The 115,343-nt window shown below is 66.0% G+C and carries 96 protein-coding genes, 4 tRNA genes and 1 riboswitch (2 of these 101 cut by a window edge); of the genes, 57 read left to right on the forward strand and 43 right to left on the reverse strand.

Translation table 11 applies throughout. The features are described 5' to 3' along the window. From L1787_RS06810 to L1787_RS06830, 5 genes are all read right to left on the reverse strand, one after another. Positions 1 to 234: the start of a 2-keto-4-pentenoate hydratase gene (locus L1787_RS06810; protein WP_235707936.1), read on the reverse strand. It extends 525 nt beyond the left edge of the window; the window shows 234 of its 759 coding nt (coding positions 1-234); it begins with the start codon at positions 232 to 234; its stop codon lies beyond the left edge, outside the window. Positions 235 to 356: 122 nt separating this feature from the next. After that, on the reverse strand, positions 357 to 974 hold the full coding sequence (locus L1787_RS06815; protein WP_235707937.1) for a TPM domain-containing protein: 618 nt from the start codon (positions 972 to 974) through the stop codon (positions 357 to 359). Beyond that, positions 968 to 1,711, reverse strand: a complete 744-nt coding sequence (locus tag L1787_RS06820; protein ID WP_235707938.1) for a TPM domain-containing protein — start codon at positions 1,709 to 1,711, stop codon at positions 968 to 970. The genes L1787_RS06815 and L1787_RS06820 overlap by 7 nt, the downstream gene beginning before the upstream one ends. 7 nt (positions 1,712 to 1,718) lie before the next feature. Next, positions 1,719 to 2,342 (reverse strand): LemA family protein, encoded by a 624-nt coding sequence (locus L1787_RS06825; RefSeq protein WP_235707939.1) that lies wholly within the window; start codon positions 2,340 to 2,342, stop codon positions 1,719 to 1,721. A 124-nt stretch (positions 2,343 to 2,466) separates the two neighbouring features. Next, entirely contained in the window at positions 2,467 to 3,801 is a 1,335-nt protein-coding gene (locus tag L1787_RS06830) for an FAD-binding oxidoreductase (RefSeq protein WP_235707940.1), read from the reverse strand. Between the two features lie 364 nt (positions 3,802 to 4,165). On the opposite strand from L1787_RS06830, the gene L1787_RS06835 reads away from it, so the two are divergent. Beyond that, complete coding sequence (locus tag L1787_RS06835) at positions 4,166 to 4,579, forward strand: DUF3830 family protein (protein WP_235707941.1); 414 nt, start codon at positions 4,166 to 4,168, stop codon at positions 4,577 to 4,579. 45 nt (positions 4,580 to 4,624) lie between these two features. After that, positions 4,625 to 4,701, forward strand: a tRNA-Pro gene (locus L1787_RS06840). Between the two features lie 407 nt (positions 4,702 to 5,108). Here L1787_RS06840 and L1787_RS06845 read toward each other — a convergent pair. Continuing rightward, complete coding sequence (locus L1787_RS06845) at positions 5,109 to 6,227, reverse strand: sulfotransferase family protein (RefSeq protein WP_235707942.1); 1,119 nt, start codon at positions 6,225 to 6,227, stop codon at positions 5,109 to 5,111. A 266-nt stretch (positions 6,228 to 6,493) separates the two neighbouring features. After that, complete coding sequence (locus L1787_RS06850) at positions 6,494 to 6,961, reverse strand: hypothetical protein (RefSeq protein ID WP_235707943.1); 468 nt, start codon at positions 6,959 to 6,961, stop codon at positions 6,494 to 6,496. 595 nt (positions 6,962 to 7,556) lie between these two features. On the opposite strand from L1787_RS06850, the gene L1787_RS06855 reads away from it, so the two are divergent. From L1787_RS06855 to L1787_RS06865, 3 genes are all read left to right on the forward strand, one after another. Beyond that, a complete protein-coding gene (locus L1787_RS06855; protein ID WP_235707944.1) occupies positions 7,557 to 8,669 on the forward strand; it encodes an NAD(P)/FAD-dependent oxidoreductase in 1,113 nt (370 codons plus the stop codon). 288 nt (positions 8,670 to 8,957) lie between these two features. Continuing rightward, the gene (locus tag L1787_RS06860) at positions 8,958 to 10,523 is read left to right on the forward strand and encodes an amidase (protein WP_235707945.1); all 1,566 of its coding nucleotides are present in this window, start codon (positions 8,958 to 8,960) and stop codon (positions 10,521 to 10,523) included. Positions 10,524 to 10,573: 50 nt separating this feature from the next. Then, complete coding sequence (locus L1787_RS06865; protein ID WP_235707946.1) at positions 10,574 to 11,812, forward strand: metal-dependent hydrolase family protein; 1,239 nt, start codon at positions 10,574 to 10,576, stop codon at positions 11,810 to 11,812. 15 nt (positions 11,813 to 11,827) lie between these two features. Here L1787_RS06865 and L1787_RS06870 read toward each other — a convergent pair whose 3' ends face one another. Next, positions 11,828 to 12,532 carry a TetR/AcrR family transcriptional regulator gene (locus L1787_RS06870; RefSeq protein ID WP_235707947.1) on the reverse strand — a complete coding sequence of 235 codons (705 nt, stop codon included), beginning with the start codon at positions 12,530 to 12,532 and terminating at the stop codon, positions 11,828 to 11,830. Positions 12,533 to 12,801: 269 nt separating this feature from the next. Between L1787_RS06870 and L1787_RS06875 the strand changes: the two genes are divergently transcribed. The 10 genes from L1787_RS06875 to L1787_RS06920 all read left to right on the forward strand — a co-directional run bounded on the left by L1787_RS06875 (position 12,802) and on the right by L1787_RS06920 (position 21,684). Beyond that, positions 12,802 to 13,566, forward strand: coding sequence for an ABC transporter ATP-binding protein (locus L1787_RS06875; protein WP_235707948.1), 765 nt, complete (start codon positions 12,802 to 12,804; stop codon positions 13,564 to 13,566). Further along, on the forward strand, positions 13,563 to 14,270 hold the full coding sequence (locus tag L1787_RS06880; protein WP_235707949.1) for an ABC transporter ATP-binding protein: 708 nt from the start codon (positions 13,563 to 13,565) through the stop codon (positions 14,268 to 14,270). Before L1787_RS06875 ends, L1787_RS06880 begins: the two co-directional genes overlap by 4 nt. Before the next feature lie 65 nt (positions 14,271 to 14,335). Then, positions 14,336 to 15,550 carry an ABC transporter substrate-binding protein gene (locus L1787_RS06885; RefSeq protein ID WP_235707950.1) on the forward strand — a complete coding sequence of 405 codons (1,215 nt, stop codon included), beginning with the start codon at positions 14,336 to 14,338 and terminating at the stop codon, positions 15,548 to 15,550. Between the two features lie 2 nt (positions 15,551 to 15,552). After that, a complete protein-coding gene (locus tag L1787_RS06890; protein WP_235707951.1) occupies positions 15,553 to 16,419 on the forward strand; it encodes a branched-chain amino acid ABC transporter permease in 867 nt (288 codons plus the stop codon). Next, positions 16,419 to 17,318 carry a branched-chain amino acid ABC transporter permease gene (locus L1787_RS06895; RefSeq protein ID WP_235707952.1) on the forward strand — a complete coding sequence of 300 codons (900 nt, stop codon included), beginning with the start codon at positions 16,419 to 16,421 and terminating at the stop codon, positions 17,316 to 17,318. The genes L1787_RS06890 and L1787_RS06895 overlap by 1 nt, the downstream gene beginning before the upstream one ends. Further along, positions 17,315 to 17,797 (forward strand): GAF domain-containing protein, encoded by a 483-nt coding sequence (locus L1787_RS06900; RefSeq protein WP_235707953.1) that lies wholly within the window; start codon positions 17,315 to 17,317, stop codon positions 17,795 to 17,797. The genes L1787_RS06895 and L1787_RS06900 overlap by 4 nt, the downstream gene beginning before the upstream one ends. A 196-nt stretch (positions 17,798 to 17,993) precedes the next feature. Then, positions 17,994 to 18,680, forward strand: a complete 687-nt coding sequence (locus tag L1787_RS06905; RefSeq protein WP_235707954.1) for a formyltransferase family protein — start codon at positions 17,994 to 17,996, stop codon at positions 18,678 to 18,680. 290 nt (positions 18,681 to 18,970) lie between these two features. After that, positions 18,971 to 20,383, forward strand: a complete 1,413-nt coding sequence (locus L1787_RS06910; RefSeq protein ID WP_235707955.1) for a uracil-xanthine permease family protein — start codon at positions 18,971 to 18,973, stop codon at positions 20,381 to 20,383. Between the two features lie 267 nt (positions 20,384 to 20,650). Then, a complete protein-coding gene (ndk, locus tag L1787_RS06915) occupies positions 20,651 to 21,073 on the forward strand; it encodes a nucleoside-diphosphate kinase (protein ID WP_235707956.1) in 423 nt (140 codons plus the stop codon). Beyond that, positions 21,073 to 21,684, forward strand: coding sequence for a glutathione S-transferase family protein (locus L1787_RS06920; protein WP_235707957.1), 612 nt, complete (start codon positions 21,073 to 21,075; stop codon positions 21,682 to 21,684). The genes ndk and L1787_RS06920 overlap by 1 nt, the downstream gene beginning before the upstream one ends. A 40-nt stretch (positions 21,685 to 21,724) precedes the next feature. Here L1787_RS06920 and L1787_RS06925 read toward each other — a convergent pair whose 3' ends face one another. Beyond that, complete coding sequence (locus L1787_RS06925; RefSeq protein WP_235707958.1) at positions 21,725 to 22,597, reverse strand: HpcH/HpaI aldolase/citrate lyase family protein; 873 nt, start codon at positions 22,595 to 22,597, stop codon at positions 21,725 to 21,727. Beyond that, positions 22,597 to 23,064, reverse strand: coding sequence for a MaoC family dehydratase (locus tag L1787_RS06930; protein ID WP_235707959.1), 468 nt, complete (start codon positions 23,062 to 23,064; stop codon positions 22,597 to 22,599). Before L1787_RS06930 ends, L1787_RS06925 begins: the two co-directional genes overlap by 1 nt. 212 nt (positions 23,065 to 23,276) lie before the next feature. Between L1787_RS06930 and L1787_RS06935 the strand changes: the two genes are divergently transcribed. Beyond that, positions 23,277 to 24,008: a class I SAM-dependent methyltransferase gene (locus L1787_RS06935; protein WP_235707960.1), complete on the forward strand. Its 732-nt coding sequence runs from the start codon at positions 23,277 to 23,279 to the stop codon at positions 24,006 to 24,008. Here L1787_RS06935 and L1787_RS06940 read toward each other — a convergent pair. Then, entirely contained in the window at positions 23,998 to 24,771 is a 774-nt protein-coding gene (locus L1787_RS06940) for an NAD kinase (RefSeq protein ID WP_235707961.1), read from the reverse strand. The two genes, L1787_RS06935 and L1787_RS06940, sit on opposite strands and share 11 nt — an antisense overlap. A gap of 78 nt (positions 24,772 to 24,849) precedes the next feature. Continuing rightward, entirely contained in the window at positions 24,850 to 25,497 is a 648-nt protein-coding gene (gene mobA, locus L1787_RS06945) for a molybdenum cofactor guanylyltransferase (protein ID WP_255720307.1), read from the reverse strand. 82 nt (positions 25,498 to 25,579) lie between these two features. On the opposite strand from mobA, the gene L1787_RS06950 reads away from it, so the two are divergent. Beyond that, the gene (locus L1787_RS06950) at positions 25,580 to 26,797 is read left to right on the forward strand and encodes an Mrp/NBP35 family ATP-binding protein (RefSeq protein ID WP_235707963.1); all 1,218 of its coding nucleotides are present in this window, start codon (positions 25,580 to 25,582) and stop codon (positions 26,795 to 26,797) included. Positions 26,798 to 26,809: 12 nt separating this feature from the next. Here L1787_RS06950 and L1787_RS06955 read toward each other — a convergent pair whose 3' ends face one another. Both L1787_RS06955 and moaA read right to left on the reverse strand, forming a co-directional pair. Continuing rightward, entirely contained in the window at positions 26,810 to 28,051 is a 1,242-nt protein-coding gene (locus L1787_RS06955; protein WP_235707964.1) for a multidrug effflux MFS transporter, read from the reverse strand. 374 nt (positions 28,052 to 28,425) lie between these two features. After that, complete coding sequence (moaA, locus tag L1787_RS06960; RefSeq protein WP_235707965.1) at positions 28,426 to 29,427, reverse strand: GTP 3',8-cyclase MoaA; 1,002 nt, start codon at positions 29,425 to 29,427, stop codon at positions 28,426 to 28,428. Between the two features lie 85 nt (positions 29,428 to 29,512). Between moaA and L1787_RS06965 the strand changes: the two genes are divergently transcribed. Beyond that, on the forward strand, positions 29,513 to 29,902 hold the full coding sequence (locus tag L1787_RS06965; protein ID WP_235707966.1) for a gamma-butyrobetaine hydroxylase family protein: 390 nt from the start codon (positions 29,513 to 29,515) through the stop codon (positions 29,900 to 29,902). Between the two features lie 46 nt (positions 29,903 to 29,948). Here L1787_RS06965 and L1787_RS06970 read toward each other — a convergent pair whose 3' ends face one another. Next, positions 29,949 to 31,502, reverse strand: coding sequence for a calcium-binding protein (locus L1787_RS06970; protein ID WP_235707967.1), 1,554 nt, complete (start codon positions 31,500 to 31,502; stop codon positions 29,949 to 29,951). Positions 31,503 to 31,994: 492 nt separating this feature from the next. On the opposite strand from L1787_RS06970, the gene L1787_RS06975 reads away from it, so the two are divergent. Continuing rightward, positions 31,995 to 32,068 (forward strand) — tRNA-Gln (locus L1787_RS06975). 79 nt (positions 32,069 to 32,147) lie between these two features. Here L1787_RS06975 and L1787_RS06980 read toward each other — a convergent pair. Then, entirely contained in the window at positions 32,148 to 33,257 is a 1,110-nt protein-coding gene (locus L1787_RS06980; protein ID WP_235707968.1) for a helix-turn-helix transcriptional regulator, read from the reverse strand. A gap of 314 nt (positions 33,258 to 33,571) precedes the next feature. On the opposite strand from L1787_RS06980, the gene L1787_RS06985 reads away from it, so the two are divergent. From L1787_RS06985 to L1787_RS07000, 4 genes are all read left to right on the forward strand, one after another. Beyond that, the gene (locus L1787_RS06985) at positions 33,572 to 34,513 is read left to right on the forward strand and encodes a TRAP transporter substrate-binding protein (RefSeq protein ID WP_235707969.1); all 942 of its coding nucleotides are present in this window, start codon (positions 33,572 to 33,574) and stop codon (positions 34,511 to 34,513) included. 75 nt (positions 34,514 to 34,588) lie between these two features. Next, positions 34,589 to 35,083: a TRAP transporter small permease gene (locus tag L1787_RS06990; RefSeq protein ID WP_235707970.1), complete on the forward strand. Its 495-nt coding sequence runs from the start codon at positions 34,589 to 34,591 to the stop codon at positions 35,081 to 35,083. Continuing rightward, the gene (locus L1787_RS06995; protein ID WP_235707971.1) at positions 35,080 to 36,357 is read left to right on the forward strand and encodes a TRAP transporter large permease; all 1,278 of its coding nucleotides are present in this window, start codon (positions 35,080 to 35,082) and stop codon (positions 36,355 to 36,357) included. The genes L1787_RS06990 and L1787_RS06995 overlap by 4 nt, the downstream gene beginning before the upstream one ends. A gap of 10 nt (positions 36,358 to 36,367) precedes the next feature. Further along, positions 36,368 to 37,729, forward strand: coding sequence for an amidohydrolase family protein (locus L1787_RS07000; RefSeq protein ID WP_235707972.1), 1,362 nt, complete (start codon positions 36,368 to 36,370; stop codon positions 37,727 to 37,729). A 164-nt stretch (positions 37,730 to 37,893) separates the two neighbouring features. Here the strand turns inward: L1787_RS07000 and L1787_RS07005 are convergent, their stop codons facing one another. From L1787_RS07005 to L1787_RS07015, 3 genes are all read right to left on the reverse strand, one after another. Beyond that, positions 37,894 to 39,267, reverse strand: coding sequence for an arylsulfotransferase family protein (locus L1787_RS07005; RefSeq protein WP_235707973.1), 1,374 nt, complete (start codon positions 39,265 to 39,267; stop codon positions 37,894 to 37,896). Between the two features lie 72 nt (positions 39,268 to 39,339). Next, complete coding sequence (locus L1787_RS07010) at positions 39,340 to 40,806, reverse strand: sulfotransferase (protein ID WP_235707974.1); 1,467 nt, start codon at positions 40,804 to 40,806, stop codon at positions 39,340 to 39,342. A gap of 3 nt (positions 40,807 to 40,809) precedes the next feature. After that, complete coding sequence (locus L1787_RS07015; protein WP_235707975.1) at positions 40,810 to 41,079, reverse strand: hypothetical protein; 270 nt, start codon at positions 41,077 to 41,079, stop codon at positions 40,810 to 40,812. Positions 41,080 to 42,261: 1,182 nt separating this feature from the next. Between L1787_RS07015 and L1787_RS07020 the strand changes: the two genes are divergently transcribed. Further along, the gene (locus tag L1787_RS07020; protein ID WP_235707976.1) at positions 42,262 to 48,369 is read left to right on the forward strand and encodes an FG-GAP-like repeat-containing protein; all 6,108 of its coding nucleotides are present in this window, start codon (positions 42,262 to 42,264) and stop codon (positions 48,367 to 48,369) included. 121 nt (positions 48,370 to 48,490) lie between these two features. Next, a complete protein-coding gene (locus L1787_RS25650; RefSeq protein ID WP_304523956.1) occupies positions 48,491 to 52,279 on the forward strand; it encodes a cadherin domain-containing protein in 3,789 nt (1,262 codons plus the stop codon). A 300-nt stretch (positions 52,280 to 52,579) separates the two neighbouring features. On the opposite strand, the gene L1787_RS07040 is transcribed toward L1787_RS25650, so the two are convergent. From L1787_RS07040 to L1787_RS07050, 3 genes are all read right to left on the reverse strand, one after another. Continuing rightward, on the reverse strand, positions 52,580 to 54,862 hold the full coding sequence (locus L1787_RS07040) for a cadherin domain-containing protein (protein WP_235707977.1): 2,283 nt from the start codon (positions 54,860 to 54,862) through the stop codon (positions 52,580 to 52,582). Further along, positions 54,849 to 55,235 (reverse strand): hypothetical protein, encoded by a 387-nt coding sequence (locus tag L1787_RS07045; protein ID WP_235707978.1) that lies wholly within the window; start codon positions 55,233 to 55,235, stop codon positions 54,849 to 54,851. The genes L1787_RS07040 and L1787_RS07045 overlap by 14 nt, the downstream gene beginning before the upstream one ends. Before the next feature lie 140 nt (positions 55,236 to 55,375). Next, positions 55,376 to 56,311 carry a LysR family transcriptional regulator gene (locus tag L1787_RS07050; protein ID WP_235707979.1) on the reverse strand — a complete coding sequence of 312 codons (936 nt, stop codon included), beginning with the start codon at positions 56,309 to 56,311 and terminating at the stop codon, positions 55,376 to 55,378. Between the two features lie 216 nt (positions 56,312 to 56,527). On the opposite strand from L1787_RS07050, the gene L1787_RS07055 reads away from it, so the two are divergent. The 6 genes from L1787_RS07055 to L1787_RS07080 all read left to right on the forward strand — a co-directional run bounded on the left by L1787_RS07055 (position 56,528) and on the right by L1787_RS07080 (position 61,619). Then, a complete protein-coding gene (locus L1787_RS07055) occupies positions 56,528 to 57,502 on the forward strand; it encodes an ABC transporter substrate-binding protein (protein WP_235707980.1) in 975 nt (324 codons plus the stop codon). Between the two features lie 8 nt (positions 57,503 to 57,510). Beyond that, on the forward strand, positions 57,511 to 58,266 hold the full coding sequence (locus L1787_RS07060) for an ABC transporter permease (RefSeq protein WP_235707981.1): 756 nt from the start codon (positions 57,511 to 57,513) through the stop codon (positions 58,264 to 58,266). Positions 58,267 to 58,268: 2 nt separating this feature from the next. Continuing rightward, positions 58,269 to 59,042 (forward strand): ABC transporter ATP-binding protein, encoded by a 774-nt coding sequence (locus tag L1787_RS07065; RefSeq protein WP_235707982.1) that lies wholly within the window; start codon positions 58,269 to 58,271, stop codon positions 59,040 to 59,042. A gap of 7 nt (positions 59,043 to 59,049) precedes the next feature. Further along, the gene (locus tag L1787_RS07070; RefSeq protein WP_235707983.1) at positions 59,050 to 59,823 is read left to right on the forward strand and encodes an ABC transporter permease; all 774 of its coding nucleotides are present in this window, start codon (positions 59,050 to 59,052) and stop codon (positions 59,821 to 59,823) included. 23 nt (positions 59,824 to 59,846) lie between these two features. Then, entirely contained in the window at positions 59,847 to 60,494 is a 648-nt protein-coding gene (locus L1787_RS07075; RefSeq protein WP_235707984.1) for a polysaccharide deacetylase family protein, read from the forward strand. Positions 60,495 to 60,590: 96 nt separating this feature from the next. Further along, positions 60,591 to 61,619 (forward strand): 5-methyltetrahydropteroyltriglutamate--homocysteine methyltransferase, encoded by a 1,029-nt coding sequence (locus tag L1787_RS07080; protein ID WP_235707985.1) that lies wholly within the window; start codon positions 60,591 to 60,593, stop codon positions 61,617 to 61,619. An 18-nt stretch (positions 61,620 to 61,637) separates the two neighbouring features. On the opposite strand, the gene L1787_RS07085 is transcribed toward L1787_RS07080, so the two are convergent. The 3 genes from L1787_RS07085 to L1787_RS07095 all read right to left on the reverse strand — a co-directional run bounded on the left by L1787_RS07085 (position 61,638) and on the right by L1787_RS07095 (position 64,806). Further along, the gene (locus L1787_RS07085) at positions 61,638 to 62,966 is read right to left on the reverse strand and encodes an NAD(P)/FAD-dependent oxidoreductase (RefSeq protein ID WP_235707986.1); all 1,329 of its coding nucleotides are present in this window, start codon (positions 62,964 to 62,966) and stop codon (positions 61,638 to 61,640) included. 90 nt (positions 62,967 to 63,056) lie between these two features. Further along, positions 63,057 to 63,539 carry an ion channel gene (locus L1787_RS07090; protein WP_235707987.1) on the reverse strand — a complete coding sequence of 161 codons (483 nt, stop codon included), beginning with the start codon at positions 63,537 to 63,539 and terminating at the stop codon, positions 63,057 to 63,059. Between the two features lie 64 nt (positions 63,540 to 63,603). After that, on the reverse strand, positions 63,604 to 64,806 hold the full coding sequence (locus L1787_RS07095; protein WP_235707988.1) for a cation:proton antiporter: 1,203 nt from the start codon (positions 64,804 to 64,806) through the stop codon (positions 63,604 to 63,606). 326 nt (positions 64,807 to 65,132) lie between these two features. Between L1787_RS07095 and L1787_RS07100 the strand changes: the two genes are divergently transcribed. From L1787_RS07100 to thiE, 3 genes are all read left to right on the forward strand, one after another. Next, positions 65,133 to 65,450, forward strand: coding sequence for an SH3 domain-containing protein (locus L1787_RS07100; protein ID WP_235707989.1), 318 nt, complete (start codon positions 65,133 to 65,135; stop codon positions 65,448 to 65,450). 309 nt (positions 65,451 to 65,759) lie between these two features. Beyond that, positions 65,760 to 65,855: riboswitch (TPP riboswitch) on the forward strand. A 39-nt stretch (positions 65,856 to 65,894) separates the two neighbouring features. Continuing rightward, positions 65,895 to 66,668 (forward strand): hydroxyethylthiazole kinase, encoded by a 774-nt coding sequence (gene thiM / locus L1787_RS07105; RefSeq protein WP_235707990.1) that lies wholly within the window; start codon positions 65,895 to 65,897, stop codon positions 66,666 to 66,668. Further along, positions 66,665 to 67,294, forward strand: coding sequence for a thiamine phosphate synthase (thiE, locus tag L1787_RS07110; RefSeq protein WP_235707991.1), 630 nt, complete (start codon positions 66,665 to 66,667; stop codon positions 67,292 to 67,294). Before thiM ends, thiE begins: the two co-directional genes overlap by 4 nt. Before the next feature lie 226 nt (positions 67,295 to 67,520). On the opposite strand, the gene L1787_RS07115 is transcribed toward thiE, so the two are convergent. Then, a tRNA-Asn gene (locus L1787_RS07115) sits at positions 67,521 to 67,595 on the reverse strand. Between the two features lie 64 nt (positions 67,596 to 67,659). On the opposite strand from L1787_RS07115, the gene cobU reads away from it, so the two are divergent. From cobU to cobO, 4 genes are read left to right on the forward strand one after another with little or no spacing between them, the layout of a single operon-like run. After that, a complete protein-coding gene (gene cobU / locus L1787_RS07120; protein ID WP_235707992.1) occupies positions 67,660 to 68,196 on the forward strand; it encodes a bifunctional adenosylcobinamide kinase/adenosylcobinamide-phosphate guanylyltransferase in 537 nt (178 codons plus the stop codon). After that, complete coding sequence (gene cobW / locus L1787_RS07125; protein ID WP_235707993.1) at positions 68,193 to 69,197, forward strand: cobalamin biosynthesis protein CobW; 1,005 nt, start codon at positions 68,193 to 68,195, stop codon at positions 69,195 to 69,197. Before cobU ends, cobW begins: the two co-directional genes overlap by 4 nt. Beyond that, on the forward strand, positions 69,197 to 72,817 hold the full coding sequence (gene cobN, locus L1787_RS07130) for a cobaltochelatase subunit CobN (RefSeq protein WP_235707994.1): 3,621 nt from the start codon (positions 69,197 to 69,199) through the stop codon (positions 72,815 to 72,817). Before cobW ends, cobN begins: the two co-directional genes overlap by 1 nt. Next, the gene (gene cobO / locus L1787_RS07135; protein WP_235707995.1) at positions 72,814 to 73,425 is read left to right on the forward strand and encodes a cob(I)yrinic acid a,c-diamide adenosyltransferase; all 612 of its coding nucleotides are present in this window, start codon (positions 72,814 to 72,816) and stop codon (positions 73,423 to 73,425) included. The genes cobN and cobO overlap by 4 nt, the downstream gene beginning before the upstream one ends. 109 nt (positions 73,426 to 73,534) lie before the next feature. Here the strand turns inward: cobO and L1787_RS07140 are convergent, their stop codons facing one another. Then, on the reverse strand, positions 73,535 to 73,792 hold the full coding sequence (locus L1787_RS07140) for a YMGG-like glycine zipper-containing protein (RefSeq protein ID WP_235707996.1): 258 nt from the start codon (positions 73,790 to 73,792) through the stop codon (positions 73,535 to 73,537). A 132-nt stretch (positions 73,793 to 73,924) separates the two neighbouring features. Between L1787_RS07140 and L1787_RS07145 the strand changes: the two genes are divergently transcribed. Further along, positions 73,925 to 75,388: a cobyric acid synthase gene (locus L1787_RS07145; protein WP_235708038.1), complete on the forward strand. Its 1,464-nt coding sequence runs from the start codon at positions 73,925 to 73,927 to the stop codon at positions 75,386 to 75,388. Here the strand turns inward: L1787_RS07145 and cbiB are convergent. From cbiB to L1787_RS07165, 4 genes are all read right to left on the reverse strand, one after another. After that, a complete protein-coding gene (gene cbiB, locus L1787_RS07150; RefSeq protein ID WP_235707997.1) occupies positions 75,361 to 76,278 on the reverse strand; it encodes an adenosylcobinamide-phosphate synthase CbiB in 918 nt (305 codons plus the stop codon). The genes L1787_RS07145 and cbiB overlap by 28 nt on opposite strands. Continuing rightward, complete coding sequence (gene cobD, locus L1787_RS07155; RefSeq protein ID WP_255720311.1) at positions 76,275 to 77,252, reverse strand: threonine-phosphate decarboxylase CobD; 978 nt, start codon at positions 77,250 to 77,252, stop codon at positions 76,275 to 76,277. The genes cbiB and cobD overlap by 4 nt, the downstream gene beginning before the upstream one ends. Positions 77,253 to 77,471: 219 nt before the next feature. Then, positions 77,472 to 78,881 carry a type I glutamate--ammonia ligase gene (glnA, locus tag L1787_RS07160; RefSeq protein WP_235707998.1) on the reverse strand — a complete coding sequence of 470 codons (1,410 nt, stop codon included), beginning with the start codon at positions 78,879 to 78,881 and terminating at the stop codon, positions 77,472 to 77,474. 44 nt (positions 78,882 to 78,925) lie between these two features. Further along, positions 78,926 to 79,264, reverse strand: a complete 339-nt coding sequence (locus L1787_RS07165; RefSeq protein WP_235707999.1) for a P-II family nitrogen regulator — start codon at positions 79,262 to 79,264, stop codon at positions 78,926 to 78,928. A 195-nt stretch (positions 79,265 to 79,459) separates the two neighbouring features. Between L1787_RS07165 and L1787_RS07170 the strand changes: the two genes are divergently transcribed. From L1787_RS07170 to L1787_RS07200, 7 genes are all read left to right on the forward strand, one after another. Continuing rightward, positions 79,460 to 80,920 (forward strand): NAD(P)H-hydrate dehydratase, encoded by a 1,461-nt coding sequence (locus tag L1787_RS07170; RefSeq protein WP_235708000.1) that lies wholly within the window; start codon positions 79,460 to 79,462, stop codon positions 80,918 to 80,920. Positions 80,921 to 80,964: 44 nt separating this feature from the next. Next, positions 80,965 to 81,049: transfer RNA gene (locus L1787_RS07175), tRNA-Leu, on the forward strand. A gap of 542 nt (positions 81,050 to 81,591) precedes the next feature. After that, complete coding sequence (tig, locus tag L1787_RS07180) at positions 81,592 to 83,034, forward strand: trigger factor (protein WP_235708001.1); 1,443 nt, start codon at positions 81,592 to 81,594, stop codon at positions 83,032 to 83,034. 11 nt (positions 83,035 to 83,045) lie between these two features. After that, positions 83,046 to 83,669, forward strand: coding sequence for an ATP-dependent Clp protease proteolytic subunit (locus L1787_RS07185; protein ID WP_235708002.1), 624 nt, complete (start codon positions 83,046 to 83,048; stop codon positions 83,667 to 83,669). 286 nt (positions 83,670 to 83,955) lie between these two features. After that, positions 83,956 to 85,224: an ATP-dependent Clp protease ATP-binding subunit ClpX gene (gene clpX / locus L1787_RS07190; protein ID WP_235708003.1), complete on the forward strand. Its 1,269-nt coding sequence runs from the start codon at positions 83,956 to 83,958 to the stop codon at positions 85,222 to 85,224. Positions 85,225 to 85,825: 601 nt separating this feature from the next. Further along, on the forward strand, positions 85,826 to 88,267 hold the full coding sequence (lon, locus tag L1787_RS07195; protein WP_235708004.1) for an endopeptidase La: 2,442 nt from the start codon (positions 85,826 to 85,828) through the stop codon (positions 88,265 to 88,267). Between the two features lie 255 nt (positions 88,268 to 88,522). Further along, positions 88,523 to 88,813 carry an HU family DNA-binding protein gene (locus tag L1787_RS07200; protein ID WP_369415065.1) on the forward strand — a complete coding sequence of 97 codons (291 nt, stop codon included), beginning with the start codon at positions 88,523 to 88,525 and terminating at the stop codon, positions 88,811 to 88,813. A gap of 212 nt (positions 88,814 to 89,025) precedes the next feature. On the opposite strand, the gene L1787_RS07205 is transcribed toward L1787_RS07200, so the two are convergent. Further along, positions 89,026 to 90,165: an AI-2E family transporter gene (locus L1787_RS07205; RefSeq protein WP_235708006.1), complete on the reverse strand. Its 1,140-nt coding sequence runs from the start codon at positions 90,163 to 90,165 to the stop codon at positions 89,026 to 89,028. A gap of 225 nt (positions 90,166 to 90,390) precedes the next feature. On the opposite strand from L1787_RS07205, the gene L1787_RS07210 reads away from it, so the two are divergent. The 4 genes from L1787_RS07210 to L1787_RS07225 all read left to right on the forward strand — a co-directional run bounded on the left by L1787_RS07210 (position 90,391) and on the right by L1787_RS07225 (position 94,207). Beyond that, positions 90,391 to 91,305, forward strand: a complete 915-nt coding sequence (locus L1787_RS07210) for a YihY/virulence factor BrkB family protein (RefSeq protein WP_235708007.1) — start codon at positions 90,391 to 90,393, stop codon at positions 91,303 to 91,305. A gap of 133 nt (positions 91,306 to 91,438) precedes the next feature. Next, complete coding sequence (locus tag L1787_RS07215; protein ID WP_235708008.1) at positions 91,439 to 91,636, forward strand: CsbD family protein; 198 nt, start codon at positions 91,439 to 91,441, stop codon at positions 91,634 to 91,636. A 124-nt stretch (positions 91,637 to 91,760) separates the two neighbouring features. After that, entirely contained in the window at positions 91,761 to 93,548 is a 1,788-nt protein-coding gene (locus L1787_RS07220; protein WP_235708009.1) for a sensor histidine kinase, read from the forward strand. A gap of 176 nt (positions 93,549 to 93,724) precedes the next feature. Further along, entirely contained in the window at positions 93,725 to 94,207 is a 483-nt protein-coding gene (locus L1787_RS07225; protein WP_235708010.1) for a pyridoxamine 5'-phosphate oxidase family protein, read from the forward strand. Positions 94,208 to 94,325: 118 nt separating this feature from the next. Here the strand turns inward: L1787_RS07225 and L1787_RS07230 are convergent, their stop codons facing one another. Both L1787_RS07230 and L1787_RS07235 read right to left on the reverse strand, forming a co-directional pair. Further along, the gene (locus tag L1787_RS07230; RefSeq protein WP_235708011.1) at positions 94,326 to 94,862 is read right to left on the reverse strand and encodes a sigma-70 family RNA polymerase sigma factor; all 537 of its coding nucleotides are present in this window, start codon (positions 94,860 to 94,862) and stop codon (positions 94,326 to 94,328) included. Continuing rightward, positions 94,859 to 95,080: a NepR family anti-sigma factor gene (locus L1787_RS07235; RefSeq protein ID WP_235708012.1), complete on the reverse strand. Its 222-nt coding sequence runs from the start codon at positions 95,078 to 95,080 to the stop codon at positions 94,859 to 94,861. The genes L1787_RS07230 and L1787_RS07235 overlap by 4 nt, the downstream gene beginning before the upstream one ends. A 251-nt stretch (positions 95,081 to 95,331) precedes the next feature. Here L1787_RS07235 and L1787_RS07240 point away from each other — a divergent pair, with 251 nt between their 5' ends. Continuing rightward, positions 95,332 to 96,147: a response regulator gene (locus L1787_RS07240; RefSeq protein ID WP_235708013.1), complete on the forward strand. Its 816-nt coding sequence runs from the start codon at positions 95,332 to 95,334 to the stop codon at positions 96,145 to 96,147. 102 nt (positions 96,148 to 96,249) lie between these two features. On the opposite strand, the gene L1787_RS07245 is transcribed toward L1787_RS07240, so the two are convergent. Then, on the reverse strand, positions 96,250 to 97,605 hold the full coding sequence (locus L1787_RS07245; protein ID WP_235708014.1) for a deoxyribodipyrimidine photo-lyase: 1,356 nt from the start codon (positions 97,603 to 97,605) through the stop codon (positions 96,250 to 96,252). Positions 97,606 to 97,873: 268 nt separating this feature from the next. On the opposite strand from L1787_RS07245, the gene L1787_RS07250 reads away from it, so the two are divergent. Continuing rightward, on the forward strand, positions 97,874 to 98,392 hold the full coding sequence (locus L1787_RS07250; RefSeq protein ID WP_235708015.1) for a hypothetical protein: 519 nt from the start codon (positions 97,874 to 97,876) through the stop codon (positions 98,390 to 98,392). 171 nt (positions 98,393 to 98,563) lie between these two features. Beyond that, on the forward strand, positions 98,564 to 99,760 hold the full coding sequence (locus L1787_RS07255; protein ID WP_235708016.1) for an MFS transporter: 1,197 nt from the start codon (positions 98,564 to 98,566) through the stop codon (positions 99,758 to 99,760). Here L1787_RS07255 and L1787_RS07260 read toward each other — a convergent pair. Beyond that, positions 99,757 to 100,185, reverse strand: a complete 429-nt coding sequence (locus L1787_RS07260) for a hypothetical protein (RefSeq protein ID WP_235708017.1) — start codon at positions 100,183 to 100,185, stop codon at positions 99,757 to 99,759. The two genes, L1787_RS07255 and L1787_RS07260, sit on opposite strands and share 4 nt — an antisense overlap. Here L1787_RS07260 and L1787_RS07265 point away from each other — a divergent pair. Both L1787_RS07265 and L1787_RS07270 read left to right on the forward strand, forming a co-directional pair. Continuing rightward, positions 100,154 to 104,479: a CheR family methyltransferase gene (locus L1787_RS07265; RefSeq protein ID WP_235708018.1), complete on the forward strand. Its 4,326-nt coding sequence runs from the start codon at positions 100,154 to 100,156 to the stop codon at positions 104,477 to 104,479. The two genes, L1787_RS07260 and L1787_RS07265, sit on opposite strands and share 32 nt — an antisense overlap. Before the next feature lie 48 nt (positions 104,480 to 104,527). Continuing rightward, positions 104,528 to 105,337 (forward strand): 2-keto-4-pentenoate hydratase, encoded by an 810-nt coding sequence (locus tag L1787_RS07270; protein WP_235708019.1) that lies wholly within the window; start codon positions 104,528 to 104,530, stop codon positions 105,335 to 105,337. Between the two features lie 4 nt (positions 105,338 to 105,341). On the opposite strand, the gene L1787_RS07275 is transcribed toward L1787_RS07270, so the two are convergent. The 4 genes from L1787_RS07275 to L1787_RS07290 form a co-directional block, all read right to left on the reverse strand. After that, positions 105,342 to 107,066, reverse strand: a complete 1,725-nt coding sequence (locus L1787_RS07275; protein ID WP_235708020.1) for an ABC transporter ATP-binding protein — start codon at positions 107,064 to 107,066, stop codon at positions 105,342 to 105,344. Positions 107,067 to 107,224: 158 nt separating this feature from the next. Then, a complete protein-coding gene (locus tag L1787_RS07280; RefSeq protein WP_235708021.1) occupies positions 107,225 to 108,100 on the reverse strand; it encodes an MBL fold metallo-hydrolase in 876 nt (291 codons plus the stop codon). Positions 108,101 to 108,238: 138 nt separating this feature from the next. Continuing rightward, complete coding sequence (locus tag L1787_RS07285) at positions 108,239 to 109,225, reverse strand: YeiH family protein (protein WP_235708022.1); 987 nt, start codon at positions 109,223 to 109,225, stop codon at positions 108,239 to 108,241. A gap of 46 nt (positions 109,226 to 109,271) precedes the next feature. Continuing rightward, positions 109,272 to 110,033 carry an SDR family NAD(P)-dependent oxidoreductase gene (locus L1787_RS07290; protein ID WP_235708023.1) on the reverse strand — a complete coding sequence of 254 codons (762 nt, stop codon included), beginning with the start codon at positions 110,031 to 110,033 and terminating at the stop codon, positions 109,272 to 109,274. 462 nt (positions 110,034 to 110,495) lie between these two features. Here L1787_RS07290 and L1787_RS07295 point away from each other — a divergent pair, with 462 nt between their 5' ends. Further along, positions 110,496 to 111,284 (forward strand): IclR family transcriptional regulator domain-containing protein, encoded by a 789-nt coding sequence (locus tag L1787_RS07295; protein WP_235708024.1) that lies wholly within the window; start codon positions 110,496 to 110,498, stop codon positions 111,282 to 111,284. 37 nt (positions 111,285 to 111,321) lie between these two features. Here the strand turns inward: L1787_RS07295 and L1787_RS07300 are convergent, their stop codons facing one another. Further along, positions 111,322 to 113,049: an FAD-dependent oxidoreductase gene (locus L1787_RS07300; protein WP_235708025.1), complete on the reverse strand. Its 1,728-nt coding sequence runs from the start codon at positions 113,047 to 113,049 to the stop codon at positions 111,322 to 111,324. Positions 113,050 to 113,189: 140 nt separating this feature from the next. Between L1787_RS07300 and L1787_RS07305 the strand changes: the two genes are divergently transcribed. Then, a complete protein-coding gene (locus tag L1787_RS07305) occupies positions 113,190 to 113,948 on the forward strand; it encodes an SDR family NAD(P)-dependent oxidoreductase (RefSeq protein WP_235708026.1) in 759 nt (252 codons plus the stop codon). A 27-nt stretch (positions 113,949 to 113,975) separates the two neighbouring features. Here the strand turns inward: L1787_RS07305 and L1787_RS07310 are convergent, their stop codons facing one another. Then, positions 113,976 to 115,097 carry an NADH:flavin oxidoreductase/NADH oxidase gene (locus L1787_RS07310; protein ID WP_235708027.1) on the reverse strand — a complete coding sequence of 374 codons (1,122 nt, stop codon included), beginning with the start codon at positions 115,095 to 115,097 and terminating at the stop codon, positions 113,976 to 113,978. 14 nt (positions 115,098 to 115,111) lie between these two features. Beyond that, positions 115,112 to 115,343, reverse strand: partial view of a dihydrodipicolinate synthase family protein gene (locus L1787_RS07315; protein WP_235708028.1) — the 3' portion only. It continues 716 nt past the right edge of the window; only the last 232 of its 948 coding nucleotides appear in the window; the start codon falls outside the window, past its right edge; the stop codon is at positions 115,112 to 115,114.

The following is a 115,343-nucleotide window of genomic DNA, read 5'->3' on the forward strand; positions in this document are numbered from 1 at the left end:
ACGCACGACATCGTCGAAGATCGGGGCGGCGAGGGGCGGGGTGTCCCCGCTCTTGGGGCCGGCCTTCCACGCTCCGGCCGGTCCGCACGCGTCGCAGACGAGCTGCTGCACCGCGTTGATGGTGTCGCGGTCCATGTCGGCGAAGGGCGAGGCGGACTGAAACGGCGCGGGCAATCCGGTTTCGCGCGCCGTGATCAGGATATCGGCGAGGTTTCGTGCGGTGTCATTCTGCATGCGTCTCTCCCAGCGCCGGCGCTCCGGCGTCACCTTCGGTCCGCGTGTTCGCCGGGACCGGCTTATTCCGTGTTCTAGCGATATCGCGGCCGCAAGTCGCCGCGGATCGCCGTCTCTCCCCGTCAGATGACGACGAGCGTGTTCGGCAGATGATCCGCCACCCCGCCCGGATCGGGCGGCACGTGTTCGGCGAGGATCGTCCCCGCTTCGCCGATCGCCTCCACCAGTCCCTCTGTCAACGCGCCCGCCTTCAGTTGCAGGATGAGGCGTTCGATGAGCGCCTCCCACGTCTCTTCCGAGACCGCCTCGTAGATCGCCCGGTCGGCGACGATCTCGGCATGATGCTCGAAGAGGGAGACGAAGATCAGAACTCCCGTCCGGTTCGGCGTCGCGTGGATGTTGTGGGCGAGGAAGAGGTCGACCGCCTTGAGATGGGCCCGTGCCCGCCTCACCGCGCGCGGCACGAGGTGGATCCGCAAGGACGAGAATTGCGAGAGCGGCAACAGCACGAGCGCGGTGAGGAGCTGGGTGAGGACAAGCGTCGGCGCGCTCGTCTCGCCGAGCACCAGGAGGACGGTCGGCACGGTCAACGCGGCGAGAAGCGCCCAGATCGCTGGATAGAGCCGATAATCGTCGCTCTGCCCTGCGACGACGCAGAAGATTTCGCCCGCGGTCGTCGCCTCCGCCGCCCGGATCGCATCCGCGACCGCGGCGTGGTCGGCTGCGTTGGCGCTCACCATGAGCCGGACGCGCCTCCGCCGCCGAACGAGCCGCCGCCACCGCGAAAACCGCCGCCGCCGCGGAAGCCGCCGGAGCGTCGGCCGCCGATCGGATAATGGACGATGCCGCCGCGCCGTCCACCACGCGTGAGGCCGCCGCCGGGACCGCTATTGGAACGGATGATCAAGTACATGATGAAGCCGAACACCAGAATGTTGATGGCGATGACGATGAGACCCTCGACGCTCTCGGTCTCGTCCGCCGGTTTCGGCAGGTCGATCGGATCGCCGTCGAGGACTGTCAGGATCGCCGAGGTGCCGGCCTCCACGCCCCGCGGGAGGTCGTTGTCGCGAAAGGCGGGCAGGATCGCCGAATCGATGATCGCTCGCGACTGCGCGTCGGTGAGGGTGCCTTCGAGCCCGTAACCGACCTCGATGCGCACCTTCCGATCGTTGGGGGCGACGATGAGGAGGACGCCGTTATCCTCCTCCGTGCCGATCTTCCAGGCCCGGCCGAGGCGGTAGCCATAATCGGCGATATCGTAGCCTTCGAGATCGGGGATGGTCGCGACGACGACCTGGTTGCTCGTCGCCGTCTCGTGCGCCTCGAGGCGGGCGGTGAGGGCGGCTCTGACGTCGGGGGGAAGGATGTTCGCCGCGTCGACGACACGGCCCGAAAGAGGCGGAAAGGTCTGCGCGAACGCCGCCGCCGCGAGGACCAGGAGAAGAAGAAGCGCGGGGACGAGGACCCGCGCCAACGCCGATTTAATTCGCATTTTGCGGCTGTGCGGGCGCGTTCGGCGTTCGGCCGAAATCGACCTGGGGCGGGGAGAAGTTTTCCTGCGGGATCTCGAATGTCGCCATCGGCTCGTTGCCGGAATAGAGCGTTGCGGCCCACAGGCGTCCGGGGAAGGTCTTCAGCTCGGTGTTATAGCGCCGAACGGCGTCGATATAGTCCCGCCGGGCGACAGCGATCCGGTTCTCGGTGCCTTCGAGTTGGGACTGGAGCTGGAGAAAATTCTGGTTCGACTTGAGGTCGGGATACCGCTCGACGGTGACGAGGAGGCGCCCGAGCGCGCCGGTCAGCTTGTCCTGCGCGGCATTGAATTGCTGGACGAGGGCGGGGTTGGTCAGATCGTCGGTGTTGATCTGGATTTGCGAGGCGCTCGCGCGCGCTTCGACGACCTCCCGCAGAACCTCACGCTCCTGGTCGGCATAGCCGCGGACGGTTTCGACGAGGTTGGGGATGAGGTCGGCGCGGCGCTGATATTGGTTCTGGACCTGGCTCCAGTCCGCTTTGGCCTGCTCTTCGAGCGTCGGGATCTGATTGACCCCGCATGCCGATAGCGCGAGCGGGAGGAGGAGGACGAGGGCGATGCGGGCCAGCACGGAAGCTCCTTGACGCTGTTTCGTCGCCCGGATTCGGGCGTGCCGTGTGGATGATGTAATGCGCAGAGCCGCCCCCGTCACGGGCTGGTGTGGACGGGATGCGCGATTGGCCGCAAGCGTGCCGTCAGGCGGCGCGGTTGATGGCGGCGGGACCGCCCCGTCCATATGCGTTGCGCCGCCAGAAGTCGGACATGATCAGCGGGTCGCGCAGCGCTTCGACATGCCGCCAGTTGGGCATCGACCGATCGAAGGCCTCCGGCCCCATCTGCCGCGTCTTATAGGGATTGACGGCGCCGCCGGCCGACAGCGCGATCGCGTCGAGCTCCTTGAGGAGTTCGAGCGTCGAGCGGCCGCGATCGGGAAAGTCGAGGAGGAGGCTGAGGCCGGGCCGGCTGAAGCCGATGAGACCGGGTGAGCGGCTGAGGCCGAAAATGCCGAGCGCGGCGAAGGAGGAATATTCCCGCCGTCGGTGGGTGGCCTTCAGCATCTGCGTCATCGCGTCGAGGGCGTTGGCGGCCGGGATCACCGACTGATGCTGATGAAGCCCGCGCGGGCCGTAAAGACGGTTCCAGTCGCCCACTTTGTCGAGGGCGAAGAAGAAGTTCTCATAATCGAGGACTTCCGTGGTTCCGCCGGGCGGCAGGCCTCGTTGCTGGAAGACGTTGAACGCGCGCAAAGCGAGGGGGCCGACGACGCTGAAGGGCGGCGTGAAGCGCACCCTGAAGGGGCGGCGCCGGCGGTGCGGGGGCGGCGCCCGGCCGACCGCATGGTCGCCGACGACGAGTTTGCCCCGACCGAGGAGCGCCCCGGTGGCGAGCCCATCGACCCAGGCGGACACGTATTCGTGTGCGCCCGCACCCTCCTCGACGAGGGCGAGCCCCTCGGCGAGGGAGGTGAAGGGGATCGTCGATCGGGTGATCATGTTGGACGGAACGCGCTGGCACTTGATCGTGACGCGCTCGATCAGCCCCGTCATGCCCATGCCGCCGAGCGTCGCGTCGAAGAGCGGATCGCCGGGGCGCAGATTGAGACGGCCCGGCTGGTCGGACCGGCGCAGCGTGATCGCCTCGACGCCGGATCCGAACGAGCCGCGCCGATGATGGTTGCGGCCGTAAATGTCGTTCGCGATCGCCCCGCCGAGGGTGACGTGGCGTGTTCCGGGAATGGTGCTTAACGTATAGCGCGGGCCGATGAGGCGCAGGATCGTCCCGATGCTGACGCCCGCATCGGCGACGAGGCGGCCGAGATGGGGGTCGAACTGGCGGATGAGGGCGCGCTCCCGGCTGTCGATCAGATGGCCGCCGGTGAGGGTGCAGGAGTCGCCATAGGAGCGGCCCGCGCCGAAGGGAAGGACGGGGCCGCGGACGTTGGGAAAGATCGCGGCGGGGATCGCCTTCGAGGGGTCGCCGCGACCGGGCCGGCCCCATGACATGAAGCGAGGCTTGAATTGGTCGTCCATCATCCACCTCCCCATGGGCCGGTGAGGAATGATCTGTGGCGCGCCTCGGCGTCGCCGAGGGGGCTGATGTCGTCGCCGCGGGGGCTGATGTCAGAGTAGAGAATGAAATTGTTTGCCATTGGAAAAAAGTTGGTCACGCCGAGGGTCATCGTTCGCCGCCCCCCGTGAAAAGTGGGCGCCGTTTGCGCAGACGGGGCGTGAACCGGGCGGAAATACCCCAATCCAACACCGCTATGACACAATTGCGCCACATTTTATATCGACTTGCCTCCGATCAAACATTCGGAAACGGTTTCGGCCGAATGGATGATCAACTGCATCCCGCGGCTGGTCAATATCGTTACGCAATGAGGACGAGTGAGCTATGATCAAAGTCCGAGTCATCGCCGGGCCGTACACCTTCGGCGCCGTGCTCGAGGACGAGAAGGCGCCGAAGACGTGCGAGGCGATCTTGAAGGCGATGCCGTTCGAGAGCCAGGTGGTGCACGTGCGCTGGTCGGGCGAAGGGGTGTGGGTTCCGCTCGGCGACCGCGATTTCGGCGTCGGCTATGAGAACCACACGAGTTATCCCGCGCCTGGGCAGATGATTCTTTATCCCGGCGGCATTTCGGAGACCGAGATCCTCCTCGCCTATGGCGGCGTCCATTTCGCCAGCAAAATGGGCCAGCTCGCGGGCAATCACTTCCTCACGCTGACCGACGGCCTGGAGAATTTGCACGATTTGGGTGTGAAAACCCTGTGGCAAGGTGCACAACCGCTTCGAATCGAGCGCGTTTAGGGTTGAGGTCGCCTCCGTCTTTGGCTATGTGGCGGGGGCGGTCGGCGGAGTGTAGCGCAGTCTGGTAGCGCACCTCGTTCGGGACGAGGGGGTCGCAGGTTCGAATCCTGCCACTCCGACCACACTTTCCCTTGATTTTTCGATATCGCGAATTCTCGGGGGCCCGCTTCGGGCCTCGGTTCACCGCGACCGTTTTCGCCCGATTGTTCGGTGGAGCGAGGCCTGCCGTCGAGGCGGCGTCAGGGCCTCGCAGTTGAAATCGACGTGGGGGATACCCCGGAGGACGGCGCTGTCGTCGTCCGCAAGGTGACGTGCTTCGACAGCATCACGGTGGCGGCGCGCCGATCGCCCAAAACCTCGACGCGGGGCGCCTGACGCGACCGTCCCGGAGCGCATCGGCGACGACGCCGGGCCGATCGAGGCGAACCATACCGCCGACCTCGTCGCCCCGATGATCATCAGAGAGACAGCCTGCCCGGAAATTCGGCCACCGCTGGCGGCCGCTTCGGCGCAGGCTGAGATTCGCCGGCTAAGCGCGCCACCAATCTTCGTTCGTCTCATAACCGATCTTCATCAGCGTCTCGGTCATTCCGATCGAATGAAGCAGGGACTTGTCCTCGGCGGACAAAACGGCCCGCCAACGGCTGCCGCTGCCGATCTTGAGCCAGCGATCCATCATCGATCCCTCGGGATAGATCGGAGCCTTGCCCCATTGAACATTCTGCGACCGAAGCCGGGTCGCGTTCTTCTGTGATCGCTCGGAGGCGGCGGCGTAGGCCTTTTCGGTGAGTTCGATGTTGATCGCCGCGAGCGTATCACGAAGGGACGCGAACGCGTTCGGTCCGGTCAGGTCGTCATAGCGGGAGATGACGACGTTTCCGTACTTGTCGTGATGCGCCAGAGCCGCATCGACGTTCTCGTTCCACGTCCCATAGTTCGTTTTCTTGAGGCGCTCGATCACCGGCCCGAGACTGTCGGAAAGGGCGGGGATGTCTTCCGGGCGCGAACGGTTCGTGCCTTGCGCTGTGAAATCATTGAAGGACAGCAAGGAATCGCGGCCATCGCGGTGTTGATAGATCACCGGATTGTGGCGGTAGGCGTCGCGGATACCGTGGTCTTTCACGAACACGGGCGAGCGATAGCCGATCGTGCGGACTTTCCGGGAGAAGTGAGCCCGGTTCCCGAAATGCGCCGTGGCGATGCCCGCACGCAGCGAATGGGTCAGAAGCTGAATGAGGTGCGTGTTGCCGGACCGCGGGAACGAAACGACGAACGTGACCGGGTTCCCGTCGAGGTCCACATAAGGCTGATCGAAGTCTGGCTCCGGCAATTGCGCGTTCAGGGCTTTGATGAAGTTGCGAACCGGTTCCTTTCCGGTCAGTGAGCCCACCCGGACCATATAACTGAGGGCCGCTTCATAACGCTCTTGATCGGCCTGACCGATGACAAATGCCAGTGCGGCGGCGCGTTGATCGACCGACGGAAAGGCCTGCTTCAGGCTGTCGACGTCATCGTGCTCTTTCCCCGCCGAAATCAAAGCGTCGGAAGATGGCGCATCTTCGTTGTCTTCGATGGTGTCGGTCAGGAGTCCGAGAAGCTCTGAATGGAGCTGGTCGTCCAATATTTTATTACCTCGATTGGCCGTCATATATACTCTTTTTGGGATAGGGGATCGTCGAGGGCGGGCAATCTGACGGCGATCCGTTGGCGCGCGCAGAGCCTAGTGGCTGCGCCATCATTAGCAAGTATCGCAGCAGGCTCAAGGTGATGTGACCCCCCTTCGGCCCACTCGCCAGTTTCCGGGTGAGGTGCGTCCGAATGGGCGCACTTCGGTCGGTTCACGATCGTTGCCGCCGCGGCTTACGGCCCGCGCGACAGCCGCCTCGGAGGCCGATCCATCGGGCAGGGGATTGCCTAATTGCGGACGAGGACGAAGCGGGTTCCGTCGTCGGCGAGACCCTGGATGCGATTGCGACCGGAATCGCGTGGGAGCTCCATCGTCGCGATATTCGGGGTCGCGATGCCGGACAGGATGATCGTCCGTCCCTTGCGCTCCCACTTGGTGACGCGGTTGATGCCGTTGATGCCGCCGAGCCCGTCGACGAGGTTGCAGGCGACGGTCCACACCCGTCCTTCGTCGGTCTTGAACGCCGCCGTCGAGAAATCCATCGAGCAGCTTCGGTCACTCGTGCCGACCGCGGGGTAGACGGCCCATTTGCCGATAACGGGTTCGGGTTGTTCGGCCTCCGCTTCGCTCGCCACCGCTCGCGGTTTCGGCGTGCTGGGCGGGGTCGACGTGGTGCAGGCGGCGACCATGCCCGCAGCCGCGAAGGACAGCGCGATCGAGGCGATCGCTTTCGGCGGCCGAACAGAAATATTCATAAAAACTCGCATCCTTCAGCGGAAGCGCTCCACTGATCGACTTTAACGGCCGGGCGCGGCGGTCAATGCTTCTGCGTTGGAGGTCTGACATCGCGCCCCGTGGGCGGGAGTTACACCATGTCTCTCTCGGTCAGGCAAATCAAACGGACTTCTTCGCCCGCGTTGCGGGAGACGACCGGCACGATCCTGGTAAGGTTGTCAATAAATCGGATGGGTTATGCTGATATGGCCACATCCGCCGCATGAACTGATCCAGGCGCGACTGAACGATTGCCCCTGATTGAGGCGCGTTACGATATGCCGTGCGGTTTGAACTTTCGACGAAATGGTCTTTGCATCGAGTTGCTGAAGGCTTCGCTCGGGGGCGCCGCTCTGGAGCGCAAGATCTTACGCCACCGAGATGGGGTTCGGAGGGGCGAGATCGCCGGCGGCCGGAAAACCCCTCGTGCTTGGCAAGACGAGCGGCCTCGTGCTCAACTGAGTGCGCTGGGCTGGTGATGTCCGTCGTCGGTCCTCGCGGGCGGCTGGTCCGCGAAATGGGCCGGTCGGCGGCGACACGCGCGCTCCGACGATCGGTCAGGCGGAGGTGATAGCGATGAAAGTGGTCGTCTGCGGCGCCGGAGCGATCGGCGCGGCGAGCGCCTTCTACCTGACGCGCGCCGGGGTCGAGGTCGTGCTCGTCGAGCGGACGGGGGTTGCGTGTGCGGCGTCCGGCAAGGCTGGCGGCTTCCTTGCCCGCGACTGGTGCGATGGCGGTCCGCTCCAATCCCTCGCCCGCCGAAGTTTCGATCTTCACGCCACCCTCGCCAAGGACTTCGCCAATCCCTGGGGCTATCGCCGGATGACGACGTTCGGCGGCGCGCGGACGCGCGGCCCGACATCGAGCCTCGTCGACTGGGTCGGGCCGACGATCGGCATCGCCCAGCGCCTCGGCGATGTCGAGACGACGGCGCAGGTGCATCCGGCGCTGTTCACGCGGGGCCTCGCCTCGATCGCGGTCAACGAGGGCGCCTCCCTCGTCAATGGCGAAGTGACGGGTTTCCTGCGCGAGGCCGACGGCCGCGTGCGGGGCGTTGTGATGGAAGAGGAGCACATCGACGCCGACGCGGTGCTCGTCGCGATGGGGCCGTGGTCGATCCTCGCGGCCCAATGGATCGACCTGCCGGCGGTCTACGGCCTCAAGGGCCACAGCCTCGTCTTCAACACGCACGACGAGATCCCGCCCGAGGCGCTGTTCCTCGAATATCGCACGGTCGATGGGGCCACCGTGACGCCCGAGGTGTTTCCGCGCCCCGACGGGACGACCTATATTTGCGGCCTCTCGGGGGACGGGCCGCTCCCGGTCGACCCCGCCGATGTCCGCGCCGACGAGGATGCGTTCGCGCGCCTTCTCGCGGTGTGCTCCGATATTTCCCCGGCCTTCGGTGAAAGCCGCGTCATTGCACGGCAGACCTGTTTCCGGCCGGTGACGCGGGACGGGCTTCCGCTGATGGGGGCCGTTCCGAGCGCGCCCGGCGCCTTCGTCGCGACGGGGCACAGCGTGTGGGGCATCCTCAACGCACCGGCCTCGGGCGAGGCGATGGCGGCGTTGATCACCGGCGCGGAGCCCGCCGTCGATCTCGCCCCGTTCGATCCGGCCCGGCTGCCCCCGATCCGCATCGACGCGGACAATTTCAAGCCGACTTACGCGCGCGGCCCGTCCCGATAGGCCGATGCATGGGTGTTTCAGGAACAAGGGGATAGAGCCCGAGGGGCGGGCGCGCCGCCCGACGAGCCGGCTGCCCGTCGCGGGGAGTGTTCACGGGGCGTTGCGGCGCGGTCCTGCGCCTTGCGGCCCGCGCGGCGATGAACGGTGCGCAGCGGATGCGCCGCGGCGCGTTCCGTTTGGGGCGCGCGCTCCGTGGACGGAGGCGCAAGGCGGTGGCGGACACCGCGCGCGCCGATAAGGATCGAGACAAGAACCCCGCAATGACGGGCATGGGAGGAGAGAGCGACGATGACCGAACCCGCCGATCTGAGCGCCACCGAGGCGCGGCGTCTCATTGGAGAGAAACGCCTGTCGCCGGTCGAGCTGGTGGAGAGCGCGATCGCGCGGATCGAGACCCTCGATGGCGCGATCAACGCGATCCCGGAGCGCGATTTCGACCGCGCGCGGGACGGCGCCAAGGCGAGCGAGCGGGCGGTGATGGCGGGCGAGCCGCTCGGCCCGCTCCACGGTCTCACCCTCGGCGTCAAGGATATGACGAACGTCGCGGGCCTCAAGACCACCTTCGGAAGCCCCGCTTTCCGCGACAATGTCGCCCCGGCGGACGACGGCATCATTTCCGCCTTGAAGGACGCGGGGGCAATCGTCCTCGGCAAGACCAATGTTCCGGAATGGAGTGCCGGCGCGAACTCCCGCAATCCCGTCTACGGGACGACGGGAAATCCCTTCGATCCGACGAAATCGGCGGCCGGCTCGTCCGGCGGTTCGGCGGCGGCGCTCGCGACCGGGATGGTGGCGATCGCGACCGGAACCGACACCGGCGGATCGCTCCGCAATCCCGCCGCCTTTTGCGGTGTGGTGGGCTTCCGGCCGACGCCCGGTCTCGTCCCCTCGGAGAATGCCGGGATGGGGTGGCTGCCGCTCGGAACCGGCGGACCGATGGGCCGCACCGTGGCCGATACGGCGCTGATGCTGTCGACGATCATCGCGCCCGACAAGCGTGATCCTTTGTCGATGTCGGAGCGGGTCTCACCGGATGCGCTGCGCCGTCTGCCGGAGGTCGATCTGTCGGCGCTTTCCGTCGCGATGACGCCCGATTTCGGCTTCGCGCCGGTGGAGCGGCTGATCGCCGACACGTTCGCCGACAAGGTCGGCCGTTTCCGCGCCGTCTTCCGCCGCGCCGACGACGCCCATCCCGACTGTACGGACGCCGACGAGATGTTCGAGGTGTTGCGCGCGCTCGCTTTTCTCGGGCCGCACAAGCGTCTTTTGGAGGCCTCGCCCGAACTCGTCGGGCCGAACGTTGCGGCGAACGTGCGCGAAGGGCTCGGCTACAGTGCCGCTCAAGTCGCGCGGGGCCTTGAGCAACAGACGGCGCTCTATCGGCGCTGGCAGACCTTTTTCGCCGAAACCGACTTCGTCCTGTCTCCGACCGTCGCGATCACCCCGCGCGATTGGCGAGAGCTCTATCCGAGCGAGATCGACGGCAAGCCGACGCGCACCTATTTCCATTGGCTCGCGCTCGCTTATGCGCCGACGCTGGCCGGTCATCCGGCCGTCTCCCTCCCGGTCGGCCTCGACCATGCGGGAATGCCGTTCGGGCTCCAGATCGTCGGGCCGCGCGGGGCCGATCTCGAAACCCTCGCGATGGCGGCGGCGCTCGAGCGCCTTCTCGCCGACGATCCGCAGACCGCGCGGCCCGTGCCGGACCTATCGGCTCTCGCCGCCGCGCCGATGATCGCGGACATGGCCGATGATCGCGGACATGGAGGACTTCTTCCCGTGATCGGACGGCGAGGCGCGCAACTTCCGAACACTGTCGTTTGTTTCTTGCGCAGATCGTCGGCCGCTCGCTAGGCTGACGGGAGCGGCAAGCCCGCATCGTCTCACAGCCCCTGGAAATCCGAATGTCCATGCTCACGATCAAGAATGCCCGCATCGTCGACGGTAGCGCCGACGCGCCGACCGATCCCGTCGACATCGTCATCGAGGGGGATCGCTTCGTCGCGGTCGGGAAGGGCGAGGCCGCAAAGAGCGGCGCGGGCGACACCCTCGACGCGTCGGGCAGGATCGTGATGCCCGGCCTCATCGATTGCCACGTCCACGTCATCGCGACGACGGCCAATCTCGGCCTCAACGCGGAGCTGCCGAACTCATGGGTGGCGCTGAAGTCGGCCGAGCTGATGAAGGCGATGCTGATGCGCGGCTTCACCACCGTGCGCGATCTCGGCGGCGCCGACATCGGCCTGAAGCGGGCCGTCGACGACGGGCTCATCGATGCACCGCGCCTCATCATCTGCGGCAAGGCGCTGTCCCAGACCGGCGGGCACACCGACTATCGCGGCGCGCACAGCAACCGCGACGTCTCCTGGTATGGCGACAAGCTCGGCACGCTCGGCCGCGTGTGCGACGGGGTCGACGCCGTGCGCCGCGTCGCGCGTGAGGAGCTCAAAAACGGGGCGGATTATGTGAAGGTGATGGCCGATGGCGGCGTCTCCTCGCCGTCCGACCCAATCGGCTATCTCGTCTTCTCGGTCGACGAACTGAAGGCGATCGTCGAGGTCGCGAAGGGCTTCGGCACCTACGTTTCAGGCCACCTTTACGATGATGCGGCGATCAACCGGGCGCTCGATTGCGGCTTCGAGTGCATCGAGCACGGCAACAATATGAGCGAGCGCACTGTCCGCCGCGTCGCGGAGGAGGAGGCGTTCGTCGTTCCGACGAACATCACTTACGACATCCTCGCCAAGGAAGGCGCGGCGTTCGGTCTGCCGCCGGAATCGGTCGCCAAGATCGAGGACGTGCGGACGGCGGGGCTCGAGTGCCTTACGATGCTGCACCGCGAGGGCGTCGTCATGGGGTATGGGTCCGACCTTCTCGGCGGGATGCAGCCGCATCAGTCGGGCGAGTTCACGCTGCGCGGTCAGTTCCTTCCGGCGATGGACGTCATCCGTTCGGCGACGCTCGATGCGGCGCGGGTGGTCCGGCGCAGCGATATCGGTGCGATCGCGCCCGGCTGTTACGCCGATCTCCTCTTCGTCGACGGCAACCCGCTCGACGATCTCGCGCTCCTCACCGAGCAGGGCGCACACATGCCGCTCATCATGAAGGGCGGCGCGGCGGTGAAGAAGGCTGCGTCGGTCTGAGGCGAGGGCGCGCGGTCAGCCGCCCGCGCCCGTCGTCCGGGTCGGCTCGACGGTGGCGAGAATGCGCTTCCATTCGGCAATGAGGCGCTCGGCGCTGTCGGGCTCGGTCTCGAAGCTCTTGTGAACGGCGATACCGCGCAGAACGCACAGATTGAGCTGCACGAAGGTGGCGCTCGTCGGATCGTCGGGCGACAGGCCGAGGAGTTCGGCCGTCAGCCGGTCGCGCAGGCGCGTCCACCGCACCATGATCTGGCGGATCCCGGTGCCGATCGCCTCGTCCTTGCGCGCCGCCAGCATCAGCTCGAGGGTGGCGATATAGCGTTCGGTGCGGAAAATCTTCACCCACAGAAGGTCCGCGAGCTCGGTGAAATCGAGCCGGCGATCGCTTCCACCCGTCACCCAGGTGAACGGCTCGTTCGCCTCCCATGAGCGGACCAGCCAGTCATAGGCGGCGATGATGAGGCTGTTGCGGGTCGGAAACTGGTGGGTGAGGGCGCCGCGCGAAAGGCCGGCGCGGCGCGCGATCTCCTGTGTCGAGATGCGCTCATAACCGAGATCGACGAGGGCATCGAGCGTTGCCTGACAGGCGCGCTCGCGGGTGTCGGCGGAGCGTTCGGCCTGCGTTCGGCGGACGCGTCGCGGTGCTCGTTTTGGCGACGCCTCGCCCATCGCTGAGGCATCGTCGTGTTCGGCGAGCAGCGCCGCGCTCGTTCGCGTCATGGAGGCATTCCCGTTCATGATGAGAATTTATGCGTTGGAGAGGCTTGCTCGTCGACCGTTCTTTGCTGCTACATTCAGACCCGTCGGTTTGTTTGTGTGTGTCGCCCAACGCGACGATCCACGAGCGGCCGGCTTCGGGAGAGAAAGGGCGCCACCAAGATGACCCTCGCCAACTCGGGCACCAATGCGGGCCCGGTGAACGGCTCCGTCGATGCGACAATCGGTTTGGGGACGGCCGCACGGGCTGCCGCGATCGGGTGCCGAAAGCGGTGAGTGCGTTGCTGGGCGTTCGCGGGATCACCCGCTCCTTTTATGGCGTCTCCGCGCTGTCGGGCGTCGACTTCGAGATCGAAGAGGGCACGTTGACGGGCCTCATCGGCCCCAATGGCGCCGGTAAGTCGACGCTCTTCAACATCGTCTCCGGCGCCTTCGCGCCCGATCGGGGAAACATCTCGTTCGCCGGCGAGGACATCACCGGCCGCGCCCCGCGCCGGATCGTCGAGCGGGGGCTCGTGCGCACCTTTCAGCTCGCCCGCGGCTTTCCGAAACTCTCGGTCTTCCAGCATCTGATGCTCTACGGGCCGCACCAGCCGGGAGAGCATCTGTGGAGCGCGTTGTCGCGCGGCGCGGCGGGGCGCAAACGTGAAGCCGAATTGGCCGAGCGGGCCTTCTCGATCGCCAAGCGCCTTCGGCTCGACCATGTGATCGACAATCGCGTCACCCATCTTTCGGGCGGGCAGAAGAAGCTCCTCGAGATCGGCCGGGCGCTGATGGCGGAGCCGCGCATGATCCTCCTCGACGAGCCGATGGCGGGGGTGAACCCGACGCTGACCGGCGAGATCGCGGCGCACCTGTCCGAGCTTCACCGTTCGGGGATCACGATCTGTCTCATCGAGCACGATATGGCGCTGATCCGCGAGCTGTGTGATCCGGTGATCGTGATGGCGGAGGGCAAGACCCTCACCGAAGGATCCTTCGCGGCCGTCGCCGCCGATCCGCGTGTTCAGGAAGCCTATCTCGGGAGGCGGCATTGAGCCTTCTGACCGTCGAGGGGGCCGTCGCGGGTTACGGTGCGGCGGAGGAAATCCTCAAGGGAACGGCGATCCGTGTCGAGGCGGGGGAAATCGTCACCGTCATCGGACCCAACGGGGCGGGCAAATCGACCCTTTTGAAGGCCGTTGCCGGTCTCCTACCGCTGAAAGCGGGCCGCATCGTCTTCGAAGGGGAGGACGTGACGCGCGGCGACGCGCTCGCCCGGGCGCGCAACGGGCTCGCCTTCGTGCCCCAGGAGCGCAACGTCTTCGGCACGCTCTCGGTCGACGAGAACCTCGTGACGAGCGCCTTCCTGTGGCCCGCCGACGCGCGCAAGCGGGCCGACGCGCTCTATGACAAATATCCGATGCTCGCCGAAAAGCGCCGCCAGCTCGCGCGTACCCTTTCGGGCGGTCAGCGCCAGATCCTCGCGATGGCGATGGGCCTCATGACCTCGCCGCGCATCATGCTTCTCGACGAGCCGACGGCCGGCCTCTCGCCGAGCGCCGCCGACGCGCTCTTCGACGCGATCGTGACCCTCAACCGGGAAGGGATGCCGATCCTGATGGTCGAGCAACATGCCGTTGAGGCGCTCGAAGTGTCCCATCGGGGTTACGTCGTCGTCTCGGGCCGGACCGAGGCGGAGGGGGAGGGACGCGGCCTCGCGGCCGATCCCGAGATCCGCCGTCTCTTCCTCGGGGGCTAGAAGAACCGCACCGGCGGCCCAAACAAGACGCCGGGAGGAGCGCCCGGCATGGAGAAAGGAACGTCATGACAATCAAGAACACGTCCATCTCTCGCCGCGGCGTCGCCAAAGGCGCGGCGGTCTTAGCCGTCGCAACGGCGCTCGGCGGCGGTGTCGCCTTCGCGCAGGATGGCCCCATCAAGCTCGGCGCCCTCGTGCCACTGACCGGCGCGGGCGGTCCCTATGGGCCGATCATGGCGAAGACCATGCAGGCCGTCGTCGACGAGGTGAACGAGGCGGGCGGCGTCAAAGGCCGCAAGCTGGAGCTCATCGTCGAGGACACGCAGACGAACCCCGAAGCCGCGGTGCGCGCGGCGCGCAAGCTGATCGAGGTCGACGGGGTGATCTCAATCTCCGGCACGTGGGCGTCTTCGGTGACGACCGCGGTCGCGCCGCTCGCCTGGCAGTCGGGCACGTTCCTGACCACCACCTCGGGGGCGGATTCGATCACGCAACTGCCGCACGAGGGCTACCTCATCCGCACCCAGCCGAACACGACCCTTCAGGGCCGCAAATTCGGCGAGTTCGCGATCGAGGAGGGGGCGAAATCGGTCTACATGGTCTCCCCGCAGACCCCGTTCGTCGACAGCCAGTTCGAGAACATCACCAAGGCGGTGGAAGCGGCCGGCGGCACGACGGAACTTCTCGTCTATGACGACAAGAAGCCCTCTTATCGCTCCGAGGTCGACACGGTGATGCGCGCCGACCCGGACGCGATCATTCTCGGCGGCTATACGCCCGACACGACGGTGATGCTGAAGGATCTTTACCGAGCCGGCTATGACGGGCTCAAAATCGGCTTCGGCTACTCCGTCAACGAAAAGCTCCTCGAAAGCGTGCCGGCGGATGTCGTCGAGGGGGCGATGACGATTTCGCCCTCGCCGAACGCCGATTCGAAGGCCTATGCCCGCGTCGGCGAACTCTCCGGCATGGCGAACCCCGATCCCTATACGGCCCAGGTCTACGACCAGATCAACCTCATCATCCTCTCCCTCGCCGCGAGCGACGCGGAGCCCTCCGGCACCATGCTGAAGGACACCGTGCGCACCGTGAGCCAGGGCGACGGCGAGACGGTCGACAATGCGATCGACGGGATCAAGCTCCTGTCGGAGGGGCAGGCGGTCAACTATGACGGGGCGAGCGGCCCGGTCGACTTCGACGAGAAGGGCGACATCACCGATTCGCGCTTCCGCTACGACCAGGTCCAGGACGGCAAGATCGTCCTCTTGAAGATCTTCTGACGGTGCTGTCGGCGATCCTTCAGGCGCTCCTCAACGGGTTGATGACGGGGGCGCTCATCGCGATCCCCGCCATCGGGTTCTCCGCGATCTTCGCGGTGCTGCGCTACCCGAGCTTTGCGATCGCCGGTTACATCACCATCGGCGCCTTCGCGGGCTGGACGCTCAACGTCTCGTTCGGCCTGTCGATGGAGGTGGCGCTCGTCGGCGCCGCCTTGGTCGCGGCCCTCGCCGCCGTCGCGACGGAGCAGACGATCATATCGCGTCTGCGCCCGTCCGGGGCGCTGACGGCCGCGATCGGCTCGATCGCGATGAACCTCGTGCTCGAGAATATCGTGCGCTTCTTCTACGGCAACGATCTGCGCGGCTATGACGTGCCGCTGGTTCCCGACGTCCGGTTCTGGGGGCTTCGCGTCGGCATGCAGCAGATCGAGACGCTGATCATCTCGATCATCGTCATGGCCGGCGTCTTCCTGTTTCTGACCCGCACCCGCTTCGGCCGCGCGATGCGCGCCGTCGCCGACAATGCCGACCTTGCCCGCCTCAAGGGCATCGATCCGCGTAAGGTCTCCTTCGTGGCGGTGGCGCTCGGCGGGGCCCTCGCCGGGCTCGGCGGCGTTCTCCTCGGCGCCGACACGTCGATCGATCCGCTGACGGGCTTTCGCATCCTCCTCACGGTGTTCGCCGCCGCCGTCCTCGGCGGGCTCGGCTCGATCCCCGGCGCGGTCGTCGGCGCGCTCTCGATCGGCATCGCCGAGGAATTGTCGCTCCTCGTATTGCCGGCGACCTATCGCGGGGCCGTCGGTTTCGTCGCGATCCTCGTCATCCTCACCTTCCGCCCGCGCGGGCTTCTCGGCGAGAGGGCGCTCTGATGGCCAATTATCTGACCTTCATCGCCACGATCGGCGGTATCTACGCGCTCCTCGCCCTCAGCCTCAATCTCGCCTGGGGAACGGTGGGTCTCGTCAATCTCGGTCTCGTCGGCTTCTTCGCCGTCGGCGCCTATGCGTCGGCGATCGTCACCGCGATCGGCGTTCCGGTCGTCGGCGGTATCGTCGTTGCGATGTTGGCGGGCGTCGTCGCCGGCGTCATCGTGACCTTCGCGACGCTAAGGCTGAGGGACGACTATCTCGCCATCGTCACGCTCGGCTTTGCCGAGGTCGTGCGCATCGTCGCGCTCAACGAGCGGTGGCTGACGAACGGGGCGGACGGCATTTCCGGGATCGTGACGCCGCTGCGTCAGACGCTCGGCGGGCGCGGCTTCGATCTCTTTTATCTCGGCCTCGTCACCCTGATCGTCGTGATCGTCTGGTTCGCGCTGCGCCGGCTCGACCTGTCTCCCTATGGCCGGGCGCTGAAATCGGTCCGCGAGGACCAGGAGCTCGCCGCTTTCGCCGGCAAGGACGTGATGCGGCTGAAATTCGAGGCGTTCGCGCTCTCGGCGGCGATCGCAGGCCTCGCCGGCGCGCTCTATGCGCATTTCCAATCCTACGTGTCGCCGGACCACTTCCAGCCGTTAATCACGATCTATGTCTTCCTCGCGGTGACGGCGGGCGGCGTCGGGCGGCCGATCGGTGCGGTCTTCGGGGCCTATGCGGTGGTCGCGTTCATGGAGGCGACGCGCTTTCTCGCCGACCTTCCTTTCCTCGAACCCGTTCAGGTGGCGGCGATGCGCGAAATCCTGATCGGCCTGTCGCTCGCCCTTATCCTGTTGTTGAAGCCCACCGGGCTGTTGCCCGAAAAGACCCCGAAAGCGACCGTCCAGCCATGACCGACGAGATCCTCGCGATCCTGCAATCCCAGGCGCTTCCCGGCCAGCCGGACGCCACCTTCAAAGCGATGGAGCGCTTCACCCACCGCCTCGTCGGCCACAAGCTCTTCACGCTCCTTTATGTCGACGGGGACGAGGTGGCGCGTTGCTATTCGAACCGGCCGGACGAATATCCGGTCGCCGGCCGCAAGCCGATGGGCAAGACGCCATGGGGCGATCATGTGCTGGCCGGACGCGCGCCCTATCTCGGCGCCGACAAAGCGGGGATCCGCTGGGCCTTCTTCGACCATGTCCAGATCGAGGGGATGGGGCTCGGCTCGGTGATCAACATTCCGGTCATCTATGACGAGGCGGTGATCGGGACGATGAACCTCCTCGACGCCGAGCACCATTATAAGCGCTCCGATGTCGACCTTCTGACCCCGCTCGCACCGCTCCTGATCCCGGCCTTCCTCACCGCCCGCGCCGCCGCGCGCTGAGCGGCGGGCCCGTCCGCGCAAGGCTCGGGGTGACAGAGCGCCTCGAACGCCTCTAAAACACCGCCGCCCCCTCTGTCGGCGCGCCGCGATCCATTCCGGTTCGGGCAAAGCCGGGTTAAGGGAATGATCGGGCTTGTCGGTGCAGGGTCGGGCAAGGCTCGATGGGCGTGACGCGGTCCGCCAAGAAGGAAACGGGATGAAGGTCTTCCTCGCCGGTCAAAAGGCGTTCGGCGCCGCGGCGTTCGCGATGCTGCGCTCCTCGGGATGCGAGGTGGTCGGCGTGTCGGCGCCGGCATTGCGCGAGGACGGCGAACGGCATGACCGGCTGCGCGCCGCGGCGGAGGATGCGGGCGTGCCGTGGATGCGCTCCGGCACCTTGCGCGCCGAGACGCTGCCGGCGAAGACCGACCTCATCGTCGCCGCCCACAGCCATGACTTTATCGGTCGCCGCACCCGCATGGGCACGACCTTCGGCGCGATCGGCTATCACCCCTCGCTGTTGCCGCGCCATCGCGGCCGCGACGCGGTGCGCTGGACGATCCACATGAAGGATCCGATCGCCGGCGGCTCGGTCTACTGGCTCTCCGACAAGATGGATGGCGGGGACATCGCGGCGCAGGATTTCGTTTTCATCTCGCCGGGGGAGACGGTCGATTCGCTGTGGCGGGAAAAGCTGTTCCCGCTCGGCCTCGTCCTCCTCGACGCGGCGGTGCGCGATATCGCGAACGGCATCATCCGCCGCCAGCCGCAGACGGAGACCTATGCGACGTGGGAGCCGTCCTGGGACAGGCCGCCGGCGGAACGACCGGAGCTCGACCTTCTCGGCCATCTGCCGGCCGGAACGTCGGTGAGCCGGCAGGCCGCGCGGGCCGGGCGGCGTTAGACGGTCGGGCGCGTCGATGCCCATGGACCGACGGCACTAACCCCTGAGGACCGAGACGGCGGACGGCCCGGCGGCCGAGCCGGTTTGCACCCCTTCGGCCCGTGGCGCGAGGCGGTGCGCCGGGCTCGATGCAACGCCCGATCGAGGCGCGCTCCCGGCGCCAGGCGCGCACATGCGCGAGCGCCGCCGGTTTCGGCCGCCGCACCGCCGCCACGCAATCGGTTTCCGCGCCGTCACAACCTCTCGTGGCCCGTAATTTGCAAAATCCGAGGCACATCGGAGAACAGGTCATGGCGCCACCCTCGATCCTCGGAACACCCCAACAACTGCGCGATCCCGACTATACGCCGCCGCTGTCGCACGCGATTCCGCTCGGCATCCAGCATGTCCTCGCCATGTTCATCTCGAACGTGACGCCGGCGATCATCGTCGCCGGGGCGGCGGGTTTCGGATTCGGCTCCAATTCGCCGGATTTTCCGGCGCTGATCTACATGATTCAGATGTCGATGTTCTTCGCCGGCATCGCGACGCTGTTTCAAACCATCGGCGTCGGCCCCGTCGGCGCCCGCCTGCCGATCGTCCAAGGCACGAGCTTTGCGTTCCTGCCCATCATGATCCCGATCGTCGCCGGCAAGGGGGTCGAAGCGCTGCCGATCCTCTTTGGCGGCGTCGTGATCGGCGGGCTCTTTCACGCCCTTCTCGGCACCGTCATCGGCAAGATCCGCTTCGCGCTGCCGCCTTTGGTGACGGGGCTCGTCGTCCTCCTGATCGGACTGTCGCTGATCCGGGTCGGCATCCAATATGCGGCGGGGGGCGTGCCGGCGATCGACCAGCCGGAATACGGCTCCTTCCTCAACTGGCTCGTGGCGCTCACGGTGATCATCGTCACCCTCGGGCTCAAATTCTTCGCCAAGGGGATCTGGTCGATCGCGGCGATCCTGCTCGGGCTTCTCGCGGGCTATGTCGTCGCCATGATGTTCGGCATGGTGAGCTTCGGCAATGTCGCGCGCGCCGCCGTCTTCACATTGCCGCAGCCTTTCTCGTTCGGCTTCGCCTTCTCGCTCAGCGCCGTCATCGGCTTCTGCCTCATGGCCTTCGTCTCCGCGGTCGAGACGGTGGGCGATGTATCGGGCATCACCAAAGGCGGGGCGGGGCGGGAGGCGACCGACAAGGAGATCGTCGGCGCGACCTATGCCGACGGTCTCGGCTCGGCGATCGCCGGCGTGTTCGGCGCGCTGCCCAACACCTCGTTCAGCCAGAATGTCGGGCTGATCGCGATGACGGGGGTGATGAGCCGCCATGTCGTCACCTGCGGGGCGGTCTTCCTGATCGTCGCGGGGTTGATCCCGAAGGTCGGCGCGGTGATCTCGACGATCCCGATCGAAGCGCTCGGCGGCAGCGTCATCGTGATGTTCGGGATGGTGGCGGCGGCGGGGGTGTCGATGCTGTCGGACGTGGCGTGGAACAAGCGCAACATGGTGATCTTCGCCGTGTCGCTGTCGGTCGGGCTCGGGCTTCAGCTCGAACCGAAGGCGCTGCAATATCTGCCCCAGACGGCACAGGTGCTCCTCGCCTCCGGCATCCTTCCGGGCGCCTTCCTCGCGATCGTCCTCAACCTCTTCCTGCCGCACGACATGGAGCACGAGGCGTCCGAAGCGGAGGCGGCCGAAGCGCCGGGCGAGGAGGTCGCACAGACCGTCTGAGCCGCTGCCGCCGCCCGCGGCGCAGCGCCACGGGCCGAACGACAAGGACGGCGTGCCGGCCTCGGCGCGCCGTCCTTTGCGTTCGGGACAAGGCGTTGGGGGGCGAACGGGGCGAGGGATTGTGTTTCCCCTGTTGCAGGCGGGGCGAGCGCCAGCCTATAGCGTGGCGCACGCCGCATCGCGGCCCATCATTCACACGCTGCATCGCGGCGCCGAGGCGCTGCGATCCACACCGATGCCGCAAAAGCGGCCACAAAGGACGAAAACATGGCGATCGAACGCACCTTCTCGATGATCAAGCCCGATGCCACGGCGCGCAATCTCACCGGCAAGATCACCGACCGTCTCGAGAGCGCGGGCCTTCGCGTCGTCGCGTCCAAGCGCGTCATGATGTCGAAGGCGCAGGCCGAGGCCTTCTATGCCGTCCACGCTGCGCGCCCCTTCTACGCGGAGCTGACCGAGTTCATGTCGTCCGGCCCGACCGTCGTTCAGGTTCTCGAAGGTGAGAATGCGATCGCGAAGAACCGCGAAGTGATGGGCGCGACCAACCCCGCCGAAGCCGCGCCGGGCACGATCCGCGCCGACTTCGCCCAGTCGATCGGCGAGAATGCCGTGCACGGCTCCGACGCGCCGGAGACCGCCGCCGAAGAGATCGCCTTCTGGTTCAGCCAGAGCGAGATCGCCGGCTGATGCTCCTCATCGGCCGCAACCATTCGCCCTATACGCGGCGCGTCGCGATCACGTGCGCGTTGCAGGGGCGGACCATCGAGCGCCGCGAGCTCGGCGCGCGTGAGCCGGAGAATGCGGCCGAGATTTGCCGTTATAATCCGGGTCTTCGCGTCCCGATCCTGGTGCTCGATGACGGCACGCCGTTGATCGAGACCGCGGCGATCTGCGAATGGCTCGACGAGACGGCGCCCGAGGGAAAGCGGCTCATTCCGGCCTCCGGTGTTGCGCGACGCGATGCGCTCCAGCTCATCGCACTCGCCCACCAGACGACCGAAAAGCTCGTCACCAACGTCTATGAGGGACTGCGCCGGCCGGCGGAATATCACTGGCCGGAGTTCCAGGAGCGCACGCGCGGGCAGATCGCCGGCGGTCTCGAAGCGCTCGAGGCGCTGGTGCCGGACGGCTTTTTCGGCGGCGAGCAGCCCGATGGCCGCGACGTCGCGGTGATCTGCTGCTGGCACATGGCCGAGCTCACGGCGAAGGATCTCATCGATGGGCGCTATCCGCGCCTCACCGCTTTTGCGGATCGGATGATGGCGATCCCCGCCGTCGCGGACACCTACCCGCGATAAGACGATCGTCCGCTCCGGCGAAGACCGGAGCGGACGGTGATCACGCCGATGGCGGCCGGACGGCCGCCGCACGCGCAAGGAGCTGCTCGGCGAGGACGAGGTGGGGCCGGTCGAGCATTGCCCCGTCGAGGCCGACGACCCCGGCGCCCGGCGCCGCCGCGAAGGCATCCACCACGCGCTGCGCATGGGCGATCGCCTCCGGGCTCGGCGTGAAGGCGGCGTTGATGGGGCCGACCTGCGCCGGATGGATCGCGAGCTTGCCGAGAAAACCGTCGGCCGCTGCCGCCTTCGCCGTCGCGATCAAGCCGGCCTCGTCGCGAAAATCCGTATAGACCGTGTCGATCGGCGCCGCGCCCGCCGCGACCGCTCCCGCGAGGCAGAGCGTGCGCGCCAGCCGGTAGGGGTCGGTCAATGTCCCGTCCGCCTCACGCGTGCGCGTCGCGCCGAGGGCGGAGGAGAGGTCTTCCGCGCCCCAGGCCATCGCGGCGAGCCGCGCGCTCGATCCGCGATAGGTGCCGAGGCCGAACAGCGAGGCGGCCGTCTCCGTCGCGATGGCGAGGATCTCTGTGCCGCCGTCGGCGAGCCCGTTCTCGGCTTCGAGGACCGTGAGGAGGGCGGACAGGTGCTGGACATCGGCGCCGGTGTCCGACTTCGGCAAGACGATCATCGCCGGGCCTGCCGGCATGATCGCGGCGAGGTCATCCTCGATGAGGCCGCTCGACAGGGCGTTGACGCGGACGGCGACCGGGACGGGGGCGGAGCGCACCGCATCGGCCGTGAGGGTGCGGGCCGCCGCCTTGCGCTCGGGCGCGACGGAATCCTCAAGGTCGAGGATCAGGCGATCGGCGCCCGCCTCGAAACCCTTGGCAAGCTTGCGCTCCGAATCGCCCGGAACGAACAGGAGCGAGCGCATCAGGCGGTCACCGCCGGATTGCGCTTCTTCATCATCGCCGTGCGCAACGTCACCGCGACGACCACGTCGTCCTGGTTGACGGCCGTGTGCTCGAGCTCCACGAGCCCGACATCGCCGCGCGACCGGGACACCCGCTTCGAGACCACCTTCGTCGAGGCGTAGACCGTGTCGCCGTGAAAGAGCGGGTGGGGAAAGCGCGTCTCCTTCATGCCGAGATTGGCGATCGTCGTGCCGAGCGTGAGGTCGTTCACCGTGATGCCGACGAGGAGGCCGAGGGTGAACAGCGAGTTGACGATCGGCTGGCCCCATTCGGTGTGCCGCTCGCAAAAATGGCGGTCGATGTGGAGCGGCTGCGGGTTCAGCGTCATGTTCGAGAAGAGCATGTTGTCGGCCTCCGTCACCGTGCGGGACAGGGCGTGGCGGTAGACCGCGCCGACCTCGAAATCCTCATAATAAAGTCCGGCCATCGACGCTCTCCTTTGCGGCTTCCTGGCACGTGGCGGCGCGTGTTGCCCACGCGTCCGTCATCCATCCGACATCGCGCGGTCGAGGGCCAGAGGGGAGAGGCATCGACCGAACGCCGGCGGGCGTCGACGGCGGGCCTTGTCGATTGGTCGCAGAGTCCGCATTCTCTAAAATTATTACGATTGCGGTCTCACAATAACTTGGGGTTTTTGCCATGAGTTATAGCGAATATACGCAATGGAAGGGGTGGGAGGAGGGCAATTTTGCAAAATATGATCAAAGAGAAGCTTTGTTCTATGGGCATGAAGTGGCGTCTCTGCTCGCTTCAAAGCAACCGACCACTGTCCGCGTTTTTGAAATCGGCTTCGGCAATGGGTCTTTTCTCGCCTGGGCCCGTGATCAGGGATACGCCGTCAGCGGAAGCGAGATTCAGGACAGCTTGAAGGCGCGAGCCGTCCGGCGCGGCTTCGACGTGGTCGACGATCTCGACAGCATCGAGAACCATGTGCTTGACGTCATCGTCGCATTCGATGTCTTCGAGCATATCGAATATTACCAGCTCGTCGGGCTGTGCAAGACGATCAAACGGAAACTGAAAGCCGACGGTTATCTGGTGGCACGGTTCCCGAACGGGGACAGCCCGTTCTCCCTCCCGATCCAGAACAGCGACCCCACCCACGTCCATGCCATCGGCAGCGGGAAGATCAGGGAGGTGATGCGCCAGGCGCAGTTGCGGATCATGGCGCTGCGCGCGCCGACGGCGACGCCGATCGGCCTCAAGGCGACCATGGCCGACCGGGCGAAGCGGGTCATGCGCTCCGGCTTCAACTGGTACGCCCGAACGGTCTTTCTCGGCCGGAGCGGCCCCAATAGCTTCGAGATCAACTATCTGCTCGTCGCCCAGAATCCCGCGGGCGCGCCGGACCGGGAGACGGTCAGTAGGTGAATTGCTCGGCGAGGATCCGCTCGTCCCAGGAGTGGTCCGGATCGAACATGATCACGCACGAGGCCTCGCGATCCTCGCAGATGTCGACGCGGGCGACGCGGCGGATCTCCACATGATCGGCCGCGGCGGCGATCGGGCGCTTGTCGCGCTCGAGGCTCTCGATCGTCACCGTAACGTGCGCCGGCAAGAGCGCCCCGCGCCAGCGACGGGGGCGGAAGGCGGAGATCGGCGTCAGCGCGAGGAGTTGCGCGTTGATCGGCAGGATCGGCCCGTGGGCCGACAGATTGTAGGCGGTCGAGCCGGCGGGGGTGGCGACGAGCACGCCGTCGCAAATCAGCTCCGGCAGGCGCGGCCGCCCGTCGATCACGATCGACAGCTTCGCCGCCTGATGGGTCTGGCGCAGCAGCGACACCTCGTTGATCGCCCGCGCCTCGTAGGCCTCGCCATAGACGTCGATCGCCCGCATCTTCAGCGGGCGGATGCGCGTGACATCGGCCGCCGCGAGGCGCTCCTTGAGCCCGTCGACAGAGAAGTCGTTCATCAGGAAGCCGACCGAACCGCGGTTCATGCCGAAGATCGGCTTGCCGGTCGACATATAGCGGTGAAGGACGGACAGCATCATCCCGTCACCGCCGAGCGCGATGATGACATCGGCCTCGTCGGGCGAATAGGAGCCGTAGCGATCGACGAGTTCGGTGGCTGCGGCGCGGGCCTCGACCGTTGGCGATGCGAGGAAGGAGAGCCGCTCGATCGGATGGTTCACGGGCCGGTCGATGCGGGCGTGGAGGCGGACATGGGCGAAGCTCGAAGTGTTACATGATGACGCGTGAAGGCGGGCGCATCATCGGGCTTTGTTCAGCATCGTCAACGCCTCATTGGTGGCGAGGAGGCGCTCGGCCTCGCAAAGGTCGTCGCGTGTGTTCACGTTGAAACCCTCGACGGCCGACAGGAGCGACTGACCCGGCGACAGCGGGGCGAGGGTTCCGGCGAGGCTCTTACGCGGCGAAAGGGTGACGAGCCGGGCGCGTTGGCAGAGGGCGATCGTGGGCGTCGGCCGCGTGATCGTCGCGATCGCGGCGCCCTGGCTCGACAACGCGCGCGCGAGGCGGGCCCGCACGTCCGCCGGGAGGAAGGGCGTGTCGGTGGCGCTCGTCAACAAATAGGGCGCCATGCAGCGATCGGCGGCCCCGAAGAGGGCGGCGACGGGCCCTTCGAGCCCCGGACGATCGGCCCACGGCTCGAGCCGCGCGCCGATGCGGCCGGGCAAAGCCGGCATGACCGCCGCGATGATGGATGCGGCATCCTCCGTCGTGCGGGCGACGATCCCGAGCCGGGCGACCTGGGGCGCGAGCGCCAGGATGACCCAGGCGAGAAGCGGCCTCCCGCCGAGCATGCGCAGAGCCTTATCGCCGCCGATGCGCGCGCCCTCTCCACCGACGAAGACGGCGCCGTCGGTCGGGCCTGGTGCAAATGTCGAATTGGGTGCCATAGGTTAGCTGTACGTTGGAAGCGCGCCTTGGGCCGCGCGGGACGATGGAAAGAGCGTTGAGATGGCGACGAACGAGAGTGTGATGGCAGTCCTTGCGACGGTGGCCGACCCCAATGGCGGCAACCTTGTCGAGGCGGGCCGGATCCGCTCCCTCGTCATCATGAACGGGCGGGTGGGGTTCGCGATTGCCGCGAAGGACGGCGAGCGCGAGCGGCTCGAACCGGCGCGCCGCGCCGCGGAGGCGGCCGTCAGGGCGATGGAGGGGATCGACGACGTTCTCGCCGCAATCGTCAGCGAGACGGATGCCGCCCCGGCCGAACAGGCGCCGCGCGAGGCGGAGGAGAGCGGCGGCCTCGTCGGCCGCGCGCGACGTCTCGCCGGGCGTTTGGGGGGAAAGGAAGGCCGCGGCACGGCGCCGCCCGCTGATCCCTTAGTCGTCCGCCCCGCGCAAGCCCAGTCCACGGCCCGAGGACCGCAGCCGCGTTCCGCCGCACCGGCGCCGACGGGTGCCGTTCCCGGCATCGCCCAGATTATCGCGGTCGGCTCCGGCAAAGGCGGGGTCGGCAAGTCGACCGTCACGATCAATCTCGCGGTCTCGCTCGCCGCGCGGGGCCTGCGCGTCGGTCTTCTCGATGCGGACATTTACGGGCCCTCCGTCCCGACCCTTGTCGGCGCGGGCGACCGCAAGCCGACGAGCGAAGACGGCGGTCTTCTCCCGATCGAGGCGCACGGCATCAAGGTGATGTCGATCGGCTTCCTCGTGGATCCCGACAAGGCCGTCGTCTGGCGCGGCCCGATGGCGACCGGCGCGCTCACCCAACTGATGCGGGACACGCGCTGGGGCGAGCTCGACTGTCTCCTCATCGATATGCCGCCCGGCACAGGTGACATCCAGATCTCTCTCGCTCAACAGACGCCGCTCGCCGGTGCGGTGATCGTGACCACGCCGCAGGATTTGTCGCTCATCGACGTGCGCAAGGCGGCGCAGATGTTCGCCGCCGTCAATGTGCCCATCCTCGGCGTCGTTGAGAATATGGCGACGTTCATCTGTCCGTGCTGCGGCACCGAAACCGCGATTTTCGGCGAAGGGGGCGGCGAGCGGGAAGCGGCTGCGCGCGGCGTTCCCTTTCTCGGCCGCATCCCGTTGACGATGGCGATCCGGGAGGCCTCCGACGCCGGCCGTCCGGTGGCGCTCGGGTCGGAGAAGGTGGCCGGCGCCTATGCCGACATCGCGGCGAACCTCCTTTCGGTGCTCGAGACCGGCGAGGCACGGCCCTTTCCCGCGATCGTCTTCGAGTAAACGGCCGCGGCGTCAGGCGATCATGTGCCGGCGCAAGAAGAGACTGAGGACGAGCGACAGGCTCGCCCCGACGATCATCGGCACGAGCATCGGCCAGCGCACGTCCGCCCAGATCCCCGCATCGGACAACAGGCCGACGGTGATGCTCGCGATCGCCCCGCTGCCGATCTGAAAGGCGCCGGCGAGCCCCGACGCGGTGCCGGCGAGATGCGGCCGCACACTCACCGCACCCGCGACCGCATTCGGCAGCGCGAAACCGTTGCCGATGCCGACGATCAGCATCGGCGCAAAAAGGGACAGCGGGTGAAGATTTCCCACCCCGGCGAGCGTCAACGCGGAGGCGACGCCGACGAGGGCGATCATGTTGCCGATCACGATCATGCGGACGAGGCCGATCCGCTCCCCGAAGCGTCCGGTCACGAAGGTTCCGAACACGTAGCCGGAGAGGACGAAGATGAAATAAAGCCCGTACTCGGTCGCGCTAAGATTGAAAACGGCGCTCGAGACGAAGATCCCGCCGGCCACGAATGCGAAGAACGAAACGCATAAAAAGGCGAGCGTCGTCGCAAAAAGCCAAAAGTTCGGGAGACCGAGAAGCTCGCGCAGCTCGCCCGCCCACCGGCGGAAGGCGCCTTTGCGGGAGGTCGGAAAATGCGTCTCCCCGAGGCGCAGCATCGCCATGATGAGGGCGAGGAGGCCGAAGGCGGTCATCACGCCGAAGATGTAGCGCCAGGAGGCGAACTCGGCGATGAGGCCGCCAAAAGCGGGCGTCACCATCGGGGCGATCGCCATGCCCATCGTGACATAGCCGATCAGGGAGGCGGAGGCGTTGGTGCCGTGCACGTCGCGAATAATGGCGCGCGAGAGGGCGAGCCCGGCGCAGCTTCCGACCGCCTGGATGACGCGGCCGAGGATCAGAATGTCGACAGTCGGCGCGAGGATACAGATGATGCTGCCGAGCAGAAAGACGGCCATGCCGCCGAGCAGGATGGGCCGGCGGCCGTAGATGTCGCTCACCGGGCCGACCGCGAGCTGGCCGACGGCGGTCGCAGCGAGGAAAACCGACAATGTGAGCTGGATGGCGGAGGCCGAGGTGGCGAGATCGTCGCGCATCTGCGCCATCGCGGGCAGATACATGTTCATCGCCGTCGGCTGGATCATCGAGACGAGGATCAGGAGCGGAAGCGGGGCGACCGAAGGGCTCAGCACGGGTGGAATGGGCTGGTCAGGCAGCACGAGCGGCTTGGTGAGCATTTCGCTCCGTGCGGTGTCCGCACCGCCGTCCCGTGGCGAACGCATCCGCATGGCGATGCCTTCTCAACACATCTGACAGGAGGGAATGAAACGGTTCGACACGCGCCGGCCTTCGCCCTCCATGTGCGTCACCACGCACCATTAAAAGAAGCCGCCCAAATCCATTCATTTGCATCAGGGCAATTGGATCATAAACGAAAACGACCCGCGTGCACAATCAAAAGACGCATATTTGGCGCCGTCATGTTCAACATGAGGTCGTCGAAATTGCCGCCTTATGAATTATCGGTTGCGCGCGGACCGCTCATAGTCGATGCCTAGCGGCCAAAAAACAATGCCTTTAAGCTGCGCCGGATGGAGTGGCCGATCGCGTGTCAGCCGCCCGTCGTCGACATATGGCGGGAGACGGCCGGGCTCGCCTGTCGCCGCTCGATGACGAAGTCGTGCCCTTTCGGCTTGATCACCATGCCATAATCGATCGCCCGATTGAGCGCCTCGTTGCCTTCCGATTGGCGCAGCGGCTCGCGCAGGTCGACGGCATGGTCCTGGCCGAGACAGAGATAGAGCGTTCCGGTGCAGGTGAGGCGCACACGGTTGCAGCTTTCGCAGAAATTGTGCGTCAGCGGGGTGATGAAGCCGAGCCGGCCGCCGGTCTCCTCGATGCGGACATAGCGGGCAGGGCCGCCGGTCGAATCGGGCAGATCGGTGAGGGTGAGGCTCTCTTCGAGATTGCGCCGCACAGTGGAGAGCGGAAGATACTGATCGGTGCGGTCGGCTTCGATCTCACCGAGTGGCATCGTTTCGATCAAGGTCAGCTCGTGCCCGTTGGCGTGGCAGAAGCGCAGCATCGGCAGGATCTCGTGCTGGTTCGCGTCCTTGAGGGCGACCATGTTGATCTTGACCTTGAGGCCGGCTTTCTGCGCCGCCTCGATCCCCTCCATCACACGGGCAAGGTCGCCCCAGCGTGTGATCCGCTTGAAGGTGTCGGCGTCCAGCGTGTCGAGGGAGACGTTGACCCGCTTCACGCCGCAATCGGCAAGGGCCTGGGCGTATTTGCCGAGCTGCGAGCCGTTGGTGGTCAGCGTCAGCTCGTCGAGCGTTCCGGCCTCGAGGTGCCGGGACAGGCCCTCAAAGAGGCTCATCACATTGCGGCGGACGAGCGGCTCGCCCCCGGTGATCCGCAATTTGCGCACACCACGGTCGACGAAAGCGGAGGCGACACGGTCGAGCTCTTCGAGGGTGAGGAGGTCACGCTTGGGAAGGAACGACATGTGTTCGGCCATGCAGTACACACAGCGAAAGTCGCATCGGTCGGTGACCGAGATCCTGAGATAACGGATCGTGCGGCCGAACGTGTCCTGCAGCGGTGCGGTCATATTGCTCTCGTTGCTCGCTCTGCCGTTGATATAAGGAAGGCCACCGCCAGTTTGCATCCCGTCGTTTTAAGGTTAGGCCATCACAATGCAAAGCCTTCCCCCATGGCCCACCGAGCTGCGCGTCAACGCCGCCCGCACCGAACTCACGGTGCGCTACGACGAAGGCGAGGCCCAGACGCTGACGGCCGAATTCCTGAGAGTGCAAACGCCGTCGGCCGAACGCAAGGGGCACGGCGCGCGCAATGTGATCGGCGGCAAGCAGGGCGTCACCATCGAGGATGTGCGGCCGGTCGGTCGCTATGCGGTGCGCATCGTCTTCAGCGATGGACACGATAGCGGGCTCTACACGTTCGACTATCTGCGCGAACTCGGCGAGGGGCGCGACACCCTCTGGCAAACCTATCTCGGCGAACTCGAGGCGCACGGCCTCGACCGGGAGCGGCCCGGCACGGCCTCGGTGAGCCCCAGCTCCTAAAGCCGGCGCGCCCGCCATCGGGGCGCGCCGCACGCCGGCATGGCGCCTAGAACAGGAAATCAGCGTCGCGCAGATCTTGCAGCTCGATATCGACCAGCAGGAGGCTGTTGCCGCCGGCCTTGATCAACAATCCGTCATCCTCCGCGCTCGAGGCGAGGCGGATGTCGCGGAGGGAGTTGAGAGACCCGACGCCCGTGAGATCGATCCGATCGCCGCGCGAGAAGTCCAGAATTGTGTCATGACCGACCCGGAACACGAAGACATCGGGGCCGCGTCCGCCGAACATCACATCGTTGCCGGGGCCGCCATCCAGGATATCGCGGCCAGCTCCGCCGATAAGGCGATCGTCACCGGGGCCGCCGAAAAGACGGTCGTTCCCCGCGCCGCCGCTCAAGCGGTCGTTGCCGTTGTTGCCAGAAAGAATGTCGTTGCCGGGCCCGCCGACCAGGATATCGCGCCCGTTGCCGCCGACGAGCCGATCGTCGCCGCTGCCGCCGATCAAGCGGTCGTTGCCGTTTCCGCCGAAGAGGCGATCGTCTCCAGCGTCGCCCGCGAGACGGTCGTGGCCGTTGTGTCCGAAGAGAATGTCGTCACCCGGCCCGCCAGAGAGATTGTCGTTGCCGGGCCCCCCCATGAGGCGGTCATTGCCGGGGCCACCGAGGAGGGTGTCGTCGCCGGCGAAGCCGAACAGGCGATCGTTCCCTCGATAGCCTTCGATCCGATCATCGAAACGGGTGCCGCGCAGGACGTTGTCGCTCTCGTCGCCGGCGATCACATCCTCGCCGCCCGCGCCCGAGGCCGGTACGAGGCCGACATCGATCCGGTAGGGGGCTGGCGCGAAATCGATTTCCGTTTCGCCGAAGGCGCCGATCATGAACGTGCCGGTGACCTTGATGTAGCCGGTGCCGTCGGTGACGGGGCCTTCGAGGGTCAGTTCCGCGGGAAAGAGCTCATCGCGCGGGGAAACGCGCACGCCGTTGGTGATCGCCTTTGGAATGTAGGCATCGCCGATGCTGAGCGAGACAATTCCCAAGGCCTCGAAGAACACGTCCTTGACGCTGGAGTTTACCGCTTCGATGCGCCGCTCAAGATCCGCGATCTTGGCATACGCGGCCTGCTGGGTCGGGTTGCCCTGATAGAAATTCAGAAGATCGGCGTAGATTCCGTATTCCTCGATGGTGCCGTTGCCGAGGCCGCCCACGAGGTGCGGGGCGAAGAGATCGGCAAGATTGCCGATGACCGCCGGGTCGGGGCCCACCGAATAGCTCGTCTCGATGGTATGGGAGCCGAGAGCGCCGTCCGTCGTCACCGAGACGTTGATCGAATAAAACGGATTGCCATTCAGATAGTTCGCCCATCCGCCGTGGACGATCGAGGCGGTCAGATAGACCGTGGAAAAGGCGCTGTCCTTGAGCTCGACCGAGAACCAGTCGACGGGATCGCCGCCGAGTTCGTCCTGTCCGTCGACCGTACCGACGATTTCCATATGATGAAGCGCGTTCGCCGGGGCGGAGAACACGGCCAGGAATTCGGCCTCGCTGCGCGAGTCGTTCGGATAAACGTCGGTGAATATAATGTTCGGCGAAACTGCCATGGCCATCAAACCTCTTGAAAAGCGGGATCGACGTCCATCGTCCATCGCGCATCGACGCTCATGCAGGGCATCTGATCTATGAGAAGGCTGATTGATGCCACGAGCATGACAGTTCATCAGCTCCGGGCGGTGAGCCAGCAACCCTAATTTGTCTCGACCCGTAGCAACGGCCCGCGACCGGGACGCCATGTGACGAAATGCTACGCGCGCCGTGGCGTTTTCCTGGCAAACCGCGCTTGCATCGTGGCAGCGGCCGTTGGTCGCACAGGGGAGCCGTCAGGGTGATTCCGGCGGGAGAGGGGGCGACTTCGCCGAACCAGCGCCAACTATTCACAGGGACCGGCGCAAATCGGTTCGAGATCGCCGCGCCCCCTTGACGTTCGCCTCTCGGCCTGCCAAATACGCGACCTCACACGGACCGCCGCGACAGTGTGATCCGCAAGTAATTGAGTTATTTGCAGATCGAGCCGCACGACGGCAACCAAGCGGACCGGTTCTTGGGGGATAGTTTAACGGTAGAACAGCGGACTCTGACTCCGTTAGTCGAGGTTCGAATCCTCGTCCCCCAGCCAAGCCGTCACCACAAAAGCCACCATCTCCACGCAAGCGCGCTCCGGCATTCTCGTCGCGTGTTCCTGCCGTGCGTGCAGCCTAACAGTGGCAGCGCCGGATAATCTCCGAGACCGCCTCCGCCTGGCGCGAGACGCCGAGTTTTTCCCGGATCCGCTTCATATGCGCTCGCACGGTGTGCTCCGAGAGGCCGTTCGCGTCGGCGTGTTCGCGCAGGCTCCTCCCGGCGATGAGGGCGTGGGCGAGGCGCGCCTCGGCCGGCGTGAAGTCGCCGGCGGCGCGCACGATGTCGAGCGCCGGAAGCCGCCAATCTCCCGCCACCGAAAGCGAGAGGATGCCGAACCGCGGATAGCCTTCGCGCGGGGGCGCGAGATAGGCCGTCGCGCAAAGCGGACGACCGCCGGACGGGCGCGGTAACGGGATACTCGCCGGCGTCTCGAACGCCGCGCCCGCCGCCAGCAATAAAACGTCGACGATGATGCGGGACAAAAGCGGGCGCGCCGCGGGGTGCGTTGCGACGGGCACCTTGTTGTGGAGCGTGATCCCGTCGGCGTCCTCGACGAGGCGGCGAGCGGCGGCGTTCATGTGCTGGACCTGTCCGGTCCGGTCGAAGACGATCAGTCCGTCGGGCAATCCGTCGAGCGCGGCGACGATGCCATCCGACGCGATCGCCGTCGCCGGGACCTGCCGTCCGATCTGGTCGGCCCGCGCGAGGTGGCCCGCGATCGCGGTCGCGCGCCGCCGCTCCTGCGGTGAAAACATCCCGTATCGCGCGCTCCGGTGGAAGACGGGCGCGAAGGGACCGCCGCCGATGTCCGTCCGCACCATCAGCATGTTCCAGCATTCGGGATGGTGCCTGTAGTATTCGTTGTGGACCGGACAGCGCGCGATCTCCTCGGCGCTCATGAGGTCTTGCGTCGACATCGGGCCGGACCGGGCGGAGGCGAGCGCCCGGCCGATCCGCACGTCCTTGTCGGCATAATGCTCCGCGTAGTCGATCACGCCTTGCGGGTCGAACGGATAGGAATCCTGCCGAACCGTCCCGTCGGGTCCGATCGACAGCAGCGTGATGCGCTCGCAATCCATCGCCCGCGTCAGCGCCTTCATCGCCGCCTCGCGCGAAGACGAGCCGGCGACGGAACCGTATATTGCCGCAATCAAATTCTGGGCGGCGTCGGACTCGGATTCCATGAAGCAAGACGCTCCGAACAATATATTTAAGCAAAAAACATAGATCTTAAATTGAAAGGCAAAGATTACGAGTTGTTGGAAGAAGAGGCAATCCTTTCGTCACCGAATGCCTGTCCGTTGAGCATGGTGGGTGTGTCCGGTGCGCGCCGTCTGCGGTCTCGGCGCCTGCGCGCGTGGTCTGTGCATCAGCGCTGGCGGATGGCATGCGCCTTGCTGCTCGGAGGCAACATCAGATCGCCTTTCGAGCTGGAGATACAACGTTGAACTCCCGGACTCTTTTTGCAGCCGCATCGCTCATGATGCTGAGCGGCGGGTTGGCCCACGCCCAAGATTACACGCTTAAATTCGCCCACATCCTGACGACCGATCAGCCCGCCCATATGGCGGCCGAGCGCTTTGCCGAATTGGTCGCGGAGAAGACCGACGGCCGCGTCGCCGTCAACATCTTCCCGGCCGGTGAACTCGGCAACGACACCGAGATCGTCGAGCAGATCCAGGTCGGGGCGGTTGATATCGGCATTCCGCCCACCGCCAAGCTCGGCCAGTTCGAGCCGCGGATGCAGCTGTTCGACCTGCCGTTCATCTTCCCGTCGCCCGCCGCCGCCTACGCCGTGCTCGACGGGCCGATCGGCGACGAGCTCCTCGGAACGCTCGACCAGCAGGGGATGCACGGGCTCGGCTATTGGGAAAGCGGTTTCAAGCAGCTCACCAACAATGTCCGCCCGATCCGCACGCCGGAGGATCTCGCTGGCATCAAGGTGCGCACGATGTCGAGCCCGCTGATCGTCCAGCAGTACGAGACCTGGGGCGCGAACCCGATTCCGATCGCCTTTTCCGAGGTCTATAACGCGCTGCAACAGGGTGTCGCCGAAGGCCAGGAAAACGCCTTCGTCTCCATCGACAAGATGAAGTTCTACGAGGTCCAGAAGTACCTCACCGTCTCCAACCACGCCTATCTCGGCTACGCCTTCGTCATGAACAAGGCGAAGTGGGACGCGATGCCCGAAGAGCTGCAGAGCGCCGTGCAGGCGGCGTTCGAGGAGGCGCGCGATTATGAGCGCGAGCTCAACGCCTCGCTCGACGACGAGCTGAAGGGCAAAATGGGCGAGGTGGGGCTCGAGGTTTACGAGCTGTCGCCTGAGGATCTCACCGCCTTCGTCGAGGCGTCCAAAGCGGTTCATGCCGACTATGCCGCCGATATCGGCCAGGACCTTCTCGATCGCACCTACAAGGCGACCGAAGACGCGATGAAATGATGGGGCCGGGGCCGGGCGCGCGCCTGGCCCCACCGTCCGACGATGCAGATTTTTCTCGATAATTTCGACCGCTGGATGAGCCGCGTTGAGGCCACCATCATGGTGGCGGCGATGGCGACCGTGGTGGTCGTGATCATGGTGCAGGTGGTTCTGCGCTATGTGTTCAACGATTCGCTGTCGTGGGCGGAGGAGCTCGTCCGCTACACGATCGTCTGGATGAGCTTTCTCGGCGCCGGCATGGGGATCGCGCGGGGCGCGCACATCGTCATGGGCCTCCTCGTCGGGATCCTGCCGGCGTCCATGTCGATCTGGGCGATCCGGCTCGGCCATGTCGGGGCGATGGTCTTCGCCGTTTTCCTCCTCGTCGCGGGGACCGAGCATGTCCTCACCGTGAAGGGGTTCGGCCAGGTCTCATCGGCGATGCGGATGCCGATGTGGATCGTCTATCTCTGCCTGCCGCTCGGTGCGCTCGTCTTCCTCATGCGTCTCGTGGAAGCGATGCTGCGCACGTTCCTGCCGGTCGAGGAAAGCCCCGTCCATGACGAGGTGCTGTGGACGGGTGGGACATGAGCCTCAACATTCTCGCGGTCCTCGCGCTGACGCTGCTGGTGGGGATGCCCATCTTCGCAGCCCTCGCGCTGACGACCTTTTCGATCCTCTCGGCGACCTCGTCCGTGCCCTTGTCGGTCGTGGCGCAGCGCATGTTTGCGGGGATCGACAATTTCACTCTCCTGTCGATCCCGCTTTTCATCCTCGCCGCCGAGCTGATGCGCATCGGCGGTCTCGCCGAGCGGCTCGTGGCGCTCGCCGAGGCGTTGGTCGGATGGTTTTCGGGGGGGCTCGCGTTCGCGGCGGTGCTCGCCTGCGTCTTCTTCGCCTCGATCTCCGGCTCCTCGCCGGCGACGCTCGCCGCGATCGGCACGATCCTCATTCCGGTGATGATCAATGCGGGGTACGGCAAGGCCTTCAGCGTCGGCCTCGTGACCACGGCGGGCTCCCTCGGCCTCGTCATTCCTCCGTCGATCACGCTCATCATCTATGGCGCGGTGACGGGCACCTCGATCGGCCGGCTCTTCGCCGCCGGGATCCTGCCGGGGCTGTTCCTCGCGGGACTGCTCGGGATCTATTGCTTCGTCCATGCGAAACGGTCGGGGATGACGCTGTCGCAGCGGCCGTCGGCGCGGGCGATCGCACGCGCCTTTCGCGGGGCAGCGTGGGGGCTCTTTTTGCCGGTGATCTTGCTCGGCGGCATCTATAGCGGCGTCTTTACGCCGACCGAATCGGCCGCCGTCGCGTGCGTCTATGGCGCGTTCGTGGGCATCGTCGTCTATCGCCAGATCGGCCTTCGCGAAATGCGCGACATCCTCGTCAATGCGGGGCTGATCTCCTCGACATTGCTCCTCATCACGGCCGGCGCCTCGGCGCTCTCGTGGCTCCTCGCGAGCAACGCCATCCCGCGTGAGCTCGCCCAGACGATGCTCTCGGCGAGCGATCAGCCGGTGATCATCGTCCTGATGCTGAACCTCATCCTGCTCGTCGCCGGTTGTTTCCTCGACGGCGCGTCGGCGGTCATCGTCCTCGCCCCGCTCCTCGAGCCGGTCGCGCGCGATGTCGGGATCGATCCCGTCCATTTCGGCATCATCACGCTCATCAATGTCGAGATCGGGATGCTGACGCCGCCTGTGGGGCTCAATCTCTTCGTGGCGTGTCATATCGCGGGGATGCCGCTGCTCGCCGTGGCGCGCGCGGTGTTGCCGAGCCTCGGGGTGCTGCTCCTCGGGCTCATCGTCATCACGTTCGTGCCGTGGCTGAGCCTCGCGCTGCCGAACCTTCTCTATCCGTGAGGGGCACGGCATGAACGATGTGCGGATCGACGGCGCCTGCCGGATCGACGGGGAGGGGCGCGCGGTCCCGGTGTGGATCCGGCTCGAAGCCGGCCGCCTCGCCGCGGTGAGTGCGACGCCGCTCACGCCGAAGGCCGGCGAGGCGGTGCTCGACGCGACGGGGGAGATCGTCGCCCCCGGTCTCGTCAACGCCCACACCCATTCGACGCTGGCGGCGACGCGCGGCACCACCGACCGGATGGACCACCCGGCCTTCATGTGGACCAATCAGGCCGACACGGTCGGCCGCTCGGCGGAGGAGATCGCCGCCGTCACGACCCTTGCCGCTGCGGACATGCTGCGCCACGGCATCACCGGCGTCGTCGACCATGTGCCGGAACAGAACGCCACGCTCGAGGGGGTGGCCCCCATCGTCGAGGTGTGGCGGCGCAGCGGGATGCGGGTTGCGGTGGCGCTGCGGATCTTCGATGGCGCCTATGACGATATCGGCGATGGCGGATACGGCCCCGCGGACAATCCGTTGAAGGCGGAGCCGGCGGACGTGCTTCTCGCACGCAGCGAGGAGGCGATCCAGCGCTGGCACCGGCCGGAGGTGGGGCTCAAGGTCTATCCCGCCCCGTCGAACTCGGAACGGTGCGGCGACGCGCTTCTCGCCGGCGCCCACGCGCTTGCCGAGCGTTACGATACCGGCTTCCACGCCCACCTTCTGGAAACGCGCGTTCAGCGCGAGACATGCCTTGCGACCCGCGGCATTACCCCGGTGGAGCGGCTTGCCCGCCTCGGTGCGCTGTCGGCGCGGACGAGCTTTGCCCATTGCGTCTGGTGCGACGAGGCGGACATTGCGCGGATGGCGGAGGCCGGGGCCGTCGTCGTCCACAATCCGCACAGCAACGCCAAGCTCGGCGTCGGGCTGATGCCGCTCGCCGCCATGCTGGAGGCCGGTTGCACCGTCGCTCTCGGCACCGACGGCGCGGCCACCAACGACACGCTCGACATTCATGAGACGATGGCCCTCGCGCTGCTGCTGCAACGGGCGAGCGGTGCGCTCGCCCGCCCGCGATGGCCGACGGCGCGCGACGCGCTGGCGATGGCGACGGCGGGAGGCGCCGCGGCGCTCTTGGAAACGGGAATGGCGGGGACGCTGTCGGTCGGCGCATGGGCCGACCCCGTTTTCTATAGGGCCGACGGAATGGCGCTCGCCCCGGCGAACGATCTCGCCGAGCAGCTCGTCTTTGCCGAGCGCGGGCGCTCGGTCACCCGTGTCATCGCCGCCGGTCGGACCCTGTTCGAGGCCGGCCGCTGGACGACGCTCGACGTGGAAGGGGCACTGTCGGTCGCCGAGACCATGCGCCGGCGACGGCGGGCGCATTAAGCGAGGCGGACGACCGGCCTCGCGGTGAAGGCGGGGCGAGGGGCGATCTCCTCCCCAATCCCCGCCAGCGCCGGCGAGGATTGGGATGGCCGGATGACGGGGCGACGCCCGCAAATCCGACCGACGATCGCGTCACGGGGAGAGGCAACGGCGCGCCTCTCCGGTCAGGGCGATTCGGAGAAAGACGCGCCGTCACGGCGGAGCCGCACCATTTGAGCGGCGGACCGGGGGGCCAGCGCCGCCGTTTCGATCTCCGCTGCGCGTCCCGGCTCCTTGGTGGCCGCCGTAGTGGCGCATTGGGGAATGGTGGTGTCGAAGAAATCGAGCGGCAGGTGGCGCGCTTCGGTGACGATGAGATTGCGGTTCTCGTCCCACCCCGAATCGCGCTCCCAGACGAGTTCGCCCCGCCCGTTCACCTCGAACACGCGCCCGTGCTGCGGCTCCGTGATCAGGATATTGCCCGACGGCAGAAGCTGATGCTTGCCGCGCTCGGCGGTGTAGAACGGAATCTCGTCGTTCCCCGCGAAGAGAACCTCCGTCACACGCGTCTTCGGGTCGATCCGCAGAATGCGCGACTGGTTGGTGCCGGTGTTGTTGTCGAACACCGTGATCGTTCCGTCCGGCTCGAAGTCCGGGTCGTGCTGTTTGAGCCAGGGGCCGCTCTGCCACCATTTGAATTCGCCGCTCTCTCGGTCGACGACCGCGACGAGGTTGAGCTCGCGCAACGAGATCAGAAGATCACCGACGGCGAATTGGGGGAAAGCGTCGGCCATTTCCGGGCGCAACGGCTCAACGTCGTTCGCGTGGAACGCATCGTTCTCATATTTCAGCGGCGCGGTGTCGCCTTGGATATGGGTGCGGACGCCGAGAATGCCCTGCTGACCGATCCCGGCGTTCATCATGTCGTTTTCGATGTCGACGATCTTGGTGGCCTCTCCGGTCTCGATATCGACATGGACGATTTCGAGATCGCGCCAGCCGATCAGCCCGTTCGGAACGTCGCGGCCGATGATGTGGTGGAACGGGCCGGGTGTCGCCCACACGACGTTGCCGCACGCGTCGAAGCGGACGAGCCTGTCGCCGGCATCGAAGGAGAGGACGAGCGAGCCGTCTTCCAGAACCTCCATGCCGTGCAGCATGGTGTTGAGCGGATTGAGCCCCTCAGGATCGGCCTTCGCATAGTCGATCGGCCAGCGGTGCACTTCCGCGCCGCTCGTATCATACATCGTGACGACGAAGGGCGACTGGTCCTGGTCGCGCGAAAGGCCGGCGATCAGCGTGTAGCCGGGCGTCACCTCATCGGGGCGGGGGACGACGAAGCGGTCGGCCTCGCCCGGAACGCGCGCCGGGACGAGATGGCGCGTCGGCTCGAGGCCGATATCGTTCTTCCAGTATTTTCCGAGATCGCGCACCGTATCGGTCGCCAACGACACCTGGGGGTTGGGGAACCAGTCGTTCCGTCCGGCGACGACCCCGTAGCCGGTTGCGAGCACCGCGATCGAGACGACGAATCCGATGATAGGCAGTTTTTCTGACATTTTACCTTCAGACATCTGGAAACGATGACAGGTGGGTCCGGGCGGATCCGGGGGACCGGACCCGCCGCGTGCTCACGGGGTGAGGCAGCGTGCGCTGAGGCGTGCGTGGAGTTCGCGCGTCCGCTCCACGCGGTCGGCCGCAGCCGCCTCGGGCGGGTCGGCCGGACGGGATGGACGGAAGCGGGAGGCGGATCCGACCAAGTCCTCGGGCTCCTGCAGCGCCAAAGCGTCGGCCAGGGCGAGGAGGTGGCGCGCCGGCTCTGCCGATAGCGCGTCATGGTCGACGAAGATCGCGCGATCGCCGGCCGTCGCGAGGACATTCTCGTAGGTGTCGGCCCAATAGCGGAGCCAATGGTCGAGATGGTCGGCCTCCTCGCGCGGAGGCGGGTCGCCCTCGAAAACGATGGGGCGCAGCGCGGCGCCGAACTCGAAGTGGCCAATCCCCTCCATATATCGCCGTCCGAAGGGCTCGCGGGCGTGCAGCTCGGTGAAGCGGCGATGCTGGCGCAGGAGCGAAGCGGCGTGGGCGAGGGGATCGCGCACGGGGATCACGATCGAGGCATCCGGCGCGATCTCCTCCAGGAGGCCGAGGCGCGCGATATTGGTGTTGTTCTTCGACAGATAGCGGGTCGCGCCCGGTTGCGAGGCGACGATCTTCGCCCGGTGGCGGCGGAAGAACGCCTCGAACGCCTCCTGCCGCTCCTCGGCCGACCATGCCGTGATCCGGTCGCGCCGATAGTGGCCCTTCCAGAAGGCCATCCACACCATCTCCTCGAACGCCTCCGGGCTGTCGAACCCGATCGTCAGCCCATCCCCGTGCGCCCGCTCGGCGAGGCCGTCATCCTTCTGGAACGACTTCGTGAGGTCGCTCCAGAGGAGCGGGGCGAGGGTGAAGGGCATGTGCCGATAGGTGGCGGAGGCGAATTCGCGCTGCGCCGCCAGCGTTTCGAGGAGGATCGTCGTTCCCGCCCGTGCGAGCGAAGTGACGAAGACCGGGCGTTGCGCCGTCTCGATGTCGATCCGATCGGAAAAGCGCGAGGTCTCGACGTCGGCGAGCGCCTTTTGAAGGCCCGGCGCCGCGAAGGCGATGCGGTGGAGCGCCCGGTCGAGCGTTCCATAGGGAAGCGCCTGCGCCTCGTCGGCCGCGGCCTCAGCGGGCGGAGCGCGACGGCGCACCACGAGCCAGAGCGCGACGGCCGCGACGGAGGAGACGAGAAGGAAGATCCAGTTGCTGCCGAGCGCCACCGCCTCGCTCGCGGTATAGAGCCCGACGAGCGTCCCCAGCCAGACGATGAGGATCGCCGCACCGATCGAAATGGCGCCGATCGCGCCGATGCGGAAGAAGCCGAGAAAGAGCCGGCCGGCGGCGCGGCGGATGAGTTGCTCCTTCTCGGTGTCGCCGAGCTCCGGGGAGGACATGACGGCGCCGGCCTCGCGGGCGGTAAGCACCAACCCGGAGCCGACCTCCTCGGCCTTGAGCATCCTCAGCGCGAATATGAAGGCGACGATGCCCAGCCCGAGGGCAATGACGATGACCACAGATCAGCGCGGCCCCACCTCGGGTGTCTCGGGGGGATGTTGCTCGGCCGCCCGGCGCTTCATGAGCCGCTTGACCGGGTACCAGACGAAGCCGACGACGGCGAAGAAGATCGCGGCCATCAGGGCGACGACGGTGCCGATCGCGGTGAGTCCGGCGCCCGGCCCGACATAGGCGTGAGCGGCATCGGGAACGGCGGTTACGATCGCGGCGACGGCGAGGGTCGGGACAATGAAACGGATCGTCGACCAGGTTCTGGTAGCGGTAGCACGCATGACCACACTCCTTACAAACGACGACGGAGAGCGCACGATGTCCTCTCCGGCGGCGGAATAAAGGAAGAGGAAAACGGCGAGGGTCGGGCGCCACGGGGTCGGGATCGTGATCGCGCCACAGCGCATAATGGCAGAGATGTGACTGTTTTGGCGCGCCACATGGCGGTGCGCCGATTGCGTTGCCTTCCGGCATCGCGGCAACGCAAATTCGGGGTATCGGCAGACATTCTGCGCCCCGATTGCCGCTCCGGCTTGGGGCCTGACGAATGAAGCAAACGATCTACTCGACGATGTTTTTCGCGCTGCGGGTCGCATTTGACCACGCTCCCGCCCCATTCCGCGCCGTTCGAGCGCCTGACTGTGGTTCGCGTCAAATTGCCACCATCCGATAGAATCGGCGTTTTCGACGTCCGACGGCGGCCGGGTGGCGGCTGGTTTTGACGTTGTAGAAATCCAATCTTGCGGCGCGGGCGAACCGGACGCGGCGTCCGTCGGCAGCCTTCAAGTCAGCATCATTCGAAATGTCGCGGCGGCCGGCGCGCGCCGTCAGGGGGCAGAGCACCCCGTGCACCGGCGACGATGCGCCCGATTGGGGCGACGGTCGCCGCGTCTTGGATTTCGTCCCATCCGAGCCCGCGCCGCCCCCGTTTATAATCATAATAAGAACGAGCGCAATCGAGAGAACATTTGAATAGTTGTTGTTCGATCTCTACGTATTGAATCAATATAGAGTGTAAGAATGGCACGTGTTTCTGATGAATGCGCACGAGACGAATCGTATTGACTCGATGTTATCTCTCTGCGACACGACAGGCATGGCCACATTTCGATGAAATCATCGTTTCGTTTTCTTTGACGTCTGCGATGGTTTTCCGAACGATGGTCGTCGTCAGGTTGTATTGGGACATCGCCGCCGTGATCACGCACCGTTCGAAACCGATTCAATAACCGTTCGGCTTTGCGTCGCACGTGCCGGTGTCGCGTGTGTTTTCCGAGTGCGAATTAGTATTCATGCACCTGTTTGGTGCACGGTCGACGCTTTGCTTGAATAATCCGTCTTCAAACCCAGCGACATCTCTTTGAGGATCGCATCGTTTTTCTGGCTTCACCGCAGAAGTCAAAGCCTTCAACGGAACACCCATGAGCACGATAACAATAGACGCGTCCACATCGGGCGTGGGAATGGATCTTGAAACATTCCTGCGTGGTGGATTTCTCGACACGCTCGACGCCAATGCCGGCGGCGGTATGCCGGTGTTCGACAATGGCGGCGCCTTCGAGGGGGACGAAATGTTCCTCGGCTTCGGGACCGGCGCGACGGCGCCTTACGTCTTGGCCCATGGAAATCTTGCTTATTACTTCACGACCCACACCGTTTGGGGCGAAATCAATACAATCGAGTATGGAACACGCGGCGCGGGAGATTTCGACACCGACGGCGCGTTCACGGGCGGCGATGTCGCGCTGCGGATCACCGGGCTCGACTTCACCAACGCGCAGCCGGCTGATGCCGCCGAAGAGGCCGAAATCGAAGCGAACGGGGCCGTCCATAATTTCTCGGTCGGCCACATGTATGGGCGCAATTATGAGGCGAGCCGTCTCGACCTCTACGCCGACCAGCTCGATTCCTACTCCCAGCATTTCATCGGCTCGGCCTATGACGACACCTATGCGAGCACCGGGTTCGACGACACGGTCGAGGGCGGCGACGGCAACGACACCGTCGTCTATCGCGGGAACGAAGCCGACTATACGCTGACCGAGACCGGCGATGGCTGGACCGTCACCGACAACCGGACCGGCAGCGAAAATGACGGCGTCGATACGCTGACGGGCGTCGAGTTCGTGCAATTCGCCGACACCGTCGTCACACTCGAGCCGGGTGGCGAGAACGCCGCGCCGGCCATCGCCGTCGGGTCCGGTGACGCCGGCTGGTACACGGCGCAGAATCTCACCGGCATCGACGGGCCGCGCGGCGTCGCCGTGGTCGATTTCGACGGAGACGGCGACGAGGACATCCTCGCGAGCGCCTATTCCGACGGCACCATCGTCTGGTTCGAGAACGAAGAGGGCCGATTTGCTGGGGCCGACACGCTCGCCTCCGGCTTTGCCGCGCCCATCGACCTCGAAGCCGCCGATTTCGACGGTGACGGTGATATCGACATCGTCGGTGCGAGCTATAGCGGCGACAGCATCACCGTCTTCACGAATGACGGGAACGGCAATCTGACGGAAAATCAGATCGGCACGATCGACGGGCCGCGCGACATCGCACTCGCGGATTTCGATGGCGACGGCGATCTCGACATCGTGGCCGCCGGCTACAACGATGACACTGTCGTCGTCTACGACAATAACGGCGACGGCACCTTCGCCGAGGGCGAGGTTCTCGGCACCGTCGACGGGCCGACCCGCCTCAATGTCGTCGACCTCAACCAGGATGGCCGTGCCGACATCATCGCCTCCGGCTATGTCGACGACACGCTCCATTATTTCGAGAACACCGGCGAAGGGTTCGCCGAAGGTGTCGCGATCGCCTCGGTCGACGGCCCGCGGGGCACCGCGGTCGCCGATGTCGACGGCGATGGGGATCTCGATATCGTCGCTTCGGAATATACCGGCGACCGGCTCGTTCTCTTCAAGAATAATGGCGACGAGACCTTCGACGGCGGCACGGTCATCGGCACGCCCGACGGGCCGGAAAGCCTGGTCTTCGAGGATGTCGACGGCGATGGCGACCCGGACCTTCTCGTCACCGCCTATGTCGGCGACAAGGTCACGCTGTTTACGAACGACGGCGAGGGGACGTTTGCCGAGACGGACATCGTCGGCGCGGACGCGACCGACTCGCCCTGGAATATCGTCCCCGCCGATATCGACGGGGCGCGGAGCTTCGTCCTCGCGGGCTATTCCTCGGACACGATCACGGTCCTGCGCAACGCGGCCGGCTCGGTCAATCTGACGCCGGGCAGCGCCACGGCGATCACCGGCATCACCGTCAGCGACGTCGATGGCGACGATGTCACGGTCACCTTCGACCTGCCGCGCGGCACGCTGTCGGCGACGGCCGGCGCGGGTGTCACCGTGGAGGGGGACGGCACGGCGAGCCTGAGCCTCTCCGGCTCGCTCAGCGAAATCAACGCCTTCATCGCGTCGGAGGCCCTGACGGCGACGATTGCGGACGGTGTGCGCACGCACCTCGAGGTCACCGTCGACGACGGGAGCGGCGCGCAAAACGGCGTCGCGACGGCGCATCTGCGCGTCATGGTCCGGTCGCCGCCGGTCGATCTCACTTTGTCCGGCGACCATGCGATCGCCGAGACGGATCCCGCGGGCACCGTCGTCGGCATGCTGTCGGCGACCGACCCCGATGGCGATGCTCTCACCTTCACGATCGTCGACGGCGATGCGTTCGTCATCGTCGGCAACGAGCTGCGCCTCGACACGCAGCTCGACGCTGATGTCGTCGGCGACCAGCAGGTGACGATCCGGGCGACCGACACCAACGGCAACAGTGTCGACGAGACGTTCACGATCGCCCTCGAGAACGTCAACGAGCCGCCGAAGAACCTCACTCTCAGCACCTCGACCATCGCCGAGGACGCCGATGTCGGCACCGTCGTCGCCATCATCACGGCGCAGGACGAGGAGGGCGAGGCGGTCAGCTACGAGATCACCAACGATGCGGGCGGCCGGTTCGCCATCGGCGCGGCAGACGCGAGCGGCTATCAGCTCGTGTTGGCCGCACCACTCGACTACGAAAGCGCGTCCTCCCACGAGATCACCATCAAGGCGACGGACGCCTCGGGTCATTCCTCGGAAGAAACCTTCACGATCGCCGTTACCGACGTCGATGAGAGCGTCGACAATCCGCCGACGGGGCTCGCCCTTTCCGCGAACTTCGTCTTCGAGGACGCCGACATCGGTGACACGGTCGGCACGCTCGACGCGACCGATCCGGAGGGCGGCGCGCTCACCTACCGCCTCAAGGACGATGCGGGCGGCCTCTTCGCCATCGAGAGCGATGCCGATGGCAGCCGCATCGTGGTTGCCGGTGCGCTCGATCATGAGACGACGCCGCTCCACACGGTGACGGTCGAGGTCGAGGACGAAGGGGGCAACATCGTCGAAGCGACCTTCGATATCGGCGTCGCCGACGTTCCCGAAGAGCCGGCCGCGATGATCACCATCGATGCCACCGGCTCCGAGGCGATGGACTTCGATGCGTTCCTCACCGGCGGGTTCCTGGGCGGATCCACCTCCGGCGGCTTCCCGGTGTTCGACAATTCCGCCGAGTTCAGCGGCGAAGAGATGGTCATGTCCTTCGGGGAAGGCGCCGATGCGCCCTATGTCCTCGCCCACGGCCAGATCGAATATTTCTTCGGCACGCACACCGTCTGGGGCGAGATCGAGCGCATCGAGTTCGGAACGCGCGGAGACGCGACCTACGACGCGAACGGCTATCTCCTCAACGGAAACACGCAACTCGAGATCACCGGCCTCGACTTTGCGAACGCGCAAGGGCCGGAGGCGGTCGCCGAGCTCGTCGGCCCGGTGCACAACTTCTCCGTCGGTTATATGTACGGTGCGAGCGCCGATCCGAACCGGCTCCAGCTCTTCCTCGACCAGCTCGATCTCTACGCCCAGCATTATATCGGTGCTGCCGGGGCCGACGTGTTCGCCGCGTCCGATCATGGCGACCTGATCGAAGCGGGTGGCGGCGACGATACGCTGACCGGCCTCGGCGGCGATGACACGATCGACGGCGGGGACGGCGAGGACACCGCCATCTATCGCGGCAACAAGGCCGACTACACGATCACCGCGAACGGTGACGGAAGCTGGACGGTCGCCGACAACCGCACCGAAGGGGAGAATGACGGCACCGATACGCTGACGAATGTCGAGTTCGCCGCGTTCGCCGACGAGGCGGTCGCGCTGTCCGGCGAGCCGGCCAATGGCGCGCCGACCGACATCACCCTGTCGAACACGCAGATCCTGGAATCGGCGCGAAGCGGGTCGGTCGTCGGCGTCCTCTCGGCAATCGACCCCGAGGGCGATGCGATCACATGGTCGCTCGTCGAAGGCGAGGGCGACAATGGGGCCAAGTTCGCCCTCAAGACCGGAGAGGACGGCTCGGTTAGCGTGGTGCTGAAGAACCCGCTCGACCACGAATCCTCCGGCGGCGTCTACGACCTCGTCGTGAAGGCGACGGACAGCCACGGCAACGAGAGCGTCGAGACGATCGAGATCACGGCCGGCGACGATCCGTTCAAGCTCTCCTCGGCCCCGACCGGGAAGGACTATACATCGATCATGGAGAGCGCGCCGGTCGGCACCAAGATCGGCTTCGTCTACCAGTTCGATTCGAGCTTCGTGCCGGAAACGGTCGAGCTCACCGACGATGCCGATGGGCTGTTCTCCGTCAGCCTCGGCGAGGCCAGCGGGACGCAATATTATTACCTGACCGTCAATGGCGACCTCGATCACGAGACGGCGGATCTTCACGACGTCACGATCAAGGCGACCGATGCCGGCGGCGTTTCCCACGAGAAGACCTTCAAGGTCCATGTGCTCGACGCACCGGAGGCGACGGACGAGAACCTTACGGCACGCGGTACGATCACCATCGACGCGGATACGGCGCTCGCCACCGCCAATGGCGGGATCGATTGGGGCACCTATCTCGACGAGGCGTTCGCCAACGTCGTTCCCGGGCTGCCGGGCTTCCTGCCGGTCGGTTCGGGTTGGTCGCCCGAAACGCCGTCGTCGGAGTTCCTCTATGCGAACACGCGTGACGGATCGTATGTCTCACTGAAGGGGGCGGACCTCGTCTACAATTGGGTCGATCCGATCAGCGGCGAGGATGCGCATGTCGTGTCCGGCTCGATTTCGGAGATGGCCTTCGGCAACGGGTCCACGGTCGACGGTGTTCCCGAGCTCGACGACCCGGAAATCACCATCACCGGCCTCGATCTTCAGAACGATTCGAGCCTGATGAACCGCATTGTCGGCGAGACGCAGCTCGTCGCTCAGGCGTGGATGTATGGCCTCGAGGGATCGAGCCCGGGCGACATCGCGTTCGTGAAGGCGACGCTTGCCTCCTATGCGCAGGATTTCCGCGGTTCGGCGGCGGCGGACACCTACACCGGCACGCTCTTCGACGACACGATCACGGGCAATGGCGGCGATGATGTCCTCGATGGCGGGGACGGGTCGGATGTTGCGGTCTATGCCGGCGCCCGCGCCGAGTACGAGATCACCCTCAATGACGACGGCACGACGACGGTCGCCGATCTCGTCGCCGACCGCGATGGGACCGACACCCTCGCCAATATCGAAGAGCTGCGCTTCGCCGATGGGACGATCGACACGCCGACCCCCAACGCGGCGCCGACCGACCTCGTTCTTTCGGCGAACGAGATCTCGGAGGATGCGGCGATCGGAACGGTGGTCGGCCTTCTCTCGGCCACCGACCCGGACGGCGATCCGATCACCTATACGCTCCTCGACAACCCTGGCGGCTATTTCGAGATTGTTGGCAACGAGCTGCGGCTCGCGGCGGAGATCGATTATGAGACGCTCTCGGAAGTGTCGCTCACGATCGGGGCGATGGACGATGCGGAGGCGATGACGACGCTCGACGTTACGATCGACGTCCTCGACGTCAACGAGGAGGGCGAGGACTATGAAGGCTCCTCCGGCTTCGACTTCCTGATCGGTTCGGGCGGCGACGACCGCATGAACGGCAATGGCGGGATCGACATCCTCTTCGGCGGCGCGGGCGACGACACCATCGATGGTGGCAGCGCGCGGGACTTCCTGTTCGGCGGTGCCGGCGATGACAGCATCTCCGGCGGCGAAGGCACCGACGTGATCTTCGGCGGTCTCGGCGATGACAGCCTCGATGGGGGCGTCGGAGCGGACGATCTGCGCGGCGGCTTCGGTGACGACAGCCTCGTCGGCGGGAAGGGCAGGGACCTCCTCTTCGGTGGGTTCGGCGACGACACCCTCGTGGGCGGTACGCAGGACGACACCCTGTCGGGCGGGTTCGGGTCGGACACGTTCGTGTTCGAGGCGGACTTCGGGCACGACGTGATCGAGGACTTCCTCCTCGGCGACAACACGCTCCGCTTCTCGACCGACATCTTCGCCGACTACGCGGCCTTCCAGGGTGCGGCGCAACAGGTCGGGTTCGACGTCGTCGTTCGCGTCGACGAGGCGAACACGCTGACGCTCGAGAACACCTTCCTGTTCTTCATCCAGGAAAGCGACGTCGAGTTCGTCTGATTTCGGACGGCGATGCGGTGGGCCCGGCCGGGCCTACCGCCCTGAACGCGCGAGCGATCCGCACACGCACAGAAGCCTGCGGACGCTCCTCGCTCCCGAGGCGCTTCAACGAGGATAGACCATGATCACGATCGACGCGTCCGGCGCGTCTTCGATGGCATTCGAAGAATTTTTGACCACAGGCTTCCTGTCGGGAGTCGGATCGGCGGGATTTCCCGTCTTCGACAACAGCGCCGCCTTTTCCGGCGCGGAGATGATGATCTCCTACGGATCGTCGTCGACCTCGCCCTATGTGACGGCGCACGGGCAGCTCGAATATAATTTCGGCACGCATACCGTCTGGGGCTCGATCGACACGATCGAGTTCGGCACGCGCGGCAGCGGCAGCTTCGACGGCAGCGGCTCCTTCGTGGGCGGCGATGCGGATCTGCGGATCACCGGGCTCGCCTTCCAGAACGGCCTCTCGCCCGAAGCCGAGGTCGAGGCGAGCGGGCAGGTCCATAATTTCACCGTCGCCTATATGAGCGGCCCGTCAGCCGAAGCGGGCCGGCGGGCGCTCTTCGTCCAGCAGCTCGATGGCGACGCGCAGCATTATATCGGCTCACCCGGCGCCGATATCTTCGCCGCCACGAGCATGAATGATCGGATCGAAGGCGGTGCCGGCAACGACCGTCTGACCGGCGAGGGCGGCGACGACACGATCGAGGGCGGGGCCGGCTTGGATACGGCCGTCTTCTCCGGGAACCGCGCCGCCTATACGATCGAGGCGGCGGCGGACGGTGTGACCGTCACGGGTCCCGACGGTACGGATTGGCTGACCGGGATCGAGCGCCTCGCGTTCGACGATCAGACCATCGACACGCCGTCGGCAAATGGTGCGCCGGTCGATCTCGCGCTCTCTAAACGGGCGATCGACGAGGATGCGGCGGTCGGCGCCGTGGTCGGCGTGCTCTCGGCCGACGATCCGGACGGAGATCCGCTCACCTACGCCCTCACCGACGATGCGGATGGGCTCTTTCGGATCGTCGGCAACGAGCTGCGCGTCGCCGGTGCACTCGATTATGAGAGCGCCGATCGGCACAGCATAACGGTTCGCGTCATGGACGGCGCCGGCAACCGGACGGACAAGACCTTCACCATCCGGGTCAACGATATCGAGGAAGAGGGGGAGACTGGCGCGCCGGCCGATCTCGCTCTCTCCTCGACCTCTGTGGCGGAGAATGTCGCGCGCGGTACGGTCGTCGGGACGTTGTCGGCGACGGATCCGGACGGCGATGGCCTGACTTATAGCCTCTCCGAGAATGCGGGCGGGCTCTTCCGTATCGTCGGCGACGAGCTGCGCGTCGCGGGCAAGCTCGATCATGAGAGCGCCGCGAAACACGAGATCGTCGTCGCCGTCGAGGATGGCGACGGAACCACGATCTCCCGTGCGTTCACGATCGCGGTCGGCGATGTGGACGAGGCGCCGACCGCACCCCGCCTTTCGAGCGCCAAGGTCGCCGAGAGCGCGGCGCATGGCACCGTCGTCGGCACGCTGTCGGCCACCGACCCCGAGGGCGGGGCCGTCAGCTACCGCCTCGTCGACGACGCGGGCGGTCGGTTTTCCCTCTCCGAAATGGAGGGCGCCACGAGCCTCGTGGTGAACGGCCCGCTCGATTTCGAAACCACCGCAACCCACCAAATCATCGTCGAAGCCAGCGACGCCGGCGGACACACCGTCACGCGCACCTTCGACATCGCCGTTTCGGACGCACCTGAATTGGATTCCGATATGATTACGATTGACGCCTCCAACGCCGAAGCGATGGATTTCGACGCCTTTATCCGCGGCGAATTCCTTGAGGGATACTCATCCGTCGGCTACCCGACCTTTGACGGCAGCAGCTCCTTCGCCGGCCAAGAGATGCTGCTCTATTACGGCGATAGCGGGACGATGCCCTACGTCCTCGCGTCCGGCCAGCTCGAATATGTTTTCGGCACGCACACCGTCTGGGGCGAGATCAATTCGATCGAGTTCGGAACGTTCACGGACGCCCAATTCGATTCCGACGGGCACTTCACGAGCGGCGATCCGATCATGACGATCACCGGTCTGACCCTCGAGAACGCCAAGGAGCCGGTTGAGCAGGTGGAGGCGACCGGCGCGGTGCACAATTTCGCGGTCGCGTTCATGTACGGGGCGGACGCTGATCCGGCGCGCCTCCAGCTCTTCCTCGATCAGCTCGACGAGACCGCGCAGCACTTTATCGGCTCCCCCGGTGACGACGTCTTCGAGGCGACCGACCAGAACGACCTCATCGAAGGGGGCGCGGGCGACGACAATCTCGCCGGCCTCGGCGGACGCGACACGATCGATGGCGGAGACGGCGACGACACCGCCAAATTCTCGGGCGCCGAGGCCCAATATCGGATCGTGCAGAACGCGGACGGGTCGACCACCGTCACCGACAGTCAGAACGGCCGCGACGGGGTGAATATCCTGCGCAATGTCGAGACGCTCGCATTCTCCGATGGCACGGTGGACCTGACCGGCGACACCGGCTCCGGCGAGAACGGTGCGCCCGAAGGGCTGACGCTGTCGCGTGCACGCATCGCCGAGGATGCGGCCGTCGGCACGGTGGTCGGCCGCCTTTCCGCGACCGATCCGGATGGCGATCCGCTCACCTATACGCTCACCCGTAATCCCGGCGGCGCCTTCGCCATCGTCGGCGACGAGCTCCGTGTTGCGGGTGCGCTCGATTTTGAGACGGCCGCCTCGCTCGCGATCACCATCGAGGCGTCCGATCCGGACGGCGCGACGACCACGCTCGATACGACGATCCGTGTCCTCGACGTGGAGGAAGACACCGGCGGCGGTGATGGTGGCGACGGCGACAACGGCGACGGCGATGACGGCGGTGATAGCGACGGCGGCGACGGCGATGACGGTGGAGACAGCGACGGTGGCGATGGAACGCCCGGCGAGGGTGAGGGAGAGAGTGACCGGCTTCGTCTTCCCGCCACGAGCGGCGACGACCGCATCATCGGGAGCGACGCCAACGAAAAGGTGCATGCCGGCGCGGGCGACGACTTTGTCGGCGGGCATGGCGGCTCCGACCTCCTCGTCGGTGGCGCGGGCGACGATTCGCTGATCGGCAATGACGGCGACGATGTTCTTTCGGGCGGTGTCGGCGACGATGTGCTGACCGGCGGCTCCGGCAACGACACGCTGCGCGGCGGTCCGGGCGATGATGTCATGCGTGGCGGCACGGGGAATGACGTTCTCGACGGTGGTGCCGGTGCGGATGCGGTTGCCGGACAGGGCGGCGACGATCGTATATCCGGCGGCGGCGGCAACGATACGCTCTATGGCAATGCCGGAGACGACACGATCGGCGGCGGCGATGGTGACGATCTCATCCGCGGTGGCGGCGACGACGACTATCTCTCAGGCCAGGGCGGCCACGATCTTCTGATCGGCGGCACGGGCCATGACACCTTGAAGGGCGGCGAGGGGAACGACACCCTCGTCGGCCAGAGCGGCGACGACGTGCTGTTCGGCGGCAACGGGGCGGACAGCCTGCGCGGTGGTGCCGGCGACGACAAGCTCTTCGGGGACGGCGGTGACGACGTTCTCATCGGCCGCGCCGGCGATGATACGCTCGATGGCGGCGCCGGTGACGATGTCCTGATCGGCGGCCAGGGCGCCGACGTCTTCCTGTTCGGTGAGACGTTCGGCAACGATCGAATCGTGAAATTCGAGTCGGGTCTCGATCTCATCGATCTGCGGGCGCACGGGATCGACGATTTCGACGCCCTCGACCTCGCTGCAAACGGCGACGGCGATGCGGTCGTGACGATCGATGGCGACACGATCACGCTGACGGGGGTCTCTGTCACCGCCCTCACCAGCGACGATTTCCTCTTCTGAGGTCAGCACCAGCGGACGGAGGCGGGTAACCATCCCCGCCCGCGCCGACGAGATTGGGGCCGGAAGAGGCCGGCCGCCGGACGGGGCTCTGGCGATCCCGGCGATGAGCCGGCGGCGCGTACCGCGGAGGGATCGTCTTCAACGCGGCGCCTTTGACGGCCGCGGCACTGATCGACGGCATCGTCCTGTGGCGCTGGTGCGGCTGATCTCCCCCCTCGATCGGCGTTACCTCGAACGGATGCGCTGAGGGGGACGGGATGAGCCGGCCGGGGCGCTTGCGCGATCCGGCCGGCTTGGCGCTCAAACGAAGGTGAGGTCGCCGATATCGAGGGCGATGGGGCCGTGCATGTTCGCGATGCGGACCGATCCGCCGCCCGCGACCTCGACGATCGCGACGCCGTCGAGATTCTGGATCGTCACATCGTCGGCGCTGATGCCGTCGAACACGAGGCTGTCGGCCTTTACGTCATAGTCGACGATCCGATCGTCGCCGAACGGGCCCTTGAAGCGGAACGTGTCGGCGCCGATGCCGCCGAAGAGGAGATCGTCGCCGCGCCCGCCATCGAGGGTGTCGTCGCCGAAGCTGCCTTCGAGTCGGTCATCGCCAACACCGCCCAACATGAGGTCGTGCCCGGCGCCGCCCTTCAGGAGGTCGTCGCCTTTGCCGCCATCGAGCGTATCGTCGCCTTTGAAGCCGAGAAGGAGGTCGTCGCCGGTTCCACCAAGGGCCTCATCGTTGCCGAATCCGGCCCGCACGGTGTCGTCGCCGGTTCCGCCATCCATCGTGTCGTTGCCCGCGCCGCCATTGAGGAGATCGTCGTCCGCTCCGCCGAGGAGGACGTCGTCACCTTTGAAGCCGAAGAGGGCGTCGGCTCCGTCGCCGCCGTCCAACGTATCGTTGCCGAGACTGCCGCGCAGCCTGTCGCGCCCGTCGCCGCCTTCGATGAGATCGTTGCCGCTGCCGCCATTGACGAGGTCGTCGCCATCCCCGCCGAGGAGGGTGTCGTCGCCTTTGTTGCCGAAGAGCTTGTCATCGCCGCGGCCGCCATCGACGAAATCGTCGCCGTTGCCGGCCTTCACGGTGTCGTCGCCCCGGCCGGGGCGGATCTCGTCCATGCTCCAGTCGCCGCGGATCCGGTCGTCGCCGTTGCCGCCGGCGAGCTGATCGAGGATGTCGGTGACGTCGATCTCGATGGCGGTCGTGCCGGTGTTGCCGTCGGTGTCGGTGACCTTGACCGTGAGCGTGAAGTGGTTGGGCAGCCGCTCGAAATCATTGGCGGGGGAGGCGGCACCCGTCTCGGTGAGGGTGATTGCGCCGGTTTCCGGGTCGATCGCGAAAATGCCCTCCTCGTTGCCGTCGACGATTTCGTATCCGCTGATGCCGCGATTGTCCGACGCGGAGACCGTGCCGATCACATATCCGGCCGCCTCGTTCTCGTCGAAGGCGAAGGTCTGGTCGGTGATGACGGGGGTCACCTCGGAGGGGAAGGAGGCGGCGCCGTAGACGAGATAGACTCCGCCGTCGCGCTTGCTCGTTGACCACGTCGGGGCCGCATTGCTGATCAAAATGTCGTCGAAGCCGTCGCCGTTGACGTCACCGGCGGAGGTGACCATGGCGCCTGTCGTGGCGCCTTCGCTCGGGCCTTCGAGGACGATGCCGTTGATCCCGTCGATCTCGGAAATATCGAAGACCGCGGGGAAGCCGCCATCGGTGCCGAAAATCACGTAGGCCGCGCCGCTATTGCGGCCGTTGATCGCCGTGCTCGGCGCCCCGATGATGATGTCGTCGAGGCCGTCGCCGTTGAAGTCCCCGGCGGAGGCGACGTTGAGTTCGGGCGGAGAGCTTTCGTTGAGTGGCGTATCGGGCGCGGCGAAACCATCGATCATGAAGCCGTTCGTCCCGTCGACATCCTCGACGTTGAAGCGTGCGGGGAATCCGTCCGTCGAGCCATAGATGACGAAGGCCCGTCCCGTCTCCGGGATTTCCAACAACCGGTTGCCGGGCGTGCCGACGATCATGTCGTCGATCCCGTCACCATTGACGTCGCCGAGCAACGCGCCGGTGTCGGTGGCGCCGAAGGCGGAGAAACCGTTCGTGCCGTCGAGCGTCCGAAGGTCGAAATCGGCGGGGAAGGGGGCGTCGCTGCCGAAAACAACGTGAGTGACCCCATGGTACGAACCGTCGGGCGACCGGCCGCGCGGCGTCGTCATGAGGATGTCGTCGAACCCGTCGCCGTTGACGTCTCGGCCGCCGGAGAGGATGGATCCCAGAAAGTGGCTGTCGTCGACCCCTGCGCTCGTGAAGCCGTTGCTCCCGTCGAACTCGCCGAATTTCAGACCCTGGGGGAAGCTGTCGCGCGTCCCGTAAACGAGGTCGACATAACCATGATACCCCTCGTTCATCCCACCGCTCGGGGTTCCGATGAGGACATCGTCGAGCCCGTCGCCGTCGAAGTCGCCGGCGGGGGAGAGGCCGAGTCCGGTATAGTCGTATTTGCCGCCGAGGAGCCTGAAAATGTAGGCGGGCGGATCGTCTATGAGGAGATTGATCTCCGACGGATACCCGTCGCTAGACCCCGGCACCAAATAAGCCATCCCGCTCGCATAGGCGCTTATGCTGGCGAGCGGGTGAGGCCAGGATGTCGGCGATGCCGTCACCGTTCACGTCGCCGGCGGCTGAAATGTAGAGGGTCTCCCACCCGTCGAAGACAATGGCTTCGGAGAGGGAAAGCGATCTGAGGTCGAGCGTCGAACCGAACCCGCCATCCTTGCCATAAACGACAAAGCCCAAATCGAGCCCGTTTCGGTCCGACTGATTGTATTTGTAGGTGATGGAAAAGTCGTCGATCCCGTCGCCGTTGACGTCGCCGAGGCCGGCGAGCGATTGGGCGGCGAAATCGGCATGTCCCGTCAAAAGTACGCCGTTGGTGCCGTCGAGTGCCGCGAGAGAAACCACGTGAGCCCCACAATCAGCCACACGAGACAGGCCTCGTGCAGCCTAAAATTATGAAAAGAATACGCAAAGTTTATGAGGCAGCCGGCGCGGCGTTGCAATGATCCTCATTTGAGGGGGCCGAATTCCGGGTCGTTTGCCGCCTATCCGGCGAGCCAGAAGGGCGGGGAGCCGATGCGATCGGCGATATGTTCCAGAAAGGCCTGGGTGCGCGGGGGAACGAGCTGACGGTGGGGCAGCACCGCATAGATGTTGTTCGTCTGGCACTGATAGTCCGGCAAGATCTCCACCAGCGCCCCGGACGCGAGCTCCTTATAGACGTGGAAGCGATAGAAGTTGCCGATCCCGCAGCCCGACAGGCACGACAACTTTAAAAGGTTGCCGTTGTCGGAGGCGAGCTGGCCGCTCATCGGCATTGGTTTGACGATGCCCTTCTGCCGGATCATCCACGGATCCACCTCGCCGGAAATCAGGCTGACGATGCAGCGATGGGCGGCGAGATCCTCCGGCGTCTGCGGCACGCCGTGCGCGTCGAGATAGCCGGGCGAGGCGCAAAAGACGCGCGGGTTCGCACAGAGCCGGCGCGAGGGGAACTTCGTCGGCAGCGTCTCGCGCAGGAGAATGGCAAGGTCGATCCGCTCGCGGATGAAGTCGGGCAGGGCGCTCGTCACGATGAGGTCGACGCTGAGGCCGGGATGATCGCCGAGGAGCGTGGGAAGCATCGGCGACAAGACGGCCGTCGCGAAAGACGGGGGGACGGTGATGCGCAAATGTCCGTCCATCGGCGCTGCGGGTGTGTCCCCCCGCGAGACGGCCTCGTCGAGCTCGAAGAGGATCGATTTGCACCGTTGATAGAAGCGCTCCCCCGCCTCGGTCACATTGGCGCGGCGGGTGTTGCGGTAGATGAGCGGATAGCCGAGATCGCGTTCCAACCCGACGACATGCTTGCTCACCGTCGAGGTCGCGAGACGCAACTGACGCGCGGCGACGGAGAAGCTCTTGGCCTCCACGACCGCAATATAACTGCGCAGTGAAGCAATACTCACCGAATCGAGTGGCTGGCCGCCGACACGTGCCATTGGACGCTTCCGATCGTTCACGAATAGGAAAAAGAATTTCTATCCTTTCGGTCATTGTCAATAGTTTGAGGGGGCCGTACCGTCGCGCCCATCAGGAGAGCGGCGTCGGCAGTGATGCTCCAGGTGCCCGTCATGGTCGCCGGGCGAACGTGGCGCGCTTCTGTAGAATGGCGCACTGAGACGCCGAGCCAAATGAAGCCTTCGGGAGGGGCTAAAATGACGTTCCATCGTTTCGCGAAGATTCGACGCGCCACCGCCGGCGCGCTCGGCATCGCCTTCGTCGCGTTCGCCGCGCAAGGGGCCGCCGCGCAGGATTCGGTCGAGATCGGTCTCGCCACCAAGACCTGGTATCCCTCGGTGATCGCCGAGGCGGCCCTTCGGCAGGGTCTTTTTGAAAAGCAGGGTGTCGACGCGACGCTCACGGTCTATCAGAGCGGCGCCGAGGCCTTCACCGCGATGGCCGCGGGAGCTGCCGATGTGGTGAGCACCGCGCCGAACGCCGTCGCGAGCGGTCGTCCGCGCGGCGTCAACTCCAAGATCATCGGCGAATCCGGTGACAACAATTTCGGCTGGCAGCTCATCGTGCCGACCGATTCTGACCTGAAGACGCTCGAGGATCTCGACGGCAAGACCGTCGGCATCACCTCCGCCGGCTCGCTGTCGGATGCGCTCGCCAAATGGGCGAAGAGCAAGGCGGGCGTCGAATTCAACACCATTCCGCTCGGCGGTGGCGGCCTCGTGCCGAACCTCCTCACCGGCAATGTCGACGCGGCGGTGATCTATTCTCCGCTCAGCTATCAGGTGATCAAGGACGGCGACGGCGTGTCGATCTTCGATTTCGGCGCCCAGATGCCCGCCCACCTCAATGCCGGCTGGGCTGCGACCGACGCCATGATCGCCGACAATCCGGAGCTGATCCAAAAGACGGTGAACGCCCTTTATGAAGGCCTCGCCTACCTCCAGGACAATCCGGAAGAGGGGATCGCCCTCGTCGCCGAGATCAACGGCATCCCGGAAGAGATCGCCAAGGAAGAGTACGAGAACGTCATCAAGATGGCCTCGCGTGATGGCGTGATGACCCTCGAGGGCGCGGAAACGGCGCTCGAGTTCGCCCGCGCCGCCGGTTTCTCCGATCTCGCCCCGGCCGCCGACATCTTCACCGACGCCTTCACCCCGGCGCCGAAGAACTGAACCACGCCATGCTGCGATTTCGCTCCATCTGGTTCGCGCGCCTCGCGATCATCCTCGCATTCTTCGCATTGTGGGAAATCGCACCGCGCGTCGGGCTCATGAACGAACGGCTCCTGCCGCCCTTGTCGGACGTGATCGCAGCGCTCATCGGCCTGCTCGGCTCGGCGAGCTTTTACCCGCATCTCGGAACGACGCTGTTTCAGACGCTTCTGGCGTTCCTGATCGCGGTGCCCGCGGGGGCGATTCTCGGCATTCTGATCGCCGAGAATCGCTTCGCGAGCGAGGTCTTCAAGCCGCTCGTCTTCTTCATCTTCTCGATCCCGAAATCGATCTTCCTGCCGATGTTCATCCTCGCCTTCGGGATCGGCCTCACCCAGAAGGTCGCCTTCGGCGTCTTCTCCACGATCTTCATCGTGATGATGACGGCCTTCGCGGCGATCGCCTCGGTGAAGGAAGAGCACCTGCGCGTCGCCCGCTCCTATGGCGCGTCGACGATGCAGGTCGTCCTCCGCGTCTATCTGCCGAGCATGACGCCGGTTCTCCTCGAAGCGGTGCGGCTCGCCATGATCTTCAACTTCACCGGCATTCTGCTGGCCGAGATGTATGCCTCGCGGCGTGGTCTCGGCAATCTGATCGGCACCTGGGGCATGAGCTTCCAGCTTGATCAGCTGCTTGCCGCCATCATCCTGATTTCCGGACTGTCCATCGTGTTCAACGAGACCATTCGTGCTCTCGAGCTGCGCCTAGAGCATTGGAGGGGTTGAGAATGCCGGCTGCCACCGACGGCACCGTTGCCGTCTCATCCCTCAGCCACACCTACGGCGCCGAGAGCGGTGAGGGCACGCTCGCCCTCCAAGACATCGACTTTTCCGTCGCGAAGGGACGCTTCGTCTCGATCGTCGGCCCGTCGGGCTGCGGCAAGTCCTCGCTCCTGATGATGCTCGCCGGTCTGCGCCATCCGACGAGCGGGGAAATCCTGTGCGGCGGCGCACCGGTCAAGAAGCCGGATCCCGAGCGGATCGGCGTCGTCTTCCAGGAGGCGAGCCTCTTTCCGTGGCTGTCGGCCCGCAAGAATGTGGAGTTTCCGCTCTCCTTGCGCGGCGTGCCGCAGAAGGTCCGTACCGAGAAGGCGCTGCATGCGCTCGAACTCGTCGGCCTCAAGGATTTCGCCGAACGGCTGCCGCACGAGCTGTCGGGCGGCATGAAGCAGCGCGTCTCGATCGCGCGCGGCCTCGTCCAGGATCCGCAGATCCTGATGATGGACGAGCCGTTCGCCGCGCTCGACGAGCAGACCCGCTTTTCGATGGGCGACGAGCTCCTGCGGATCTGGGACGAGACGCACAAGACGATCCTGTTCGTCACGCACAGTCTCAGCGAAGCGCTCTACCTCTCCGACGAGGTGCTTGTGATGTCTGCCCGTCCCGGCCGGATCATCGATCGGATCGAGGTGGACCTGCCGCGGCCGCGCACGTTCGAGGTTATGTCGAGCCCCCGCTTCGTCGAGCTGCGCGAGCGGATCTGGCAGCAGATCAGGCACTGATATGCGCATGACGCCCGCCCACGTACGCTGGCTGCTCCTCCTCGTCCTTCTGGTCCTGTGGGAGGCCTTGCCGCGCGCCGGTGTCGTTCCGACACTGTTCCTGCCGACATTGTCCGGCTCGCTCCTCGCCCTGTGGCAGGACAAGGCGGAGTATTTCGCGAACCTCCTCGTCACGCTCAACGAAGTCCTGATCGCGCTCATTTTCGCGTGCGGGGGCGGCGTGCTCCTCGGCCTCGTCATCGGAGCGTCGGGCGTGATGCGGCGCCTCATGCTGCCGCTCGCCTCGAGCCTCTTTGCGGTGCCGTTGGTTGTGCTCTATCCGCTGTTCACCGCCTGGTTCGGGATCGGCTCGGAATCGAAGATCGTGTTCGCGAGCGTCTACGGTCTCTTGCCGACCCTTCTCGGCACCGCCGCCGGCGTTCAGACGATCGACCACCACCTCGTGACGGTCGCCGCCAGTATGGGCGCGAACCGGCGCCAGCAGATCCTGCGCGTCTATGTCCCGGCGACCATTCCGACGGTGCTCGCCGCGCTGCGTATCGGCGGCGCGCTCGTGATCGTGGGCGTCGTCGTCGCCGAAATGCTGACCTCGTCGGCGGGGATCGGCTTCCTCATTTCGCGCTACCGCACGCTCCTCGACAGCGAGAACGTGTTCGCCGCGATCCTTCTCGTCCTCTTTCTCGCCATCGCCTTCGACGCGATCGTCCAGTTTGTGGAACGCCGCACCGCAGGTTGGCAGCGCAGCGGCCAAGGGACGGGCGACGGGGCGTCGTTCGCCTGACCGGCGGCAACGGAGGTTGACCCATGAAGATCACACTGACCTTCGACAACGGCCCAGACCCCGAGGTGACGCCCGAGGTGCTTTCCGTGCTCAAGGCGCGCGGCCTCCTCGCCACCTTCTTCGTGCTCGGCGACAAGCTGCGCGATCCGGCGCGCCGTGCGGCGTGTGAGCGGGCGCACGGGGAGGGGCACTGGATCGGCAACCACACCTTCAACCATCTCGTCCCGCTCGGACTGTCGTCCCAGCCGGACATCTCGACCCGTGAGATCGCCCGCACCGAGGCGCTGATCGGCGACCTTGCCCATCCCGACAAGTTGTTCCGCCCGTTCGGCGGCGGCGGCAATCTCGGCGACAGCCTGCTCGACGGGCCCGCCTTCGAATTTCTCCAGCGCGAGCGTTACACGCTCGTCCTGTGGAACGCGGTGCCGGGGGATTGGGCCTATCCCGATACCTGGGTCGATCGCGCGCTCGATGCGTGCCGCGAAAACGATTGGACGGCGCTCGTGCTCCACGATCTGCCGACCGGGGCGATGGCGCATCTCGACGCCTTCATCGCCCGCGCCGCCGACGAGGGTGCGACCTTCGTTCAAGACCTACCACCGGATGTCGTCCCGATGCGGCGCGGCGAAATCGTCGGCCCGGTACGGCAATACGTGAACGCCGCGGCCTAGCGGCATTTCCATCGCGAGGACGGCCGAGCCGGCGCGCCATCGCGCGCCGCAAGGTGATCCCTCGTGCGCAACACCAAGAGTCCAAGGAGCGACCAGATGTACGATAAGCTTTTCCCGACCACTCTCGTCGGAAGCTACCCGCAACCGGCTTGGCTCGTCGATCACAGCAAGCTGCGGGGTAAGACGCCGCCCCGCGTTCGCGACATGTCGCTCTGGAAGGTCGACGAGGCCGATCTCGTCGAAGCGCAGGACGCGGCGACGCTCGCCGCCGTGCAGGATCAGGAAGACGTCGGCCTCGACATCGTGACCGACGGCGAGATCCGCCGCGAGAGCTATTCCAACCACCTTGCGACCGCGCTCGATGGTGTCGACCTTCTCGTTCCTGGCACGCGCACCGACCGGACGGGCCGCACCATCGAAGTGCCGCGCGTCACCGGCCCGATCGCCCGCCGCGAGAAGGTGATGGCGCGCGACGCGGCATTTCTGCGCAAGGCCACCAAGCGCCTCACCAAGATGACGCTGCCCGGCCCGTTCACCATGACGATGCAGGCCAACAACGAATATTATGACGACGAGGAAGCGCTCGCGATGGCTTATGCGGACGTGATCCGCGAGGAGGTCGCCGACGTCTTCGCCGCCGGGATCGACATCGTCCAGCTCGACGAACCCTATATGCAGGCCAATCCCGAGAAGGCGAAGCAGTTCGCCGTGAAGGCGATCAACCGCGCGCTCGAAGGGGTGAAGGGCCGGACCGCGATCCACATGTGTTTCGGCTACGCCTATATCGTCGAGGACAAGCCGGCGGGGTACGCGTTCCTCCGCGAACTCGAGGACTGTGCGGCCGACGAAATCTCGATCGAGGTCGCCCAGCCGAAGCTCGACCTTTCCATCATCGACGGGATGAAGAAGAGCTTCCTCATCGGCACGCTGGACCTTGCCCGCAAAGATGCCGAGAGCGCCGACGAGGTCGCCGCGACGCTGCGCACCGCCGCCCAGCACATCACGCCGAAGCAGATCATCGCGGCGCCGGATTGCGGGCTGAAATATGTCCCGCGCGAGCTCGGGCTCGCCAAGCTCGCCGCTCTTGTCGATGGCGCCGCGAGGGTTCGGGCCGAGTTCGGCTGATCCCAGCGGGGGCGCGGCTCAGGCCGCGTCCCGTTTCTCGACCTCCGGCGTTTCGGCGCGGGCGCGTTCGATCGCCTCGTGCGGGTCGCCGGTGATGAGGCGGGCAAGGCGCAGATCGCGCGTGTGGATCCAGAACCAGTTGAGCGCGACGCGAAGGCGCGAGGGCAGGCCGATCAAGAAGTAGATGTGGACGATGCCCCACAGCCACCAGGCGATCGCCCCGCGCAGCTTGATGCGTCCGAAATCGGCGATCGCGCTGCGCCGCCCGATCTGCGCGAGGCTGCCGGCATGTCTGTAGCGGAACGGCGGAGGGGCCGGTTCGCCGGCAAGGCGCGCCTTGATGAGGCCCGCCACATAGTGGCCTTCCTGTTTGGCGGCCGGGGCGATGCCGGGAACGGGCGTTCCGTCGGAATCCGAGAGGGTGACGGTGTCGCCCACCGCGAAGATATCGGGATGGCCGGGCACGGTGAGATCCGCCGCCACCGCGATCCGCCCGGCCCGGTCGGCCTCGACACCGAGCCAACCGGCGGCGGGTGATGCCCGCACGCCCGCCGCCCAGATGACCGTGCGGGCCGGAAGGTGCCTGTCGGCGAGCCGCACGCCCTCGGCATCGCAATGCGTCACCGGCGAATCGAGGATCACCTCGGCGCCCAATGTTTCGAGCGAACGGGCGGCGTAGGCGGATAGGTCCGCGTCATAGCCTTGGAGGATGCGCGGGCCGGCCTCGGCGAGGATCACGCGGGCGCGCGAAGTCTCGATGAAGCGAAACTCCGCGGGCAGCGTATCGCGCGCCATCTCGGCGATCGTACCGGCGAGCTCCACCCCGGTCGGCCCACCGCCGACGACCACGAAAGTGAGCCACGCGGCGCGCTCGGCCGGATCGCTCGCGAGTTCGGCCTTCTCGAAGGCGAGAAGGATGCGGCCGCGAATTTCCGTCGCGTCCTCGATCGTCTTGAGGCCGGGCGCGAACGGCTCCCATTCGTCGTGTCCGAAATAAGCGTGCCGGGCGCCGGTCGCGAGGACGAGCGTGTCGTAGGGCAGGCGCGCGCCGCTCTCGAGGCGCACCTCGCGTGCGGGCACGTCGACCCCGATCACGGTGTCGAGGCGTGTCGTCGCGTTCTTCTGGTGCCGCAGGATGTGGCGCAGCGGCCAGGCGATCTCCGACGGCGCGAGCGAGGCCGTCGCCGCCTGGTAGAGGAGCGGCTGGAAGATGTGGTGATTGCGCTGGTCGACGAGGGTAACGTCGACCTCCGCCTTCGCGAGGCCGATGACGGCGGCGTGCCCACCAAAGCCGCCGCCGACGACGACGACGCGGTGACGCAACGGGGCGCCGGGTTGATCGATCATGTGATCTCCTCCGACCGTTCGCGCGATAACTCCCTTGATATGGGCCGAACGCGCCTTGCTGCCAGGCGCGCCGGTCCCCCTCCGGCGCGTTCAGGGGGTGGTCTGTTGCCGCCCGTCTTCGTCGGTCTCGCCATAGAGGCGGGCATAGCGCTCGGCGAGGGGGTGGAGGAGCGTGCTGATCACCCAGAAGAGGATGCTGGTCGACAATCCCAGCATCAGAACCCCGTGCGCCGCCGCGAGCGGCCCCAAAATCGCGTGCGGCCCCGTCAGGACGACGTTGCCATAGCCGACGGTCGTGAAGCTCGTCAGCGCGAAATAATAGGCGAGCTCCAGCGTGTCGAAGGCGCCGATGAGAACGAAGACGATGCCCCAGACGAGCACTTGAAGGAGATTGCCGAGGAGGAGGCAGGCGACGACCACGCTCACGAACGCGGTGTCGTGCAGGAAGGTCTTGCGGCCATGAACCCGTCCGTGCGCCCAATGGAAGAGGCGGAAGAACACGGAGAACAAGGCGCTATAGATCACGGTGCAGCCGGCGATCACGGCAAGGCCGAGAAGGATCATGTCATCCATCGATGAGGTTGGTGGCGCGTCATGCTAGCCATTTTCGTCGCGCGTCGCAGTTGAGACAGAGGTGTCAGCCCGGTTTGGGCTCGTGGCCGGCGAGCCAGCGGGCGAGCGGTGTCGCCGTCGCGCCGTGACAGAGGACGCTGAGGCCGATCGTCACCACGGCGACCTGATTGATCAGTGTCGCCGACTGCGTCACGGCGTCGATCGCCATGACGGCGAAGACGATGCTCGCCAGCCCGCGCGGACCGAACCAGCCGACGAAGAGCTTCTCCCGCGTCCCGAGGTCGGTGCCGGAGAGGCTGAGCCAGACCGGCAGCATCCGCACGACGGTGAGGCTGAGGATCGCGTAGACGACGACCTCGACGCGCAGGTCCGAGAGAACCGGCCCGATCGCCGCGGCGCCGAAGAGCACCCAGAGCGCGAGGGCGAGCGTATCTCCCAGCCCTTCGGCCGCCTCGATGAGGGGCTCCCTGTGCCGTCCCTCGAGGGCGCCGAAGGCGAGGCCGGCGACGAAGCAGGCGATGAATCCGCTGCCCCCGATCTGTTGGGCGGAACCGAAACAGGCGAGTGCGAGCGCCGGCACCAGCACCTGACGCCAGCTCACCGAAATCCAGCCGCGTGCCGAGGCTGCCCCGATCGCACGCACCGCAAGGATGCTGAAGATCAGCCCGATGCCGATGCCGAGCCCGATCTCGCGCGCCGCCACCTGAAGGGCGAAGAGGCCGACCCCGCGATCGCCGATCGAATCGGTCGCGATGGCGAGGGCGACGAGGAAGAAGGGCACGCAGATCCCATCATTGAGCCCGCTCTCGACATTGAGCGCGGTGCGGATCCGGTTGGGGACGGCCGGATTGGTGACGACCGCCTTGCCGAGGGCGGCGTCCGTCGGACTGAGCGCGATTGCCAGCACGGCGATCTCGGCAAGGCCCGCGCCTGGAAACAGAACCCACCCGGCGAGGAAGCCGAGCCCGATCGTCAGCGGCAAGCCGCCGAGGAGGAGGCGCTGCGGCAGGGAGCGGATCTTCCGCAGCTCCGTCATGTCGGTGTTCGAGGCATCGGTGAAGAGGACGAGGGCGAGCGCGAGCTCGGCGAGGATCCGCAGATCCTCCGCCTCGATCCCGACCTCGAGGAGGCCGAAACCATATTGGCCGAGCATCAATCCGATCACAGCGAAGAGGACCGCTCCGGCGAAGGGGGTGCGTTCGACCGCATTGGCGCTCGCGCCATAGACGAGCACGATCAAGGCGAGGACGGTCACCGTTTCATACATGAGGCCGTGTTCTCCCGATCGCTTTCGTCACGCAGAGCCGCGATGGAGTCGGCGTGCCGGCGTGGGGGCGAGGCCGTCCAGGCAACAAGGTTCGATGTCGCCCCGCGATAGTCGGTGATTCGCCGCGCGTCCAATTCTCACAGCGCAGGTCTGTGCAAAAGGCAACACGCAAAGGTATGGGGAAGATCAGATTGCAACGAAGACGCCGGGAACACAGCGGGAAGACAAGGGAAGGCCACGGTGAAGCGCATTGCATTAAAGTCTACTGTCGCCGTTGTGCTGCATTTCCTCTAGTCAAGCGAAAAAGGATGCGGTAGCGTCATCAGATGCTTACGAGCATTCGCATAATTGTCGGGGTCGGCCTCGTCCTCGCCGCCACAGCCGCGTGGTCGGATCAGATCGACGCCCTCTCTTTGTCGTCCGACGCCTGGTTGCGCGAGGGCCCGTCGACGGCTGACCGGCGCATCACCGGCGTCTCCCGCGGGACAGCCGTCCTCGAAATGGCCGATGCCGAAACCCTCGCCGAAGACCTCCGGGACCGTTGGGTTCAGGTCTACGTCCTCGAAGGACGAGCCGCCGGCCGCGAGGGGTGGATCTGGGGCCGTCTGATCGGCTGCTGCAAAGCCCACGAATGGCTCGACTGACGGCATGTGAGTCCCCGGTCCGGGAACGTCGTTTGCCAATCTCCACCGCCGCAAATCCAGTCTAGAAACCGCGCGCCGACCCACCGCGCGCCGATGACCTGCGTCATGGCGTCATCGGCGACGGCCTTCGCCGCGCCGCGCCGCGTGGACCGGCGAACACGCCCGCCTCAACCAGAACGCGCCCGTCCGAATCTCGCTGTGCGCCGGCCGTGTCCGTCAGGGCGGGCGGGCCATTGGCGCGACCGCCCTCGATCGGCGTCGCCGCGCTGCCGGGCGGGCTGACAGCGGGGCCCACGCGCCCTATTGTCCACGGACCGACGGGGGCGTCCGGGCGACCGGGCTGAGAAGCACCCTTGGAACCTGAACCAGATCATGCTGGCGGAGGGAGAGCGGTCGACAGGATAAGCCCGGTCGCATCCTCGCTTTCCCTCCCTTGGAGGAACGATGACGCCTGGCGAGACCCTCACCGCAATGCGAGCCGCGCGGCCGCTCGCCCACACCATCACCAATTATGTCGCGATGAACACCGCGGCGAACGCGCTCCTTGCGGCCGGCGCCTCGCCCGCGATGGTGCACGCGCCGGAAGAAGCCGGCGACTTTGCCGCAATCGCCGGCGCGCTTTCGGTCAATATCGGGACGCTCTCGCCTTTATGGGTGGCGGGGATGAAGGCCGCGATCGCGGGCGCCAAGGGGGCGGGACGGCCCTGGGTGCTCGATCCCGTCGCCCATTTCGCGACCCCCTGGCGGTCCGGCGTAACGCGCGAGCTCCTTGCGGAGCGCCCGACGATCGTGCGCGGCAACGCGTCGGAGATCATTGCCCTGTCCGGGGCATCCTCGGCAGGGCGCGGGGTCGATGCCGGCGATGCCGTCGACGCGGCGCGGGAGGCGGCCGAAGCGCTCGCGCGGGAGACCGGCGGCGTCGTCGCCGTCACGGGCGAGATCGACCTCGTGACGGATGGGGAACGCGCCGTGCGGATCCGCGGCGGGTCGGACCTCATGCCGATGGTGACGGCGCTCGGCTGCGCCCTGTCGGCCCTCACCGGCGCCTATGCCGCCGTCGCCGGTCCGTTCGATGCCGCGCATGGGGCGTGCTGCCATTTCGCGGCGGCCGGCGAGATCGCCGAACGGGGCGCCGACGGGCCGGGCACCTTCGCCGTCCGCTTCATCGACGCGCTCGCGAAGGTGACGCCGGCCGACGTCGAGGGGCGCTCGCAATGAGGCGCTTCGATCTTTCGGTCTATCTCGTCGCCGATCCGGCCATCTGTTCGCTCGGCCTTCTCGAGGCGGTGCGCGAGGCCGTGGCGGGCGGCGTCACGATGGTTCAGCTCCGCGACAAGACGGGCTCGACCGCCGAGCGCACCGCCGCGGCGCGCGCGTTGAAGGGGGTGCTCGCCGGCAGCGGCGTTCCGCTCCTCGTCAACGACGATATCGAGGCGGCGCTCGCGGCGGACGCGGACGGGGTGCATATCGGCCAGGACGACGGCGATCCGCAGACGGTGCGCGATGCGATCGGGCCTGACCGGATCCTCGGCCTTTCGGTCGAGACGGTGGGCCTCGCCCGCGCCGCCCACCCGGCGGCGGACTATCTCGGCGTCGGCCCCGTCTTTGCGACGGCGACGAAGCCCGGACATGCGCCGCCGCTCGGCTTTGAAGGACTTGCCGAGATCGTCGCCGCAACGGATCGGCCGACGGTCGCGATCGGCGGCCTTCAGGCGATCCATGCACCGCGAATCACCGCCGATGGCATAGCCGTCGTCACGGCGATCTGCGCCGCGTCCGATCCGCGCGCGGCGGCGCGGGAGATCGCCGAGGCGATGGCGCGGGCGCGGGCGCCACGGGCGTGAGCGAAAGGCGGTGCGGATCGCGATCGATTCGCGCCGTCCCGCGTCGCCCGATTCGGCCGGCGCTCGGGACCGGCAAGGCGAATCGGCGCAAAGCCACGCCTGCAGAGGGGCGATTGCTTGCGGAACGGATTTTGGAAAGACGGCTGTTATATGGGGTGGGAGCGACCCATTCTCGCCTCCGCTTCAGAGCGGGCTGCGGCGGGCAATGCCTGCAACAGCGAGAAGGTGGCTCCCCGGGCCGGATTCGAACCAGCGACCAACCGGTTAACAGCCGGTTGCTCTACCACTGAGCTACCGGGGAATGACGCCGCGGCGTTGGGGCGATATAGCAACGCTCCCTCAGAGACGCAACACCGGATCGTGACGTGTGTGAATATCCTTTCGTCCTCGTCGTCGGCGGGGCCCGTTCGGGGAAATCTCGATACGCGGAAACCCTGGCTGCCCGCTCCGGCGCGGCGGTCACCTACCTCGCCACCGCCGGTCCGCCTCGGGACGCGGAGATGGCGGAGCGAATCGCCACCCATCAAGCACGGCGGCCGCCGGAATGGTCGACCCGCGAGATCACCGTGTCGATCGCCGAGACCGTGCGGCAGGCGCGCGGTGTCCTCCTCGTCGACTGCATGACGCTGTGGCTCACGAATCTCGTCCTCTCGGAGCGGAATGTCGCAGGGGAGACGGAAACGCTACTCGACGCGATCGCCGCGCGTCAGGCGGCGATCGTCGCGATCAGCAACGAGGTCGGGGAGGGGATCGTGCCGGCGACGGCGCTCGGACGCGCCTTTCGGGATCAGCAGGGTGTGTTAAACCAACGCTTGGCGAGCGCGGCCTCGACCGTCGTGAAGATGGTCGCGGGCTGCCCCCTCATCGTGAAACCCACGAGCCAGCCGGAGCTGACTTTATGAGCCAACGCATTCCCGTCACGATCGTCACCGGTTTTCTCGGGGCGGGGAAGACGACGCTGATCAAGCGCCTGATCGAAGAGGCAAACGGCGCGCGTATCGGTCTGATCGTCAACGAGTTCGGCGATCTCGGCTTCGATGGGGCGATGCTGTCCGGCTGCCTCGATCCCGATTGCGCGGACGATGTCGTCGAGCTCACAAACGGCTGCCTGTGCTGCACCGTGGCGGATGATTTCGTGCCAGCGCTCGAGCAGCTTCTGAACCGTGCCGACCCGCCCGAGCGCATCGTGATCGAGACCTCGGGCCTCGCGCTTCCCCAGCCGCTGATCGCCGCCTTCGCCTGGCCGAGCGTCAAGCCGCGCGTCACGGTCGACGCCGTCGTCACCCTCGTCGACGTGCCGGCCGTCGCGGCGGGCCGCTTCGCGCACGATCCGCAAGCCGTCGAGGCGGAGCGCAAGGCCGACGAATCGCTCGACCATCACACCCCGCTCGAAGAGCTCTTCGAGGACCAGTTGAAGGCCGCCGATCTCGTCGTCCTGTCGAAGACCGGCGATCTCGACAAGGCGACGATCGAGACCGTCCGCAGCACCGTCGCCGGCGAGATCCGCGCCGGTGTCGCGATCGTCGAAGGGGCGAACGCGACCGTCTTCGGCATCGGCGCCGCCGCGGAGGACGATCCGAAGGCGCGCGACGGCCATCACGGCCACGACACCGACCACGAGCACGACGATTTCGAAAGCCGCGTCGTGCCCGCCCGCTTCCCCACAAAGTCGGCGGCGGAGGCGACGCTCGCGCGGCTTGCCGCCGATCCGTCGATCCTGCGCCTCAAAGGGAGCGTTGCGGTGATCGACAAGCCGGCGCCGCTGTTCGTGCAGGCCGTCGGCCCGCGCGTCGAGACATGGTTCGGCCGGCCCCGTTCCGAGCCGACGGGCCTCGTCGTCATCGGGCTCAGCCCCATCGATGACGCGCTTCTGACCGGGCTCGGAGCGCCGAAGGCCGCCTAATGCATCTCCTCGCCGCCGACGCGCAGCGTATCGACGACGGTGAGGAGGCCGTTGACCTCGATCTGACGCCCGCGCCCATCGTCTTCCTGTCGGCTGCCGACGGGGAGATCACCGCACTCGTCCAGGCCGTGCACCGTCATCCCGGCGGGCCGGCTGTTCGCCTCGCGAGCCTCGCCTCGCTCACGCATCCGATGTCCGTCGACCTCCTGGCCGACAAGACGCTGCGCCACGCGAAGGTGATCGCCGTGCGCATCCTCGGCGGCGAAGGGTACTTCGCCTATGGCGTCGAAACGCTGCGCCGGATCGCGGCCGAGACCGGGGCGAGGCTGATCATCGTTCCCGGCGAAGCGGCGTTCGACGAGGCGCTCGCCGCCCGCGGCACCGTTCCGCTGGAGGACGCCCGCCGCTTTCACGCTTATTGCCGCGAGGGCGGGCCGCACAACCGCGACCGCTCGCTCGCTTTCCTGCGCAGCTTCGTGGTGGACGCCCCGCTGCCACCGCCCGCGAGCGCGGTTCCCGCCGCCGGCCTTTACGCGCGCGGCACCGTTCTGCCCGACGCCGCGGGCCTCGACGTCTTCCCGGACGGGGCGCGTGTCGGTCTCGTCTTTTATCGTTCGCACCTGATGGACGGGCTCATCGGCGGGATCGACGCCCTTGTCGAAGGGCTCGCCGCGGCCGGATTGCGCCCGGTGCCGATCTTCGCCTCGAGCCTCAAGGACGAGGTGGCGGCCGCCGTCATCCGCTCCCTCCTCGAAGAGACCGGAGCGGACGTCGTCCTGACCACGATGGCGTTTTCCGCCGGGGGCGCCGGCTCGGCGCTCGACGATCATCGCCGGTTCGTCATCGAGGTCGTCCAGGCAAGCTCCGACATCGCGGCGTGGGAGGAGAGCGCCGCGGGCCTCGGCGTGCGCGATCTCACGATGAGCGTCGTCACGCCCGAGTTCGACGGCCGCGTCCTCTCCCGCGCCTTCGCCTTCAAGCAACGCGCGGAGCGGGATGAGGCGACCGGGGCCTTTCCTGTGGATTTCGCGGCGGTCCCCGACCGCGTCCGCTTCGTCGCCGCGCTCGCGGCCGCACACACGCGCCTCGTCGCGACCGAGGCGGGCGACAAGCGCGTCGCCTTGGTGCTCGCCAATTATCCCGGCAAAGACGGACGCATCGCGAACGGGGTGGGGTTCGACACGCCCGCCTCGACCGTCAACGTCCTCGCCGCGCTCGAAAAGGCAGGATACGACGTCGCCGGCGCGCCGCGCGATGGGGCCGGGCTGATGGAGCGTCTTCTCGCCGGCCGGGCCGATCCGCCGGCGCGGCTTTCCCTTGCAACCTACAAAGCGTGGTTCGCGCGCCTTCCCGGGGCGGCGCGTGAGGCGGTCGAAACCGCCTGGGGCGCGGTCGAAGATGATCCGATGGTGCGTCACGAGGCGATCGCGATCCCCGCGCATCGCTTCGGCAACGCGCTCGTCGCGATCCAGCCGACGCGGGCCTATGAGCGCGATCCGAAGGCGACTTATCACGATCCGGCGCTCGTCCCGACGCACGCTTATCTCGCTTTTTATCTCTATCTGCGCGAAACGTTCGGCGCCCATGCGGTGATCCACATGGGCAAGCACGGCAACATGGAGTGGCTGCCGGGCAAAGCCGTCGGCCTATCGGAAACGTGCTGGCCGGAGATCGCCTTCGGCCCGATGCCGCATCTTTATCCCTTCATCGTCAACGATCCGGGCGAGGGCACGCAGGCCAAACGCCGCGCCCAGGCCGTCATCGTCGACCATCTGACCCCCGCCATGACGCGGGCCGAAAGCCACGGGCGCGCCCTCGAGCTCGAAACGCTGATCGACGAGTATGCGCTCGCCCGCGCCCTCGATCCGAAACGCGCCGAACGACTCGCGGGCGATATTCTGGAGGTCGCCGAACGTCACGGCTTCGCGGCCGACCTCGCGCTCGACCTTGCCGACCGGGACGCCGCGATCGCCGAACTCGATGCCCATATCTGCGATCTCAAGGAGATGCAGATCCGTGACGGGCTTCATATTCTCGGCGAAAGCCCGGCCGGCACCCAGCGGCGCGATCTCCTCGCCGCGATCGCCCGCGCGCCGCGAGGCGGCGGTCCGGCCGACGGCTCGCTATTGCGCGCGATCGCGGCCGATTTCGGCCTCGGCTTCGATCCCCTCGACGCCGCGATGGCCGAGACATGGACCGGTCCGCGCCCCAAGCCGCTCGATCATGCCGAGACGCCCTGGCGGACCGTCGGCGACACGGTGGAGCGGCTCGAGGCCCACGCCGCTCTCCTCCTCGAAGGTGAGGTCGAGCCCGGCGAGACGGCCCGCCCGATCCTCGCCGCGATGGAGACGATCGGCGCGGATCTCGACCGGTCCGGCCCGGCGGAGATTGCGGCGCTTCTCGGCGGTCTTGCCGGACGCTTCACGCCACCGGGGCCCTCCGGCGCGCCGACGCGGGGGCGGCCGGACGTGCTGCCCACCGGCCGCAACTTCTTCGCGGTGGACATTCGCGGCATTCCGACCCGCGCGGCCTGGGCGATCGGCTCGGCCGCGGCCGAGCGGGTGGTGGAGCGATACGTGATGGAAGAGGGCGATTGGCCGCGCTCCATCGTCCTCACCTGTTGGGGCACGGCGAACATGCGCACCGGCGGCGACGATATCGCCCAGGCGCTCGCCCTCATCGGGGCGGAACCGGTCTGGGACGGAGCGCGCCTCACCGGCTTTACCGTGCGCAGCCTCTCCGAACTCGCGCGGCCTCGGGTCGACGTCACGCTCCGCGTGTCCGGTTTCTTCCGCGATGCCTTTCCCGAGCAGATCGCGCTGTTCGATTCGGCCGCCCGTGCCGTCGCCGAGCGCGACGAGCCGGACGACCAGAACCCCGTCCGCGCCCGCTTCCGCGAATCCGGCGGCGAAATTTCCGTCTTCGGCGCGATGCCGGGCGCGTATGGGGCGGGCCTCCAAGCCCTCATCGACACCGGGGCGTGGGAGGGGCGCGCCGATCTCGCCGAGGCCTTCGTCGCCTGGGGGCGTTACGCCTACGGCAAGGGCCGCGCGGGTGACGTTGCCGAGGACGCGCTTCGCCAACGTTTGTCGGGGATCGACGCGGTCGTCCAGGCACAGGACAATCGCGAACACGACATCCTCGACAGCGATGATTATTACCAGTTCGAGGGCGGTCTCGCTGCCGCGGTCGAGGCGGCCTCGGGCCGTGCGCCGGTCAGCCTCCATGTCGACACGAGCCGCGCCGAGCGGCCCGTCGCCCGTACGCTCGCAGAGGAAATCGCCCGCGTCGTGCGTGGCCGGGCGGCGAATCCGAAGTGGATCGCGGGCGTGATGCGGCACGGCTATAAAGGCGCGTTCGAGATCGCGGCGACGGTCGACTATCTCTTCGCCTTCGCCGCGACCACCAACGCCGTCGCCGATCACCACTTCGACCAGGTCTATGAGGCCTATCTCGAAGACGAGGCGGTGGCCGCCTTCCTCGCAGAGGCGAATCGCCCGGCGCTCGAAGAAATTCGCGCCCGGTTCGCCGAAGCGATCGAACGCGGGTTATGGTCCCCCAAGAAGAACAGCGTTCACGCGCGCCTCGACGCGCTCATGACACCCGAGACGAGCCTATGACCGATACCGAACTCGACGCGCGCCATGCCGAGAAGATGCGTAAGAAGAAGGCGGCGCGGGACAAGATCCTTGCCACGAAGACGATCGAGAAGGGTCTCGTCATCGTCCATACCGGCAAGGGTAAGGGCAAATCGACGGCCGCCTTCGGCATGGTGATGCGCGCCGTCGGGCACGGCATGAATGTCGCCGTCGTCCAGTTCATCAAGGGAAAGATCGAGACGGGCGAAAAGGTCGTCCTCGATCGATTCGCCGATCAGGTGACGGTGAAGCGGATGGGCGAGGGGTTCACCTGGGAGACGCAGGACCGTCAGCGCGATATCGCCGCGGCGCAATCGGCGTGGGAGGCGGCGAAGGCGATGATCCTTTCGGGCGACTACCGCATGGTTCTGCTCGACGAGCTCAACATCGTCCTCAGATATGATTATCTCGACGTCGCCGAGGTCGCGGCCTTCTTGCGGGACGAGAAGCCGGATGATGTCCACGTCATCATCACGGGACGCAATGCGAAAGACGAATTGATCGAGATCGCCGATCTCGTCACCGAGATGACGATGGTGAAGCATCCGTTTCGATCCGGCGTCAAACCGCAGCCGGGCATCGAATTCTAGCGCGATGGCACGCCGCTCGCTGGATGGTCGTGAGACCGTCCAGCGAGGCGGGGCCAGCGGAGCGGACCGATGGCCGCTCCGTCGGACCGTCAGGCCCTGGATCTGTCGATCAGGGGCAGACGACGGGTTCGCCGTACTGGTTGACGCAGTTGCGCGGCGCGGTCGCTGCGCCGACGAGCGCACCACCGGCGGCGCTGGCCGCGGCGACGCCGAGGGTCGTGCCGGGGTTGGCACCGGCTGCGGCGGCGATCAGCGCGCCCGTGCCGCCACCAACGGCGCCACCCACCAACGCGCGGTCGGTCTGGCTGTTGCTGTTGCAGGCGGCGAGGCCGGCCACCATCGCCATAGCGAGCAGAACTTTCTTCATCAGTTTACTCCAGGGCTTCTCTCGCCGCGAACCGCGCGGCTAGGACTCTTCAAATCACGGCCCGTCCATTAACGCCAGATGAAGGGACGGTGCGCCATCGGATGAGGTCGGACGATGACCACAGCCTCGTTGATGATCCAGGGAACGGGCTCCGATGTCGGTAAGTCTCTCCTTGTGGCGGGATTGTGTCGCGCCTTTTTCCAGCGTGGGCTTAGGGTTAATCCCTTCAAACCACAAAATATGTCAAACAATGCGGCGGCGACACCTGATTATGGGGAGATTGGCCGGGCGCAGATGCTTCAAGCCCGCGCCGCTCATCGGCCGGCCTCAGTTCACATGAACCCTGTGCTCCTAAAGCCGCAGTCGGAAACCGGCGCACAAGTGGTGGTGCAGGGCCGCGTGATGGCGACGACGGCGGCCCGCGACTATGCCGCCTTGAAGCCGCAGTTGATGGCGCCGGTGCTCGACAGCTTCGCCCGTGTCGGCGAAGGCGTCGATCTCGTCCTCGTCGAGGGGGCGGGAAGCCCGGCCGAGATCAATCTGCGCGCGGGCGATATCGCCAATATGGGCTTCGCGCTCGCCGCCTCCGTTCCGGTCGTCCTGTGCGCGGACATCTCGCGCGGCGGGGTGATCGCCAATCTCGTCGGGACGGCGGCGGTGCTCGAACCGCCGGAGCGGGCGGCGGTGAAGGGCTTCCTGGTCAACAAATTCCGCGGTGATGTGAGCCTCTTTGCGGACGGTGAGCGGGCGATCGCGGAGCGGACGGGCTGGCCCTCGCTCGGCGTCGTGCCGTGGTTCGCGGCGGCGTCCTCGCTCCCGGCGGAGGACACGCTCGGCCTCACGGGCGGCGATGATCGGCGGGACGGGCTCAAGGTGGTGATGCCGCGGCTGCCGCACATCGCGAATTTCGACGATTGCGACCCGTTGCGGCTCGAGCCGGGCGTTGCCTTCCACCTCGTTCCGATCGATGAGCCGCTGCCGGCCGATACCGATCTCGTTCTCCTGCCGGGCTCCAAATCGACCGTCGCCGACACGCGCGCGCTGATCGCGGCCGGTTGGAAGGCCGATCTGACGGCGCATGTGCGACGGGGTGGCCGCGTGATCGGATTGTGCGGCGGCTATCAGATGCTGGGGCGTCTCATCCGCGATCCGGCCGGTCATGAGGGGCCGCCGGGTGAGATCGAAGGGCTCGGTCTTCTCGACATCGTCACCGAACTCAAGGCGCCGAAGACGACGCGCGAGAGCCGCGGCGTCGCGCGCCTTCCGGGGGCGGCGGGAATCGCGGTGTCGGGCTACCGCATCCATATGGGGGTGACGGAGGGGCCGGACACCGCCCGTCCGCTGGTCGAACTCGTGGAGGGGCCGGACGGCGCGATCTCCGCCGACGGGCGCGTGATGGGGGCCTATCTACACGGCCTCTTCGGGGAGGACGATTTCCGCGGCGCCTTTCTCGCTCTATTGGGCACCGCATCCGACCTTCATTATGAGCGTCGGATCGAGGCGACGCTCGATGCGCTGGCGGCGCATCTGGAGGCGTCGATCGACCTCGACCGGCTCTTCGAGATCGCTCAGAAGAGGATCGCGATCAGCGCGTAGAACACAATCTGGAACGCGCCGGCGACGTTGCCGACCCGGATGCCGCGGCGAATGTCCGCAAAGCGCGCCGTCCGCCCGTTCGGATGGAGCCAGACCCCATCCACACGCTCGCCCTCGTAGCTGCGCGGCCCACCGAGGGCGACGTCGAGCCGGTAGGCGAGGGCCGCCTCCGGCCAACCGGCATTCGGGGAGACGTGCATCTCCGCCGTCTCGATGATCCGCTCGCGCAGGCGAAAGAGGCGCGGGGCGGTGAGGGCGATGAGGAATGCGGTGATCCGCGCCGGCACGAAGTTCATCGCGTCGTCGAGCCGGGCGGCCGCCCAGCCGAACGCGCCATGGCGCTCGGTGCGGTGGCCGATCATGGAATCGGCGGTGTTCACCACTTTATAGGCGACGAGGCCCGGCAGACCGCCGATCGCGAGCCAGAACGCGGGCGCGACGACACCGTCCGAAAGGCTCTCGGCGAGCGTTTCGAGGCTCGCGCGCGACACCCCGGCCTCGTCGAGCGTCGAGACGTCCCGGCCGACCACCATCGAGACCGCGGTGCGCGCCTCCTCGATCGTTCCGGCGTCTGCGACACGGGCGACATGCTCATTAAGGCTCTTGTGGGCGATGAGGCTGCTCGCGACCACGCCGATCGCGAGGCTTCCGAGAAGCCCCGGCAGGATGCCGAGAACGCCGGCGAGGAGCGCCACCGGAATGGCGAAGGCGAGGATCGCGGCGGCGATCGCGACAACCCCCTTCGCCTTGCGCGAGCCGCCCCAGTTGAGCGCTTGATCGAGCCAGTCGATCAGCGAGCCGAACCAGGTGACGGGATGGCCGGTGCGGCTCCAGGCGCGCGCCGGATCCCCGAAGATCGCATCGATGACGAGGGCGAAGACGACGCTCATTCGGGCCTTTCTCCGATGTGGGCAAGTGCGGCTTCGAGGCGCGGCAAGGCCTCCCCCGGAAGGCCGATACGGAGCCGCCTCGGGTGCGTGGGGAAGATCCGCGTCCAAATGCCCTCGCGGGCGAGCGCGGCGTGCCAGGCGGCGGCGTCCTCGGTCTCCACGAGGCGGAAGAGGTCCGTCCCGCCGACGACTGTGAGGCCCGCTGTGGCGAGCGCACCGTCGAGCTCGGCCCGCTCCCGCGCGAGGCGCTCCCGCATGGCGGCCGCCCATGGCGCGTCGGCAAGCGCACGGGCGCCGATTTCAAGGGCCGGGCCGGAGACCGCCCAGGGACCGAGCGCGGCCCGCAATGGCGCGATGGCCTCCGCCGGGCCGATCGCAAAGCCGAGACGAAGCCCGGCAAGGCCGTAGAATTTGCCGAAGCTCTTGAGGACCAGGGTGCGAGCTGTCCCGGCGGCGGTCCGCTCGGGGGCGAGATCGCCGAACGCCTCGTCGACGACGAGCGCGATCGCCTCGCTTTGCGTCGCGGCGGCATGGGCGGCGAGGCGGTCGGCGGCGACGAAGCGGCCATCGGGGTTGTTCGGGTTGACGATCACCGTGAGCCCGGTCGCGGGCGCGTCGTCGATCGTCGGCACGGTCGTGGTCGGCGCGTGGCGCGACCAGATCGCCGCGTGCTCCTGGTAGGTCGGGCCGATCACCGTGACGCGGGTGGCGGGTAGGCAATGCGGCAGCCATTGGAGGATCGCTTGCGTGCCGGGCGCGGCGACGATGTCGGCATCATCCGGCACGTGGTAGGCGCGGCGGGCGGCGTCGCGGAGGCGGTCATCGGCCTCGCGTTGCGGCAACGGCCGCAGGACGTCGGGCGCGAACGCGGCGGGATAGGCGTGCGGGTTGATGCCCGTCGAAAGATCGAGGATCGGCCCGTCGCCGCCATGGGCGCGCGCATCGGCCAACTCGCCGCCATGAATGATCGCCAAAACCGTCTCTCCCTTTGCCACAGGGGATGCGCGGCGCGGGCCCGGGCGTCAACGGCGCGGCATCGGGCGGGCGTGGATTTCTGGCACGCGGAGCGTGGGCCCGGCTCAAAAGAAAGGCGGCCCAAAAAGAAAGGCGGCCAAGTCGTTCGACGAGGCCGCCAGTCGAGCGCTTAAGGCGCAAGAAAGGAGGAAGGCGGAGCCTTCCTCCGAAGGGTCCGATCAGACCGAGTAATAGAGGTCGAACTCGACCGGGTGCGGCGTCATCTCGTACCGCATGTTCTCTTCCATCTTGAGCTCGATGTACGCGTCGATCTGGTCGTCGTCGAACACGCCGCCGGCCTTCAGGAAGTCGCGGTCGGCATCGACGGCGCCCAGCGCTTCGCGCAGCGAGCTGCAGACGGTCGGGATGCCGAGGAGCTCTTCCGGCGGAAGGTCATAAAGATCCTTGTCCATCGGGTCGCCCGGATGGATGCGGTTCTTGATGCCGTCGAGGCCGGCCATGCACATCGCCGCATAGGCGAGATAGGGGTTCGCCGACGGATCCGGGAAACGGACCTCGAGGCGCTTGCCCTTCGGCGAAGACGCGATCGGAATACGGCAGGAGGCGGAGCGGTTGCGCGCCGAGTAGGCGAGGAGGACCGGCGCCTCATAACCCGGGACGAGACGCTTATAGGAGTTCGTCGACGGGTTGGTGAAGGCGTTGAGGGCCTTCGCGTGCTTCAGGATACCGCCGATATAGAACAGGCAGTTTTCCGAAAGGTCGGCATAAAGGTTGCCGGCGAAGGTCGGCTGACCGTCCTTCCAGATCGACTGGTGGACGTGCATGCCCGTGCCGTTGTCGCCGAAGACCGGCTTCGGCATGAACGTCGCCGTCTTGCCGTAGGCGTTCGCGACCTGATGCACGACGTACTTGTAGATCTGCATCTTGTCGGCGATGAGGGTCAGCGTGTCGAACTTGAGGCCGAGCTCGTGCTGGGCTGCCGCCACCTCGTGGTGGTGCTTTTCGACGGTGACGCCCATTTCGGTCATGACCGAGAGCATCTCGGAGCGCATGTCCTGGGCCGAATCGATCGGCGGCACGGGGAAGTAGCCGCCCTTCGTACGGGGACGGTGGCCGAGATTGCCCGTCTCGTACTCGGTCGACATGTTGGAGGGCAGCTCGGACGAATCGAGCTGGAAGCCCGTGTTGTACGGATCCGCGGCGAAGCGGACGTCGTCGAACACGAAGAATTCGGCTTCCGGGCCCATGGTGATGGTGTCACCGAAGCCGCCGGACTTCACGTAGGCCTCGGCCTTCTTGGCCGTGGTGCGCGGGTCGCGGTTGTAGGCCTCGCCGGTCGACGGCTCCAGGATGTCGCAGAACAGCGCCATCGTGGTCTGCGCGAAGAACGGGTCGATATGGGCGGTTTCGGGATCCGGCATGAGGATCATGTCGGACTCGTTGATCGCCTTCCAGCCAGCGATCGACGAACCGTCAAACATCGTGCCATCGGCGAAGATGTCTTCGTCGATCATCGTCACGTCCATCGTGACGTGTTGCATTTTGCCGCGCGGATCCGTGAAGCGCAGATCGACGAACTTTACATCTTTATCTTTGAGGTCTCTCAGGACTTCTTGCGCTGTGCTCATTGGCAATCGCTTTCTATGGGCTTCTGACGCTTCTGGTGGTGGGGTTAGATGGCGTCCTCACCGGACTCTCCAGTCCGGATCCGGATAGCGCCCTCGACAGGGAGGACGAAGATCTTGCCGTCACCGATCCGGCCTGTCTGCGCGGCAGTGCGGATGGCCTCCACGGCCGCCGGCAGCAGACTATCAGGCACGATGAGTTCGATCTTCACTTTCGGAAGGAAATCAACAACGTACTCAGCACCGCGGTACAGTTCGGTGTGGCCCTTCTGGCGTCCGAAGCCGCGAGCTTCGAGCACTGTGATGCCCTGGAGCCCGACGTCTTGCAGCGCCTCCTTCACCTCATCGAGTTTGAACGGCTTTATGATGGCTTCGATCTTCTTCATAAGACCCCGTTGGGCGGCATACGGGAGGTCATCCGTCCGCTGGCATACGGAGGAATGCACGCTGTGTGCCAGATGCCGAAATCAGCGTTATGGGTTCAAAACGGGCATGTGCCCGAGCTGGTGGCAGCTTTTGTGATTATTATTTAGTCGGAGTGATTACAAGATGTGCACATTGTTCGGGTGTCAGGGATTTTTATGATCGAACTCCCCACCCCGTACGAGATGAGCCTCGCCGATCGGAAAACCGCTGAGGCGGGCACCTCGATCGCGACGCTGATGGAGCGGGCCGGCTATGCCGTCGCCGATCTCATCGCCGCCGAAGTCGGCCATGGCGCGCGGATCGCCGTGCTCGCGGGGCCCGGCGACAATGGCGGTGACGCCTTCGTCGCCGCGCGCATATTGCGCGAGCGGGGCTATCATGTCGCACTCGTCGATCTCGCGGGTGAGGCGGGCTCCGATGCCGCACGCGCGGCGCGCACCGCCTACCGGGGGCCGCATATCGAGCCGGACGGGCCGGAGATCGACGAGGCGGGCGTCGTCATCGACGGCCTCTTCGGCGGCGGCCTCTCGCGCGATATAGAGGGCGTCTTTGCCGCGCTCATCGAGCGGGTGAACGCGGCGGACGGCCGGGTGTTCGCGATCGATCTGCCGAGCGGGATCGACGGGGCGACCGGCGCCGTGCGCGGCGTCGCCATTCGCGCGCATCGGACGATCACCTTCGAACGGCGCAAGCCCGGCCACCTTCTGATGCCCGGCCGGGCCCATTGCGGGCGCGTGTCGGTCGCCTCGATCGGGATCGACCCCGCCACCATCGCCGAGCTCGGCTGTCGCACCTTCGCCAACGAGCCGGATCTGTGGAAAGCGGCGCGACCCACACTCGCCGCGGCCGGCCACAAATATGATCGCGGCCACGCCATCGTCCTGTCCGGCCCGATGACCCAGACCGGCGCGGCGCGGCTTTCGGCGATGGCGGCGCTGCGGGCCGGGGCAGGGCTCGTGACGCTCGCATCCCCTGGCGAGGCCCTCCTCGTCAACGCCTGCCACCTCACGACGGTGATGCTCGCCAAGGTCGACGACGCGGACGAGCTCGGCGCGCTGTTGTCCGACACGCGCAAGAATGTCGTCTGTCTCGGCCCCGGTCTCGACCCGGACGAGGCGACGCGCGCGAAGGCGACGGCGGCGCTCGCCTCCGAGGCGGCGGTCGTGTTGGACGCCGGCGCCGTCACGGCCTTCGCCGGGATGGCGGGCGCGCTCGCCGAGGCGATCGGAACGAGCCGCGCCGTCCTCACGCCGCACGAAGGCGAGTTCGGCCGCGTCTTCTCCAAGGATGGCGACAAGCTCGCGCGCGCCCGCGCGGCCGCGGAGCAATCTGGTGCCGTCATCGTCCTCAAGGGGCGTGACACGGTGATCGCCGCCCCGGACGGGCGCGCCGCGATCAACACCAACGCGCCGCCCTACCTCGCGACCGCCGGCTCGGGCGACGTGCTGTGCGGCATCGTGACGGGATTTCTCGCCCAAGGCGTGCCCCCGTTCGAGGCGGCAGCGATGGCGGTCTTCCTCCATGGCGAGACCGCGAGCCGGGTCGGGCCCGCCTTGATCGCCGATGATCTGATCGGCGGCCTCAAGGCCTCGCGGGTCGCATTCGACGGCTTCTAGCGGGGTTTGACCGGCAGCCACTCCCGGCCTTACAGGAAAGGCGCGCGGGTGTGGCGGAATTGGTAGACGCACTTGGTTTAGGTCCAAGCGCCGCAAGGTGTGGGGGTTCGAGTCCCTCCACCCGCACCATTGTTTTCGCTCACGGCGTATCGCTTCGCGGCCTCCGCGTGGGCGGCCAGGGGCCGGCGCGCGGTCGCGCGCTGCTGGGGGCGCGCGAAGAGCTGCTGGGGGCACGCGAAGGGCTGCTGGGCCGGCGCGCGGGCGTGCGCTGCTGGGGGCACGCGAAGAGGTGCGCGTTCGTTTCGCCATTTGCGCGTGTTGTGCGCTGTTGGCGCTCGGGTTGGTTCGGCCTCTGGCAGCGTGGCTTGCGCGGGACGGGCCGGGCGGCCGGGCCGGTATGGGGCGCTTTCGGCCGCTCTTTGGCTTTAAGGGGCGGCGGCTTTGTGGTGGGCTGACGAACCCCCTTGCTTTCCGCCCCGAATGGGTTCCAGTCTCTCCCCCGAAACGAGGGGTTGGCGAACGCCATGCGGCACCCGATCTGTTCATGAGCGAAGGCGCGAGCGTGACTTGCGAACGTGAACCGAGACGGGGGCCATTGACTTCGCCGGGCGGCGGGGCGACATGAGGCGCCATTCCCCGACAACCTGAAAGTACCTGCGGAAAGTGAGCCCATGGAAGTGACGGAAACCCGCGCGGACGGTCTGCAGCGGGAGCTGAAAGTGGTGGTCCCCGCAGCGGCTCTCGAAGAGCGTCTCACCACCTATCTCGACGACCTCTCGAAGAAGGTGAAACTCAAGGGCTTTCGCCCCGGCAAGGTGCCCATGGCGCACCTCAAGAAGATGTACGGCCGCTCCGCGATGGCCGAAGTCATAAACGACGTCATGTCCGAAAGCGTGCGTGACGCCGTCGAAAAGCGGGACGAAAAGCCCGCCATGCAGCCCGACATCGACCTCAACCAGGATTCGATGCAGGACGTCATGGAAGGCAAGACCGATCTCGCCTTCGACGTGAAGTATGAGATTCTGCCGGAGATCGAAGTCACCGGCCTCGACACGATCAGCATCGAGCGCCCGATCGTCGAGATCGACGCGGCCGAGGTCGACAAGGAAGTCGTCGAGCTCGCCAAGCGCTATCGCGACTATGACGTGGTCGAGCGCGCGGCCGAGGACGGCGATCGCCTCAAGATCGACTTCGTCGGCAAGATCGACGATGTCGCCTTCGAGGGCGGCACCGCCGAGGATATCGACATCGTGGTCGGCCAGGGCCGGTTCATTCCGGGCTTCGAAGAGCAGCTCACCGGCACCAAGGCGGGCGACGAGACGACCGTCACCGTGACCTTCCCGAAGGAGTATGCGGCCGCCGAGCTCGCGGGCAAGGAAGCCGTCTTCGACGTCAAGGTGAAGGAAGTCGCCGCGCCGCAGGACGACAAGATCGACGATTCGCTTGCCGAGAAGCTCGGCATGGAATCGATCGACAAGCTGAAGGAGGCCGTTCGCCTCCAGATGGAGCAGGGCTATGCCGGCGCGACCCGCGCCAAGGTGAAGCGCGCGCTCCTCGACGCGCTCGACGAGCGCTTCAAATTCGCGCTGCCGCAGAAGCTGGTCGATTCGGAATTCGAGACGATCTGGCGCCAGGTCACGAGCGACATGGAGCAGCGCGGCGAGACCTTCGATGCCGACGCCGCCGACGATGCGGACGGCAGCGAGGCGAAGGCGCGTGCGGACTATCAGAAGATCGCCGAGCGCCGCGTGCGTCTCGGGCTGCTTCTGTCCGAGGTCGGCACCAAGGCCGAGGTTCAGGTGACGGACGAGGAAGTGCAGCGCGCGCTGTCCGAGCGTCTGCGCCAGTTCCCTGGCCAGGAGCGTCAGGTCATCGAGTTCTACCGCCAGAATCCGCAGGCGATCGCGAGCCTCCGTGCTCCGATCTTCGAGGACAAGGTGGTCGACTATCTGCTCGAGCTCGTCACGGTGACCAACAAGGTCGTCCCGCGCGAAGAGCTCCTGCAGGACGACGACCATGACCATGACCATGACCATGATCACCATCACCACGATCATGATCACGACCATGATCATCATCACGATCACGACCACGATCATCACCACGGTCACTAGGCGCGATACCCATGAAAGATCCCGTTGAGTATGCCATGTCGACGCTCGTCCCCATGGTCGTCGAACAGACGAACCGCGGGGAGAGGGCTTACGACATCTTTTCGCGCCTCTTGTCGGAGCGCATCATCTTCATCACCGGTCCGATCGAGGACACGGTGGCGACGCTGGTGTGCGCCCAGCTTCTCTATCTGGAAGCTGACAATCCGAACAAAGAGATCTCGCTCTACATCAACTCACCGGGCGGCATCGTGACGTCGGGCCTCGCGATCTACGACACGATGCAGTTCGTGCGGCCGACGATCTCGACGCTGTGCATCGGTCAGTCCGCGTCGATGGGGGCGATGCTCCTCGCGGCGGGGGAGAAGGACATGCGCTTCTCCCTCCCGAACGCGCGGATCATGGTCCACCAGCCGTCCGGCGGTTTCCGCGGCACGGCGGCGGACATCCAGCTCCAGGCGCAGGAGATCCTGTCGCTGAAGCGCCGCCTCAATGAGATCTATCGCAAGCACACCGGGCAGGCGCTGGATGTCATCGAGAACGCGCTGGAACGCGACAATTATATGACACCCGATACCGCAAAGGAGTTCGGCATTATCGATCAGGTGATCGAGAGCCGGGCCGCGCTTGACAACTAGAGCGTGTTTTTTGCTTGTGTAGGTGGCGAGATCGTGACGTTTCGTGACCCCATCGGTTCGGCAAATCAGATTTTGTAGGCCGTTGGGGACTCACGAACGCGCGCTGTGAGTTTTATGTTTAGTAACGGCTGGATTGGTTTGGTAGCCAATGTGGCTGTTTGCATCGGCACAAGGGCACGTCCAATATGCCGGTGAGGTGTAACGAAACGGCCCCCTGGGCCGGAGTTTGGGTGCCGCTTGGCATGAACGTCGCCAGGCGTGCTGCGGACGAAGCAGAGGTGAGTGTATGAGCAAGGCGACCAGCGGCGATGGGAAGAACACGCTCTACTGCTCGTTCTGCGGCAAGAGCCAGCATGAAGTGCGCAAGCTCATCGCGGGTCCTACCGTGTTCATCTGCGACGAGTGCGTCGAACTGTGCATGGACATCATCCGCGAGGAGAACAAATCCTCGCTGGTGAAGGCGCGGGACGGAATCCCAACCCCGCTCGAGATCCGAAAGGTTCTTGACGATTATGTGATCGGGCAGAAGGACGCGAAGAAGGTCCTCTCCGTCGCGGTTCACAACCACTACAAGCGGTTGAGCCACGCCTCCAAGTCGAACGACGTGGAGCTCGCGAAATCGAATATTCTGCTGATCGGCCCGACTGGTTGCGGCAAGACGCTGCTCGCGCAGACGCTCGCCCGCATTCTCGACGTGCCCTTCACGATGGCCGACGCCACGACGCTGACCGAAGCCGGTTATGTCGGCGAGGACGTCGAGAACATCATCCTGAAGCTCCTTCAGGCCGCCGACTATAATGTCGAGCGCGCTCAGCGCGGCATCGTCTATATCGACGAGGTCGACAAGATCAGCCGCAAGTCGGACAACCCGTCCATCACGCGCGACGTGTCGGGCGAGGGCGTCCAGCAGGCGCTGTTGAAGATCATGGAGGGCACGGTCGCTTCCGTTCCGCCGCAGGGTGGGCGCAAGCATCCCCAGCAGGAATTCCTGCAGGTGGACACGACCAACATCCTCTTCATCTGCGGCGGCGCCTTCGCCGGCCTCGAGAAGATCATTTCCGATCGCGGCCGCGGCACGTCGATCGGCTTCAAGGCCCAGGTCTTCGCGCCGGAGGATCGCCGCACCGGCGAGCTGTTCCGCAACGTGGAGCCCGAAGATCTCCTGAAATTCGGCCTGATCCCCGAGTTCGTCGGCCGTCTCCCGGTGCTCGCGACGCTCGAGGATCTCGACGAGCTGGCCCTCGTGCAGATCCTGTCGGAGCCGAAGAACGCGCTCGTGAAGCAGTATCAACGCCTGTTCGAGATGGAGGGTGTCGAACTCACCTTCCACACCGACGCGCTGAAGGCGATCGCCCGCAAGGCGATCGAGCGCAAGACCGGCGCAAGAGGTCTGCGCTCTATTCTCGAGGCGATCCTGCTCGACACGATGTACGAACTTCCGGGGCTCGATGGCGTTCGAGAGGTGGTGATCTCTGAAGAGGTTATCGGCGGCACGGCCCGCCCGCTCTACATCTACGATGACCGCGCGAGCGAACCGTCGCGGACGTCGGCCTGACGATCCGGTGCCTGTCACGGCGAACGTGACAGGCATTTTCCCGCTTGGAAGCGCGCCGGCCCGCGTGCCTCGGTGCCCCTCCGGCGGGACCCGTTTCGATGCGCGGTTCATGTGGGGCCACGCCCATCACTCCGGCGACACGCCATTGTCGTGCACATCCCATCCGCGTGTGCACCGTTATGACGGCGCCGCATACGCAGATGTTGCGCCGCCGATGTCATCGTCGCGCCGGGCCCGTCTGGTCCGGTCGGCCGCAAACCGGTCGGCAAATCGACGCACGCGGCACGACGGCATCCGCTTTGTTGTGCCCGGTCCAAGTTCCCGGTCCACAATCGGACCGTTTCGCGACCATCGCGCCAGGCGCGGAACAGGCTCGCGCCGCATGGTGGACCACGGCCCGAAAGCGGCGGCGAGACTTGACGTTTGTACGGTCCGACGCCACTTCGCAGGAGGGCGGGGAATTCCCCTCAGCCCTTCATCACCGCCACGCCCGATCGACTATTCCGTGGGTGGTTGGGAGCCCAAGCGGCTCGTGTGCGGTGCCGGTGGCTCGACTCGTGCATTCTTTGGCGAGCCGGAGCCAAGCTGAAAGGACAGTTCCATGACAAAGTCGGACGACACTAGGGACACCGAAGCGCGGCCTGCCTCGGGGACGTTTCCCGTCCTTCCGCTGCGCGACATCGTGGTTTTCCCCCACATGGTTGTCCCGCTCTTCGTCGGCCGTGAAAAGTCGATCCGCGCGCTTGAAGAAGTCATGCGGGCGGACAACCAGATTTTGCTCGTGACGCAGCGCGAGGCGAGCGACGACGATCCGAAGCCGGAAGGCCTGTTTGAGATCGGCACGCTCGCGACGGTGCTTCAGCTTCTGAAGCTGCCGGACGGGACCGTGAAGGTGCTCGTCGAAGGGACGGCGCGCGCGTCGATCGATGCGTTCACCGAACGCTCCGACTATTTCGAGGCGACCGTCGCCCCGGTCGAAGAGCCGGATTATGACGGCACCGAAGCCCAGGCGCTTTCGCGCTCTGTGGTTTCGGAGTTCGAAAATTACGTCAAGCTGAACAAGAAGATTTCGCCGGAGGTGATCAGCGCCGTCGGTCAGATCGAGGATTATGCGAAGCTCGCCGACACGGTCGCCTCGCACCTCGTCGTCAAGATCCCGGTCAAGCAGGAGATCCTCGCGACCGCTTCCGTGATCGAGCGTTTCGAGAAGGTGCTCGGCATCATGAACGGCGAGATCTCGGTCCTTCAGGTCGAGAAGCGCATCCGCAGCCGCGTCAAGCGCCAGATGGAGAAGACGCAGCGCGAATATTATCTGAACGAGCAGATGCGCGCGATCCAGAAGGAACTCGGCGATTCTGAGGACGGCAAGGACGAGCTCGCCGAACTCGAAGAGCGCATCAAGACGACGAAGCTGTCGAAGGAGGCGCGGGAGAAGGCCGAGGCGGAGCTGAAGAAGCTGCGCCAGATGAGCCCGATGTCCGCCGAAGCGACCGTCGTGCGCAACTACCTCGATTGGGTGCTCTCGATCCCGTGGAAGAAGCCGTCGCGGATCAAGAACGACCTCGAACATGCCGAGCAGGTGCTCGAGACCGATCATTTCGGCCTGGAGAAGGTCAAGGAGCGGATCCTCGAATATCTCGCCGTGCAGGCGCGCGCGAACAAGCTGAAGGGGCCGATCCTGTGCCTCGTCGGCCCTCCGGGCGTCGGCAAGACCTCGCTCGCGAAGTCGATCGCGAAGGCGACCGGACGTGAGTATGTCCGCATGTCGCTGGGCGGCGTGCGCGACGAGGCGGAAATCCGCGGCCACCGGCGGACCTATATCGGTTCGATGCCCGGCAAGGTCATCCAGTCGATGAAGAAGGCCAAGCGGTCGAACCCGCTCTTCCTGCTCGACGAGATCGACAAGATGGGCATGGACTTCCGGGGCGATCCGTCGTCGGCGCTGCTCGAGGTGCTCGATCCGGAACAGAACTCGACGTTCATGGACCACTATCTCGAGGTCGAATACGACCTCTCGAACGTGATGTTCGTGACGACGGCCAACACGCTGAACATCCCGGCGGCCCTGATGGACCGTATGGAGGTGATCCGCATCGCCGGCTACACCGAGGACGAGAAGGTGGAGATCGCGCGTCGCCATCTGATCGACAAGTCGGTCGCCGACCACGGTCTGAAGGCCGGCGAGTTCTCGATCGGCGACGACGCGCTGCGCCTCCTGATCCGTCGCTACACGCGCGAATCGGGTGTGCGTAATCTCGAGCGGGAGATCGCGACGCTCGCCCGTAAGGCGGTGAAGGAGATCCTGTCCGCCAAGGGTGAGGTGAAGTCGATCGAGGTGACGCCGGAGAAGGTCGAAGAGTATCTCGGCGTGCCGCGCTACCGGTATGGCCAGGCCGAGCTCGAGGACCAGATCGGCGTCGCGACCGGCCTCGCCTGGACCGAAGTCGGCGGTGAGCTTCTCACCATCGAAGGTCTGATGATGCCGGGTAAGGGCAAGATGACCGTCACCGGCAACCTTCGGGACGTGATGAAGGAATCGATCTCCGCTGCGGCGTCTTATGTCCGCTCGCGGGCCGTCGATCTCGGCATCGAGCCGCCCCAGTTCGACCGGCGGGACATCCACGTCCACGTGCCGGAAGGGGCGACGCCAAAGGACGGTCCGTCTGCCGGCATTGCCATGGCGACTGCGGTCGTCTCGGTGATGACGGGGATTCCGATCCGTCGGGATATCGCGATGACGGGCGAGATCACGTTGCGCGGCCGTGTTTTGCCGATCGGCGGGCTGAAGGAGAAGCTTCTCGCAGCCCTGCGCGGCGGTATCACCACGGTGTTGATCCCGGAAGAGAACGCCAAGGATCTGGCGGACATTCCGGACAACGTGAAGAACGCGCTCGAGATCGTGCCGGTCTCGCGGATGGACGAGGTTCTGAAGCGGGCTCTCGTGCGGATGCCGGAGGCGATCGAATGGACCGAGCCGGCCTACAAGCCGAGGAGCGAAGCGGCCGCGGAGGACGACGAATCGGCCAACTTTCGCGCCCACTGAGCAAAAGGTAGGCAGTGACTGAGAAAAAGGCGGGAGTTTCCCGCCTTTTTTTCGTAGAAATTCTACAACTTAGGCGGGATTCTTGCTTTGATATTGCCCACTTTCGCGTTTGAAACGGGGCAAAGGACCGCGCCCGTGAGATTTTTGTGGTTTCGAAACGTTTGATCCTCAATTTTCCAGGGGAACCGGGGCCTCTGGGGCAAATCTCGCTTTGCGTCGGCTGCTCCCAATGAGAGTGTTACCGAGTCGTCCGCGATAAGGAGAGACGGAATGAAGAAAGCAGAACTCGCCGCCGAAGTGGCGGAGCTCACCGAACTGAGCGCCAAGGACGCGGCGAAGGCCGTGGACGCGACCTTCAGTGCCATCATCGCTGCACTGAAGAGCGGGGACGAGGTGCGCATCACCAACTTTGGCGTGTTCGCCGTGACCGACCGCCCCGAGTCCCAGGGCCGTGACCCCCGTTCGGGCGAAACGATCACGATCAAGGCAGCCAAGGTCCCGAAGTTCCGCCCGGGCAAGCCGCTGAAGGATGCGCTGAACGCGTGATCCACGCTTCCGTCTCGCGGGGGAGCTGTCTTCTGCGAGATCGGCTTCTGCGGTCGCTTGACCGTAAAAAGGGTGTGCCGACGGCAACGAGGTCAGACCTCGATACGTCGGCACACCCTACATTTTTTCGAGCGTATGAGGCGTCGCGCCTCGTATCCTCGAAAGAGGCGACCCGCGTTGCGCAAGCCGCCTCCGCGTGATGCCGTCCGCCGTCAGGTGACGGGTTCCTCCTGCATCCGTTCAGTCGCCGTGGCGCCCGACAGGAAGTCGGCGAGGCCGGAGAACTCCGGAATATTGTCGCTGATCACTTTGACGATGATCAGGATCGGCACGGCGAGGATGATGCCGGCGACCCCCCACAAGAACCCCCAAAGAGCGATCGAGAGCAGGATCGCCACCGGGTTCAGCTCGAGCCGATGGCCGAGAATGTGCGGGGTAATGAAATTGCCCTCCAGCGTCGTCAGGCCGAAATAAGCGATGCCGGGGAGAATGGCCCACTCGATCTGCTGATAGGTGAGGAGGCCGATCAAAATGCCCGTGACCGTGCCGATAAGAGAGCCGACAAAGGGCAGATAATTCAAGAAGAAGCCGGCGATGCCCCATAGGACCGGGCTCGGCATCCCGATCAGCCACATCACCGTTCCGATGGTCAGCCCGAAGCACGCGTTGATCACCGTGATGGTGAGGAGGTATTTCGAGACCACAGTCACGATGTTGTTCACGATCATGAGTGATCGCTTTTTGTCGCTCAGCTTCGGCGCAGCGTGAACGATTTTCTCGTAGATGAGCCGGTTGGTCGCGAGAAGGAAATAGGTGAGGGCGATCGCGACGACGAGGGTCGAGGCCAGGCTGCTGATGTTGGTCGCGGCGCGGTTCATGAGGCCCGGCTGGCGCAGCACCACCTCCCGCACAGCGGGATCGGACGTCGCGTTGGTGATCTCCTCGACCTCCTTGCTCGCCCGCGTGACGGCCTCGACCGGTTCACGGATATCGGCGAGGCGTTGGCGCAGCATGTTGCCGATGCGCGGCGCATCGTCGATCCATGCGCCGATCGGGCCGGAGAGCGTCATCGCCGCGGCGGTGACGACCAATGTGAGTGTCGCAACAAGGAGGAGGGCGGATGCGCCCGCCCAAATTCGCTTTTGCAGCCACATGTTGACCGGCGTCAGCGTCAGTGACAGGACAAACGCCAGGATGATCGGCAGCATGAGACTTTGAGCATAGTCGAGTGCGCCCAGAACGGCGATCGTGCTCAGGATAATGAGAGGGACTTTAACGCCCGCGCCGACATTGACGCGGGGCCTCTCGGGTTTGGGCGTCGTGGATTGGGCGGATTCTTCGGCGAGGCTCAAAGCCGGCTCCTACTGCGGTGAAGCTCTGGATGCAGAGACAACGCGAGGAGCTGGCCGAACGTTCGAGTCAATTTGCGTAGAAACGAAACAAAGGTAACGCGACGAGTGGATGCAAGGTCGCGAATGAGATCGCTTAGCGAAGAGCGCGTTGGGGCGCGGGCCAGCGTGGCGCCCGCAAAACTGCCTTATCACGAGCGCCTTCGCGGTCGAGCAGCGCGAAATCCGATGGAAATCGGTTGGCGGGGCTGGTGGGATATCGTGGTGCGGATGATCGAGAGGGTCTCGATCGACAATCTCGGTCTCATCACCGCGGGCGTGACGTTCTACGTCTTCCTCGCTCTGATTCCGGCGATGATCGCCGTGGTCACGTCCTACAGCATCTTCACCGATCCCACGACGCTCGCGAGCCACGTGTCGTTCCTGCGCGGCTACCTGCCCGATCAGGCGCTCGACTGGATGAGCAACGAGATCAGCCGCGTGCGCCATCTGCACGAGAACGGCCTCACCTTCGCATTCATCGCGAGCATCGGCATCTCGCTCTGGTCGATGAACAACGCGGTGATCGCGCTCTTCGGCGCGATGAACATCGCCTATGGCGAGATCGAGAAGCGGGGGACGATCGCGCTCTATCTGCGCTCCTTCGGCGTCACCATCACCGGCCTTCTCGCGGGGCTCGTGATGGTCGGCTTCATCGTCCTGATGCCGCTGATGATGGGCGCGGAGGGGGTCAGCATTCTCGATTATGGCGGGCGACGGGTTTCGGCGCCGATCCTGTTTCTGACGGTGACGTTCGGCTCGGCCGCGATCTACCGAATCGGTCCGAGCCGCCGGGCGGCGAAGTGGCGGTGGATCCTCGTCGGCGCCACCACGGTCGCGATCGGCTGGCTCATCGCCTCGACCCTGTTGTCCTGGTACCTGTCCAACATCGCCGATTATACGGTCGTCTACGGCTCACTCGGGACCATCATCGCGCTGATGTTCTGGTTCTATATCTCGGCCTACATCCTTCTCCTCGGAGCGCAGCTCGCCGCGGAGGTGGAGCATCAGACGATGGTCGACACCACCATCGGCCCCGAGCAGCCGATGGGTCGCCGGGGCGCCTATGTCGCCGACACGGTCGGAAAGCAAGCGGGGGGCTGATCGTTCCACCCGCCGGAATTTGTCCCGCAAAATGAGGAGCCTGCGAATATCGGTCGCGCCCGACCGATCAGCATGAAACGGATTGGCCTGTCTCCTCGTTGAGATCGTGCATCTGCAACGTAGGAGAGCTCAGATGAACTGGGATCAAATCGAAGGCCAGTGGAAACAGTGGCAGGGCCGCGCCCAATCCGAATGGGGCCAGCTGACCAATGACGACCTCACCGAAGTGGAGGGCGATCGCCTTCGTTTGGAGGGAAAAATCCAAGAGCGCTACGGCAAGTCCAAAGAAGACGCCCGCTCGGCAGTCGACGATTGGCTGTCGAGGCTCTAGGTTCGTTGCAATAGGTTAGACACAGGAGCGAAATCGCTTGTCTGGCAAGGGATTGCCTCATTCACAAAGGCGGCCTTACGGAGCGCCGAATGGTGAAGTCGCCGGCATGAACGGGACTTAGGGCGTGTTCTTTTATGTCGCGTCCTGGCCCATCGCCCTTGCTCAAATCGGCGCCGCCGCAACGCTTGTCCTATTTGCGATTGCGGCGGCCGGCTGGAAGGTGCGCACCCTTGCCCTTCTGACCGCTTTCGTCATCATCGGTTCGACGCCGGCGCTGGGTATTTTGTTCGGCATCGGCGGCGGGCAGGGGCTGCCGGGGATCCATCCCTGGGTGGTCTACGTGACCAACACGGCCGCGCTCGCGAGCCTTCTCGTCGCGTTCCTCATCCTCATCGAGCGCGTCCTGGTGCCCTCGATCAAGCGCGCTACAAAGGGCAGCGATACGGTCGCGGACCAGCAACGCCGCCTCGAGGCGCGGCAGATGCGGTTGCGCGGGCTTTTGAAGCGCGAGCATGAAAAGCTGAAGACGGTGAACGAAATGCACCGTTATTTCGAGCTCGCGACGCGCAATGCGCAGATCACCGTTTTCTATCAGGATGCCAAGCTCGCTTATCAGTGGATCGTCAATCCACGGCCGGGCCTCGCGCCGATCGAAGTTCTCGAAAAATCCGATGACGAGGTGCTGCCGGAGGCCGTGCGCCCGTTGGTGATCGGCCACAAGCGGCGCGCGCTCGCGACCAACACCACGCAAACCTTCGAGATCGAATTGCCGGGCGAGGGGGACCGCTCCTGGTTCCGCGTCGATGTGGTGCCGATCGCCGACAAGCATCGCGAGCCGGTCGGCCTCGTCTGTACCGCGATCGATATCACCCGCTCCAAGCGCCTCGATATGATGCGCACCGACCTGTCGCGCCGCCTCGCGGAGACGCTGCAACGCTTCAACCTCGCGCTCCGCAGCGAGCGGATCATGGTGTTCTCGCAAGACCATGAATTCCGCTACACGTGGGCGAACTCGGACGAGACACAAGTCGGCTCGATCATCGGCCGGACCGATGAGGAGCTTCTACCCGCTGCCGATCAGGAGACGATCCTGTCGTTGAAGCGGCAAGTGATCGAGACGAAACGGCCGGTGTCGGCCGAAGTCGGGGTCGGCGAGGGCGCCGAGCGGCGCTGGTACGACATGCATGTCGAGCCCAATCTGCGGCCCGATGGCAGCGTCTCCGGCGTGACCGGGGCCTCGATCGACATCACCAACCGCAAGCGGAACGAGGAGCAGATGCGCCTCGTAATGCGGGAGCTCACGCACCGGACGAAAAATCTTCTGACGGTCGTGATCGCGATCGCGCGGCAAACCTCCACCCAGTCGAAGACCGTTGAAACGTTCGTGCCGGCATTGATCGCGCGTCTCAGAGCGCTGAGCGCTGCGCAGGATCTCATCGTCGCGGACGAATGGGCGGGAGTGAAGCTCGGCGATCTCGTCAACGTTCTGGTCGGCCAATATGTGCCGCCTCAGTCTTCCCGTGTCGAAATCTCCGGCCCTGATGTGATCCTGTCGCCGGAGGCCTCGCAAAATCTCGGCCTCGCGATCCACGAGCTCGCGGCGAACGCCGTCCAGTTCGGCGCGTTCGCGAACACGGCCGGTTCGTTGTCGGTGACCTGGCGCGTCAGGGAAAGCACCGAGGGGGACAAGCTGGAGTTCGCTTGGCGGGAAAAGGGCGGCCCTGCCGTCACCGAGCCGACGACACGCGGCTTCGGCATGACTGTCATCGAGCGCAACCTGTCCCGTGCACTGCGGGCCGAAGTGACGTTGGCGTTCGAGGAAGAGGGGCTTTCGGCGTCCATCATGTTGCCGATGGAAGGCGTCGTTCCGTTCGCGAGCCCCGACAGAATTCGGCTCGCCGAAGCCTCCTGATCGCGCCGCCGCGTCGGTCGCATGGCAGACCCGCGCAAGGCGCTGGATTTCCACACGTTTCGTTAGCTCTTTCAGGCATTTGGGGGGAACGAGATCGTTCCGCTGAGGTTGTCCTAGTTAAAGGACGACAATCGAATCGTCCGTTTCTGCGAATTGCTTTTGAGCCGGAGCAGGAGATGACAAGAGATATACGGGACCTGGTTTGGAACACGATCACGCGGGTCGGGACGTGCGTGCTGGTAACGCACGACCGAGGCTCGATCCGCACGAGGCCGATGGTGGGTGTCGCCAATCGTGTCGAGGGAATGATCTGGTTCGTGGCGAGCCGCGACCAGCATCAGGACCTCAAGGCGATTGAGGACGCACCTGTCTGCCTCATCTACCTCGATCTCGAAGAGAGCGCGTATGTCACGGTGACGGGGACCGCGCACTTTTCGACTGATCCGGGGAGGCTAAAGGAGATCTGGAATCCGACCGTCGATGGCTGGTTCGAGAACGGCCATGAGGACCGCAAGGCGATCGCGTTCGGTGTCGAGCCGGAGGTGGCGGAATGTTGGAACAGTCCGTCGGCGGATCTTTTCGTCGCTTTGCAGATGCTGACCTCACCGTCCGGCGGCGCGCCGACGGCGATCGGCGAGAACCACAGGGTTTTGATGTAGGGGCGGCCGCGCGTGACGCGAAGGAACGGAGAGTTCCTCAGCGGTGAACGCGGGCGGTGGAGGGACCGCCCGGCGTTGTCAGTGTGGGACAGCCTCTCCGAGCGTTACGCTCACACGATCAGAACTTGCGGGAGTCGACGACGGATTGGCTCTGATGATCGGGCCCGTAATCGGCGCCGGACTGAAGGGCGAGCAGCTCCGACAGGCGTGAACGCGCGCGGTTCACGCGGCTTTTGACGGTGCCCACGGCGCACCCGCAGATCTCCGCCGCCTCGTCGTAAGAAAAGCCGGACGCCCCCACAAGGATAAGCGCCTCGCGCTGATCGGGCGCGAGCTGGTTCAGCGCATCGCGGAAGTCGGCCATATCGAGGTGGCCGGGTTGTTCGGGATGGGTCGCGAGATTGGCAGCCATCTTGCCGTCCGCATCCTCGACTTCGCGCCGCTTTTTGCGGAAATCGGAATAATAGACGTTGCGCAGGATGGTGAAGAGCCATGCGCGCATGTTGGTTCCGGCCTGGAACATGTCGATGCTGGCCCAGGCCTTCATCAACGCTTCCTGGACGAGATCATCCGCCCGCTCGGCGTTTCCGCACAGGCTGACGGCAAAGGCGCGCAGGTTGGGAATTTGACGGATCAGTTCGTCGCGAACACTCATTGGCGCTCGTTGCCTTCCCCGTCAGCGTTTTTGCCAGCGTCGGCAGGCGAAGCGCCTTCCGACGTGACGTCGTCGAGTTTGACCAGAAGCTCAACGAGCTTGTCGGGGATGGGCTCGACGAGCACGGAATCATACAAGCTTCGCAACTGTTTTCCGATCATCGTCTGCATGACATCGTCATCGGGGGCGGATTCGCGCCAACGATCCTCGTTAGACATTGACGGGCACCACGCGCACCTTTGTGTTCACGCGCCCGCATAGGGGGCGTCTTTTTTGGGCATCCAACTTCGTTTGAATCATTTCTCGCACGTGAATTGAAAACGACTCGCCTGTATGGAACGGTTCAGCCCGTTCATCCGTTCCATAGTATCAAACGTTTCCCTCTGGGGTGAGCCGGGGCGGTCAGCTTCGGGCGTGCTCCGAGGTTTTTCGTGTGGTAGATTCGAACTGTTTCCGCCAAGGACGCCCCATGTCGCTCGCCAAGACCATTGCACCGCACATCCCCTATCTCAGGCGTTTCGCCCGCTCTTTGACCGGTAGCCAGCCGAGCGGCGACGCTTATGTCGAGGCGGTGCTCCAGGCTCTCGTGGCCGACCCGACGATGTTTTCCCAGGATCTGCCGCCCCGCGTGGCGCTCTATCGGATCCTGATCGGCGTTTGGGACTCGGTCGACGTCAACAATGACGTCAGCTCCCGCACGGCCGTCTTCGAAAAGCGGCTTGATGCGATGGTGCCGCGGGCTCGTCAGGCCTTTCTGCTGACGACGGTGGAGGGCTTCTCCCTGCAAGAAGCCGCCGCCATCCTCGACATCGATATCGCCGGTATCCGCTCGCTGATCGACGAAGCGGGCCGCTCGATCGCCGAGCAGGTCGCGACGAGCGTCCTCATCATCGAGGACGAGCCGATGATCGCGATGGACCTCGAAGCCCTCGTCGAAGGCCTCGGCCACGAGGTCGCCGGCATGGCGCGCACCCATTCCGAAGCGATGGAAGCCGTCCGCCGCCGTCGCCCCGGCCTCGTCCTTGCCGACATCCAGCTCGCCGACGGCAGCTCCGGCCTCGACGCGGTGAACGAGATCCTCACCTCGATCAACGTTCCGGTGATCTTCATCACCGCCTATCCGGAGCGTCTGTTGACCGGTGAGCGCCCCGAGCCGGCCTTCCTGATCACCAAGCCGTTCGAAACCGATACGGTGAAGGCGGTCGTGAGCCAAGCGCTGTTCTTCTCCACCCCGGAGGATCGCGACGAGCCGTTGGGCGATTTCGAAGCGCGCACCCCGATCTGACAAAGCCGCCGAAACGGCGCGTCATATCGAGCGAGAAAAGCGGCCGCTGGGCCGCTTTTTTTATGGGCGCATGCCGTGCGGGTTCGTGGGGCCGCGCGGCCGTCAGAGCTGCTCGGTCCACCGCACATAGGCGTCGATGTCGAATTTTCGCTTGAGACCGCTCGGCGTCATCGTGCGCACCTTGCCGTAGACGTCCCGTTCGGGCCAGCCGCGATCATGGAGACCGTAGATCCACGCAACGTTCGCGTAGGAATTGGTGTCGCGGCCGTCGAGAAAATATTTGTTGTTGAGGTGAAGCGTCGTCTCGAAGGCGCGCTTGGGCGACGTCATCCAACCGAGGATCCGTTTGCCCCAGTACATGCGCATATGATTGTGCAGGTAGCCGGTGACGCGCATCTCCCGCATCGCGGCGTTCCAATAGGGGTCGTCCGTCTTCCCGTCCTCGAGCTCACGCGCGGAATAGGACGGCTCGCGCTTGTCTTTGGCGTGATGGGCGAGGGTGTCCTGCGCCCATTCGGGGAGCGCCTCGAAGGCGTCGTAGTTTGGCGTGTGGTAGACGAAGTTCACGCCAAGCTCGCGGCGAATGAGCATCTCCTCGATGAAAGAGTCCGAATTGGCCTTTGCGCTCACGACCTTCTGATAGATCTCGAGCGGCGAGATCTGGCCGAAATGGAGGTAGGGGCTGAGGTGCGACACGTGCCGATCGACGATATCGGCCCGGCCCTCGCCATAATGTTTGAGGTCGTTGCGCAGGAAATTCGTGAGGCGGTGCCGCGCCTCGCTGGTTCCCCCTTTAAAGCCGGGAGCGACGCCCACCGACGCATCGCAACCGAGCGAGGCGACGAAGGCTTCGACGTCGCCAAGTGACACGTCGTCCTTGTGGGGGAGGGATTTCGCGGACGTCTTGATGGTAATTGCGGGCGGAAGCTCCAGAAACCTCTTCAACGTTTTGTGAAGTTTGGGCCGGATCGTCCGTGCGGCGGTCTCCATCTTGTCCGTCGGTTCGGCGACCGGAACGATGACGTCGCCTTCGACCTCTTCGACGAGCGTGCCCGCCCCATCGGCGACTTCTTCACGCCAGGCAACGAGGTGCCTCAAATATCCGCGATCGGTGACGACGATCGCTGCGTCTTGCGCAACTTGGCACACGATGTCGGGCGGATGGCCGGTGCGGAGCGCGAAATGCGCGCCCCGTCTGCCGATCTCCGCCATCGTTTCTTTCAGGCCTTCGAGCATGAAGGTGAAATGGCGGACGCTTCCGTCTGGATAGTTCGGATCGACGACGAAGAGGACCAAGAGGGGAAGACCGCATTCGTTGGCCCAATAGGCCGCGCGTTCGAATGCTGGGTTCGCTTCAGCGCGTTGACTGTGTTGCATCCAATAAAGAACGAACGCGCCCTCTTGGCGCGGTTTCGAACTCTTCAGGATGCGGATTCGGGAGTCGAGTGCGTGCACCATCAATCACCTTGCCGGAATTCGTTACCAGAGGTATACGAAAAACGCGGGTGTTCGATGGAACGAAGATGTGAGAATATCCGTTGATAGGTCAGCGCGGAAGTTCCAAGTCGAGAAAATCACGCGTTGGTAAATTTTCATACCCGCCCTTGTTGCTGATTCGCAACATACCATCTGAAGGGGGCTGGGAGCGGCTTCAGGGGAAGCCGGCAACAGAACGGCACGCAGTTGCCGTCACCGCAGGGACAAATCTCTGCAGAAGGAGGCGCGGATGTCAGTGTTCGGACGATACGCAGTCGCAGCGCTCGTGTTCACGGGATCCGTTGCCGCTGCAGCGTATGCCGCCAATCATGAAGATTTCTATAACAAGGTGACCGGTTCCGTCGCGGGATTGACCGACAATATGGTCATGGCGAGCACGATGCTCTCCGGCGATGCCCACCTTGCGAACCCTTACGAAGACATGCCGACCAAGCGCGAGACCGATCGGATCGAGTCCGCGTCTGTCGTCACGCACGTCGAAGTGATCGGCGGTGGCAAGAAGCAGCGGATCGTTCTTCTCGATCCCGATGGCCGGGAGGTCTATTCGCACGATCCGCTGAGGAACACGACCGTGATCGCGAAGGACACGATCATCCCGTCGATCACCGTTCGCGACTCCGAGGACGATATTGCAGAGCTTCGCGTCGTCACGGCTGCCCCGGCGATCGAAGCGCCGGAGGAGCTGCGCCAGGCCCTTGCGACCGGCGCTGCCGACCAGCCGGAGCTGTTCTATCGCGAAGATCTCTGATCTTCAGTCCTGCCAATTGCGTGTATGAATTGCGCGTCCGCTGTCCAGCGGGCGCGTTTTTCGTTGCGCGGTCGCATTCCCGCCGCGCGGCTTGCGCTCTTTCGCTCCAACGCTCATCCCGATAGACCGACTGTGCGGGGCATTTCAGATTGGCCGCCGGCAGGAAGTTTCATGGTACTCTTTATTTTGATGCTCGCGCCGTTCACGTTCTCGACGAGCGCGTTCGTATTTGCGGGCGTTTTGCAGCCGATGGCGAGCGATCTCGGCATTTCGATCGGCGCCGCGGGCCAATTGCAGACGGCGTTTGCGCTGTCGTGCGCCGTCGGCGGCCCGCTTCTCGCAAGTTTGACCGGCCGGTTCGAGCGCAAGGCGCTCCTGTCCTTCGTCCTCGCGACATTGATGGTCGCCAACATCGCCTGCGCCAACGCCGAGTCCTATCCGGCGATCCTGGTCGTTCGGGTGATCGCCGGCTTCATCGGCGCCCTCACGCTGCCGCTCGCCTCGACGATCGCGATCGCCATGGTGCCGCAAGAGCGGGCGCCCGTCGCGCTTGCCACCGTGATGGCGGGGATTTCGGTCGCGTTCCTCGTCGGCATTCCGATGGGCAGCGTCGTCGGTGAGCAATTCGGATGGCACGCCTCGTTCTGGCTCGCCGCCTGTATCGCCGGCATCGCCTTGCTTGCGGTGACGATCGGAGTGCCGACGGTCGGCCGGCATCCGAGCTCGGAGCGGCAGGCGATGCGCACGATCCTGCGCTGGCCGCTCCTCGGCTATTTCGGCCTCACATTCTTCTCGTTTTCGGGCACCTTCACGACCATTGCCTATGTCGGGCCGATCGTGACCGAATTCACCGGGCTCGGTGGCAGCGGCATCGGCGCTGTGCAATTCTGTGTCGGGATCGGCGGCCTTTTGGGGCTGACCCTCGGGGCGATCGTCTCGCGTCGCCGCGGTCCGATGATCGCGATCTTGATGAGCGTGATCATCCTCATCCAGGCACTCTATACGCTCGGCCTGGTCGCAGGGCTTCATGGGACGGCGGGTCTTGCCTTCGTCATCCTCGCGGGGCTCGGCGGATCCGTCGCCCTCTTCGCGCTGTCACCAATTCTCCAGACCCAGATCGCCGTTCTCTCGGGATCGGCGGCGACGCTCGCCTTCGCCCTCAACGGTTCGATGGTGTTCATGGGGCAGGGGTCCGGCGCGGCGCTCGGCGGCCTGGTGTCGGCAACGCTCGGTCTGCACGCGCTGGGTCTCGTCGGCGCCGGCATCGCCTCCATCGGTGTCGTTCTCGCCTTCATCGTCCATCGCGACAGGGTGAATGCGGAGCGGGGCGGCGAGCGGCCCGATCTCCTCGCGAGCGCGACCGACTAAGCGACTGCGCCCGGCGAGGGCGACGGACAATCGGACAACAAATGATGGGGCAATTGTGGCATCGCCGCGATTGGCGCCTTGATGTCGGCGACGCCGGTCCTATCATTTTCCTCGCCGCGGAGCCTCTTCGTCGCGGCTGACTGGCCGGAAAGCGCGTAAATGTCAAAGGAGCGGTCGGATTTAACAGACGAGGGATGCGGCGCGGACGCCGGGGTATCCGCCTCCGAAGAGGCGCATACGTGGATCGATTCCGCCAACGCGTGCCTTGGCGACGGGAACGCGTCGCCATCGCCCGCCGCCGAAGAATCGCGCGACGAGCGGACGGATATCCCCGTCATCGGTGTCGGTGCATCGGCGGGCGGCCTTGCCGCGCTGAAGGCGTTGTTGCGCGCGATGCCCGCCGACACGGACGCCTCGATCGTCATCGTCCAGCATCTCGCCCCGTCGCGCGAGAGCATGATGGCGCACATTCTCAGCCGTGTGTCTGACTTGCCCGTCGAGGAGGCCGAAGACGGGGCGACGCTCGCGCGCGGCACCGCCTATGTGGCGCCCCCAGGCCACTTGATCGATCTCGACGGCAATCGGCTTCGCCTTACAGCGGCTCCATCGTCGCCGCTGCAGCGATCGGTGGATCACTTCTTCGTCTCGCTCGCCCGCGAGCGGGGCGCGAAAGCGGTCGGCATCGTACTGTCCGGCACAGGCTCGGACGGGGCGGAAGGGGCGCGAAAGATCCAGGAAGCCGGCGGGACGACATTCGTTCAGACCCCCGAAAGCGCCGAGCATGACGGGATGCCCTATAGCGCCATCGCCGCCGGCGCCGCCGATTTCGTTCTGCCCATCGAGACGATCTCGCGCGACCTCGTCGCCGTTCTGCGCCGGTCGGGGGCCGGCGGCGTGGCGGGCGAACCAGCGCTCGACGCGGCGGATCCGCTCTCCTTCGCCGCGGTGCTGCGTCTTCTTCAACGGCACACCGGCTACGACTTCCGCTCCTACAAGACCGGGACATTAAATCGCCGGATCAACCGGCGAATGCGTCTTCTCAAGTGCGACACGCTCGCCGATTATGTGGTCCGTCTCGATCGGGACGTGGCCGAAGTCGGTGCTCTCTTCAAGGATCTCCTCATTTCGGTGACTCGTTTCTTCCGCGACCCCGCCGCCTGGACCGCCATCCAAAACGAAATCCTTCCCGCGCTGGTCGCCTCGAAGACCGAGCCGGGGCCGTTGCGTGTCTGGTGTGCCGGCTGCGCGACGGGCGAGGAGGCTTACACGCTGGCGATGCTGTGCCTCGAGGAGGTGGAGCGCCAAGAAAAGGCGCTCGAAATCCAGATCTTCGCGACGGACATCGACGAGGCGGCGATCGCCTTTGCGCGCGACGGGCTTTATCCCGCGTCGATCGCACAGGACGTCTCGCAAGAGCGGCTCGATCGTTTCTTCGTTCCCGAAAACGGTCGCTACCGGATCGACAAGCGCCTTCGTCAGATCACGACGCTCGCGGTGCAGAACGTCGTCGGCGATCCGCCATTTTCGCACATCGACCTCATCAGTTGCCGCAATCTGATGATCTATCTGTCGGCCGAGGTGCAATCGCGTCTCATCGAGTTGATGCATTTCGCGCTCACGCCGGGCGGATATCTGTTTTTCGGAACGTCGGAGACGCTCGGCAAGCACACGAACCTCTTTCGCCCGGTGAGCACGGAGGGGCGGATCTATCAGCATGTCGAGCGGTTCGATCGTCGCCAGCCGCATTTCCCCATCCGCCCGACCGACCATCGGCCCGCCGCCGCGCGCCGGATCGCCCGGACGCGTGGAATGTCAAGCGACTGGCCGGACACGTTGCGCAAGGCGATGTTCGAGGCGTTCGTTCCGCCCGCCGTGGTGATCGACGCGCAGCAGAATGTGCAATTCTATCAAGGCTCGGTTCGCCGCTTCCTCGATCTGCCGGAGGGCGAGCCGACCACCCAATTGACCCAGCTCGTCACCTCCGCCGTCCGCCCGCAACTGCGCGGCGCGCTCAAGCGGGCGATCGACGCGGACGGCGAGGCCGAGACCCTGCTTGCCGTCTATCGCACCCCCGGCGAGCCGCAGACCGAAGTGCGTATCGAGATGCGTGCGCTTCCAACGCTCGGCGAGGAGCGGCTCTTCGTGGTCTCCTTCCTCGAACGGCCGAGCGAGGGGGAGGGGGCCGAGGTCCGGCGCACGGTCGGCGAGGGGGAACAGAACCTCGTCGATCAACTCGAATATGAGCTCAGCATCACGCGCGACGATCTTCAGAGCACGATCGAGGAGCTTGAAAGCTCCAACGAGGAGTTGAAGGCCTCCAACGAAGAGGTGCTCTCGATCAACGAGGAGCTCCAGACCTCGAATGAGGAGCTCGAAACCTCGCGCGAGGAGCTTCAGTCGCTGAACGAGGAGCTCAGCACCGTCAACAGCCAGCTCGAAGAGAAAGTGCGCGAGCTGCAGGAGACGAACGACGACCTGACCAACCTTCTCGCGAGCACCGATATCGCGACGATTTTCCTCGACACCGAGTTCCGCATTCGCCGCTTCACCCCGGCGACGGGCCAGTTCCTCAACGTGCTCGAGACCGATATCGGCCGGCCGGTCAGCGATCTCGCCCTCAAGGTCAACGACGCGCGCCTCTTCGAGGACGCCAAGGCGGTACTCAGCCGCCTCGTGCCGCGCGAGGCGGAGGTCGAGAATGCGGACGGCCGCTGGTTCATCCGCCGCGCGCTGCCTTACCGGACGGCGGACGACCGGATCGCGGGTATCGTCCTCACTTATTCCGACGCGACGACGCTGAAATTTACCGCCGAGCAGCTTGCCGTGCGCGAGCGTCAGCAGGCGGCGATCGCGAGCCTCGGGCAGACCGCGACGCGTTCCGACGTGACGATCGACCGGCTCCTCGAGGAGGTGACGGTCGCGATCAAGGAGCGGCTCGACGTGCCGCTCGTCAAAATTCTGCAGATGAAGCCGGACCGTTCGAGCCTCGTTCTGCGGGCCGGAACCGGGTGGCGGCCCGGCCTCGTCGGTGTCGCCGAGCTTCCCGCGGGCGCGCACAGCCAGGGCGGCTACACGCTGCAATCACGCTCCCCGGTGATCGTCCACGATCTCGGGAGCGAGACGCGTTTCGAGGGCCCGCAGCTCCTCATCGAGCACAATGTGGTGTCCGGCCTCAGCGTCGTGGTGGGGCCGGTGGACCGGCCGTGGGGCGTCGTCGGCGCGCACACGGTCCGGCGCAAGGAATTCTCGGCCGACGACATCAACTTCGTGCAGGCCGTCGCGAACATCATCTGGGCGACGGTGGAACGCCAGCAGATCACCAACGCCCGCCATGAGACGGCCGAGCGCCTCGAAATCGCAATCGAGGTCGGCCGCCTCGCGACGTGGGATTGGGATTGCACGAGCGGCAAGGTCGTCTGGAGCGACGGTCATTTCTCGCTGGTGGGCTATGGGGTGAACGAGATCGAGCCGGATTTCGAACTCTGGTTCTCGCACATCCATCCCGACGACAGGGACACCGTGCGCGGCTGCCTCGAAAGCGCGCTCGAGGGGGACGGCGTCTACCATTGCGAATATCGGATCATTCCGCGCGACGGTCAGCCGATGTGGCTCGAAGCGCGCGGCCAGACGACGTTCGACGAGACCGGCAAGCCGGTGCGCATGTACGGCGTTCTGATCGATATCGAGGATCGCAAGCGGGCCGAGGAGCAGCAGAGCATCCTGCTTTACGAGCTCGACCACCGGGTTAAAAATATCCTCGCCAACATCTCCGCCCTCGCGCGGCAGACGCGCCACAACGCGGAATCGGTCGAGCATTATATCAGCGACTTCACCGGTCGCCTCGACGCGATCGCGCGGGCCCATACGCTGCTGTCGAGCACACGCTGGGTCGGGGCGAGCCTCGTGACATTGCTCGAAGAGGAACTCGAGCCCTACCGCGGCAAGGGGTCGACGACCATCACGATCGCCGGCCCGTCGGTGCAGATGAAGCCGGACGATGCGCAGCTTTTCGCCATCGCCTTCCACGAGCTTGCGACCAATGCGGCGAAATACGGCGCCCTGTCGGTCGACGATGCCCGGCTCGATATCGGCTGGCGCTTCGAGTGGCGGCAGGACAAAGGCGTTCTCGTCATCGAATGGGTGGAGCGGGACGGGCCGCGCGTGCGCGGGCCGATGCGCAGCGGTTTCGGCTCCACCGTTCTCGAACGGCTGGTGCCCGCGCAGACACAGAGCGTCATCACCCTCGATTTCGCGCCCGAGGGTCTGCGCTGCCGTATCGAAATCGACCAGTCCCGTCTCGACACTCACCGAACCGAACCCGAGCCTGTCCTCCATGGTCCGCCAATGACGAGCCAGAATACCAGCATCGAAGGCCGCGCCGTCCTCATCGTCGAGGATTCGAGCCTCACCGCCATGGACCTCGAGATGGTGCTCGAGGATGCCGGTGCGACGGTCGTCGGGATCGCGCGGACCGTCGAGGCGGCCCAGGCGATCCTCGCCCAAAAGGATGTCGACGTCGCCGTCGTCGATCGCAACCTGCAGGGCGAGCACACCAACGAGCTCGCCCGCCACCTCCTCGCCGAAAAGATCCCCTTCGTCTTCGTGACCGGCTACAGCGACGGCAATGTGCCCGACGATCTCGTCGACGTGCCGTTGATGAACAAGCCCTTCGATGTCGAACAGCTCGTGTCTCTGTTGTCGGAGCTCAGCGCCCGCTAAGAGGAAGGGAACCGGGCGCGACGGCCCGGAGCTCAGCGGGAGGCGAGGATGGAACAGGCCAACGCGGCGGACGCCGAGCGGGCGGAGACGATCGCGGCGGAGCTCGACGCCGCGCTCGGTGCGCCGCGGCAGATCGATCCCATCTCGTTACGCTATCCGGGTTTCGGCCTCGCCGACGCCTACAAGGTCGCCGCGCGCCTCAACGCCCGGCGTGGCGGTCGGCGCGTCGGCCGCAAGATCGGTTTCACCAACCGCACGATCTGGGAGCGCTATGGCGTCGACGGCCCGATGTGGGGCGATGTGACCGATACCACGTTGATCCGGCTCGACGAAGCCGGCCCCGTGTCGCTCGCGCCGTTCCTGGAGCCGCGCATCGAGCCGGAGGTCGCGCTGAAGCTCGCCGCCGTTCCGCAGCCCGGCATGGACGAGGCGGCCTTGCGGGGCTGCGTCGCATGGTTCGCGCCCGCCTTCGAGATCGTCCATTCGGTCTATCCGGGCTGGTCGTTCGCCCTTGCCGATGCGGCCGCCTCGAACAGCCTTCATGGCGCCCTCCTTCTCGGCACGCCGGTGCCGAATGAGGGTGATTGGCCGGAAAGGCTCCCGGAACTCCGCCTTCATCTGTCGAAAGACGGGAGCGTCGTGGAGGTCGGGGCCGGCGAAAACGTCCTCGGTGGGCCGCTCTCGGCCCTTCGCTTCCTCGTCGAGGGATTGGACGCGTTCGGGGAGCCGCCGCTCGAAATCGGCGAGATCATCACCACCGGCACGTTGACCGACGCCTGGCCGCTGACGCCCGGCGCCGTCTTCTCGGCCGTGTATGAGGGAACGCCCTTCGCGCCGATCGAGGCCCGCTTCGCCTGAGCCCTCAGGCCCCCGCGAATTGGGCTTCGTGGAGGCGGCGATAGATCCCCTGCGCCGCGACGAGATCGCCGTGGCGTCCTTCTTCGGCGATTCCGTCGTGTGTCACGACGACGATCCGGTCCGCGTCGCGGATCGTCGCGAGGCGGTGGGCGATCATCAGCGTCGTGCGCCCCTCGGACAGCTTGGCGAGTGAGGCTTGAATCTCCCGCTCGGTTTCCGAATCGAGCGCGGACGTCGCCTCGTCGAGGATCAGGATCGCCGGATCCTTCAAGAAGATGCGGGCGATCGCGAGGCGCTGCTTCTGCCCGCCGGAGAGCTTCACGCCGCGCTCGCCGATCACCGTGTCGAGCCCCTCGGGAAGGCCGTCGATCAGCGTGTCGAGCCGCGCGGAGGTGACGGCCTTGCGGATATCGTCGTCACTCGCGCCGAGCCGGCCATAGGCGATATTGTCTCGGATCGTGCCGGCGAAGAGGAAGACGTCCTGTTGGACGATGCCGATCTGGCGGCGCAAAGACGAGAGCGTGACGTCCTGGATATCGAGCCCGTCGATCGTGATGCGGCCTTCGCTCGGCTCGTAAAAACGGGGAAGGAGCGAGCAGATCGTCGTCTTGCCCGCGCCCGACGGGCCGACAAAGGCGACCGTCTCACCCGCCCGGATCGTCAGGTCGATGCCCGAGAGGATCTTGCGCGAGCCTTGATAGCCGAAGCTCACATTCTCATAGCGGATCTCGTTGGCGATCTCCGGCAGGTCGACGGCGCCGGGACGGTCGACGATATCGGGCTCCGTCTCCAGAAGTTCGAGATAGGAGCGGAAGCCGGCGACACCCTTCGGATAGACCTCGAGGACGGCGTTGATCTTGTCGATCGGCCGGAAGAACACGTTGACGAGCAGCAGGAAGCCGATGAAGCCGCCCGCCGTCAGCTCCCCCCGGATTACGAACCAGGTGCCGGCGATCATCACGATCACCTGGATGAGGCGCATACCGAAATAGGATAGCGCGCTGTTGGCGGCCATCATCTTGTAGGCGGCGAGCTTGGTCGCGCGATAGCGCGCATTGTCGACGGCGAAGAGCTGGCGCTCGTGCTCCTCGTTGCCGAACGCCTGGACGACGCGCATTCCGCCGACATTTTCTTCGAGCCGCGCATTGAACGCGCCGACGCTGCGGAAGAGGTTGCGGAAATTGTGCGTCATCCGCGTGCCGAAATGGGTCGTCAGCCACGCGATCAGGGGGACGATCGCGCCGGTGATGAGCGCGAGCTCGACATTCACCGTCGTCATCAGGAGGAAGGCGCCGAAGAAGGTCATCACGGCGAGGAAGACGTCTTCCGGCCCGTGATGGGCGACCTCGCCGACCTCTTCGAGATCCTTGGTCACGCGGGCGACGAGGTGTCCGGTCTTCTGATTGTCGTAGTAGCTGAAGGAGAGCTTTTGCAGGTGGTCGAACGCCCGGCGGCGCATCTCGGTCTCGATGTTGATGCCGAGCATATGACCCCAATAGGTCACGACCGACATCAGCCCCGTATTCAGAATATAGACCGCGAGGAGGCCGAGCGCCGCGGCGATGATGAGGCCCCAATTCTGCGCCGGCAAAAGGTGGTCGATATAAAGCTTCACCGCCATCGGGAAGCTGAGTTCGAGAAGTCCCGACAGCACCGCACAGCCGAAATCGAGCGCGAAGAGGCCCTTATAGGGGGCGTAATAAGCGAAGAATTTGCGCAAGAGCGTCATCCGGCTCCATCCTACGGCACGAACGCGGCGATGCCCGCCGCGGACGAGAGCGGCGATCGGGGCAAACGGAGCGCGGGGTTCAGATGTCGTCGCCCGAGCGGGCGATCGGCGATGATGTACGCCGACCGCGTCCTTTCATCAATGCACGATGGCGGGCGTCAGGTGCGCGGGGAAAAGTGGTCGATCGGGATCTTGAGGTAGGACCGGCCGTTTTTCTCCGGGGCCGGCTTGCGGCCGCCGCGAATGTTGATCTGGAGCGCGGCGAGCATCAGCTTGGGAAGCGGCAATGTCGCGTCCCGCGCATCGCGCACGGCGCGATAATCGGCTTCGCTGACGCCGTCCTTCATGTGGATGTTGGTCGCCTTCTGCTCGGCGACGGTCGATTGGCACATCGCCTCGCGCCCCTTCGGCGCATAGTCGTGGCCGACGAAGACGCGCGTTTCGTCGGGGAGGGCAAGGATCGCCTGGAGGCTGCGATAAAGATCGGCCGAAGATCCGCCCGGAAAGTCGGCGCGGCTCGTCCCCGCGTCCGGCATCATCAGCGTGTCGTGGACGAACGCGGCGTCGCCCGCGACATAGGTGATCGAGGCGAGCGTGTGCCCCGGCGAGAACATCACCCGCACGGCGATCTCGCCGACATGGAACACCTCGCCATCGGCAAACAGCCGGTCCCATTGGCGGCCGTCGGTCGGAAGGTCGGGCAGATTGTAGATCTCCTGCCAGAGCGTCTGCACCTTCACGACATGCTCGCCGATCCCCGTCGGCGCACCGAGCCGCTCGGCGAGGATGGGGGCGGCGGAGAAATGGTCGGCATGGGGGTGGGTGTCGAGAATGTGGACGATCTCGATCCCCTCGGCGGCGACATGTGCGAGGATCGCGTCGACGCATTCGGTCGTCGTCGCGCCCGCGTTCGCGTCATAATTCCACACGGGGTCGACGATCGCGCCCTTCATCGTGACCGGGTCGTGGAAGACGTATTGCCAACTTCCGGTCGCCTTGTCCCAGAACGATTTTACGACGGGTCGGTTCGCCATGGTCTCCTCGCGTGTCGATGAACGGTCCCGACGAGGGACGCCATCGCGCGGTTGATAACACTGCGATGCGTCAAACGCGCCTCCACTTTGAACGGGCGTTTCACCGCACCGATGCCGGGAGGCCGCGCCGCGTTTCGCTCAGAACCAGATGAGGACCACGGTGACAGCCGCCGCGAGGAGAAGCAGCGTCTCGGTGACGATGAGGCCGATATGCCCGCCGCCGAGCTGGAACATCGCCGCGAGCGAGGTTTTCACGCCGAGCGCCGCGATCGCCACCACGAGGAAGGCGCGGGAGACGGTGTTGATGAGCGCCTCGACCTCCAGCGGCACGATACCGGTGCTGTTGATCGCGACGAAGACGGCAAACGCGATGACGAACCAGGGCAGGGAGATCCCTTTCGCCTCGCCCCCGCGGCTCATGAACGAGACCGCGAGGAGGACGACGGGCAGAAGCGCGACGCGCTCGAGCTTCACGAGCGCGGCGGTGTTGCCGGCGACCTCGCTCACCGAATAGCCGGCACCGACGACCTGGGCGACATCGTGGATCGTCGCGCCGATCAGGAAGCCGATTTCCGCATCGCCGAGCCCGAGAACCTGGAAGAGGATCGGATAGCCGATCATCGCGATGGTGGAGAGCGTGGTGACGGCGATCACCGTAAAGAGCGTATCGCGCTCCAACGTCTTGCTTTTGGGCAGGACGGCGGCGAGGGCGAGCGCCGCCGAGGCGCCGCAGATCGCGACCGCCCCGCCGGTGAGTACGCCGAAGGTCCGCGGCCGTCCGAAGACGGGGGCGAGGACGAGGCCGGCGCCGATCGTGAACGCGAGGAGGAGGCACACCGTCAACACGACGCCCGCCCCCATCGAAATGATGTCCTCGACATGCAGGCGAAAGCCGAGAAGGGCGACGCCGAGCCGAAGGACCGTCTTCGATGCGAGATCGATGCCGGGCGCGCATTGCGGCTGGTCGTGGAGGAAATGGAAGGCGATGCCGATGAGAAGCGCGAACAGCATCGCCGGCGCGCCATAATGGTCGGCGAGGAAGCCGGCGCATGCCCCGATCGTCGCCGCGAGACCGAGGCCGCGCCAGTGGGTCTCGACGTGCCGGATCAGGCTCCGCCCCGTCATCGCGCGTCCTCCACCATCATCGTCCCATGCGTGCCGCGATCGGTCGTCATGCGAGGGTCAACCCGCCATCGACATGGAGCATCTGGCCGGTGATGAAGCCGGCATCGCGCGACAGAAGGAAGTCGGCGGCGGCGGCGACATCGTCCGGCAGCGCGAGCCGTCCCATCGGCGCGCGCGCCGCCGCCTTTTCCCAGGCGGCTGCGTTCAGGATGGTGTGGCCGGTCGCATCCTTGCGGGTATAGCCGGGAACGACGCAATTGACCGTCGTCCCGCTCGGCGCGAGCTGGACCGCGAGGCTTTTCGCAAGGGCTTCGAGGGCGCCCTTCGCGGTGGCGCTGACGGGAAAGAGGGCATCGGGCGCGAACACGTGCGCGACGAACGAGCTGACGGCGATGATGCGCCCCCATTCGGACCGTTCGAGGTGGGGAAGGGCCGCTTCCGCGAGGCGGTAGAGGGCTTCCGGCATCGACCGGAACGAGGCGGCGAGCGCATCGGGATCGGCCTCGCCGACGAGGCGGCGGTCGGCATGGCCGGCATTGGAGACGATCTGATCGACCCGGCCGAAGCGGTTCGCCGCGTCCACGACGAGCGCTGCAGCGGCGCCCGCCTCCGTGAGGTCGGACAGCACCGTTGCGCAGACGGCCCCCTTCGCCTCGATCTCGGCCGCGATCGCGGCGAGCCCGTCCCGGTTCTGGCGCGTGTGGAGGAGGAGGCGCGTGCCGGGCGCGGCGAGGCGTCGTGCGGTGGCGGCGCCGATGCCGCTTGCCGCGCCGGTGATGATCACGACGCGTTCGATCGTTTCAGTCATTCTGCTGTCCGCTCGCGACGACGGGGCCGCCGGCCCGCCATCGTCGGCGCGCCGGGATCGCCTGATCATGACCCGATTCGCAAGGCGGGACGATCGCGATCGACGAGGCTCTTCGTGCGCTGCCGGTATATTGAAGCCCGACAGGTCGTCTTTTCAGTCGACTCCGAGAGGCTTTATGATGGCGATCCCCTGTCGCGGCGCGGCGCCGGCCCGTGGGGGTGATCGCCCTCGATCGGTTCGAGATCTTGCCACATTTTTCGGCGATGCGTGCCCCACCAGGACGGACCGAGGCGCGATCGGCAAGAGCGGATCCCGGTTTCGGCGGAGGTCGGGCTTGGATTGGTGCGCAAAAGTGTATATTCGCACTGCGCACAATTGTACGCAAAATGTGGAATACTGCGATCGTGCCCGTCATCGGACGGGCGCGGCGCGTAGCTGAGTGGAGACGGGATGGCGGGCACGGTGGCTGTTGAGTCTGAGAACGAGGACGCCGGTTCGACGCGCGATTTCGTCGCCTCCTTTTCGCGTGGGCTCGACGTGATCCGGGCCTTCAGCCGGGCGCGCCCGTCGATGACGCTGAGCGAGATCGCGGCCGAAACCGAGATGACCCGCGCCGCCGCGCGCCGCTTCCTCCTCACGCTCGTGCGAGAAGGCTACGCCGAGACCGACGGCAAGCATTTCCGCCTCACCGCCAAAATCTTGGAACTCGGCTTTTCCGTGCTCGCCTCCATGAACATCCTGGAGGTGCTGCAGCCGGCGATGGAAGATCTCGCCAAGGAAATGAACGAGTCCTGCTTCGCCGCCGTCCTCGACGGAATGTCGGTGATCTATATCGCCCGCGCCGCCTCGCTCCGCTTCTTCGATGTCGATCTCCATATCGGCAGCCGCGTTCCGGCGCATTGCGTATCGAGCGGGCGCGTCCTTCTCGCGGCGTTGACGCCGGAGGAACTCGACAAGCACCTCGCCGGCGCGAAGCTCGAGGCGTTGACCGAGATGACGCTGACGAGCAAGCCGAAGCTGAAAAAGGCGATCGCCGACGTTCGCCGGCAAGGCTGGTCGCTCGTCGACCAGGAGCTCGAACTCGGCCTGCGCTCCATCTCCGCGCCGATCAAATCGCCGAGCGGAAGCACGGTGTGTGCGCTCAACATGTGCTGCCCGACGCCGCGGATCTCGCTCGACGAGGTGCATTCCCGCTTCATCCCCCGCTTGGTGCAGACGGCGGAGCGCATCTCCTTCGCGCTGCTGCGCTGACGAACGCGCCTCGCCCGGCGGACGCCGGGGTCCGGGGTCAACGATCCTGCGGTTCGCGCGGGCGCGCGCCGATCGCGAGAAGGTCCGCGATGGCGACGGGCTTGACCGGGGCGCGCGGCGCGAAGAGCGAAAACTCGTGCGGCACCCCGCCGCCCGATGTTGCGATGAGGCTTGCGAGGATCGGGGCGCAATAGCGGCCCTGACAGCGGCCCATGCCGAGGCGGGTCGCCCGCTTCACTTCCCCGATGGAGGCCGCACCGTCCGACATCGCGGCGGCGATGTCGGATCGCCTCACGCCCTCGCAGCGGCAGATCGGGGTGTCGGGCTCGGCAAGCTCGGTCTCGAGGCGCGGGGCGGCGAACGCGCGCCACAAGGCGCTCTGAAAGGCGCGGTGGCGGGGCAGGCGACGGCGCGCGGCGGCGATCTCGCGGTCGGCGGGCGCGGCGAGCGGCCGGCCGAGCGAAGCGGCGATCGCCGCACCCGCGATGCGTCCCTCGTCGACCGCGGCCGGCGCACCGCCGAGGCCACAACAATCGCCGGCGGCATAGAGCCCCGCGACGGTCGTCGCTCCGTCCGAATCCCGCTCGGTGACGAGATGGTGCCGCGCCGGGTCGAAATGGTGGCGAGCGCCGAGGGCGCGCAGAATTTCGTTCTGGGGCTGGAAGCCATAGCCGACCGCCACCACGTCGACCTCGATCGTTGCGAGCGGCGCGCCGGGCGCTCCGCCATCAAGCCGACGAAGCGTCGCCGCGAGGCCGGACCCGGTCGCCTCGACCGCGCCGATGACCGCGCCATGATGGAGCGCGATACCCGCCCGCTTCAACGCCCACAGATATGAGACGCCCTTGAGGGCGAGGGCCGGGTCGGCCGCGAGCATCCGCATTCCGGCGAGCGTCGAGGGCGCGGCGGAAAGCTCGGCGACGGCGACCACCTCCGCCCCGCCGCGCTGAAGCTCGACCGCGACCTGCAGGTTCAGCGGCCCGTTGCCGGCAATGAGGATCCGTTTCCCGGCGAGCGTGCGGTAGCTGCGCCAAAGGGTCTGTGCGGCGCCCGTCGTCATCACGCCGGGAAGGGTCCAGCCGGGAAAGGGGAGGCCGCGCTCATAGGCGCCGGTCGCGACGAGGGCCCGCTTCGGGGCGAGGATCGTGTTCGTCCCGTTATGAAGGAGGCCGAACTCGAGCGGGGGAAAGGCGCCCCAGATCTCCGCGCCGGACAGGATGGTGACACCCGCGCGCCGCGCCCGTTCGATGAGGGCCGCGCCGCCGGCCGCCTGCGCATCGGCGTGATGGTCGCCCGCATGGGGGGCGGCTGGCTGTTTGTAGAACTGACCGCCCGGCATCGGCCGCTCGTCGACGAGGAGGACGTCGAGCCCCGCTTCCGCCGCGACCGATGCGGCCGACAATCCCGCCGCACCGCCGCCGAGCACGAGGAGGTCGGGCCGCGCGCCCTCGATCGCGGCGATATCTGTGGCGATCGGCGCGGCGGGCCTCGCGAGTGGGTCGATCACGCCTTGCCGGGTGATGGTGTGATCGCCGGTCACCTTCGTCATGCAGGCGCGGACATTGAGTTGGCCGTCGAGGGTGACGACGCACTCCTGACAAACGCCCATGCCGCAGAAGAGACCGCGCGGCGTGCCGGTCTCGCTGGCGCGGAGGCGGCGTTCCCCGGCGCTGGTGAGCGCGGCGGCCACGGTTTCGCCGCGCCGTGCCGGGATCGGCCGGCCGTCGAATGTCAGCCACGCATCGGCATCGTCGGATCGCGTCATGGACCTTGCCTTCGCCCGGCCACGCGATGCGGAAAGGGCGTTTGGGTCGATTTTGTCACCGTGGACGATTTCCTCCGCGATGTCGCGCCGTTAGCGTACGGATGTGCGCGTTGCGCACAAGCTCCAGCATGGACGACCGAATGCCCGACGCCAACGCTCCTCTTCTCGCCAACCGCCGCGCCCTCGTGACGGGAGGCGCTCGCGGTCTCGGCGCTGCCATCGCGGCGCGGTTCGCCGCGGCCGGTGCGGTTGGCGCGGTGCTCGATCGCGAGGCCGGGGCGGCGCCGCCCGGATGGCTCGCGCTCGATGCGGACGTCGCCGAGCCCGCGCGCCTTGCCGAGGTGATCGACGCTGCGGCCGAGCGGCTCGGCGGGCTCGACATCGTCGTCGCAAATGCCGGGATCGTGCCGCCATGGCGCCGGATCGAGGCGCTCGACTTCGCCGAATGGGATCGCGCCTTCGCAATCAATGTGCGCGGCGTCGCGGCGACGCTCAAGGCGGCGGTCCCGCACATGCGCGCCCGCGGCGGGTCGATCATCCTGATGGCCTCGCTGAATGGCCGCCGCGCCCATCCGCGTCAGGCGGCCTATAGCGCGACGAAGCACGCCGTCATCGGTCTGATGCGCGCAGCGGCCGCGGATCTCGGTGCCTATGGCATCCGCGTCAACACGCTGTCGCCGGGGCCGGTCGCGACGGATGCCTTGCGCGGCCGTGTCGAGGCGCGCGCCGAGGCGGGGGGCACCTCGGCGGCCGCGGCCTTCGCCGCGATGGGGGCGGAGGCCGCGCTCGGCCGGATCGCGACGGAGGAGGAGGTCGCGGGGGCGGCGCTCTTCCTCGCAAGCGATCTGTCCGCGGGGATCACCGGGACCGACATTCCGATCGACGCCGGGCTCGCCTGACCGGCGGGGCGGCGCCGACCGGTGGCGTCAGCTCTTCGCCGACTGCGCGCGGCGGCGCAGATAGAAGGCGTATTGCTGGGGCAGGACGGCGAACGGGTCGGGATGGCCGAGCGCTTCGGCCGCCCGGTAGGGCCAGGCGCCGTCCGACAGGAACTCGCGCGCGATCGCGATGAGATCGGCCTTGTCCGACTGGAGGATTTCCTCGGCGAGCTCCGGCTCGGTGATCATGCCGACGGCCATCGTCGCGATGCCCGCCCCCTCGCGCACCGCTTCGGCGAGGGGCACCTGAAAGCCGGGCTTCGGCAAGACCATCTGAAGGCTGACGGATCCTGCGATCCCGCCCGACGAGCAGTCGATCACGTCGACCCGCCGCGCCTTCAGCTCGCGGGCGAGGGCGACCGTGTCCTCCACCGTGAGGCCGCCTTCCGCATTGTCCGTCACCGACGCGCGGTAAAAGAGGGGCTTGTCCTGCGGCCAGACCGCGGCGATCGCCTCGACGACCTCGAGGGGAAAGCGCATCCGATTGGCGAGCGAGCCGCCATATTCGTCGGTCCGCGTGTTGGAGAGCGGCGACATGAAGGTGTGCGCGAGATAGCCGTGCGCGCCGTGGATCTCGATGACGTCGAAGCCGGCGCGGTCGGCCCGCTTCGCGGCGAGGGCGAAGGCGTCGACGATCTCGGCGATCTCCGCCTTGGTGAGCGCCTTCGGTGTGTGCCACCCCTCGACCGCCGGAAGGGCGCTCGGGGCAAGGGTCGGCCAGGGCGGCTCGCGCCCGTCGGGATCGAGCGGGCCGGCCCCGTCCCAGGGGCGGCGCGTCGAGGCCTTGCGTCCGGCATGGCCGAGCTGGATTCCGGCCGCGCTGCCATGCGCATGATAAAGATCGACGATGCGCGACAGTCCCTCGACATGGCCGTCATCATAGATGCCGAGACAGCCGGGCGTGATCCGCCCGGCCGCCGTCACGCCGGTCGCTTCGAGGATCGTGAGACCGACGCCGCCGAGCGCGAAGCGGCCATGGTGGGCAAGGTGCCATTCGGTGGCGTGACCGTCGACGGCCGAATATTGGCACATCGGCGCGACGACGATCCGGTTCTTCAACGTGACGCCGCGAAGCGCCATCGGCTCGAAAAGGCGGGGAAGGGCCGCCACGTGATCGGGTCCGCTCACGCTGCGACCGGCCGGCGCTCGAGTTCGTCCATCAGCGTGTCGAGTTCGCCCATGATGGCGGTGATCGTCGCGACGCGGCGCTCACCCTCCGCACCGAGCGCGGCGAAGGTGGTGAGCGGGGCCCGCACGTCCCCGACGGGGCAGCCGGCCGCGGCGGCGAGCGCCTTCGAATAACATTGGTGGCCGTAGGTCGGGTGGCCCTCGGCGATCACATGATCGAGCTTGGTG

The organism is Acuticoccus kalidii (genome assembly GCF_021556395.1).
Classification (GTDB): domain Bacteria; phylum Pseudomonadota; class Alphaproteobacteria; order Rhizobiales; family Amorphaceae; genus Acuticoccus; species Acuticoccus kalidii.

Bases quoted from the DNA above. Each gene is read 5' to 3' on its own strand.
- L1787_RS06815 (WP_235707937.1), bottom strand. From the start codon at position 974: ATGGTGAGCGCCAACGCAGCCGACCACGCCGCGGTCGCGGATGCGATC.
- L1787_RS06830 (WP_235707940.1), bottom strand. From the start codon at position 3,801: ATGGACGACCAATTCAAGCCTCGCTTCATGTCATGGGGCCGGCCCGGT.
- L1787_RS06835 (WP_235707941.1), top strand. From the start codon at position 4,166: ATGATCAAAGTCCGAGTCATCGCCGGGCCGTACACCTTCGGCGCCGTG.
- L1787_RS06845 (WP_235707942.1), bottom strand. From the start codon at position 6,227: ATGACGGCCAATCGAGGTAATAAAATATTGGACGACCAGCTCCATTCA.
- L1787_RS06850 (WP_235707943.1), bottom strand. From the start codon at position 6,961: ATGAATATTTCTGTTCGGCCGCCGAAAGCGATCGCCTCGATCGCGCTG.
- L1787_RS06855 (WP_235707944.1), top strand. From the start codon at position 7,557: ATGAAAGTGGTCGTCTGCGGCGCCGGAGCGATCGGCGCGGCGAGCGCC.
- L1787_RS06860 (WP_235707945.1), top strand. From the start codon at position 8,958: ATGACCGAACCCGCCGATCTGAGCGCCACCGAGGCGCGGCGTCTCATT.
- L1787_RS06865 (WP_235707946.1), top strand. From the start codon at position 10,574: ATGTCCATGCTCACGATCAAGAATGCCCGCATCGTCGACGGTAGCGCC.
- L1787_RS06870 (WP_235707947.1), bottom strand. From the start codon at position 12,532: ATGACGCGAACGAGCGCGGCGCTGCTCGCCGAACACGACGATGCCTCA.
- L1787_RS06885 (WP_235707950.1), top strand. From the start codon at position 14,336: ATGACAATCAAGAACACGTCCATCTCTCGCCGCGGCGTCGCCAAAGGC.
- L1787_RS06895 (WP_235707952.1), top strand. From the start codon at position 16,419: ATGGCCAATTATCTGACCTTCATCGCCACGATCGGCGGTATCTACGCG.
- L1787_RS06900 (WP_235707953.1), top strand. From the start codon at position 17,315: ATGACCGACGAGATCCTCGCGATCCTGCAATCCCAGGCGCTTCCCGGC.
- L1787_RS06905 (WP_235707954.1), top strand. From the start codon at position 17,994: ATGAAGGTCTTCCTCGCCGGTCAAAAGGCGTTCGGCGCCGCGGCGTTC.
- L1787_RS06910 (WP_235707955.1), top strand. From the start codon at position 18,971: ATGGCGCCACCCTCGATCCTCGGAACACCCCAACAACTGCGCGATCCC.
- ndk (WP_235707956.1), top strand. From the start codon at position 20,651: ATGGCGATCGAACGCACCTTCTCGATGATCAAGCCCGATGCCACGGCG.
- L1787_RS06920 (WP_235707957.1), top strand. From the start codon at position 21,073: ATGCTCCTCATCGGCCGCAACCATTCGCCCTATACGCGGCGCGTCGCG.
- L1787_RS06925 (WP_235707958.1), bottom strand. From the start codon at position 22,597: ATGCGCTCGCTCCTGTTCGTTCCGGGCGATTCGGAGCGCAAGCTTGCC.
- L1787_RS06930 (WP_235707959.1), bottom strand. From the start codon at position 23,064: ATGGCCGGACTTTATTATGAGGATTTCGAGGTCGGCGCGGTCTACCGC.
- L1787_RS06935 (WP_235707960.1), top strand. From the start codon at position 23,277: ATGAGTTATAGCGAATATACGCAATGGAAGGGGTGGGAGGAGGGCAAT.
- mobA (WP_255720307.1), bottom strand. From the start codon at position 25,497: ATGGCACCCAATTCGACATTTGCACCAGGCCCGACCGACGGCGCCGTC.
- L1787_RS06950 (WP_235707963.1), top strand. From the start codon at position 25,580: ATGGCAGTCCTTGCGACGGTGGCCGACCCCAATGGCGGCAACCTTGTC.
- L1787_RS06955 (WP_235707964.1), bottom strand. From the start codon at position 28,051: ATGCTCACCAAGCCGCTCGTGCTGCCTGACCAGCCCATTCCACCCGTG.
- moaA (WP_235707965.1), bottom strand. From the start codon at position 29,427: ATGACCGCACCGCTGCAGGACACGTTCGGCCGCACGATCCGTTATCTC.
- L1787_RS06965 (WP_235707966.1), top strand. From the start codon at position 29,513: ATGCAAAGCCTTCCCCCATGGCCCACCGAGCTGCGCGTCAACGCCGCC.
- L1787_RS06970 (WP_235707967.1), bottom strand. From the start codon at position 31,502: ATGGCCATGGCAGTTTCGCCGAACATTATATTCACCGACGTTTATCCG.
- L1787_RS06980 (WP_235707968.1), bottom strand. From the start codon at position 33,257: ATGGAATCCGAGTCCGACGCCGCCCAGAATTTGATTGCGGCAATATAC.
- L1787_RS06990 (WP_235707970.1), top strand. From the start codon at position 34,589: ATGAGCCGCGTTGAGGCCACCATCATGGTGGCGGCGATGGCGACCGTG.
- L1787_RS06995 (WP_235707971.1), top strand. From the start codon at position 35,080: ATGAGCCTCAACATTCTCGCGGTCCTCGCGCTGACGCTGCTGGTGGGG.
- L1787_RS07000 (WP_235707972.1), top strand. From the start codon at position 36,368: ATGAACGATGTGCGGATCGACGGCGCCTGCCGGATCGACGGGGAGGGG.
- L1787_RS07005 (WP_235707973.1), bottom strand. From the start codon at position 39,267: ATGTCAGAAAAACTGCCTATCATCGGATTCGTCGTCTCGATCGCGGTG.
- L1787_RS07015 (WP_235707975.1), bottom strand. From the start codon at position 41,079: ATGCGTGCTACCGCTACCAGAACCTGGTCGACGATCCGTTTCATTGTC.
- L1787_RS07020 (WP_235707976.1), top strand. From the start codon at position 42,262: ATGGATCTTGAAACATTCCTGCGTGGTGGATTTCTCGACACGCTCGAC.
- L1787_RS25650 (WP_304523956.1), top strand. From the start codon at position 48,491: ATGATCACGATCGACGCGTCCGGCGCGTCTTCGATGGCATTCGAAGAA.
- L1787_RS07050 (WP_235707979.1), bottom strand. From the start codon at position 56,311: ATGGCACGTGTCGGCGGCCAGCCACTCGATTCGGTGAGTATTGCTTCA.
- L1787_RS07055 (WP_235707980.1), top strand. From the start codon at position 56,528: ATGACGTTCCATCGTTTCGCGAAGATTCGACGCGCCACCGCCGGCGCG.
- L1787_RS07060 (WP_235707981.1), top strand. From the start codon at position 57,511: ATGCTGCGATTTCGCTCCATCTGGTTCGCGCGCCTCGCGATCATCCTC.
- L1787_RS07065 (WP_235707982.1), top strand. From the start codon at position 58,269: ATGCCGGCTGCCACCGACGGCACCGTTGCCGTCTCATCCCTCAGCCAC.
- L1787_RS07070 (WP_235707983.1), top strand. From the start codon at position 59,050: ATGACGCCCGCCCACGTACGCTGGCTGCTCCTCCTCGTCCTTCTGGTC.
- L1787_RS07075 (WP_235707984.1), top strand. From the start codon at position 59,847: ATGAAGATCACACTGACCTTCGACAACGGCCCAGACCCCGAGGTGACG.
- L1787_RS07080 (WP_235707985.1), top strand. From the start codon at position 60,591: ATGTACGATAAGCTTTTCCCGACCACTCTCGTCGGAAGCTACCCGCAA.
- L1787_RS07085 (WP_235707986.1), bottom strand. From the start codon at position 62,966: ATGATCGATCAACCCGGCGCCCCGTTGCGTCACCGCGTCGTCGTCGTC.
- L1787_RS07090 (WP_235707987.1), bottom strand. From the start codon at position 63,539: ATGGATGACATGATCCTTCTCGGCCTTGCCGTGATCGCCGGCTGCACC.
- L1787_RS07095 (WP_235707988.1), bottom strand. From the start codon at position 64,806: ATGTATGAAACGGTGACCGTCCTCGCCTTGATCGTGCTCGTCTATGGC.
- L1787_RS07100 (WP_235707989.1), top strand. From the start codon at position 65,133: ATGCTTACGAGCATTCGCATAATTGTCGGGGTCGGCCTCGTCCTCGCC.
- thiM (WP_235707990.1), top strand. From the start codon at position 65,895: ATGACGCCTGGCGAGACCCTCACCGCAATGCGAGCCGCGCGGCCGCTC.
- thiE (WP_235707991.1), top strand. From the start codon at position 66,665: ATGAGGCGCTTCGATCTTTCGGTCTATCTCGTCGCCGATCCGGCCATC.
- cobW (WP_235707993.1), top strand. From the start codon at position 68,193: ATGAGCCAACGCATTCCCGTCACGATCGTCACCGGTTTTCTCGGGGCG.
- cobN (WP_235707994.1), top strand. From the start codon at position 69,197: ATGCATCTCCTCGCCGCCGACGCGCAGCGTATCGACGACGGTGAGGAG.
- cobO (WP_235707995.1), top strand. From the start codon at position 72,814: ATGACCGATACCGAACTCGACGCGCGCCATGCCGAGAAGATGCGTAAG.
- L1787_RS07140 (WP_235707996.1), bottom strand. From the start codon at position 73,792: ATGAAGAAAGTTCTGCTCGCTATGGCGATGGTGGCCGGCCTCGCCGCC.
- L1787_RS07145 (WP_235708038.1), top strand. From the start codon at position 73,925: ATGATCCAGGGAACGGGCTCCGATGTCGGTAAGTCTCTCCTTGTGGCG.
- cbiB (WP_235707997.1), bottom strand. From the start codon at position 76,278: ATGAGCGTCGTCTTCGCCCTCGTCATCGATGCGATCTTCGGGGATCCG.
- glnA (WP_235707998.1), bottom strand. From the start codon at position 78,881: ATGAGCACAGCGCAAGAAGTCCTGAGAGACCTCAAAGATAAAGATGTA.
- L1787_RS07165 (WP_235707999.1), bottom strand. From the start codon at position 79,264: ATGAAGAAGATCGAAGCCATCATAAAGCCGTTCAAACTCGATGAGGTG.
- L1787_RS07170 (WP_235708000.1), top strand. From the start codon at position 79,460: ATGATCGAACTCCCCACCCCGTACGAGATGAGCCTCGCCGATCGGAAA.
- tig (WP_235708001.1), top strand. From the start codon at position 81,592: ATGGAAGTGACGGAAACCCGCGCGGACGGTCTGCAGCGGGAGCTGAAA.
- L1787_RS07185 (WP_235708002.1), top strand. From the start codon at position 83,046: ATGAAAGATCCCGTTGAGTATGCCATGTCGACGCTCGTCCCCATGGTC.
- clpX (WP_235708003.1), top strand. From the start codon at position 83,956: ATGAGCAAGGCGACCAGCGGCGATGGGAAGAACACGCTCTACTGCTCG.
- lon (WP_235708004.1), top strand. From the start codon at position 85,826: ATGACAAAGTCGGACGACACTAGGGACACCGAAGCGCGGCCTGCCTCG.
- L1787_RS07210 (WP_235708007.1), top strand. From the start codon at position 90,391: ATGGAAATCGGTTGGCGGGGCTGGTGGGATATCGTGGTGCGGATGATC.
- L1787_RS07215 (WP_235708008.1), top strand. From the start codon at position 91,439: ATGAACTGGGATCAAATCGAAGGCCAGTGGAAACAGTGGCAGGGCCGC.
- L1787_RS07225 (WP_235708010.1), top strand. From the start codon at position 93,725: ATGACAAGAGATATACGGGACCTGGTTTGGAACACGATCACGCGGGTC.
- L1787_RS07230 (WP_235708011.1), bottom strand. From the start codon at position 94,862: ATGAGTGTTCGCGACGAACTGATCCGTCAAATTCCCAACCTGCGCGCC.
- L1787_RS07235 (WP_235708012.1), bottom strand. From the start codon at position 95,080: ATGTCTAACGAGGATCGTTGGCGCGAATCCGCCCCCGATGACGATGTC.
- L1787_RS07240 (WP_235708013.1), top strand. From the start codon at position 95,332: ATGTCGCTCGCCAAGACCATTGCACCGCACATCCCCTATCTCAGGCGT.
- L1787_RS07245 (WP_235708014.1), bottom strand. From the start codon at position 97,605: ATGGTGCACGCACTCGACTCCCGAATCCGCATCCTGAAGAGTTCGAAA.
- L1787_RS07250 (WP_235708015.1), top strand. From the start codon at position 97,874: ATGTCAGTGTTCGGACGATACGCAGTCGCAGCGCTCGTGTTCACGGGA.
- L1787_RS07255 (WP_235708016.1), top strand. From the start codon at position 98,564: ATGGTACTCTTTATTTTGATGCTCGCGCCGTTCACGTTCTCGACGAGC.
- L1787_RS07265 (WP_235708018.1), top strand. From the start codon at position 100,154: ATGCCCGCCGACACGGACGCCTCGATCGTCATCGTCCAGCATCTCGCC.
- L1787_RS07260 (WP_235708017.1), bottom strand. From the start codon at position 100,185: ATGACGATCGAGGCGTCCGTGTCGGCGGGCATCGCGCGCAACAACGCC.
- L1787_RS07270 (WP_235708019.1), top strand. From the start codon at position 104,528: ATGGAACAGGCCAACGCGGCGGACGCCGAGCGGGCGGAGACGATCGCG.
- L1787_RS07275 (WP_235708020.1), bottom strand. From the start codon at position 107,066: ATGACGCTCTTGCGCAAATTCTTCGCTTATTACGCCCCCTATAAGGGC.
- L1787_RS07280 (WP_235708021.1), bottom strand. From the start codon at position 108,100: ATGGCGAACCGACCCGTCGTAAAATCGTTCTGGGACAAGGCGACCGGA.
- L1787_RS07285 (WP_235708022.1), bottom strand. From the start codon at position 109,225: ATGACGGGGCGGAGCCTGATCCGGCACGTCGAGACCCACTGGCGCGGC.
- L1787_RS07290 (WP_235708023.1), bottom strand. From the start codon at position 110,033: ATGACTGAAACGATCGAACGCGTCGTGATCATCACCGGCGCGGCAAGC.
- L1787_RS07300 (WP_235708025.1), bottom strand. From the start codon at position 113,049: ATGACGCGATCCGACGATGCCGATGCGTGGCTGACATTCGACGGCCGG.
- L1787_RS07305 (WP_235708026.1), top strand. From the start codon at position 113,190: ATGCCCGACGCCAACGCTCCTCTTCTCGCCAACCGCCGCGCCCTCGTG.